We start from the raw sequence: 96250 nt of genomic DNA, 5'->3' as shown, positions 1-96250 counted from the left end.
ACGCCGTCGTTGTCGTGGTCCCTCGCAGGGCTGCGTAAGGCGTGGAACGCCGCGAAACCCGAGGTCGCCCCCTGGTGGAGCGAAGTGTCCAAGGAGGCGTTCAACACCGGCCTGGACGCACTCGCACGCGGGTTGAAGAACTGGGCCGGCTCCCGCACCAGCAAACGCGCCGGCAGGCCGGTCGGTTTCCCCCGGTTCAAGTCCCGCCGCCGCAGCACACCGTCGGTGCGGTTCACCACCGGGGCGATCAGGGTCGAGCCGGACCGGATGCATGTGGTGCTGCCCCGGCTGGGCCGGTTGAAGCTGCACGAGTCCGCCCGCAAACCCGCCCGGCGTCTGGAGGCCGGCACGGCCCGGATCCTATCCGCGATCGTGCGCCGTGACGGCCTGCACAAGCTGACCATCCGCCTGGCGCGCGAGCACGGCACGGTCGTGGTCGAAGACCTCAACGTGACCGGCATGCTCGCCAACCGCAAGCTGGCCCGGCACATCGCCGATGCCGGGTTCGCGGAGATCCGCCGCCAACTGGCGTACAAGAGCACGTGGAACGGTGGCCGGCTCCTCGTCGCCGACCGCTGGTATCCATCCTCGAAAACCTGCTCGGCATGCGGCGCGGTGAAAACCAAGCTCGCCCTTTCCGAGCGTGTGTACGAATGCGCGGCGTGCGGTCTGGTCATCGACCGCGACCGCAACGCCGCGCTGAACCTCGCCGCGCTCGCGGCTGAGTACGACACCGCCGGGAGTGGCCCGGTGGCAGGACGTGGAGCCGACCAGAAGACCCACGTACGCGGGCAGGTGGCTGTGAAGCGTCAACCCGGCACCACACCTGTGGGTCAGACCGGGACCGCCCTACCGCAAGGCAGGACTATCGGTCATGTGCTCACTAAAGCGCACTGAAAGGTAACGGAAACACCACGTACACCAGGGCGAACGTGCCGGGCGCCACGTCGAACACCGGATTCGGAATCAAGTTCTTCGAGTAGGCGCTTATCGCATCCGCCGGGCGGAAACGGCATCACCGGTTCGGTTGATGACGAACCCCGTCCGGCGGAGCATCATGGTCCGGTCCCTGATCAAGAAAGTGTGCTGCCATGTTCCGTACAGTCGACGCCCAGGATCGTTCCGCCACCGCGAACGAGATCGCCGCCCTGCTCCGCAAGGAGTATGTGGCCAGCGGTGACCGGGCCTACCTGCATGCCGCCGCCATCGCGCTGAGCAAGTCGCGGCAGTCCGACGCTCTCGGCATGGAGGCAACCGGCGACCGCTGACGCCGGCAGGCCTCGCGGACGCAGGCCGAGCCGCTGACGCCGGCAGGCCCCGCGGACGCAGGCCGAGCCGTTGACGTCAGCGGGTCCTTCGGACGCGGGCCGAGCGGTTGACGTCAGCGGGCCACGTAGACCCAGGCGTGGCCGCCGGAGGCGAGGGGCACCTCGACGCGCTGGTAGTCGTCGACCTCGTAGTCGTCGGCGCGCAGGAGCTCGTCGTCGGTGAGCTCGAAGACGGAGCCGTCGACCGTGTCACCGGCCGCGCCGGGCACGAGGATGGGGTGGTGGGTCTCGCCGCTGAGCGCGACCACCTCGGCGTCGGCGATCTCAAGAACGTCGAGACGGTAGCCCACGATGCCGTCGTCGCGGCCGTCGAGCGTACGCCCGAAATTGGCCCTCTGGACGGCCGGGTCGCGCAGGGTTCCGTAGGAGAAGAGCAGCGGCATGCCGTCAACCGTAGATCAGAAACGGATGTCGGCCGGCGTGGAGGCCATCCGCAGCCCGGCCGCCAACCATGCCTCGACGCCCCCGGCCAGATCGGTCGCGTTGTGCAGGCCGAGCGCGCGCAGGCTCGCCGCGGCCAGGCTGGAGCTGTAGCCCTGCCGGCAGACCACGATGATCACGCGGTCGTAGCCGGTCGCCTCGGGGATGCGGTTCGGTGAGGCGGGGTCGAGCCGCCATTCGAGTACGGTGCGGTCGATGACGATCGCCCCGGGCAGATCGCCCTGCCGCTCACGTTGCACGTCGGTACGGGTGTCGATCAGCAGCGCCCCGGCCGCAACGGCCGCCCGGGTCTCGTGCGGATCGAGCCGCCGCAGGCCGTCGCGCGCCTGGGCCAGCAGGGCGTCCACGCCCTGAAGCTCAACGGAGGTCACCCGCCGATCATGACCGACGGGAACGACGCGCGCCTGCCGACAGCGCGGCATGTGGCCGAGGTCGCGCCGGCCGCGGCCCTCGACGGTGAGGGCCGCGGCCAAGCACAGGTCAGCCGATCTCGTAGGCCAGGTTCGGTCGCAGCCACCGCTCGATCTCGTCGACCGTCATGCCACGGCGGGCCGCGTAGTCGACGACCTGGTCTTTGCCGATGCGGCCGACGGTGAAGTAGCGCGACTGCGGGTGGGCGAAGATCAGGCCGCTCACGGCGGCGGCGGGCGTCATCGCGTACGACTCCGTCAGCCCGACGCCGATCTCGGACGTGCCGAGCAGCTCGAAGAGGTCTTTCTTCTCGCTGTGGTCGGGGCTGGCGGGGTAGCCCAGGGCGGGCCGAATGCCCCGGAAACGCTCGGCGTGCAGGTCGGCCAGTTCGGGCTGGGCGTCGGGCTCGAACCACTCGCGGCGGGCCTTGAGGTGCAGGAACTCGGCGAATGCCTCGGCCAGCCGGTCGGCCAGCGCCTTCACCATGATCGCGCGGTAGTCGTCGTTGTCGGCCTCGTACTTCGCCGCCAGTTCTTCGGCGCCGTGGATGGCGACCGCGAAACCGCCGAGGTGGTCGCCGCCGGGGGCGATGTAGTCGGCCAGGCTGCGGTTGGCCCGGCCGGCCGGCTTCTCGGTCTGCTGGCGCAGCATCGGGAAGGTGACGCCGTTCTCGAGGACGATGTCGTCGCCCTCGCTGTGGGCGGGCCAGAACGCGTAGCGCCCGCGGGCCTCGAACGAGCCGTCCTTGATGATCTGGTCGAGGAGTTCGTTGGCCTCCTCGAACAGCTCGCGGGCGACCGGCTGCTCGAGGATCGCCGGGTATTTGCCCTTGAGCTCCCAGGCCAGGAACAGGAACTGCCAGTCGATCATCTCGCGCAGCTCGGCGATCGACGGTCGCACGTCGCGCACGCCCGTGAACGCCGGGGTCGGGATGTCCTCGAAGTCGACCGGCTCGCGGTTGGCCCGGGCCTGCTCGATCGTGAGCAGCGGCTGGGCGTGCCGGTTGGCGTGCTGTACGCGCAGCCGTTCCTGGTCGGTGCGGTTCTCGACGTCCTGCGCCTCGGCGCGGCCGGGGTCGAGCAGGTTGGAGACGACGCCGACGACCCGTGACGCGTCGAGGACGTGCAGGGTCGAGCCCTCGTACGCCGGGGCGATGCGCACCGCCGTGTGCTGCTTGGACGTGGTGGCGCCGCCGATGAGCAGCGGCAGCTTGAGGCCGCGGCGCTGCATCTCGGCGCCGACCGCGACCATCTCGTCGAGCGACGGGGTGATCAGCCCGGACAGGCCGATCACGTCGGCGCCCTCACTGACCGCCGTCTCGAGGATCTTGGCGGCCGGCACCATCACACCGAGGTCGATCACCTCGTAGTTGTTGCAGCCGAGCACGACGCCGACGATGTTCTTGCCGATGTCGTGGACGTCGCCCTTGACCGTGGCCAGCACCACCTTGCCCTGCCCGCGGGTCGCCTCGACGCGGCCCTCGAGGCGCGCCTGCTCCTTCTCGGCCTCCATGAAGGGCTCGAGGTAGGCCACCGAGCGCTTCATGACGCGGGCGCTCTTGACCACCTGGGGCAGGAACATCTTGCCCGAGCCGAAGAGGTCACCGACGATCTTCATGCCGTCCATCAGCGGGCCCTCGATCACGTCGAGCGGCCGGGGCAGGGACTGGCGGGCCTCCTCGGTGTCGTCCTCGATGAAGTCGACGATGCCGTGGACCAGGGCGTGGGACAGGCGCTGGGCGACCGGGGCCTCGCGCCACGACAGGTCGACCTCACGCTGCTTGCCCTTGCCGGTGACCGTCGACGCGTACGTGACCAGGCGGTCGGTCGCGTCGGGGCGGCGGTCGAAGAGCACGTCTTCGACGAGTTCGAGCAGTTCGGCCGGGATGTCTTGGTAGACGGCGAGCTGGCCGGCGTTGACGATGCCCATGTCGAGGCCGGCCTTGACCGCGTAGAACAGGAACGCCGAGTGCATCGCCTCGCGGACCACGTCGTTGCCGCGGAACGAGAACGACAGGTTCGAGATGCCGCCGCTGGTGCGCGCCCCGGGGCAACGCTCCTTGATCAGCGGGAGGGCCTCGATGAACGCCTTGGCGTAGCCGTTGTGCTCGCTGATGCCGGTCGCCACGGCCAGCACGTTGGGGTCGAAGATGATGTCGTCGGGGGCGAACCCGGCCTCGTTGACCAGCAGGTCGTAGGCGCGGCCGCAGATGGCGACCTTGCGGTCACGGGTGTCGGCCTGGCCCTGCTCGTCGAAGGCCATGACGACGACGCCGGCGCCGAAGTCACGGATGCGGCGGGCCTGGGTGAGGAACTGCTCCTCGCCCTCCTTGAGGCTGATCGAGTTGACCACGCCCTTGCCCTGCACGCACTTCAGCCCGGCCTCGAGCACGCTCCACTTGGAGCTGTCGATCATGACCGGGATGCGGGCGACCTCGGGCTCGGTGGCGATGAGGTTGAGGAACGTGGTCATCGCCTGCTCGCTGTCGAGCAGGTCGGCGTCCATGTTGACGTCGAGCAGGTTGGCGCCGCCGCGCACCTGGTCGAGCGCGACGTCGACGGCGCCCTGGAAGTTGTCGGCCTCGATGAGCCGGCGGAACTTGGCCGAACCGGTGACGTTGGTGCGCTCGCCGATCATGACGAAGCCGGTGTCGGGGCCGATCGCAAACGGCTCGAGCCCGCTGAACCGGGTCGTCTCGGCCGGCGCGTCGATCGTCCGAGGCGCGACACCCTCCACGGACTGGGCGATCCGGCCGATATGCGCCGGGGTCGTACCGCAGCAACCGCCGACGATGTTGACCAGGCCGTCCGTCGCGAACCCCTTGATGAGAGCGGCGGTCTGGTCGGGCTGCTCGTCGTAGCCGCCGAACGCGTTGGGCAGACCGGCGTTCGGGTGCGCGGCGACGAAGACGTCGGACAGGCGGGCCAACTCGGCCACGTGCGGCCGGGCCTCGGTTGCGCCGAGCGCGCAGTTCACGCCGACCACCAGCGGCTTCGACCGCTCGATGGAACGCCAGAACGCCTCGACGGTCTGACCGCTGAGGGTGCGCCCGGACAGGTCGGTGATCGTCACCGAGATCCACAGGGGCAGCTCGGGCGCCACCTCGCGGGCCGCGGCGATGGCGGCCTTCGCGTTCAACGTGTCGAAGATCGTCTCGATCAGCAGCAGGTCGACGCCGCCCTCGGCCAGCGCCGCGATCTGCTCGGCGTACGCCGCCTTGACCTGGTCGAAGGTGACCGCGCGGTAGGCCGGCTCGTCGACCCTGGGCGACAGCGACAGGGTCACGTTGAGCGGGCCGATCGAACCGGCGACGAACTTGGTGCCGCCCGCCTCGTCGGCCGCCTGACGGGCCAGCTGCGCCCCGCGGATGTTCATCTCTTTCACGTACGACTCGAGGCCGTAGTCGGCCTGGGCGATGCTCGTCGCGGTGAACGTGTTGGTGGTGGTGATGTCGGCGCCGGCCGCCAGGTATTGCCGGTGGACGTCGAGGATGACGTCGGGCCTGGTCAGGATGAGCAGGTCGGGGTCGCCGGTGACGTCCTGAGGGTGATCGGGGCCGATCAACTCGCCGCGGTAGTCCTCGGGCGTGAGCTTGGCGCCCTGCAGCATCGTGCCCCAGGCGCCGTCGAGGACGAGGATGCGCTCACTCAGGAGACGCTTCAATTCAGCAGTTCTGTTCAAACCGACCACCTCCGGTACAACGGAGGCGCCCTTGGTCGGTTTACACCGAGCGAGCGTGGCGGGTGTCACCCCGTTGCAGCGCCTCTCGCTTCGGACCAACCAAACTACCTGATATTCATTTCGCGTCGGCATAAGCGCCAACAGTTGAGACGTCGAGCGGGAACCGGACAGCGGTGTCGCCGAACAGCAGCCGACCGGCCGTCGCGGCGCTCTCGTGCACCGCCGCCACCACGCGTTCGACCTCGTCAGCCGGGCAGTGCACAACCACCTCGTCGTGCACGAAAAGCACCATCTCGGCCTTGCTGCCCTCCAACGCCGTACGCAATGTGGCGAGCAGCACAAGCGCCCACTCGGCCGCGGTCGCCTGCACGACGAAGTTGCGGGTGAACCGGCCCCGGGCTCGCCCGGACGCACCGCCGAGCGACGGGTCGGACTCTTCGGGCGGGTCGAGGCCGGCGTCGCGCAGGGCCGCCGACGAGGGCGGGCAGGTGCGGCCCAGCCAGGAGCGGACCAGGCCGTTGGCCTCCCCCACCCGGGCGGCGTGCTCGACGAACTCGAACGCGGTCGGGTAGTGGTTGCGCAGCACGGCGAGGGCGGGGATCGCGGCGCCGCCGGTCTGCCCGTACATCGCGCCGATCAGGGCGACCTTGGCCTTGGCCCGGTCGCCGTCGAACGAGTTCGCGGCCAGCTCGGCGTAGAGGTCGCCGGCGGCGGCCGCGGCGGCGAACCGGGCGTCGCCCGAGATAGCGGCGAGCACGCGCGGCTCGAGCTGGCCGGCGTCGGCGACGACGAACTGCCAGCCCGGGTCGGCGACGACGGCGCGGCGCACCGCCTTGGGCACCTGCAGCGCGCCGCCGCCCCGGGTGGCCCAGCGGCCGCTGACCACGCCGCCGGGCACGTATTCGGGCCGGAAGCGGCCGTCGCTGACCCACGCGTCGCACCAGGCCCAGCCGTGCGCCGTCCAGATGCGGTAGAGCTCTTTGTATTCGAGCAGGGGGCGCACGGCCGGGTGGTCGACCTTGCGCAGCACCCAGGCCCGTGTGTTGGGCACGTCGACGCCGGCGCGGGCGAAGGCGCGCACGACCTCGGCCGGGGAGTCGGGGTGCAGCCCCCACGAGCCGAAGGCGGCGTTGATCTCGGCGGTCAGCTCGGCCAGCCGGCGCGGCGGCCCCACCGGCTGGGGCGGGCCCAGCAGCTCGCGCATGAGCTGGTCGTGCAGGTCGGCCCGCCAGGGCAGCCCGGCGTGGCCCATCTCGGCGCCGACCAGCGCCCCGGCCGACTCGGCCGCGACCAGCAGCCGGAACCGGCCCGGATGTTCGGTCAGCGCCAGACGGCGGAGCTGGTCGGCGTAGACCTCGCGGACGGCCTCGAGCGCGTCGAAATCGGCCGCGGCCGGCCCGGTGGAGCTCTCGAAGAGCGCGGCCTGGGCGAAACCCGGCGGCTCGGCCTGGCGCGGCGGCGGATCGGCCGGCACGGGCAGCCCGCGCAGCCGGGCCCGGGCGGCGGCGAGCGCCCGCGGCTCGCCCCAACGGCCCGCGTGGCCGGACAGCAGCGCCTCGGTCAACTCGAGATCGTGACAGCGGCCGACCCGAACCCCGGCCCGCAGCAGGGCGGGATAGAGCTCGGCGGTGGACGGCCAGACCCAGCGGGGGTGGTCGGCGGCTTCCCGGTCGCCGATCGCCCCCGCCAGGTCTGCGACGGACCGGACGGGCCCGGCCGCCGTGCCGTCGGCGCCCAGATCTTGCAGGCGGCCCCCTCGACCGCCCGCATCGGGCACCACAGCTGTCAGCACGCGTTCATTCTGAGCCTGGGGTACGACATTTTCGGCTGCGGGCACCGAGGGTTAGTCAGGGCCCACCTTGAGCCGCACGCAGCCGCAGGTCAGAGACCTGGTCTCCACCGCCCCGAACAATCCTCGATGATGGGTGACATGACCTACAAACTGACCGTCGGCGTGCTGGGCACCGGCATCATGGGCGCGGCGATGGCCCGCAACCTGCTCAGGGCCGGCCACACCGTGCGCGTCTGGAACCGCAGCACCGACAAAGCCGCGCCGCTCGCCGCCGACGGGGCCCACGTCGCCGAGACCCCGGCCGGGGCCGTCCGCGACGCCGACGTGGTGCTGACCATGCTCTACGACGGCGACGCCGTGCGGTCGGTGATGAGCGAGGCCTTCCCGGCCGTGCAGCCCGACGCGCTGTGGATGCAGTCGACGACGGTGAGCCTGGCCGACGTCGACCGCCTCGGCGAGGAGGCCGCGGCGCACGGCCTGGCCTTCTACGACGCACCGGTGCTCGGCACGCGCCAGCCGGCCGAGGCGGGGCAGCTCACCGTGCTGGCCGCCGGCCCCGCGCACCGCCGCGACGAGCTGAACGGGGTGTTCGACGCGGTCGGAAGCCGTACGGTCTGGCTCGACCGGCCCGGCCAGGCGACCCGCCTGAAACTCGTCGCCATGAACTGGGTGCTGGCCCTGACCCACGCCGGCGCCGAGACGCTGTCGCTGGCCGAGGCCCTGGGTGTCGACCCCGACCGGTTCCTCGACGTCATCGCGGGCGGGCCGCTCGACAACGGCTACCTGCGCGCCAAGACCGCCCTCGTGCGCGACAACCGGCTGACCCCGGCCGCCTTCGCCGTCGACACCGCAGGCAAGGACGCCCGCCTGATCGCCGAGGCCGCCCGCGACCACGGCGTCCGCCTCGACCTGGCCGAGGCCGGCGTCGAACGCTTCCGCCGGGCCGCGGCCCAGGGCCACGGCGACAAAGACATGGCCGCCACCTATTACGCGAGCTTCGACCAGTAGCCGCCGGTCAGCCCCAGACCTCCTCGGCGGTTTCGACGATCAGGGCCAGCTTGGCCACCTGTTCGTCGTAGGTGAGGGCGTTGCCCTCGACCGTCGAGGAGAAGCCGCACTGCGGGGAGAGGCAGAGCTGCTCGAGGGGGACGTAGCGGGCGGCCTCGTCGATGCGGCGCTTCAGGTCGTCCTTCGACTCCAGGGCGCCGCGCTTGGTGGTGACCAGGCCCAGCACGACCATCTTGCCGGGTGGCACGAAGCGCAGCGGGGCGAAGCCGCCGGAGCGGTCGTCGTCGTACTCCAGGAAGAAGCCGTCGACGGCCAGGTCGCTGAAGAGGGCCTCGGCCACGAAGTCGTAGCCGCCCTCGGCCGTCCACGAGGAGCGGAAGTTGCCCCGGCACATGTGGGTGGTCACGGACAGCTCGGCCGGCCGGTCGGCGATCGCCGCGTTGACCTGGCGGATGTAGCGCAGGTGCTGGTGTTCCGCGTCGTCGCCGCGGGCGGCCAGCAGGGCGCGCTGCGAAGGGTCGTTCAGGTAGGCGAAGCTCGTGTCGTCGAGCTGCAGGTAGCGGCAGCCCAGCGCGGCGACCCGGCGCACCTGCTCGGCGTAGGCGGCGCTGAGGTCGGCCCAGAACTGTTCCTCGTCGGGATAGACCGCCGGGTCGATCGCGGCCCGGCCGCCCCGGTAGTGGACCATGCTGGGCGACGGGATGGTCAGCTTGGGCGTCACCTCGGGCCCGGCCGCGTCGCGCAGGAACATGAAGTCGTTGCCGAAGATGGTCTCGTCGAGGCGGATCGGGGCGTCGATGGCCAGCGCGGCCGACTCGAAGTCGATCTCGCCGTCGGCGTTGCGGAAGTGCACCTGGATCTTCTCGTCGGTCGGGTGGATGCCGCCGAGGCGATAGATGAAGTCCATGTGCCACGAGGTGCGGCGGAACTCGCCGTCGGTCGCCGAGCGCAGGCCGACGTCGCGCTGCATGCGCACGACGTCGCGGATGGCCGCGTCCTCGGCGGCGCGCAGCTCGGCCGGGTCGAGCCCGACGGTGGCGCGTTTCTCGAGCAGGTCGACGGGGCGCAGGAGGCTGCCGACATGATCGGCCCGGAACGGTGGCGTGTCGCGGATCGTCATCGGCTCAACCTACCGCCGGACGACCCTCCGGTCGATCGACAAGTTTCATTGCCGCGGGCGGGCCGGGGTCACGGCGCCCACTCGAATCTGGCGTCGCGCCCCTGAGACAGATGGCGCGCGAAGGCGGCGTACGCGGAAGGGTTGCGCAACGCCTCGGCCGTGGTGGATCGGTCGTAGCCGGCCTCGAACTCGGCAATGTGGACGGTCGACGTCGGATCGGCCACGCGAATCGCCGTACGCAGAATGGCTGTGGCCCGGTCGACCGGTGAGCGATCGGGGAGGAGCGGCGTGATGTTGAACCGGGAGTCGCGCACATAGGTCGCCGGCACCGAAGCGCAGTGGTCGCGGGTCAGCGCCTCGTCCTCGGTGCGGAAGCGGAACCGGGTCGAGCTCTCCCCCAGCACCGCGAGCACCCGGATGAACTGGGCGTGCACCAGCGCGATCACCTTCGCCTTCTCGATCGCGCTGGCCGTCGGCCCCACGTGGAAGTGGGTGGCCAGCGCGGTGGCGAAGAGCGGGTCGAACGGCACGGCCAGGTGGCGTGTCGCGTCGGCGATCCAGACCAGCGCCTGGGCCTTGGCCTTGCCCGCGAGCAGCAGTTCGACCAGGCCGGGCCAGTCCTCGCGGATCGGGCGGAGCGCAGCGGCCGCGTGCGGCTCGGGATCCCAGCCGACCCGCAGGTAGGAGTGGCCCTTGAACAGGTAGCCGCCGTCCACGGCCGCGTCGATGCCGGCCAGGGGTGCGGCGAGCCGGCGCGGATAGCCGGGATCGGGCTTCTCGCGGCCCCAGTCGTAGCGCGTGTAGTGGTCGCCGCGGAAGAAGTAGGCCTTGCCGTCGTCGCTGTACGCGGCGTCGACCCCGGTGGCCGAGACGCCGGTCAGCGCCCACTCGGACAGCGGCCCGACGCCGGCGTCGCCGATGCCGGTGGCCAGGTCGACGCGGGCGAACTTGGCCCCGCGGAACTGGAAGCCCGTGCGGGCGTGCCGGCCCTGGCCTTTGAGCGCGGCGTCGAGGCCCTGGTCAGGGCCGACCGGCGAGAACGGCCGCCCGAAGCCGAGCCCGGCCACGGCGTGGACCCCGTCGACGGCCCGGCCCTGGTCGTAGTCGTACACGACGTAGTGGTCGGCGAGGAAGAACGTCGCCTCGCGGGAACCGTCCGCGTTGCCGCGCGCGGCGTCGATGTAGCGCTCCGTCGGATCAGCCACGCTGCGCAGCGTAATGGCGTGACTACCCGAAAGCGGTCGTCCGATCTGCCGGACCAGAATGACCGATCGGGTTAGGGACAGCCATCGCGAGCAGGGCTTCGGTCGCCGGACCGGGAGGAGCGCCGGCGGGCAGGGCGACCGAGACCGGCCACGAAGAGCCACCGGGCAGGTCGAGGGCGGCCACGTGCAGGCCCTTCGCGTGCGGCTTGCGGGTGACCGGGGCGGGTACGAGCGCCACGCCGAGTCCCTGATGGACGAAGTCGAGCAGCGTGTGCACGTCGTTGACCTCGACCGACACGCGTCGCTCGGCGCCCAGGCGGGCGAACATGCGGTCGTTGACGCGGCGGGCGCCCCAGTCGGCGCTGAAGTCGACGAAGTCCTCCCCCGGCAGCGCGGCCGGCTCGACCTTGTCACTGTCGGCGAGCGCGTGCGCCGGGTGACAGAGCAGCACCATGTCCTCGGTTGCCAGGGGCAGGAGGCGTACGCCGTCCGGCACGGGGTCGCCGAGCGCCACGAAGGCGACGTTGAGCCGCCCGAGCCTGATCTGTTCGGCGAGATGGGCCGAACCGGCGTACCGCAGCTTGATCTCGACCCCGGGATGCGCGCGCCGGAACGCGGCCAGCAGCGGCGGCAGGTCGATCACCCCGAGGCACTGCTCGGAGCCGACCGTCAAACTGCCCCGCAACAGCCCGCGTACGGCGGCCACCGCGTCCCTGGCGGCGTCGGCGCTGGCCAGCGTGCGGTGCGCCTCGACCAGCAGAGCGTGCCCGGCGTCGGTCAGCTCGACCCGGCGGGTGTTGCGCACGAAGAGCTCGGCGTCCAGCTCGCGTTCGAGCGCGCGGATCGACGCGGACAGGCCCGACTGCGCGACCCGCATGCGCTCGGCGGCGCGGGTGAAGTGGCGCTCCTCGGCGACCGCGACGAAATACTCCAGGTGCCGCAATTCCATGATTGAGCAGTCTAGGTGCTGAATCTCAGCGCTTTCTTCTGTTGGACACCCGCCTGATCGGGTAGAAGGCTGGAAGAGTCCTGTTCTCCGCCGCTTTCGAGGGATCACCGTGCCTGACACATTCGCCGCCGACGCGGACCGCTACTCATCCATGGAATATCGGCGCACCGGGCGCTCGGGGCTCAAGCTGCCGGTCGTGTCGCTCGGCCTGTGGCACAACTTCGGCGACGACCGGCCGATCGACACCCAGCGGGCCATCCTGCGGCGCGCCTTCGACCTGGGCATCACGCACTTCGACCTGGCCAACAACTACGGACCGCCGTACGGCTCGGCCGAGACCAACTTCGGCAGGATTCTCGCCGAGGACTTCGCCGGCTACCGCGACGAACTGGTCATTTCGAGCAAGGCCGGGTACGACATGTGGCCCGGACCCTACGGCGACTGGGGCTCGCGCAAGTATCTGACCGCGTCGCTCGACCAGTCCCTGAAGCGGATGGGCCTCGACTACGTCGACATCTTCTACTCGCACCGGCACGACCCCGAGACTCCCCTCGAAGAGACGATGGGCGCGCTCGACGCGGCCGTCCGGTCGGGCAAGGCCCTGTACGCCGGCATCTCGTCCTACTCGCCCGAGAAGACCGCGGAGGCGGCGGCCATCCTGCGCCGGCTCGGCACTCCCCTGCTGATCTCCCAGCCGTCGTACTCGATGCTCAACCGCTGGATCGAGGGCGGCCTGCTCGACGAGCTCGAGCGGGTGGGCGCGGGCTGCATCGCGTTCTCGCCCCTGGCCCAGGGCATGCTGACCGACCGTTACCTCGACGGCGTACCGCAGGGTTCGCGGGCCACGGCCGACTCGTCGCTGACCCCGGACTGGATCAACGAGGGCAACCTGTCGAAGATCCGCGCGCTGAACGAGATCGCTCAGCGGCGCGGGCAGTCGCTGGCCCAGATGTCGATCGCCTGGGCGCTGCGCGACCCGCGGATGACCTCGGTCGTGCTCGGCGCCAGCAGCGTGACCCAGCTCGAGAACAACGTCGCCGCGATCGGCAACCTCGGGTTCACCGCCGACGAGCTGACCGAGATCGACAAGTACGCCACCGACGCCGGCATCAACCTGTGGGCGAACTCGAGCGCCAGCTGACGTCCTCGCGCCCGTGGCCCGCGTCGACCTCCGCCCCCCACTGCCGGGACAGGGCGCCCAGCAGGGGGAATCGGTCGGCGCCGGCCGCGGCGAGGGCGAGGTTGACGTCCTTGAGGGCCCATTCGAGGGGAAATTCGGCCGTACGGTCCCCGCGCTCGATCTTGTGCAGCTTGGCGTCGGCGAACGGGGCGTCGAGCGGGCCGCCCTCGATGGCCCGGTCCAGGTCACGCGGGTCGAGGCCCAGCTCGGTGGTGAGCCGCAGCGACTCGGCGACCCCCTCGACCAGGAAGGCCATGTACGCGTTCACGGCCAGCTTCAGGGCGCTGCCCCGGCCCGCCGGGCCCAGCCAGAGCGTGTCGCGGCCGATCGCGGCGAACACCGGCGCGACGATCGGCTTGGCCTCGTCGGGGCCGCCGGCGAGGATCAGGAGCTGGCCGGCCTTCGCGGGGCCGCTGCTGCCCGAGACCGGTGCGTCGACGAACAGCACGCCCTCGGGGACGCGGCGTTCCAGCGAACCGGTCGCGAACGTGCCGATCGTGCCCATCTGCGCCCACACCGAGCCTGGAGGCAGCACGACGACGGCCTCCTGGCCGAACATCACTTCCTCGACGGCCTCGGCGGTCGGCAGCATCGTGATCACGACGTCGGCCCGCGAGACGGCCTCGGCGGCCGACGCGGCAACGGCAGCGCCCGCGCGGGCCAACGGCACGGTCGCGGCGGGCGTTCGGTTCCAGACGGTGGTGGGCAGCCCGGCGGCCACCAGGTTGTGGGCCATCGCGGAGCCCATGATGCCCAGGCCCAGCACGGCCACGCGCGTCTCGTCGGTCATGGCATGGGGATGACCGTCGGACCCCGCCCGCAAACCGTGGGCGCCCTCACGCCAGCAGGGCTTCGCGCATCTCCTTGCCGGGGTTGAAGCCACCGACGATGCGGGGCGCCTGAGGGTCGTACACATCAACGGTGTTGTTGCGGCGCATCAGCTCGCGCACACACTGCGGCAGCGGCGGCTCGTCGCTCAGAGCGGCCCGCAGATCACGGCCCGCGCCGATCAGACGGTGGGCCAGGGTCGCGCCGTCGGTGTCGGGCCGCACCCGGGCGAACTCCCAGCCGTCGATGGTCAGGTCGAGGATCTCGAAGACGTGGGCGATCGCCTGGTAGGGATCGGTGACCTTCGAGACCCGCTTGGCCTGGCCGGCGAGCACGGTCGCGGCCGCGTTGACGTGGATGTAGGGGTGCAGGCGGCAGGGCAGCTCGAACAGCGGCCACCGCAGGTCACCCTCGGCGTCACGCCACAGCGGACGGTAGTTGGCCCGGTCGACCGGGAAGGCGTAACCGGTGCGGCGGGACAGGTTCGCGGCCTGCTGCCACAGGTCGGCGTGCGCGGCGTCGGCGAACTCGCGCAGCACCCCGGCGGCGGCGAGGATGCCGTCGTCACCGGCCATGAAGGGGACGGCGGCGTCAGCCTGCTCGCGGAACGTGCCGGGCTGATGGGGCCCGAAACGAACCCGTACGTCGTCGACCAGGGCCTGCTGACGACCGTCGACCTCGGGCGCCTTCGACTTGCCGGACCCGAACTTGAACCACCGCATATCGCCTCGTTCACGCCGTCGTGCAGAACGCGGCAATGGTAGTGCACGATCCAGCAGCTCCGGTGCTGACAGTCAGCGGGATTCTCTGTTGGACTCGCCGCCACACGGGTACCAGTCTGAGTAGATCCGTATCCGATGGAAGGTTTACATCATGCAGAGTCGCCGTATCGGTGACGTGACCGTGAGCGCGATCGGCCTGGGCGGTATGCCGATGTCGATCGAGGGCCGGCCCGAGGAGGAGCGTTCGATCCGTACGATCCACGCCGCTCTCGACGCGGGGGTGACGCTGATCGACACGGCGGACGCCTACCACATCGGGGCCGACGAGGTCGGGCACAACGAGTCGCTGATCGCACGCGGCCTGGCGACCTACGGCGGTGACACGTCGGGCGTGCTGGTCGCCACGAAGGGCGGTCACCTGCGCCCCGGGGACGGCAGCTGGACGCTCAACGGCTCACCGGCGTACGTGAAAGAGGCCTGTGAGGCGTCGCTCAAGCGGCTGGGCGTCGAGGCGATCGGGCTCTACCAGTTCCACCGGCCCGACCCGCGCGTGCCCTGGGCCGAATCGGTCGGCGCGGTGCGTGACCTGCTCGACGCCGGCAAGATTCAGATGGCCGGGGTCTCGAACGCCTCGCCGGAGCGGATCCGCGAGGCCCAGGAGATTCTCGGCGGGCGGCTGGCCGCGGTGCAGAACCAGTTCTCGCCCGCGTTCCGCTCCTCCGAGCCCGAGCTTGAGTTGTGCGCCGAGCTGGGCATCGCGTTCCTGCCCTGGTCGCCGCTGGGTGGCATCACCCGGGCGTCCGAGCTGGGTGGGCAGTTCACCGAGGTCGCTTCGCGCCATGGGGTGAGCCCGCAGCAGGTCTGTCTCGCCTGGCACCTGGCCAAAGCGCCGGTGGTGGTGCCCATCCCGGGCGCGAGCCGGCCCTCGACGATCGCCGACTCGGCGGCGGCGGCCGACCTGGTGCTGACCCCTGAGGATCTCGCTCTGCTGGGTTAGTGCCGCTTCCACTGCAGCATGGCGGCGGTGGCGTCGTCGCGCAGCTCACCGGCCTCGTAGGAGACGATCGTCTGGATCAGGCGGCGCATCGTCTCGGGCGCGGGGGTGCCGTCCCGCAGGGCGCTCCGGAAGAACTCGGCCAGACGATCAACACCGAACAGCGTCCCGTACGCGTCCCGCGCCTCGGTGATGCCGTCGGTGTAGAACACGAGGGTGTCGCCGGGCTGCAACTGGCACTCGACGACCGCCGGCGGCCGGGCGACCATGTGGCCGAGGCCGAGCGGGAGGGTGTTGGGCGCGGGCAGGCTCCGCCCTGCCGGCGTCGGCTTCGGCATCGGCCCCGGGTTCGGCATCGGCTCCGGGTTCGGCATCGGCATCGGCATCGGCATCGGCTTCGGCAAGATCAACTCGGCCGGGTGGCCGGCGCTGATCCTTCGGTAGACGCCGGTCGCGATGTTGAGCTCGGCCATCAGCGCGGTCACGAAACTGGCCGGATATTGCGCCCGGATCCACTTGTCGATCGATCGGCAGGTGTCGACCAGGGTCAGCCCCGAGCGGCGGGCGTTGCGGTAGGTGTTCAGCGTCAGCGTGGTCAACGCGCTGGCGCTGATGCCGTGCCCGACCGTGTCGAAGAGCGCGACGTGCAGGATGTCGCCGTTCGCCGCATAGTCGAACGCGTCGCCGCCGACGTCGTAGCAGGGCTCGAGGACGGCCGTGACCATGGTGCCGTCGACCGCGAACGTGAGCGGCGGCAGCTGATTCCAGATGATCTCGGCCGCGAGCTGCATGGGCATCCGCCGCCGGGTGTGCTCGACCGCGTCCCCGTAGAACCGCCGGCTGGCGATCAGCTCAGCCACGAGCGCGGCGATCACCTCGAGATCCCGCCGCTCGGCCTCCGCCGGAAACTTCTCGACCCGAATCTCCATTACGCCGAGACGTTCGGCCCCGTGCAGCAGAGGCAGCCACAACACGCCCTCGTCGTCCCACTGCTGCTCAGCACTGGTGAACGCCCGCCCGGCGAGTGTGTTCTCCACCCCGTAAGGCCCCGGGTCGTCCCCGGCCGTGCCGCGCAGCGCGTGCAGAGCGTGCTGCGCGTAGTCGACAAGCAGGACCGTGGCCCCGTCGGCGTCGAGCAGCGGCGCAGCCTCGGCCAGCACCGCCGGCAGGTCTTCAGCCCGCCCCCGGTGCCGCAGATCCATGAGCCGCCGAACGGCCTCCATCGACGCAGGCATCCCCCACATCCTGCAACCTGCCGGCCGATACCGCAGCACGGGTACCTCCCCGGGTTGTCGGCAGACGGCGCATGAAGCCCTGGCCTCGTGGTGCCGCCCGCCGTCGGGGGTCGCGCACAAGCTTCCAGGCAGGCCGCTGTCCTGGTGCCGCACTGTGCCGCCGGTCGCGGACGAGTAGTCGAACCGAGCGGGACGCCGCGCCCATTTCAAGCAATCAGGCCGCTCGTCTTTCAAGCAATCAGGCCGCTCGTCCGCATGATCAATCCGAGATCAAGGGTCCAGGGCTCTCGAACGCGATGGAGGCCCCTTCATCAACGAAAAGCGGAGACGATCATGCGCGCGAGGGCCCGGCATCATTCCAAAACAGCCCCTTTAGGCCTCGACCGCGGTGGCTCGGGCCAGCCAGGGGCGGACGAGGTCTTCGCTGGCGGACCAGAGTCCTGCTCGGCGGCCCGAGGAGACCCGCTCCGGGATGGGGATCGGCGCACAACCGGGGCCGTAGAAGCCCGAACCCTGCCCGAGCACGGCGACCGGCGTTTCGGCGGCTGACTCCGGGGTGGCGCCCAGGCGGCTCTGCGCGGCGGCCAGGAGGCGGCGGGCCGGCCGGGGAACCGCGTGCGCGTCGCGGAAGACTCGGGTGGCTACCAGGCCGGGGTAGACGCAGCTCACCGAGAGGGAGGGGGCTCGAGAGGCGAGCTCGACCGCGAACAGGTCGCAGGCGAACTGCGTACGGCCGGAGATTCTCAGGCCTCGGCCGCCGCCGCGCAGATTCAGGTCGTCGAGAGGGCCCAGGGTGTCGTGGTAGCGGCCCGCGTTGGCCACCAGGACCACGCGGCCGCCCGGCTCGAGGAGCGGCAGCAGCAGGCGGATCAGCAGGTAGCGGGAGAGGTAGTTGAGCACGAAGGCCCGTTCCATCCCCTCGGCCGTGTGTTCCGCGCGCAGCGAGAACACCCCGGCGCAGCACACGATCGCGGCGAGGCGCGGACGACGGGCGGCGACCTCCGTGGCCGCCCGGGCCGTCGAACTCAGCAGGCTCAGGTCGGCGCGGATCATGCCGCCCCTCCCCACGGTCAGCGCCCGCTCCCCCAGCGCGGCCGCCACCGCGCCGCCGATTCCGCTCGATCCAGTCACCAGTACGTCATTCATGCTCTCGACGCTAGGAACGGGCAGCGGGACACTCCAGATGTGTCCGTCCCGCGAACTACACCGGACGTCCTGGCCGCGGTTCTGCGCGAGGTCAGCTTCACCAGCGCTGCCTACCGGTGGATCGAGATGGGCGCGCCGTTCCGTCTGGTGTTCGACCGGCCCGGCCTGCGCGGCGTGCACCTGATCGCGAGTGGCGAATGCGATCTGGTGCTGGCCGGCCGCGAAGTCACCCCGCTCGCCGCCGGCGACACCGTGATCCTGCCGCGCGGCGACGACCACGAGCTGCGGCACGGGCATGCCGCGAACCCGACCTCCGGCTTCGAGCTGGCCGGCCGTACGCCCGGTGCGCACCTGCGCGGCGGCGGCCCGGGCCCGGTCGCGGCGACGATCGTCTGCGGGGCGTTCATCGCCGGTGATCCCGGTCATCCCGCGCTCGGCGGTCTGCCCCGCCTGATCGTCGTGCCGGGCGAGGACGGCCGCCCTCCGGCCTGGCTGGCCCCGTACGTCGAGGTGCTGCGGCAGGAGGCGTTCGACGCCGGGCCGGGCAGTGACGTCGTGATGGCGCGCCTCTCCGACGCGCTGATCGCCCGTGCGCTGCGGGCCACCGCGACCGACCATCCGGGCTGGCTGGCCGGCCTGCGCGACCCGCACCTGGCCGCCGCCCTGGGCGCCCTGCACGCCGACCCGGCCGGGCCCTGGACGTTGCGGACCCTGGCGGCTGCGGCCGGGCTCTCCCGCACGGCGTTCACCGCCCGGTTCGCGGCGACGGTCGGCGAGCCGCCGATGGGCTATCTGCGGTCGCTGCGCCTGCACCGCGCCCGGCGCCTGCTGCGGGACGAGCGCCTGACCGTCGCGGTGGTGGCGGCGCGGGTCGGGTACGGCTCAGAGGTTGCCTTCGCGGCCGCGTTCCGGCGTGCGGCGGGGATGCCGCCGGGCGAGTGGCGACGGCAACACCCCGAGGGTCCGGGCGTCTGAGTTACGGTCTGCGTATCGCTTCGGGCCGGCGAGGAATCGTCCGGTTCGAACAGCCCAAGGAGAGATCAATGACCGACCCCACCGCCGAAGCGGGATCAAACGCCGAGGAGCCCCAGGCCGAGGAGACGGAGGCCGTCGAGGTTTTCGAGAACCGGGCGGCGCGCCGGGCCAAGGGCAAGAAGGCCGCCCAGCACACGCACAGCTCGGCGGGCCACGTCCACGGTCGCTCCGGCACCGTCACGGGCCCTCGCCAGTACGGGAACCGTCGCAGCGGCTGAGTGACAAGCGGCCGGGCTCTGAAACAGCCCGGCCGCCCGCTACTTGACGGCGCCGGCCGTGAGGCCCGACTGGATCTGACGCTGGAAGATGGCGTACACAATGATCATGGGCAGGATCGTGAGGACCAGGGCGGCGAACAGCGTCGACCACTCCGCCTGGTAGCCCGCCGACACGCTGATCTGGGCGATGCCCTGGGTCAGCAGCAGCTTCTGGTCGGAACCGGGGCCGCTCATGATCGCTACCGGCAGCAGGTACTGGTTCCACTGGCCGACGATGTTGAAGATCGTGATGCTGACCAGTCCGGAGCGGGCCATCGGCATCATGATCTGGAAGAACTTGCGCACGTGTGAGGCGCCGTCGACCGTCGCCGCTTCCTCGATCTCGTAGGGCAGCGATTTGAAGAACGCGGCCAGGAAGAAGATCGTGAACGGCAGCGAGTAGGCGATGTAGACCAGGATCAGGCCGGTGAACGAGCCGAGCAGGCCCATTCCCTTGAGGATGTAGAACAGCGGGGCCAGCGCCATGAACGTGGGGAACGCCAGGCCCGAGACGAACAGGTAGTAGATCGCCCGGTTGCCGAAGAACCGGTAGCGGGCCAGCACGTACGCGGCCATCGAGCCGAACAGCATCGTGCCGGCCGTGCTGATCACGACGACCAGGACGCTGTTGAAGAAGTAGCGGCCGATGTGCGCGTCGCTCCACGCGTTGGCGTAGGTGCTGAACGAGAACATCTCGGGCAGCGCGAACGGCTTGCCGAGGAAGATCTCGGTGTTGCTCTTGAACGACGCGAGCAGCACCCAGATCAGCGGGCCGGCCGTGACCAGGGCCCACGCGATCAGGGCGAGGTGGGCGAGCCCGTTGATCGCCTTGAGTTCACGTTTGGTGTCCGGCTTGCGGCCCGCGCTCCGCGCCTTGGTGGACAGAGCGGGCACCGCGTCGGTGCCGGGAGTACTGGTGATGTTGGTCATCGCCTCGCCTCTCGCGGATCAGGCTTCGAGGGACTCGCGGCGGGTGACCCGCAGGGTCAGCGCGGCGAAGGTCAGGGTCAGGAAGAAGAGCACCACGCCCAGCGCGGAGGCGTAGCCGGCCTGCGAGAACTCGAAGGCGTTGCGATAGATCATGAGGCTGAGCACCGACGTCGCGCCGTCCGGGCCGCCGCGGTCCACGGTCATGATGTTGACCAGGGCGAAGGCGTCGAAGGCGGCGATGCCGAGGTAGACCCAGGCGACCTGGACCGTGTTCCACAGCAGCGGGATCGTGATGCGGAAGAACAGGGTCACGCGGGTGGCGCCGTCGATCGCGGCCGCCTCGTACACCTCGGTCGGGATGTTGCCCATGCCGGCCGAGAACAGGACGACGTAGAAGCCGACCGCCTGCCAGATCAGGACGATCAGGATGCAGGCCATCGCGTAACGCTCGTCGGCCAGGAACAGCCACGGCGACCACGACTCGGGGAACAGGCCGTTGAGCATGCCGCTCTTGTCGGGGCCGAACACCCGGCCGAAGATCACGGCGACGATCGCGAGGGCGAGCAGCTGCGGGAAGAAGAAGATGATGCGGTAGACCTTGGAGCCCCAGACGCCCCGGGTCACCCCGCCCTTGTGCCCGCCGCCCACGTTGAGCAGGAACGCGAAGACCAGCGCGAGCGCGATCGTGATGATCGGCAGCAGCACCAGCAGGAACGCGTTGTGTTTCAGTGATTGCCAGAAGAGGGTGTCGTCCCACATCTTCCGGAAGTTGCCGAGGCCCACGAAGTTGGTGACCGGGCCGAGGCCCGACCACTCGTAGACCGAGAGGTAGAAGGCCTGGATGTAGGCCCACACCACGAAGACCGCGTAGAGCGCCACCGGCACGACAAGAAAGCCGATGATGAAGGGGTACCTGCCGTGCCGCATGGCGCCTACCGTCCTTTGATGCGGGTTGATCAGTTGCGCGGGATCTTGTTGATCGAGGAGTCCTTGGCCACGGCCTGGGACGCCTTCTCCATGCGGTCGCAGAACTTCGCGGCGTCGTAGTCCTTGAACATCAGGTCGTTGGCGGCCGCGCGGGACTCGTCGTCGAGCTTCTTGTACCAGGTGTCGAACAGGTAGCCCATGAACAGGTCCTTGCCGGCCTTGGTGACCGCGTCGTTGGCGCTGGTCAGGCCGGGCGAGACGACGACGCCGTCGGAGGCGCCCGCCACCACGGTAAGCGACTTGGTGAGCTTGGTGAACTCCAGCGCCGCCTCCTTGGAGAGCATGGTGCGCAGGTACTCCTTGCCGCCCTGGGGGTTCTTGCCCTTGGCGGCGGCGAAGTAGATCTCGCCGGCGGCCGCGTTGATGGCGGTGGCCGGGAGCTTGTCGGCGGCGGTGACGCTCGGGTACGGCGCGATCGCGTACTCGAAGCCCTGCGGGGTGTCCTTGGCCTGCTCGTTCTCGAGCCAGGAACCGCACGGGTAGAACGCGATCTTGTCCTGGTTCTGCTGGAGCTGGACCTCGGTGTGGCGCAGGCCGAGGAACGTCTTGTTGATGTAGTTCTTGCCGATGCCGGCCCACGCCTCGGCGGCCTGCCTGACGGCGTCGTTCGTCCAGGCGCCCGGCTTCAGGTTGTCGATGTCCTTGAGAACCTGCTCGGTGCCGATCTTGGCGGCGCTGGTCATGATGGCCCGCACCATGTAGTACGACGCGTTGGCGCCCGCGTAGCCGAACGGCGTGATGCCGGCCGCCTTGATCTTGTCGCAGAGCGCGGTGAACTCGGCCCACGTGGCCGGCACGGTCCAGTTGTTCTTCTTGAACAGCGCGGCGTTGTACCAGAGGCCGAAGACCGTGTACGCGTAGTTGACGGCGAACGGCTTGCCGTCGTAGCTGCCCTGCTCGACCGCGCCCGGAACCAGGGTCTCGGCGACGGTCTTGCCGGCGATGTCGAGCGACGGGGCGGCGAACAGGTCGGTCAGGTCGGCCGCCTGGCCCGCCTTGACGATCGCGCCGAAGTCCATGAGCTTCGAGCCCGAGTTGTTGATCATGTCCGGCGGGGTGCCGGCGTTGATGCGGGGCTGGATGACCGTCGAGATCTCTTCGGTCTGCGAGTAGGTGATCTTGGCTTCCGGCCACTTCTTGTTGAAGAGCGGAGTGTCCACCTTGGTGGCGTAGTCCGTGCCCAGACCACCGTTGAAGATCACGATCTCGACGCCGGCCTTCGGGTCGATGCCGAGCGGGTTGTCCGCCGACTTCGTGCCGGTGGCCTGCTCCTGGGTGCCCTCGTCGGAGCTGCCGACGCACGCGCTGAGCATGCCCACGGCGGGGGTGGCCAGCAGACCGACGGCGGCGGCACGACGCAGCAGCGTACGACGATCCAGCTCGGGCTTGGTGAATATGTCGGTCACAGCATCTCCTCAGTGCTTGCTGTTCGCTTCTGGTAGATAAATCACCACAAGGTACGTGAGGCTCACATTCGGGAAGTCGCCTGTCAAGCGACCTCGTGGGCGGGTGTCACGTGGAGCTGTCGTCCTTCGCCGCCTTGTGCCCGTGCACCGCCTGAGCGGTGCGCTGGAAGGCCGCGTGGGAACGTTCGTGGGTCCGCTGCGCGACGGCGACGTAGAGCAGGTCGAGGACGACGAGCTGCGGATGGCGTGCGCTGAGGGCGTCCGGCCGGAAGGTCGTCGCCTGGGTGGCAGTCACGAGGGTGATGTCGGCCAGCTCGGCCAGCGGCGAGCGCGGGAAGCTGGTCAGGGCGATGGTGGTGGCGCCCCGGCTGCTCGCCTCGGCGAGCAGCTCGATGGTCTCGCCGGTCTCGCCCGAGTGCGAGATGCCGAGCGCGACGTCGCCGGGCCGGGAAAGGGCGGCGCTGGCCAGACCGTTGTGCACATCGGTCCAGGCCCAGACCGGCACCCCGATGCGGTGCAGGCTGAACTGCATCTCCTCGCCGACCAGCGCACTTCCGCTGGCCCCGAAGATGTTGACCCGGCTCGACGCGGCGATCGCGACCGCGGCCCGCTCCACCTCGGCGAGGTCGAGCAGCGCGGCCGTGTCGTGCATGGCCTGGGTGTCGGCCGCCATGATCTGTCCGAGGACCCGCTCGAGAGGGTCGCCCGGCTGGATCTCGCGTCCGATGTCGACCGTCCAGCCGGCACTGCGGGCCCGGCCGGTCTCGGCGGCGATGCCGAGCCTCAGGTCCGCGTAGCCATCGAAGCCGAGCGCGCGACAGAACCGGGTGACAGTGGCAGGCGAGGTGCCACTGCGCTCGGCGAGCTCGACGATGGTGGCCCTGCTCGCCGCGGCCGGGTCGGTCAGCACCTGCTCCGCGACGCGCCGCAACGCCCCCGTGAACTCCGGCAGCAGCGAACGCACGCGCGCCAGCACACCCTGCCCGGCGTTCGATTTGTCCGAGCCGTCGGGGTCAGCCCGAACCAGGGAGTCGACAACCGCGGTCGACGCGGCGCCGTCCATCTCCGGCTCGCTCATGGGCCTCCCCTTCAGGAAACAGTGTTTACTGTCGCGGTAAAATTTCTTACTGAACGGCCCTCTGTGTCAAGGATTCGGGCGAAGTTTTCAAACCGTTACCTGGCCTGCGCCGATGAACGCGTGTTACGCGCCCGCCACTTGACCGCCATCGATCCGCAAATGGCCGTTAAGGCGTGACCGCCATCACGTGGGCGGTTTGATCCCGTTTTGACATGGCCCGCTCGGCATCCGGCCGCAGCCCGATCAGCCGATCACCCTTAGGCCGGAAAGCCCATCTCTTGGCGGCTTTGAAACACAATCGTCACCGCCGAAACAGAATCTTCCCGTACGCCTCGTCGACTTCCACGCCGATCCGGCCGCCCTCGCCACCAGCGCATACTCAGCTGCCACGAAAGGCGGTCACGCGGCCACCGGCTTCAGACCCGGCGGTCACCCAGCCGCCCGCGCGCGGTCCCCCGAGCCCGCGAACGGCTCGCCACACGGTCGCGTTCCCCAGCACGGACGGCTCGCTGCGCGGACGGCTCGCTGCGCGGACGGCTCGCTGCGCGGACGGCTCGCTGCGCGGACGGCTCGCTGCGCGGACGGCTCGCCGCACGGACGCGTTCCCCAGCGCGGTCATCTCGCTGCGCGGACCCGATCGCTACGCGGTCGCGTTGATCGCCTCGACGAAGGCCTCGGAGCGGTGTTCGAAGTTGCGGAACTGCCCGTAGCTGGGCGCGGCCGGCGACAGCAGCACGACTCCGCCCGCCGGGGTGAGCTCGCGCGCCAGTCGTACGGCGTCGGCCAGGTCTTCGGCGGGCACCGTCTTGATCTTCGGGAGGCCGGCCAGCTCGGCCAGGATGCGAGGCCCGCTGTCGGGCAGGCCGATCACGGTCAGTTCGCGGTCGGTGAGGAAATGACGCAACGGTGAGTAGTCGAGACCGCGGTCGGCTCCGCCCAGCAGGACGGTGAGCGGCCGGTCGGCGTACGCGTCGATGGCGTGCATGGCCGAGTGCGGCGTCGTCGACAGGGTGTCGTCGACGAAGGTCAGGCCGGACGGGTCGGCGATCTCGCTGAGCCGGTGTGGCAGGCCCTCGAACGACGCGACCGCCGCGGCCAGGGCGTCCTTCTCCCCCGGCACGTCGACGCCGAGCCCGTCGAGCACGGCCAGCGCCACGCACAGGTTGCGCCCGTTGTGCTCGCCCTTGAGCCGCAGCGCCGCGCGCGGGAACAGCGGCTCGTCGGAGCAGAAGACGGTGCCGCCCTCGACCCGGAACCGCGAGTCGTCGGCGGCGGCCGGGATGGGCGGGAAGCCGTTCGCGTCGGTCACGCCGCGGATCTCGTCGCGCAGTCGCTCGTCCACGCCGTTGACGACGATCATTTCCGGTCCGTGGCGGAGCAGGTTCAGCTTGTCGCGGTAGTACTCCTGCTCGCCGCCGTGCGCGTCGAGGTGCTCGGGGAAGAGCGACGTCACCACCGCGACCTGGGGCGAGTCGGTCAGGTCGGAGCACTGATAGCTGGACAGCTCGAGCACGTAGAGCGGGGCGTCGGGCAGGTCGAGCAGCGGCACGCCGATGTTCCCGCCGAAGACGTTGGGCCGGCCGACCGCCGCGAGCAGGTGACTGATCAGGGCCGAGGTCGTGCTCTTGCCCTTGCTGCCGGTGACCCCGATCGTGCGCGCGGAGTGAGCGGCCATCCACAGCGCGCTACCGCCGGTGACCGTAACGCCCCGCGTACGCAGCTCGGTCATCCACGGGTGGGTCTGCGGCACGCCCGGGGATCGCACCACCACGTCGGCCGAGACCAGGGCCGCGAAGGCGTGCTCGCCGCCGGCCAGCGGGGCCAGGGCGGCCAGTTCGCCCTCCCACTCGACGGAGAGGAAGTTGGCACTGTCGTCGACGGCCATGAGGCGCGACGGCCCGTGCGGCGCGATCGCGGTCACCGCGGCGCGGCCCTCGCGGCCCGTGCCCCAGACCGCCACGGACCGGCCCTTCAGGTCTGCCAGGCGCACGTTTCTCTCCTCTTCGACGAGTCGCACTAGTATTGCCGGTCGGCCCTCAGACAGGAGTTCCCGGGTGCAGTTCGACGTCATGCGCTTCCCTTCGTACGCCTTCGACCCCTCCACCGGGGTGGCGACGTTCGATTACGTGCTCGACGGTCCTGACCCGCTGCACTTCACCGAGGTGATCACGCTGCCCGTGCCCGCGGGTGAGCCTCGCCCGGTGCCGGCCGCGCTGGGTGCCGTGCTCGACCTGTTGCACGTCGTCGCCGGCGTGAGCTATTTCAAGGTCGGAGCCCCACCCCGGGTCGTCGCGCCGAAGCCGTTCGCGCCCGCGGTGGCCGACTACTTCACGGCGGTCTACACCAAGGGCATGGCCGAGTACGCCTACCGCAACCAGCTCGCCCACGTGCTCGAACTCGCCGTCGAGGTGCCCGGCGGGGCCGTCGACGCACCTGAGCCGGTCGACAACAGCCAGGGACGGCCGCTGTCGGCGGTCGGCGGCGGCAAAGACTCGATCGTCACGCTGGAGATCCTGCGCGCGGCCGGGCTCGACCCGGTGCCGTTCTCGGTCAACCCCAACCCGGTGATCAAGAACGTGAACGCCGCCTCCGGCCTGCCCGCGCTGGCCGCGAGCCGCAAGCTCGACCCGCGCCTGTTCGAGCTGAACAAGGCCGGCGCCCTGAACGGCCACATCCCGGTCACCGCGATCAACTCGCTGATCGCGATCGCGACCGCCGTCTGGCACGGCCTCGGCCCGGTGGTGATGTCGAACGAGCGCTCGGCCTCCGACCCGAACCTGATCTGGAACGGTCACGAGGTCAACCACCAGTGGTCGAAGGGCGTCGAGGCCGAGGGTCTGCTGCGCGACGCGGTGACCACCCACGCCGGGCTGACCGAGCCGTACTTCTCGCTGCTGCGCTCGCTGTCCGAACTGCACATCGCCCAGCTCTTCGCCCGTCACACGCAGTACGACGATGTGGTCACGAGCTGTAACAAGGCGTTCAAGCTGCACGATCCGACGGCCCGCTGGTGCGGCGACTGCCCGAAGTGCCGCTTCGTCTTCCTGGCGATGGCCCCCGCGATGGAACGCTCCCGCCTCACCAAGATCTTCGGTCACGACCTGTTCGCCGACGAGGCTCAGCTTCCCGGCTTCCTCGAACTGCTGGGCATCGACGCCCACAAGCCGTTCGAGTGCGTCGGCGAGGTCGAGGAGTCGCTGGTCGCCCTGTCCATGCTGGACGACGACGCCCCAGTGCTGGTCGCCCTGCGGAAGGCGGTTCCGGCCGAGGCGTGGTCGACGGCTTCTCGCGAGGACGTCCTCACCCCCGGCGGCCCGACCTACGTCCCGGCCGCGTACGCGAAGATCCTCACCGACGCCCTCTGAGGCAACCCACCATGATCAACCGCGAGGACGGCAAAGGGCTCAGCGAGCTCCCGGCAAGTGCGGACGGCGAGGCGCCGAGCGAGCTCCCGGCAAGTGCGGACGGTGAGGCGCCGAGCGAGGTTCCGCCGGGCGCGCTCTACGTCGGCAAGGCCGATCTTGACGCGCCCGGGGAGCAGGGCTGGCTGCTCGGGCACTTCCGGCCCGACGGCGACCCGCGGCACAGCAGCGAGGTCGAGATCAAGTGGGGCCGCCACCCGAAGGGCGACCGCCGCGCCCGGTGGGTGACCGGCGAGCAGCGCACCGCCCTGCTCATCCTGATCAGCGGCCGCTTCCATATGGAGTTCCCCGACCGCACGGTCGTGCTCACCGAGCCCGGCGACTACGTCGTGTGGGGCCGCGGCGTCGACCACTCCTGGCTGGCCGAACAAGAGTCGGTCGTCCTAACCGTCCGCTGGCCGTCAGTCCCCGGCTACAAGGTCCCACCACCGGAGTAACGGCTCTCACTCCCGCGGTCCGGTCCTGACACCGCCGGCCCCCACTCCCGCACGCCGGCCCCGACGCCGCCGGCCCTCACTCCCGCAGGTCGTCGACCTCCTCACTCCGGCGGGTCGTGGTGGATGCGTTCCGGGGCGACGCCGAGCTGGTGCAGGGCGGCGCTCGTGACGGCCAGCATCAGCGGAGGCCCGGCGAGGTAGACCTCGTGATCGGACCATTCGCCGTAGGCCGCGACGGCGTCGGTGACCAGGCCCGACGCGTACGGTCCGGGGTCGCCCTCGGAAACCACCGGCACCACTGTCGCCCGCCGCGCGAGGCGGGCCAGCTCGGCGATCTCTTCGATGTCGTAGAGCTCGCCCAGATCGCGGACGCCCCAGAACAGGACGGCCGACCGCTCGTCGCCGGTGTCGGCCAGCTCGGCGAGCAGCGCCTTCAGCGGGGCCACCCCGGTGTCGCCGGCGATCATCAGCAGGTTGCGGCCCGGATCGGCGGGCAGGGCCATCGCGCCCTCGGCCGGAGCCAGCGCCACGTGGTCGCCCACCTTCGTGCGGTGGACCAGCGTGCCGCTCACCCCGGTGATCGTCTTGGCCCGCACGTGCAGTTCGATCAGGTCGTCGCGCCGCGGCGCCCCGGCCAGCGAATAGGGCCGCCAGATCTGCGGCAGCTCGGCCACCCGCACCCGCGCGAACTGTCCCGGACGGAACGGCATCGGCAGCGTCGGCTGCAACCGCACCACGGCCAGGTCGGGTCGCCGCAGGTCGTGCTCGACCACGGTCGCGTCCCAGACCAGCGGCTCGTGGGCCGCGCGGGCCATGCCGTGGGCGATCCACTCGTATGCGTGCTGCCACGTCGAACGCCACGCCAGGTCGAAGTCTTGCCGCCACTGCCCCGGGGCCATGCCCGCGCGCATCGCCTCGGCCAGGGCCGCCCCGACGAGCTGCAGCTGCGCCGGTTCGACCCCGCACGCGGCCAGCGCCATCCCGAGCTTGCCCGTACCCTCGACCAGCGCCGGCGGCCGGTCGAGGTGGTGCACGAGCCAGGTCAGCGCGCGAGCGAGTTGCCCCGTCCGCGTGCGCGGCCCGCCCGGCAGAGCTTCCATCAGCGACGGATGGGCCTGCATCAACGCCGACCGCAACCGCTCGGCCACCTCGACCGGCCCGCCCGCGAAGGTCAGACTCGTGCTCAGCAGCCGCTGCGTCTCTCGCAGCAACGCGTCGTCGGCCGGGTCCATCCCGTCCCCCGCCGCACTTCTCGCTCGCGCCACCATCGGCGGCATGACGTGCGGCATGTCGAACCCTGGCAACCGCGGCGCCGGCGCTCCCGCACGAGTCGCGTGCGCGCCACTCTCTCCCCGCAAAGACCCACCCTCATTCCGTACGCGGTCAGCCCGCGCCCCACTCCCCAAGGCCCACTCGGGCCGCGGCCCCGTCTCGACCTCGGTTCCTTCCATCAGGGACGGCTCCACAACGGGCCGCACCCCGCTCTCCCCGCGCTTGCCTCCGAGCCCCGCGAACCGATTGCGACTGGGCTTCCCCACCGCCTCCACATCCGCGTACCGGCCGACCTCGTCGGGCGTCAGCGCCTCGCCGTCGGTGATCGCGGGCTCCCGGCCCGAGGTCTCGCGGGCCTCGCTGCCGGAGCCGGTCGACGGATAGGCCGATCCGCGGCGGCGCTCCCGCGCGAAGAACGGCCCGGACCCGGGCGGTGCCGGCTCGACGTCGTCACCGACCGGTGCCGACCCGCCTCCCGTCCAGCGAGCCCGGCTGTCACGCTCCAGCACACCCTCGTGCCCGCTGAGTCCGTGCTCGTAGCCATCGTCCAAAGTCGGCGATTCCGGGTGGTCCACGCTCGCGGAGTCGAGCAGCTCACCGAGGTCGTCCGATCCGGACTCCGGAGTCACCGTCTCAGCGGGAAGCTCTCGCCCCGAGGCGCGGGTGGGGTCGATCAGAGGCGTCCACGCCGGCCGTCTGGCGCCACTCGACGATGCCGCTCGCCCGACGCCCTCGCTCCCAGCGACCGACCCGCCCTCGCCCCCAGTGACCGGCCCGCTCGCCGGCGCGCCTTCGCCACCGCCGAACTTGTCAGGCCCCGACCGCGCGGGCCCACGCTTGAACGCCGGCGGCACCGGCCGCGCCCGGCTGTGCTCCCAGAACGACCGCCCCGGCGCCGCCGTCCCGCCGGAACCCTCCGCCCCGGTCTCGACCGAACCGGAGTGACCGAACGAGCCGGACTCCGGCCGATCAGCCGAGTCACCACCGGCCAGGGCAGACGGGCCAAGGCCCGGCTTGCCTGCCGGCCGAGCAAGCGAGCCCGGCGGATCAGCCGGCTGCGCAACAGATCCCGGGGAGTCAGCCGGCCGCGCAACCGAACCCGGCGAGTCAGCCAGCGGCACGTCTGTGCCTGGCGGGGAACCCGACCGCGCGCCCGAACCCGGCGTTCCCCCGGAACCCCCGGGCAACTCAACCGGAGTGACTGCTCCGATTTGCTCCGGGGTCGAGGACGCCCAGCGGGGCCGAAGCTGCTGGCCGGCCCGGACGTCGTCGTCGTGGTGGGACGGCAGGGCGGGCAGGCTCGGCGGGGTGCGGCCCGGTGGCAGGGCCTCGTGGGTCTCGCCGGGCGGCAGCGCCTGGTGGGCCGCCTCCTCCGGCCGGCGAAGGGCCTCGACGGTGTCGGCGATGCCGGACGCGACCGCGTCGGGGGCGGCCTGCCGCAGCCGGATCGCGCGCAGCAGGGCGAGCAGATGCTCGTCCGCCGCGGGGCCCGAGCCCGATCCCGACGACGCCACTGACACACCCCCGCTCCGCGGATCGATCGACCAGTACAACCGTACTGCCGGACGGGCGGCCGCGCCCCGCTACCGCGAGACAGGCAGCACGCCGGCCATCCGGGTCACCGCCTCGGTGAGAATTTCGGGACTGGTGGCGAAGTTCAGCCGGACATATCCGGAACCGACGGCGCCATACTTGGTGCCCGGTTCGAGAGCGACCCGGGCCTCGGAGAGGAACCGATTGCGCGGCTCGGCGTCGCGGCCCAGCGCCGACGCGTCGAGCCAGGCCAGGTAGGTCGCCTGGGGCGGAACCCAGCGCAGCGCCGGCAGTTTCGCCGCCAGCAGCGACCCGAGCTGGGCGCGCCGGGCGGCCAGGGTCTCGACCAGCTCGGCCAGCCAGGAGTCGCCCTCGGTGAAGGCCGCGACCGACGCGATCACCCCGAGGTGCCCGGTGCGCTCGGTGACCTCGGCGAACAGCCCGTCGACGACCCGCGACATGGCCGGCGAGGCGCTCACGATCGCGGCGCACTTGAGGCCGGCCAGGTTGAAGGCCTTGCTCGCGGACACCACGCTGAGCGCGACCTCGGCCGCACCGGGCAGGGTCAGCAGCGGCGTGAACGTCGCCCCGGGCAGCACAAGCGGGCCGTGGATCTCGTCGCTGATGATCGGCACGCCGTAGAGCCGGGAGAGCCGTACGAGTTCGGTGAGTTCGTCGGCGGTGTGGACGCGCCCGACCGGGTTCTGCGGGTTGCAGAGCACGTAGGCCGCGGGGTGGGCGGCGAACGCGGCCTCGAGCCGGGCCAGGTCGAGCCGGCCGCCGCTCAACGGCACCTCGACGACGCGACCGCCCGCCTCGGGCACCCAGTGGAAGAAGGGCTGGTAAACCGGCGGGCTGATCACCACGGGATCGCCGGGGCGGATCAGCCGGCGCAGCAGCTCGACCACGCCGACCCCGACGTCGGTCACCGCGGTCACCCCGGTCGGGTCGGGTTCCCACCCCCACCGCCGGCCCGCGAACGCGGAGAACGCCTTGCCCAGCTCGGGGCCGGGCGTGCAGTAGCCGAGGTCGCCGCGGTGGATCGCCTCGGACAGGGCCGCACTGACCGGCGGGGCCGGCGAGTAGTCCATCTCGGCGACGAAGAGCGGCAGCACATCGCCGGGGTGGCTCTGCCACTTGACGCTGCGGCGCTGTCGGAGCTCGGCCAGAGGGGGGACGGGAAGCTCTGCGTTCATGCGGACATCCTCCGCCTCGCCTACGACAGTTTCCCGGCGGGGGATTTCTGAGAATCCGCTGCGAGTCCGTCCGGCGGCTGGAAGGCTGCACCCAGGATCCCGACGGTGCCCCCGAGCCGCTCGGCTTGAGCCCACGAGGCGGAGCCATGAAGGCACGACCATGAGCACCAGCCATCAGCAGACAGCGAGTGGACGACCGCTGCGCGTATCTCCCGCCTGGGTCGGCGGTGCCGGTTCCACGGACGACGAGCACCGTCTCCCCGTACGGGAAGCTGTGTGGGTCTGGGGTGTGCGGCGTTACGCGCGTCTGGCTCTCTGGGCGCTGCCCGCGGCGGCCCTGTTGCACGGCTGGACCACTCTCGGCATCGACACTGCGCCCGGCCCTCTGCTGGTCACGGTGGCCGGCGACTGGTTGTCGGCCGTCGCGATGATCGCCCTGGCCGGCCTGCTCGCCGGCGCCCGCTCCCGCCACTTCGCCCTGCTCGGCCTGCTGATCGGCCTGGCCGGTCTCGTCGTGACCCTGCCGCTGGCCGCCCTGCCGACCGGCACGGCCGCCGCCGGCTCCCCACTCCCCGCCGACCAGTTGCGGCTGGTCGAGGTAGCCGCGACCGCCGCCGTCGGCGCCGGCTGGGTGCTGCTGGGCTGGGCCGTGTTCCGCTCCCGCCTGGTCAACCCGGCCGACGGCGTGCTGCTCATGCTGGCCGCCGTGGCCATCGGCGCCGGAGCACACGCCCAGCGCCCGCTGCCCACCGTCGGCGCTCTGCTGCTGCTCGCGGCGGGCACCGGGCTGGCCTGGACGGGCAGCCGGCTCATCCCCAAGCACTGAAACGTCGTACCCGAATGGCATGCTCGCTCCAGGCCCGGGACCTCCGGGGCCGGCGGAAGGAGCGGGCATGGCCAAGGTGGTCGCCGACATCTCGGTGTCGCTGGACGGGTTCGTCACGGGCCCTGATCCCGGTCCTGGCCAGGGCTTGGGCCGGGGCGGTGAGGGCCTGCACACCTGGGCGCTCGACGGCGACGCGATCGACCGCGCCGTCCTGAGCGAGACGACCGACGCGACCGGCGCGGTCATCATGGGCCGCGCCCTGTTCGACATCGTCGACGGCCCCGGGGGCTGGAGCGACGACATGGGCTACGGCGCCGACCTGGCCGCGCAGCCGCCCGTCCTGGTCGTCACCCGCACGCCGCCGGCCGAGGTCCGCCTGGCCGACCGCTTCACGTTCGTCGTCGACGGCCTGGCCAGCGCCGTCGACAAGGCCATCGCCCTGGCCGACGACCGCGACGTGGTCATCATGGGCGGCGGCACGACCGTCCGCGGGGCGATCGACGCGGGCCTGGTCGACGAGGTCCGTCTCCATCTGGCCCCGGTGCTGCTCGGCGGGGGCACCCGGCTGTTCGAGGGCGCCGTGCCTCGCAACCTGCGCCAGGTCCACGTGCGCGTGTCGGGCCACGCCACCCACCTGACCTACCGGGTCGACTGAGCGCCGTGCCCGACGTTCACCTCATCACCGAGCCCGACGACGACCGCCTCGGCGACTACCGCGCCCTGACCGACCTCGAACTGCGTACGAAGTGGGAGCCACCCAACGGGTTGTTCATCGCCGAAGGTGAGCTGGTGCTGCGCCGCGCGCTGCGGGCCGGCTACCGCCCCCGGTCCTATCTGATCGACGCGAAACGCACCGATCAGATCGCCGACCTGCCCGGCGACGCCCCGATCTACGCGGCCACCCCCGCCGTGCTCGAGAAGGCCACCGGCTTCCACGTGCACCGCGGCGTCCTGGCCTCGTTCCACCGCGAACCACTGCGGGAGGCGAAAGACGTGATCGCCACCGCCCGTCGCGTGGCCGTGCTGGAAGACGTCAACAACCACACCAACATCGGCGCGGTGTTCCGGGGCGCGGCCGCGCTCGGCATCGACGCCGTCCTGCTCTCCCCGACGTGCGCCGACCCGCTCTACCGGCGGAGCGTGCGGGTCAGCATGGGCGAGGTCTTCGCGGTGCCGTACGCGCGGCTGGAACCTTGGCCCGACGGGCTGCAACTTCTGCGGGACAGCGGTTTCACCGTGCTGGCCCTGACTCCGGCGCCCGAGGCGGTGCCGTTGCAGCGGCTCACCGGCGACCAGCGGCGCAAGGCCGCGCTGCTGCTCGGCGCCGAGGGCCCCGGCCTGTCGAAGCACGCGATGGCGGCCAGCGACGTGCCCGTCAAGATCCCGATGCGGCGCAACGTCGACTCGCTCAACGTGGCCGCCGCGGCCGCTGTCGCCTTCTGGGAGCTGGGCCGCGACGACGAGGACATATGAGAATGGCCGGCCCCGTGGGGCCGGCCATTCGTGTCAGGCGCGTTCTCGGTCGACCGCGCCGTTGTAGTCGGCACTGCCCAGGGCGGCCGACGGCGGGATCGGTTCGCCGGCCGACAGCTCGGGCTGCGGCAGGATGGTGGTCTTGTCGGGGTCGCCGCTGACCTGGGCCTCGGCGACACGGACCTGGTCGTTGACCTTCTCCGCCTCGCGGGCGGCCGCCTCGGCCGCGGCGGCGGCCTCGCGCTCGACCGACTCGGAGTTGACCGAGGCCGACGGCACGTCGCCGACCATGTTGGCCAGGCCGCCCAGCGCGCCGCCCATGCCCTCGAGGGCCTTGGTCAGCTCGGTCGGCACGATCCACACCTTGTTGGCGGTGCCGTTCGCGATCTGCGGCAGGGCCTGGAGGTATTGGTAGGCCAGCACCTTCTGCGACGGGTTGGCCTGGTGGATCGCGTCGAACACCGTACGGATGGCCTTGGCCTGGCCCTCGGCCTGCAGGATGCGCGACTGGCGGTCACCGTCGGCGCGCAGCACCGCGGCCTGCTTCTCACCCTCGGCCGTGAGGATCTGGGCCTGCTTGTGGCCCTCGGCGTTGAGGATCGTGGCGCGGCGTTCCCGCTCGGCGCGCATCTGCTTCTCCATCGAGTCGCGGATGCTCGGCGGGGGCTCGATCGCCTTGATCTCGACCCGGGTGACCTTGATGCCCCAGCGGCCGGTGGTCTCGTCGAGCACCGTCGAGAGGTGACGGTTGATCTCTTCGCGGCTGGTCAGGGCGCGCTCGAGGTCGAGCGAGCCGATGACGTTACGCAGGGTGGTGACCGTGAGCTGCTCGATCGCCTGCAGGAAGTTGGAGATCTCGTACGTCGCGCGGACCGGGTCGACGACCTTGAAGTAGAGCACCGTGTCGATCGAGACGACCAGGTTGTCGGACGTGATCACGGGCTGCGGCGGGAACGAGACCACCTGCTCGCGCATGTCGACCTTGCTGCGTACCGAGTCGACGAACGGCACCAGCAGGTTGAGGCCCGGGCTGAGGGTCCGCTTGTACTTTCCGAGGCGCTCGACCACATCCATGCGCTGCTGCGGGACGATGCGGACGGACCGGAGCAGCGTGACGATGGCAAACACCACGATCACGATGATGAGGACGCCGATCACAGCTTCCATGGCACTCCTCTCTATATGTTGGGCAGATCGTCGCGCCAGACGATCGCCGTGGCGCCGTTGACCTTGATGACCCGGACGCGTTCGCCCGGAAGGTACTTCTCGTGGCCGTCGAACGAGCGGGCCTGCCAGTGCTCGCCGTCAATCTTGATCATGCCGTGCGCGCCGTCGACTTCTTCGAGAACGGTGGCATGGGTGCCCTCGATCGCCTCGATGCCGAACGGGGTGTCCCCCGTCTCGAGCGCCGGCTTGGCGTGCCGCAGGATGATCGGGCGGAGCGCCCCCACCGACAGCCCGGAGACGAGCGCGAAGACGATGACCTGAACCAGCAGGGGCGCGCCGAGGGCAGCCGCCCCAGCCGCGGCGAAAGCCCCGATCCCGAAGAAAATGATCAAGAACGTGGCCGTGAAAGCCTCGGCGATCGCCAAGGCGATGCCCAACACGATCCAAAGGACTGCTTCCACACATCGATCGTGTCATGCCCGCGCACGTCCGGCGACGCTCCGTGGGCGTTCGCCGAAAATGTCACGGAACTGCCATCAAAGCGGACCCCGGCCGCGTAGCCATATCGGCGAAGCGAAGTTATACCCACCAGTCGTATATCGAGAGGGTCCACCGTGTCGCTGCTGCCGGAGACCGGCCGACGGGTCGAGGAGATCGCCGTCCGAGCCCAGGCCGAGGGGCGTACGCCGTCTCTCGCCCTGGCGATCGTGCGGGATCGCGCGGTGCTTCACCAGGTCTTCGCGGGCGAGCAACCACGCCCCGACGCGAAGACCCAGTACCGCCTGGGCTCGATCACCAAGACGATCACCGCCGCGCTCGTCCTGCAACTGCGCGACGAGGGATTCTTCGCCCTGGACGACCTGCTCTACCGCCATCTGCCCGGTACGCCGATCGGCGGCGTGACCCTGCGCCAGCTGCTCGGGCACGTCTCCGGCCTGCAGCGCGAACCCGACGGGCCCTGGTGGGAACGCGCCCCGGGCGGCGACGTCGACAAGCTGCTGGCCGAACTCGGCTACGAGAAGGTCGCCGGCCCGCCGTTCCGCCGCTACCGCTACTCGAACCTGGCGTACGGCCTGCTCGGCGCCGTGCTGGAACGCGTCACCGGCGAGAGCTGGGCGACGCTGGCCGGCAAGCGCGTGCTCGACCCGCTGGGCATGAAGCGCACCAGCTACAACCCGGTCGAGCCGTTCGCCCGCGGTTATGTCGTCCACGCGCTGGACGGCTCGCTGCACGAGGAGCCGCGTCTCGACTCGGGGGCGATGGCTCCGGCCGGCCAGCTCTGGTCGACGATCACCGACATGGCCAAGTGGGCCGCCTTCTGGACCGACCCCGCCCCGACCGTGCTGGCCCGCGAGACGGTCGACGAGATGTGCGCCCCGGTCGTGATCAGCGACCTCGAGTCGTGGACCGGCGGCCACGGCCTCGGTCCGCAGCTCTACCGCGTCGGCGAACGCGTCTACGTCGGGCACGGCGGCTCGATGCCCGGCTACGTCGCGCAGTTCGCCGTGCACCGCCGCAGCCGGCTCGGGGTGATCTCCTTCGCCAACTCGTACGGGCTCACGGGCACAACGATCAAGGACGTCGCCCTGGAAGCCCTCACCGCGGCGGTCGAGGCCGAGCCCACGCTGCCGTTGCCCTGGCTGCCGCCCGCCGCGCCGACCGGGGAAGCCGCCACGGTCGTCGGTCGCTGGTGGTGGATGGGCCGCGAGTTCGAGATCACCGCCGACGGCGAGGCACTGGACATGACCGGCCCCAACCACAGCACACGGTTCACCCGCGAGGGGCCCGACCGCTGGCGCGGCATCACCGGCGACAACGAGGGCGAGATCCTGCAAATACTGCGGGCGGAGGACGGCGCCGTCTCAGCCCTGGACATCGCCACCTTCGTCTTCAGCCGTGACCCGCACCACCTGGCATGAAACCCACTTTGTACGTCTCCTCCAACACCTCGCTCCCCGCAGTTGCAGACCGTCGTCCCCCGCGCCCCCTGCGCCCGCGCCGGGCCTGCGCTCGACCGCCCCGGGCCTGCGCTCGACCGCCCCGGGCCTGCGCTCGACCGAGGCGGCTCAAGCATGGCCGACCCGCCCCGCGCGGCCGGCCACCGAAGCATCCGCCCCGTCCGGCCGAACGAGAACAGGATTCGGGCGCCAGATGAGCAGCCGGCCGTAAGCGGGTTTCGGGCGTGAGACGCCCCGCCCTCGATCGTGCGGGGAGAACTCGGTGACACCGTGGCTTGTGTGTCAGGAGGTGGCGCTGGCCATCGCGTGGTTTGGGGCTGTCGCGTCCTGAGGTGTCGGGTGGGGGCGGAAGCCGAGGGCCAAGCCTCCGGCGACAACAGCCACGCCGAGCCACACCGGCAAGCCGGGCATCGGGCCGCCGAGGGCCACGCCGACAACCGCGGCCGAGATCGGGGCGATGCCGGTCAGCAGGCCCGCCCGCGCGGAGCCGAGCCGCTGAACGCACGTGTACCAGAGGACGAACGCCACGGCGGTGACCGCGACGGCCAGGTAGACCCCGGCCAGCACGTCGTCGAGCCGCAGGCGCAGCACCGCGGCCGGCCCCTCGCCGACGACACCGCCGATCCCGAAGGCGACCGCGGCGATCCACGTCGAGTGCACCGACACTCCCAGGGGCCCGTGGCGGCCCAGCACCGGCACGGCCAGCAGCGTGAAGCCGGCCTCGCAGGCGAACGTCACCAGCGCCCACAGCAGGCCCACGCCATCGGTGCGGCCCAGTCCCTGCACGAGCGCCGCCCCGGCCGTCACCACCAGCGCCGCCACGATCAGCCGCCGGGCGGGTGAACGCCCCTCCAGCAGCGGTCCGGCCACCGCGAGCAGCAACGGCACGCAGGCCACCGCGACCCCGAGCACGGCCGGTTCGGCGTGGCGCGAGCCCTGCACCAGGGCCACATTGAAGATGATCATGCCGGTGAGCACGACCCCGCACAGCCAGAGCCACTCACGGCCGCGTGGGCGGAGCACCCGCTTCCCGGCGACGCGGGAGTACAGCAGCAGGAGCCCGCACGCCACGGCGTACCGCAAAGCCTGGATGGTCAGCGAGGGCGCGTCGGCGAGGAAGCCCGACACGGCGACGCTGCCGCCGACGAATGTCATCCCGGTCGCCCCGGCCAGCGCGGGCAGCAGATTTGTCTTCACACCACCGATGCTGGGCGCGATATGGTCCGCTTTGAAGGACCAATCGACGGCGACCCAGGGGGACCAATTCCCGGCTCGGACTTCCTGCAGCTACGGCCCGACGAGGCGCCGGCCAAGGGCCTGACCGGCTGGCTGGCCGACGGGCTGCGCGAGGCTGTGGCCAACGGGCGGCTCGCGCCCGGCGAGAAGCTCCCGCCCACCCGGCAACTCGCGGCCGAGTTGCAGGTCTCCCGCGGCGTGGTCGTCGACGCCTATCAGCGGCTCATCGACGAGGGCCTCGCCGCGGCCCGCACCGGCGCCGGCACGTCGATCATCGCGCATCCGCACGTCCGCGACGCGCCCTCCGACCGCCGCCGCTCCCTCGAGACCCTGCGCCTGCCGCTCCCACCCGCCGAAGGCCTCGACCTGTCCCCCGGCATTCCTGATTTATCAGCCTTTCCCCGTACGGCGTGGCTGCGCGCCGAACGGGCGGTGCTCAACGAGATCACCGCGTCCGATCTGGGCTACGGCGATCCCGGCGGCACCCCGAAGCTGCGCGCCGAGCTGGCCGGTTGGCTGGCCCGCACCCGGGGCGTCCGCGCCGAGCCCGACGACGTGATCGTGGTGGGCGGCGTCGCGCAGGCCCTCGCCCTGCTGGCGCAGACGTTGCACGCGTCCGGCACGACGGCCGTCGCGGTCGAGGACCCCGGTTCCCGAGGCGCGCGCGACCAGCTCGAACATTGGGGCGTACGACCTGAGCCCGTCCCCGTCGATGCCGAAGGGCTCGTCGTCGACGCGCTCACCCAACCCGCGGCCGTGCTCACCCCGGCCCACCAGTTCCCGACCGGCGTCGTGCTCAGCCCCGCCCGCCGGCGCGCGCTGCTCGCGTGGGCGGCGGCCGGCGGCCTGATCATCGAGGACGACTACGACGCCGAGCACCGCTACGACCGCGCTCCGGTGGCCGCGCTGCAGGGCTCCGCGCCCGACCACGTGGCGTACGCGGGAAGTGTCTCGAAGTCTCTGGCCCCGGGGATGCGGCTCGGCTGGCTGATCGCCCCGCGCCGCATGCAGCCCGCCCTGCTGACCGCGAAGCACGACAGCGATCTCGGCAATCCCGCGCTGCCGCAGCTCGTGCTGGCCCGGCTGCTCGCGACCGGCGACTACGAGCGGCACCTTCGCAACGTGCGCACCCGTCAGCGCCGCCGCCGTGACGCGCTGCTCGAAGGCCTGCGCCGCCACCTGCCCCAGGCCCGGGTGACCGGGGTCGCGGCGGGCCTGCACTTCCTGATCATGCTGGACGGCGATGAGCCCGACACGGCTCTGGCCCAGCGCGCGGCGGCGTACGGTGTGGTCGTCCATCCGCTCTCGTGGCACCGGATGGAGCCGGGTCCGCCGGGCCTGGTTCTCGGCTATGCCGCGCACCCGCCGGACCGGCTCGCCGAGGCAGCCGTACGCCTGGGGGAAGCTCTCAGTCGTCGAGCACGGTGACGAAATCGATCAGCCGCTCCATCGCGTTGATCAGCGGCGTCTCGACGTCCTTGTAGCTGCTCACCGAGCCCAGGATGCGCCGCCACATGTCGGCCGGTTCGCGCACACCGACCGCCTCGCAGATGCCCTCCTTCCACGGGCGTCCCGGCGGCACCACGGGCCACTCCCGCAGGCCGACCCGCTCGGGCTTCACGGCCTGCCAGACATCGACGTACGGATGACCCGTGACCAGCACGTCCGGATCCTTCACCGCGGCGACGATGCGACTTTCCTTGCTGCCCGCGACGAGGTGATCGACCAGTACCCCGAGCCGCCGCCGCGGACCCGGCCCGAATTCGCGGACGGCCGCCGCCAGGTCGTCGATGCCGTCCAGCGGTTCGACCACGATGCCCTCGATGCGCAGGTCGTCACCCCAGATGCGCTCGATCAGGGCGGCGTCGTGGATGCCCTCCACCCAGATGCGGCTCGCCTTCGCGACCTGGGCGCGTACGCCCGCGACCGCCACCGACCCCGAAGCTGTGACCTTCCTCGTAGCCTGCTGCGGTGTGGCCGCCGGGCGCCGCAACGTCACCGGCTGCCCGTCGAGCAGGAACGCGGCCGGCGCGAGCGGGAAGTTGCGCCGCTTGCCGTGCCGGTCCTCCAGCACCACCGCGCCCAGCTCGAACCCGATCACCGCGCCGCAGAACCCCGACTCCGCGTCCTCGACGACGAGATCGCGTTCGGCGTCCACCTCGGGCGCCACCTTCCGCCGCCGCCAGTCCCCCTTGAGCACGTCCTCCCCATACATGCAAGGCACGGTAACCCGTGCGTTGGGACACGGGCTTTCTGACGCTCCGACCGAGACAAGCTTCCCGCTGGGCACGTACCCTTGCTCGCATGTCCCCCGCAGCTGAAGCGGCTACCCGAACCGCGCGGCGCAGCACCCGGTTCGTGGCCTGGGTGCGCGCCTGGCGCGCCGGGCTCGTCCCCTTCGACGAGCTGGCCGACGAGATCTCCGCCGACGAGGAGCAGCTCTTCGCCGACGCCCCCGGCACCTGGACCGACGTGCCACTGGCGCAGGGCCTGCCCGTCTTCGCCAAGGTGCACCCCGACGACATCCGCCTGGTGCTGCCCGCCCCCGGCGACCCGCGCGGCCTGCCCGGCCCCGGCCCGCTCACCGGCGCGGCGATGCTCTCCGGCGAGGCCGTGATGACGCCCACGTTCGGCGTGGTGCCCGAGGTACGCCGCCACGTGTCCGGCTCCGGCGTGGAGTTCGAGACGGTCCTGTGGCGCTACTTCCCGGTCGAGGAATACCGCCCGGTCTTCCAGCTGGGCGCGGCCGAGGCCGAGGGCGAGCTGACCCTGGCGCTCAGCGAGGCCACCACCCAACTGACCAAGCTCGACGTGGCCCAGTGGAAACCCGAGCTGGCCGGCGCCCTGCAGGCGTTACGCCGCCCCGAGAGCACGGCTACCCTGCCGGCCGGCTTCGACCCGCGGGCCCGTCGCCTGTTCGCCCGCGCGTCGATCCTCGACCAGGTGCTCGCCCTGGCCGAGACGAACGCGCCCGGCGGCGCCGTGAACGGATATGAGGCCCAGCAACGCGATGCCGCCCTCCGGCCGCTGCTGACGGCGTGCAGGCAGGCCCTCGTCGCCGCGTGCAACTCGCCGTTGCATGCCTGACCGCTTCAAGCACTGCACCTTCTGCGGCGCCCGGTTCACGCCGGGCCAGCCTTGGCCGCGCCGCTGCGCCGCCTGCGGCGAGACGACCTACCGCAACCCGGCCCCGGTGGCGGTCGCCGTCCAGCCGATCGGCGGCGGCCTGCTGGTGGTGCGGCGGGCGATCCCACCCGCTCTCGACCGCCTGGCGCTACCCGGCGGCTTCATCGACCACGGCGAGTCCTGGCAGGACGCGGCCGCCCGCGAGCTCTTCGAGGAAACGGGCCTGACCGTCGACGCCGGGTCAGCCCTTTTGTATGACGCGGTGAGCGCCCCGGACGGCACGCTGCTGGTCTTCGCCCTGTTCCCCCCGTTGACGGACGCATCGGCGTTGCCGGTATCAGCCCCCAACGAGGAAACCCACGGCTGGGAAGTCCTGAAAGGCCCGGCCGAGCTGGGCTTCAGCATCCACACGGCGATCGCGGCCCGGTTCTTCGACGAAAGCGCTTAGAGAGCCATCCGGGGGTCGCCTACGCCACCCCACCGACGTCTGTCCGCGGACGCCAGGCGCAGGCATCCGGTTTTCCCGGCCCGGATCGCCGCGCAGTCCATCCCGGCCGCGAATACCGGTGCGACGGGCGACCGGGACCACTAGCCTGCACGGCCATGGAGATACGGCCTGAGCGGGACGGCGACGACGTCCCCGAAGTGCATCGGATCGCGTTCGGCGATGACGGCGACAAGGTTGCCGCGCTCGTGAAAGCACTCAAGCGCGACGACCCCGAGTTGCTGTCGCTGGTGGCTGTGGTCGACGAACACGTCGTGGGGAACGTCATGTTCACGCGGAGCCTTCTGGATGCCCCCGAGCGGCTGGTCGACGTACTCGTGCTCAGCCCGTTGGCCGTTCTCCCCACATACCAGCGCGGCGGAGTCGGCAAGGCTCTGATCAAGCGGGGCCTGAAGCTCGCCGACGAGGAGGGGATGCCACTCGTCTTCCTCGAGGGTGATCCCGCCTACTACGAAAGGGCCGGCTTCCGGGCGGGCGGCGATCTCGGTTTCCGGAAGCCCTCGCTGCGCATCCCCGACGCCGCTTTCCAGGTCTATCCGCTGGCCGCCTACGAGCCGTGGATGACCGGCACCCTCGTCTATTCGGCGACCTTCTGGGACCACGACTGCGTCGGCCTGCGCTGAACCTATTCCACGACGTGGACGACCGCGCCCAGGCCGATGCTCTTCAACAGCGTGCGCTGCACCTTGGCGGGCAGGCGGATGCAGCCGTTGGAGATGTCGCGGCCGAACGCCGACGAGTCGCTCCAGGCGTGGATCGCGGTGTGGCCGTTCCGCAACGACGCCGAGAGCGCGTCCTTGTCGTCGGGCACGGCGCCGAGCACGATCGCGTCCTCGCCGGCATAGACGCGGCCCGACGTGATGGTGTGGCCCATCACGTACGTCCGTCCGAGCGGGGTGGGGGTGCGCCGGGAGCCGATCGACACCTCCCACGAACCGCGTTCCTGACCGTCGCGCAGCCAGGTGAGCCGCCGGTCGCTCAGGTCGACGATGAGCTGGTCGTGCAGGGGGCGTACGTCTCCGGACGTGAGCGGCAGCCAGCCGACGCGCCGGTTGACCGAGGGCAGCAGGACCGCGACCCAGCCGGGGCGGCGCGCGACGATCGGCACGGTCACGGGGAGCCCGCTGATGTCGGTCGGCAGGAAGGCCCGCGCCTTGCCGCCGGGCGCGTCGTAGACGGCGACCTTGCCGTGCGGCCGCAGCCCCTCCTTGACGGGCTCGAGCGAGTCGGGGGCCGGGTCGCGCGGGAAGCCCGAGGGTGTGCCCCAGTAGGAGATTTTCTTCAGGGTGGACGGCGCGGGCGCGGCGGCGGGGACAGTCGCCGGGACCGGGGCGGCGGAAACGGCCGGTGGCATGCGACGCTGCATCACGACGACATCGTTCGGGTCTCGCGTCACCGCGACGACGATGCCCAGAGTGACGATGAGCAATCCGGCCACCGACAGCCAGAGAACGCGCGGCGACCACGACATACCGCCACACTATTACGCAAAACCGCGAAAAGTCACCTGACCGCCGCTGTGAACAATCTGGGAGACCGGCCTTGAACGCGATCATTTTCCACGGGACGGGCGGGAGCCCTGACGTTGCCTGGTATCCCTGGCTGGCCGCACGCCTTCGCCGGCGTGGATTCGACGTCGAGGTGCCGTCCTACCCCGGCGTCAACGTCGAGCCGATCGCCGACTTCCTGCCGGCCGTCGTCAAAGCCCACCACTTCGACGAGGACACTGTGCTCGTCGGCCATTCCGGCGGTGCCGCGCTGCTGCTGGCCCTGCTCGAACACGTCCGGGTCGGTCAGGCGATCCTCGTGGCCGGCTACTGCACGCCGCCGAACACCTCCGACGAACCGGTGCTTCAGGACTCGTACGACTGGGAAGCGATCCGCGCCAATGCCGGCGATCTCTATTTCGTCAATTCACGCAACGACCCGTACGGCTGCGACGAGCACCAGGGCCGAGCCATGTTCGACCGTCTCGGCGGCACCCAGATCGTGCGCGACGACGGTCATTTCGGCGACTGGAACCAGGTCTACGACGAGTTCCCGCTGCTCGACCGCCTGATTCCCTGATCGAGCCTCGCCACGCGGCGCACCCCGGCCGTAAGCCGATAGCTCGCATCGATCAACTCGGCGATCTCGTCCCAGTCGGTGTCGTCGCTCAGATCGACGCCGATCCACCCCGCCACACCCAGATAGGCGGGCAGATAGCAGCGCGGCTCTTCCAGCAGAGACGAACGTTCGTCGGGATCGAGCAGCACCAGCAGCGAATTGTCGTGCCGCTCCCACTCCCCGTCGACCTTGAGCGAAGCGCCGTAATAGGCGAACACTTTCGTCGTGAAGAACGCGGGATGCCCGTGCGAGATCTTCTCCGCCGCGTCGGGCAGGTCAAGGGCGATTTCCCGTACGCGGTGAAGGTGCGGATGAGCATCGTCGAACATGATCGGATGGCCCATCCGCGCCCCTCAGATCTCGTCGATCAGGTCGGCCACCGAATTCACGATGCGCGACGGCCGGAACGGGTAGCGGTCGGCCTCCTCGCGGGTGCTGATGCCGGTCAGCACGAGAATCGTCTCGAGCCCGGCCTCGAGCCCGCAGAGCACGTCGGTGTCCATCCGGTCGCCGATCATCGCCGTGCTCTCGCTGTGCGCCTCGATGGTGTTCAACGCCGAGCGCATCATCATCGGATTGGGCTTGCCGACGAAGTAGGGATCGACCCCGGTCGCCTTCGAAATCATCGCGGCGACCGAACCCGCGGCGGGCAGCGCGCCCTCGTTGGAAGGCCCGGTCGCGTCGGGGTTCGTACAGATGAATTTGGCCCCGGAGTCGATGAGCCGGATCGCCTTGGTTATCGCCTCGAAGCTGTAGGTGCGGGTCTCGCCGAGCACCACGTAATCCGGGTCGAACTCGGTCAGCACATAACCGGCGGCGTGCATGGCCGTGGTCAGACCGGCTTCGCCGATGACGTACGCCGTGCCGCCCGGCCTCTGATCGGCCAGGAACTGCGCCGTCGCCAGCGCCGCGGTCCAGATCGACTGCTCGGGGACCTCGATGCCCATGCGGCTCAGGCGGGCCTGCAGATCGCGGGGCGTATAGATCGAGTTGTTCGTGAGAATGAGGAACGGTTTACCGGACGTCTTCATCTTGTGCACGAATTCGGGGGCGCCCGGCACCGGCACACCCTCGTGGACGAGGACCCCGTCCATGTCGGTGAGCCAGCTTTCAACGGCCTTACGGCGCTCTGTCATTACGCTCCTCGTCGCTGTGGTGGCGGACAGCACGGGACCGGGCAGTCGTCCCAGACCGGCAGCGTACCGAGCCGTTGCATCGGCGCACGATCGGTCCGCTCCTGCACCAGTTCCCGAACCATGTCGACAAAACGCGGATCTGTGCCCGGCGTCGCAGCGCGGGCATAACCGAGGCCGAGCCGCTTGGCCGTGTCGGCGGCCTCATTGTCAAGGTCCCAGATGACTTCCAGGTGATCGGAGACAAAACCGATCGGACTGACGACGACGTCGGTGACGCCCTTTTCCGCCAACGACTCGAGGTGGTCGTTGATGTCGGGCTCGAGCCACGGCACCTGCGGCGGTCCCGAGCGGCTCTGCCACACCAGGTCCCAGTCGTCGTTCCCGGCCACCAGCCGCGCCGTCTCGTGCAGCTGCGCCTCGTAGCGGCCACCCGTCGGGCCGGCGGTCTTGGCCATGCTCACCGGGATCGAATGCGCCGTGAACACGAGCCGGGTGGTGGCGCGCCTGCTCTGATCAAGAGTGGCCAGAGCATCCCGTACGGCGTCCGCGTGCGGCTCGACGAAGCCGGGGTGATCCCAGAACTGGCGCAACTTCGAGATCACCGGCGCGCCCGGCCCGACCTTGGCCCGGGCGTTCGCGATGTCCTCCCAGTACTGCTTGCACGAGGAGTAACCGCCGTACGCGCTGGTGGCGAACCCGAGCGCGTGGGTCACGCCGTCGTCGCGCATCTGCGCCACGGTGTCCTCGAGCATGGGGTGCCAGTTGCGGTTGCCCCAATACGTCGGCAGGCCGACGCCGTTGTTCGAGAACTCCGCGCGTACGGCGGTGAGCAGGTCACGGTTCTGCTGGTTGATCGGGGAGACGCCGCCGAAGTGCATGTAGTGCTCGGCCACCTCGGCCAGGCGCTCGTCCGGGATGCCGCGCCCGCGCACCACGTTGCGCAGGAACGGCATCACGTCATCGGGCTTCTCAGGACCACCGAAGGACAGCAGGACGAACGCGTCGTAAGCCACCCGTCCACTATTCCACCGCGTCACGCACCGAGCGCGTGGTAACCCCCATCGACGTGCACAACCTCACCCGTCGTAGCCGGGAACCAGTCGGAGAGCAGGGCGCAGATGGCCTTGCCGGCCGCGGTGGTGTCGTGCAGGTCCCAACCGAGGGGTGCCCGCTCCGACCACGCGTCCTCGAACTGCTCGAAGCCCGGGATCGACTTGGCGGCCATCGTCCGCAGCGGGCCGGCGCTCACCAGGTTGCTACGGATGCCTTGCTTGCCGAGGTGCAACGCAAGGTAGCGGTTGGCCGACTCGAGGCCCGCCTTGGCGACGCCCATCCAGTCGTAGACCGGCCATGCCTTGGTGGCGTCGAAGGTGAGACCGACGATGCTCCCGCCGGACTGCATCAACGGCAGGCAAGCTACCGCGAGCGACTGGTAGGAGTAGGTCGAGACGTGGAGCGCTTTGGAGACGTCCTCCCACGGCGCGTTAAGGAAATTGCCTCCGAGGCAACTCTGCGGCGCGTTGCCGATCGAGTGCACGAGGCCGTCGATGCCGTCCATGTGCTCACGCACCCGGTCGGCCAGTCCGGCCAGATGCTCCGGGTCGGTGACGTCGAGCTCGATGACCGGCGGCGGCTCGGGCAGACGCTTGGCGATGCGCTCGACCAGGGAGAGCCGCCCGAAGCCGGTGAGGACGACCTTCGCCCCGTTCTCCTGGGCGATCTTGGCCGCCGCGAACGCGATCGATGCGTCGGTGAGCACGCCGGTGATGAGCAGCCGCTTGCCGGCCAGCAGTCCAGACACGGGTTCTTTATCTCCTTTTATGTGATTCAGTGGCCCATACCGAGACCGCCGTCGACCGGGATCACGGCGCCGTTGATGTACGCGGCGGAGTCGCTGGCCAGGAAGGTCACCGCGGCCGCCACCTCGTCGGCCGTGGCGAGGCGCCCCGCCGGAACCGCCTTGATGATCTCGGCCCGGCGGTCGTCGGAGAGCACCTGGGTCATCTCGGTGTCGATGAAGCCCGGCGCCACCACGTTCGCCGTGATGTTGCGGGTGCCCAGCTCACGGGCGATGCTGCGGGCCATGCCGACCAGGCCGGCCTTGCTCGCGGCGTAGTTCACCTGTCCGGGTCCGCCGTAGAGCCCGACGACCGACGAGATGTAGATGATGCGTCCCCACTTGGCGCGCAGCATCTTCGAGCTGGCGCGCTTGGTGACCCGGAACGAGCCCTTGAGGTTGGTGTCGACGACCCGCTCGAACTGCTCCTCGCTCATGCGCAGCAGCAGCGTGTCGTCGGTGATGCCGGCGTTGGCGACCAGCACCTCGACCGGGCCCAGGTCCTTCTCGATCTGGGTGAAGGCGGCGTCGACCTGCGCCGGGTCGGTGATGTCGCACTGGACCCCGTAGAGGCCCTCGGGGGCGCCGCTGCCCCGGTGCGTGACCGCGACCCGGTCGCCCTGCTTAGCGAACGCCTGCGCGATCGCGAGGCCGATGCCCCGGTTGCCGCCTGTCACCAATACCGTGCGAGCCACGACCTTCGCTCCTCATACCCGGGTAGGGGTGCCGGATAGCACCCGAGGGGCACGACGGCGCCGTGGGCAGCGCCGTAACCTGCCGGAGTGGAGACTATCGGCCCGGTGACCCGGCGCAACGCCACGGGGCCGCTGCGCCGCCTGTTCTGGTCACCAGAGACGCCCCGCCCGGCGCTGCGGGGTCGCTTCTGGAGTTATGCGTATCCCCTGGGTCTGCTGGCTCTGTGCGGCCTCGGCCTGGCCATGGGCACCAACCTGAACGACACCCGCGACCTGATCGTCATCGTGATAGTGATCATGACGATCGGCGCGTTGCTCCCGGTCGTCCTCACTCTCCGTCGGCCCCTGCTGGCGTGGCGCCTGGCCTTCGTCATGCTCTTCGTGGGCTCCCTGGAGGCGCCCCCGAAGGAGTCCTGGCCGTGGAACGTCGTCCAGATCCTCGCCTTCCTGCTCGTGCTCGGTCGGCTGGCCGTAGTGGAGAACTCGTCGCTGACCATCTGGGCGACCGCCGCCAGCCTGGTCCCGGTCTTCATCTACACCTCACGGGCGAACGCCTGGGGCGCCGCCCTGCTCCTGGTGGCGATCGCCGCACTGGGCGACATCGTCCATCGCCGCCGGCGCACGAAGGCTCTGCTGGCCGAAAGCGAGGAGCTGACCGAGCTCGAACGAGCCAAACGGGCCGTCCTGGAGGAACGGGCCCGCATCGCCCGCGAGATGCACGACGTGGTCGCCCACCACATGTCGATGATCGCCGTACGGGCCGAGACCGCCCCCTATCGTCTCGGCGACCTGCCCGACCCCGCTCGCGACGAGCTGGCCACGATCGCGGTCGCCGCCCGCGAGGCGCTGACCGACATGCGCCGCCTGCTGGGCGTCCTGCGCTCCGAGGACGCGCCGCTCACCCCGCAGCCCGGCTTCGCCCAGGTCGACGACCTGATCGAGACCGCCCGCGGCGCCGGCCTCGATGTGGCCGCCGACCTGGTCCTTCCCGCCGCCGCCCTCCCACAGACAGTGAGCCTGGCGGCGTACCGGATCGTGCAGGAAGCCCTGGCCAACGCGGCCCGCCACGCGCCCGGCGGCCCGGTGACCGTCGTGGCTCGCGCCGCCGACGACCGCTTGGAGCTGACCGTCCGCAACCGCCGGACCGCTGGTCCGGTCGACGGCGTCAGCGGCCACGGCGTCGGTGGCCACGGTCTCTCCGGCATGCGCGAACGCGCCGAACTGCTGGGCGGCACCCTGGCCGCCGCCCCCGACGGCGAAGACTTCCTGGTCCACGCCGAACTCCCCCTGCGAGAGGCCACCCCTGAATGATCAAGGTCCTGATCGCCGACGACCAGGCCATGGTCCGCGAAGGTTTCGGCGCCCTGCTGGCCGCCCAGCCCGACATGCTCGTCGTGGGTGACGCCGCCGACGGCGCCGCCGCGGTAACCCAGGCCCGTTCCCTGCGCCCCGACGTGGTCCTGATGGACATCCGCATGCCGATCATGGACGGCCTGGAAGCAACCCGCCGCCTTCAGGACGGCCCCAAGATCCTTATCCTGACCACTTTCGACCTGGACGACTACGTCTACGCGGCCCTGCGGGCCGGCGCGAGCGGCTTCCTGCTGAAAGACGCCCCCGCCGCAGACCTCATCAACGCCGTACGTGTCGTAGCCGCGGGCGAGGCCCTGCTGGCCCCCTCGGTGACCCGCCGTCTGATCGCCGAGTTCGCCGCCCGCCCCCTGGCCGACCGCCCGAGCCCCGCCGCCCTCAACGCCTTGACGCCGCGAGAGACGGATGTGCTGCGGTTGATCGCCCGCGGCCGGTCCAACCAGGAGATCGCGTCCGACCTCGTGGTGGCCGAGCAGACGGTGAAAACCCACATCGGACGCATCCTGTCCAAACTGAACCTGCGAGACCGTGCCCAGGCCGTCGTCTTCGCCTACGAATCAGGCCTGGTCACTCCAAGCTAGGACTGACTTCGCGGACCTTCTGCAGAGCATTGCCGTGGAGGTCTGCCCTCAGCTGTCTCAGGTCGGAATCCGCTTCGCGCGGCCGGGCTGCGGTCACTGAGGCTTCGCGCTGCCGGGCTGCGGTAGCAGGGTCGTCACTAATTAGGGCTTCCCTGTGCGGGCCGGCGCGTCGTGGTGCTGCGCGGTGTGCCGCCGGTCGCGTCGTGCCCACGCCGAGCCGAATGACCGGTCTCAACTTCAGGAAACCGGGCCCCTCCCTCCTCATGATCAACACTAGATTCTGGATTCAGGCCCCTGCAGCGCGATCGAGGCCCCTGCATCAAGGATCAGGGGAACGGTCAAGCGGGGAAGGGGCCTGGTTCCTGGTTCTTGCGACGGCGGCGAGCCCGATAAGGCCCGCCGTTCACGGTTGGCCAACGCTCGTCATCGCGACCAACCGCACCGCACGCCATCACAACGCCAGCCGCCCGGGAGCCCTCGGCGGTGGAACGCGGATCGTCCTTGACGGCTCATACCTCGGTGCCACGTGCGATTCCGGTCTGCGGTGTGACGCTCCGGGATCCACCGTGGCCGGACGCTCTGGGCCATGCGAATCCTGCCGCTCACCCTCGCCCTGACCAGCCTGCTCGCCCTGACCGCAGCCGCCGCCCCACCCAGGGTGGGCAGCCTAGCGGCTTCCGAGCTCGGACGGTCCGCGTTATCCACAGGCCGCCGCACACAAGCCCTCCCCACGTTCGCCGACGCCTACCGGAACACCGCCGCTCGCATGCTTGCCGCCGGCTGCCCCTACGCGACCTGGGCCGCCCAGAACCGCCACTTCCTTTTCTTCGACCCGACCGGCGACGGCCGCGCCGCCGAGGTGCTCGGTGACCTCTCCACCGCCACCCGCATCACCGTCCTCGTCCCCGGGGTCGACACCGTCCTGGCCGACTTCGACCGGGGCCTCGGTGGCGTCCCTCGCCGCGCCCCTGGTGTCCAGGCCCGCGCCCTGCACGACCTGCTCGCCAAGCGCGACCCGCACACCGCTGTCATAGCCTGGCTCGGCTACGACCCGCCCGAGGGTGTCGGCCTCGCCGCAGCCACCGAAGGCCGCGCCCGCACCGGCGCTACCGCCCTCACCGCTTTCGTTCGCGACGTACAGGCGCAGCGCCCCGCCGCCACCGTCACCCTGATCGGCCACAGCTACGGCGCGATCGTCGTCGGCCTCGCCGCCCGGCGCCTGGAGAGCGTGAGCGATGTCATCACCCTCGGCGCACCCGGCGTCGGCGTCGACCGCGCCGGCGAGCTCGGTGGTGCTCAGGTCTGGTCGGCCCTGGCGCCCACCGACTGGATCCGCCGCATTCCTCAGGTACGGGTCTTCGGGCTGGGGCTCGGCCGGCGCCCGTCATCTCCCGGGTTCGGGGCGAAAACCCTGCCCACCGGCGGTGTCGCGGGCCACGATTTCTACCTCACGCCGGGCAGTGAGACCCTGCGGGCGGTCGCTGACATCGTCCTGTCGGGTGGTCCTCGCCACGACATGCCGGGGCGCGTTTCTTAGCGGGGCCTTAAGGGGTACAGTCTCACGCGGTCCAGTCGCCGGAACGACTAGTTGGAGGTGATCGCTGTGCGAGATAGCGATCCTCCTAGTCGCGGCCGGGCCGTCCGTCAGATCTCCTGACGATTCGAAGCCCCGCATCCCCGGCACCGCCCACAGCAGGCGGGGCCGGATCAGTCGTGTGCGCCGCGGCGATGGATGCGTGGGTGCCGGCCGCGACGTGACGTGCGCTTGAGAACGCCAGTCACTTCAGCGGAAAGCAGCATCCGACATGAAGAACCTTATTGCGCCTCTCACGTTCACCATCGCCGCTACCTGGGTGGTTGTGCTTTTCGTTCTCGCGCACAACACGCCCTGAGAAAGCACAACCTGCCCTGAGAAAGCACAACGCGCTGAGCGATCAGGGCAGGCGGGACGTCCAGATCAGTGACAGACCGGCCGCCGTCAGGCCCAGCAGCAGAGCCAGCCCGGCATACCACTGGGTGACCTCGCGCGGCTCGACCCGGTGGCCGATCGAGCTGCCCATGTCCTCGTACACCTGCTTCAGCTCGCTGACCGAGGCCGCCTCGTAGAAGTAGCCCTTCGTGTTCTCGGCGAGCTGCTGCAGCGACAGTCGGTCGACCGGCACCCGCTGGAGGGCTCCGCGGATGTCGACGACGCCGGTGTCGGTGCCGAAGGCGATCGTCGAGACGGGCACGTTGGCCTGGGACGCCGCGGTGGCCGCGTCCTCGATCGAGCGGCCCGACGTGCGGTAGCCGTCGGAGAGCAGCACGATGCGGGCCGGGGGTGCGCCGTCGGCGCCGTCGGCGGGCACCGAGCGGATCGCGTCGAGCGAGGTGTAGACGGCCTCGCCGGTCGCGGTCGCCTCGGCCAGGGTGAGACCGTCGATCGCGGCGGCGACCTGGGAGCGGTCCTTGGTCGGGGAGACGAGCACGTTCGCCGACTTCGCGAAGGACACCAGGCCGAGGTTGTAGGTCGGCGGGAGTTCGTTGATGAACGCCTTCGCCGCTTCCTGGGCCGCTTCGATGCGGTTGGGGGCGACGTCGTCGGCCTGCATCGAGAGCGAGACGTCGATCGCGAGCATGACGGTGGCCCGTTCGAGCGGCTCTTCCTTGTCGACCGACGGGCGGGCCAGGGCGGCGCCGAGCGTCAGCAGGGACAGCAGGAACGCGACGGCCGAGATGTGCTTGCGCCAGCCCAGTCCGCGCGGGGCGAGCGTACGAAGCAGGTCGACGTTGGTGAAGCGCATCGCGAAGGTGCGCTTGCGGAACTGCCGCCACGTGTAGAGCCCGGCCAGGGCGAGCACCGGCAGCAGCGCCAGGAGCCACCACGGCTCCAGGAAACGGATCATCGGGTGGTCCCCCGGGTGCGTGCGTGTCGTTGGGCGGCCACGAATCGGACGATGTCCAGCAGCCAGTCGGTGTCGGTGCGCAGTCGCAGATGGGCGGCGCCGGCGGCGCGCAGGGCGCTCGCGATGGCGCCGCGTTGTTCGGCGGCCGCCTCAGCGTAGCGGTGGCGCAGTTTCTCGTCGGCCGTCTGCACCTCGTGCAGGGCGCCGGTCTCGGGGTCGGCCAGGGTGAGCACGCCGACGTCGGGCAGTTCGAGCTCGCGCGGGTCGACGACCTCGACGGCGAGCACGTCGTGGCGGACGGCGAGTTTGCGGATCGGGCGGGCCCAGCCGTCGACGGGGGCGAGGAAGTCGGAGATGACGACGGCGACGCCGCGGCGGCGGGGTGGGCGGTTGAGCATGTCGATGAGCTCGCCGAGGTCGGCGCGGCCGGGCTTGATCTCGACGCCGGCGATGGCGCGCAGCAGTCCCTGGGCTTCCTTGCGGCCGGGCCGGGCGGGCAGCCGTACGACTGAGGGGCCACCGGTTCCGACGACGGCGCCGATGCGGTTGCCGCCCCGCACGGTCAAATGGGCCATCGCGGTGGCCGCCGCGAGCACGAGATCGCTCTTGAGCAGCTTGGCGGTGCCGAAATCGAGGCTGGCGCTCAGGTCGATCGCCATCCACGTCTCGAGTTCACGGTCGGCGACTGTGCGGCGGACGTGCGGCGTCGTCGTGCGGGCGGTGACCGGCCAGTCCATGCGGCGTACGTCGTCGCCGGGGCGGTATTCGCGGGACTCGCCCGCCTCGCTGCCGGGACCGGGGAGCAGGCCGACGTAGTCGCCCTGCAGCAGTCCGTCGAGTTTGCGGGTGACCAGCAACTGCAGCCGGGAGAGGACGGCTTCGGCGCGGGCCGTGCCCCCCGCGCCGAGGCCGCTCAGTGTTGTGCGGGCCATGCGACACCGGGCGCGGTCGGGCTGACCGGGGCGGAGGGAACGGGCGAGGCGCCCTGGCGGGCGGCGACCGACGGCAGCGGCACGCTCTGCATGATGCGGGCGACGATGTGGTCGGCCGGGATGTCGTCGGCCAGCGCGTCGTAGCTGAGCACCAGACGGTGGCGCAGGATGTCGGGCGCGATGTCCTGCACGTCTTGCGGGAGCGCGTAGTCGCGGCCGCGCAGCAGCGCCAGCGCCCGGGTGGCGCGGACGATGCCCAGCGAGGCGCGCGGGCTCGCGCCGTACTGGATGAGCTGGGCGACGTCGGGCATGCCGTGCTGGGCGGGGGCGCGGGTGGCCAGGACGAGCCGCACCGTGTAGTCGACCAGAGCGTTGTGTACGAACACCTGGTCGGCGCGGCGCTGCAGGCCGAGCAGGTCGTCGGTCGTGAAGATCGTCTTGGGTTCGGGGGCGCTGACGCCCATCCGGTAGACGATCTCGCGTTCCTCTGCGTCGGTCGGGTAACCGACCTGGATCTTCATCAGGAAGCGGTCGCGCTGGGCCTCGGGCAGGGGGTAGACGCCCTCCTGCTCGATCGGGTTCTGGGTGGCCATCACCAGGAACGGGGTGGGCACCTCGTGGGAGACACCGCCGATCGACACCTGGTGCTCGGCCATGACCTCGAGCAGGGCCGACTGCACCTTGGCCGGCGCGCGGTTGATCTCGTCGGCCAGCAGGAAGTTGACGAAGACCGGGCCGAGCTCGACGTCGAACTTCTCGCTGCTCTGCCGGTAGATGCGGGTGCCGACGATGTCGGCGGGCACCAGGTCGGGGGTGAACTGGACGCGCGAGAAGGTGCCGCCGACGACGCGGGCGAGCGTCTCGACGGCGAGGGTCTTGGCGACGCCGGGAACACCCTCGAGCAGGCAGTGGCCGCGGGCGAGCAGCGCCACGAACATGCGCTCGACCATTCTGTCCTGGCCGACGATGACCCGCTTGACCTCGAACATCGCGCGCTCGAGTTGCGAGGCGTCCTGCGCCGGGGTGACGGACACAACGGCCGGGGGGACGGCCGCAACGGCTCCCGGGGTCGTCTCGGTCTCGGGCGTGAGCGGCTGAGCCACCAGTCCTCCACAGCGGTCGAAAGCCAGTTGCCGACGCTCAAGACTTACACGACCGACCTGAGAGCGTGCTCGTGGTGTCGCAATACGCCGCAGGCATCGATCTTTCTGCGCGATCCGCCGGATCGGGCACGTCCGCCGGGAGGATGCGCCGAGTCGGGAAGCGTGTAACATTCTCCCCGTCGCCGGGCGGCTTCCCCCGTGGTCGCCCGGCGCTCATTATTCTTGTGGGCGTGAATATCCTGCCCGACAAGCTCGACGGCCCCGAAGAGCCTCAGTGCTCGTCGAAGGGGTGTCGTCAGCCGGCATCCTGGGCGCTCAGGTGGAACAACCCCAAGCTTCACGCGCCTGACTACCGCAAGACCTGGCTCGCCTGCGACGAGCACCGCGTCACCCTCGGCAACTTCCTCGAGGTGCGGGGATTCCTGCGGGAAGTGGCGCCCTTCGGTGCAGCGTCGGATGCGCCGCTCGCCTAGGCTTAAGCGGTGACCGTCGACGCCCTGACCCCCTGGCCCGACACCGTCGAGTGGCGCCCGGTCTCGCCCAAGCTGATCACAGTGGAACTGATCGTCCGCTGGTCCTGGTCGGTGATCGTCGTCGCCGGCCTCGTCGTCGGCCTCGTGTTGCAGGGCCATTGGCTCTGGTGGCTGGGCATCGGGCTGGTCCTGGCCAACGCGATCTGGCGCTCGTTCGTCACCGTGCGCGCCGTGCGGGCCTGGGGCTACGCCGAGCGCGACCAAGACCTGCTGGTCCGCCACGGCCTGCTCGTGCGGCGCCTGTCGATCGTCCCGTACGCCCGCATGCAGTTCGTCGACGTGACGGCCGGCCCGCTCGAACGCGCGTTCGGCCTGGCCACCGTGCAGTTGCACACCGCCGCGGCGGCCAGCGACGCCCGCATCCCCGGCCTGCCCCCAGCCGAGGCGGCCCGCCTGCGCGACCGGCTCACGGCGCTCGGGGAAGACCGGGCCGAAGGCCTGTGACGACCACCGACCCCGCGGGGACGACCGTCGACGAACCCCGGCGCCGTCTGCACCCGCTCAGCCCGGTCCTGCACGGCGCCAAGAGCATCGCGGTCATCGTGGCCGCGCTGTCCTGGCAGACGCTCTCGCAGGTCGGGGTCGAGCGGTTCGCGCTGGTCGTGCTGGTCGTCGCGGTCGGCGTGGTGGTCTTCTCGATCGTCGGCTGGCTCACCACCGGCTATCAGGTGGTCGGCCGCGAGCTGCGCATCTCCGACGGTGTCGTCTGGCGTCGCAACCGGGCCATCCCGCTCGAGCGGTTGCAGACGGTCGAGCTGCGGCGGCCGCTGCTGGCCCAGCTCACCGGGCTGGCCGAGCTGCGCCTCGAGGTGATCGGCGGGGGCAAGACCGAGGCCCCGCTGGCCTACCTGACGGTCCGCGAGGCGACCGCCCTTCGGGAACGGCTCCTCGCGCTCGCCGGCCGTACGCAGTCGGAAGCCGAACCGGCCACCGAGGGCCCGGCAGCCCCGGCGCTGGAGCGTCCGCTCGTCCGGGTCAGCAACCGCGACCTCGTAGTCAGCCAGTTGCTGACCCCGCAAGCGTTCTTCCTGCCGCTCGGCGTGGCCTTCGTGGTGCTCCAGTTCGTGCTGGAGGGCTCGTGGACCTTCGTCGGCATCGCCAGCACGGTGACGGCGATGGCCGGCGTGCTCTTGCAGCCCGTGCGGCGCGTGCTGCAGGACTGGGACTTCCGCCTGGCCCGCGACCCCGAGGGGCGGCTCGCGGTGCGCTACGGGCTGCTCGAGACGCGCAACCAGGTCGTGCCGCTCAACCGGGTGCAGGCCGTCGGGGCGACGTGGCCGCTGCTGTGGCGCGGTCAGGGCTGGCTGCACCTGCGGCTCGACATCGCGGGCAACGCGGGCGAGCCGGGCGGCGACTCGAAACGCTCCGACCGGCTGCTGCCCGTGGGCGACTTCGCGACCGCGCGCGGGCTGGTGTGGGAGGTGCTGCCCGGTGTCGATCTCGCCGCGCTGGCCACCTCGCCGCCGCCGCGACGGGCACGCTGGCTCAATCCGATCTCGCTGCGGTCGCTCGGGGTGGGGTTCACGCCCGAGGTCTTCGTGTCGCGCTGGGGCCTGCTCACCCGTGAGATGCACCTGGTGCCGTACGCCCGGTTGCAGAGCGTGCGGGTCGTTCAAGGGCCCCTGCAGCGTCGGCTCGGACTGGCGACGGTCTATGCCGACACGGCTCGGGGCCGGGCCGGGCAGGCCAAGGACCGCGACCTGGCCGAGGCGTGGGCGCTGGCCGCCGAGCTCGCCTCCCGGGCCCGTAAGGCGCGCAAGCCCGAGGAGCCGCTGAAGGACGAGGCGTATTGGCAGAAGCCTTAGGGTCTATCCCATGGAGTTCCCGGAATTCACGCCCGGTCTGACCGCTCGGGTGGAATTGACCGTCACCGACGCCGACACCGCCCAGTCGCAGGGCTCGGGTGACGTGCCCGTACTGGCCACGCCGCGCGTTCTGGCGCTCGCCGAGGCAGCCACCGTCGCCGCGACCGCCCGCCACATCCCCGGCGGCATCACCACGGTGGGGGTGCGGGCCGAGATCTCCCACCAGTCCCCCACCCCGGTCGGCCGTCAGGTGTACGCCCTGGCGACGCTGGCCAAGGTGGAGGGGCCCCGGCTCTTCTTCGACGTGGTCGTGCGCAGGGACGATGTGCTCGTGGCCGAGGTGCTGGTCGAGCGCCGGGTGCTCGACCGGCAGCGCTTCATCGAGAAGGCGCTCAGCTGAGGGCGCCCCAGCGCTCGGTGACCTCCTCGTTCGTCGGCATCGCCACGGCGCCGCCGCGACGCTCGCAGACCAGTGCGGCCACCGCGAGGGCGAAGCGCACGTTGCGCTGCCAGCCGTCGAGATCCTTGGGCGGGCCGTCGGCGAGCAGACGGCGTACGAGGGCACCCATCACGGAATCGCCGGCGCCGGTCGCGTCGATGGCGTCGACCTTGGGCGCTGCCAGTGTCGCGGTGCCGTCGGCGGCGGCCACGTAGGCGCCCTGGGAGCCCTTCGTGACCACGACGGCCTTGGCACCCAGGCCACGGATGCGCTCGGCGGCCTGCTCGGGCGAGGCGCCGTCGTAGAGCACCTCGGCGTCGGCCGCGCTGAGCTTGACCAGGTCGGCTGTCGCGAAGAACTCTTCGGAGAGCTCGCGCAGGTGGGTCACGGCCGCGCCGTCGGGCAGCAGGGTGGGCCGGGCGTTGGGGTCGAAGACGCGCAGCGGCCCCGGCACGGCCCAGGCGGCGCGGGCGGCGGCCCGGAACGGCTCACGCAGCAGGCTGATCGAGCCGGCGTAGAGCACGTCGGCGCCGGCGATCGTGGCCGTGTCGACGTCGGCCGGTCCGAGCAGCGCGTACGAGGGCGGCTCGCCGTAGAAGGTGAACGTCGGCTCGGCGCCCAGGAAGGTGGTCACGGCCAGCGTGGTGGGTGCGGCGACCCGCTTGACCCCGCCGGTGCCGACGCCACGCTCGGTCAGGAACACCGCGATCCGGTTGCCCAGCACGTCGTCGCTGAGCGAGCCGACGTATTGCACCTGGCCGCCGAGCCGGGTGGCGCCGACGGCGACGTTGAGCGGCGCGCCGCCGATCGCCTGGCGGTAGACCACCTCGCCGCCGTGCTCGGACTCCTGGAGGTCGATCAGCGCCTCGCCGAGCACCACCGCGTAGCCCATGTGCCGTTCCCTCCGTCGGTATTTGCGAACAGCCTTCCGCCCGGGAACCCGGTGCGCCAGTGCTCGCCCATTATGTCCATATTTGAGATGATCAGAGGATGTTGCTCCGTGCGCTCGTCCTCGCGCTCCCCACAGCCCTGCTCGCCGGCTGCGCCAACCCGGCCGAGATCGTCCCCACCACCGGGTCCTCGGTGCTGACCTCGGTCTCCCCCTGGTCGCTCTACCAGGGTTCGACCAGCCCGTCGCCGATCGGCTCGGCATCGCCCGAGATCGTCGCCGCCGGCACCTTCCTGCCGTTCAAGGCCGGGTCAACAGCCATCTCGTACGACCCCAAGGTCGTTCCCCCGGGCGCGAAGGCCACCGTCTCGATCGCCAAGCACCCCGCCGGCATCGAGGTACGCCTGGAGACGGCCGGGCTGATCCCGCGGCGAACCTACGGCGCGCACCTGCACACCAAGCCCTGCGCCGCCCTGCCCGCCGACGCCGGCCCGCACTATCAGCACCGGAAGGACCCGGCGGCCGCCGCCTCGCCGCCCTCGGTCGATCCCTCGTACGCCAACCCGCGCAACGAGATCTGGCTCGACTTCACGGTCGACGGCTACGGCACCGCGACCACCTCGGCCGTGCTGAACTGGACGTTCCCGCCCGGCGCGTCCGCGCGTTCGTTGATCTTGCACGCGGAGCGCACGAAGACCGCCCCGGGAGTCGCGGGCAGCGCCGGCGACCGCGTGGCCTGCCTGACCCTGCCGGAGCGCTGAGAACGCGCCTGCCGGGCGCTCCCACGCGCCGGGCAGGCGGTACCGTCGGGGGCGGATCGACGATCGGAGGCACCACCATGGCCGAGCAGAAGGCCGCGCCACCCGCGGCGAAGACGGAATCGCACGACCCCGCCTTCCCCGAGGCGTTTCTGCAGTTCATGCGGGGCGGGTGGCGTGAGGACCCGCTGGCCGTCAGCCCGCTGCCCGAGGTGCCCAACTACGCCAAGCGGCGCAACGCGCTGTCCGAGGCGTTCCCCGGCGAGACGCTGATCATCCCGTCCGGCAACGAGAAGGTGCGCGCCAACGACACCGAATACTCGTTCCGGCCCGGCAGCGACTTCGTCTACCTCACCGGCGACCGCGACCCCGACAGCGTGCTCGTGCTGCGGCCCAGCGGCTCCGGCCACGACGCGGTGCTCTACACCCACCAGCGCAACTCGAAGGACACCGACGCGTTCTTCCGCAGCCGCAACGGCGAGCTCTGGGTGGGCCGCACCCACACGCTGGCCGAGAAGTCGACCGAGCTGGGCATCGAGACGGCCTCGCTGGGCGAGCTCGGCACCGTGCTGGCCGGCTCGGCCCCGGGCCGCACGAGGGTGCTGCGCGGCTTCGACGCGAACGTCGACCGCGCGATCCTGGCCTACGAGCCCGACCGTGAGAAGCCCCGCGACCGCGAGCTGGCCTGGGTGATCAGCGAGCTCAAGCTGGTCAAGGACGAGTGGGAGATCGCCCAGCTCCAGGCGGCCATCGACGCGACCGTGCGCGGGTTCGAAGACGTGGCGCGGGTGCTGCCGGCCGACCGCGGGGTCAAGGAGCGCCTGCTCGAGGGCGTCTTCGGGCTGCGGGCCCGCCACGACGGCAACGACGTCGGCTACGGCTCGATCGTCGGCGCCGGCGCGCACGCGACGATCCTGCACTGGGTGCGCAACACCGGCGTCACCAAGCCCGGCGAGCTGCTGCTCATGGACATGGGCGTCGAAGGCGAGAACTTCTACACCGCCGACGTGACCCGCACGGTCCCCGTCAACGGGCGGTTCACCCCGCTGCAGCGCCAGGTGTACGACATCGTGTATGCCTCCCAGCAGGCCGGCATGGACGCGATCAAGCCCGGCGTCGCGTTCAAGGACGTTCACAAGACCTGCATGCGGGTGCTGGCCGAGGGCCTGCACGACCTGGGCCTGCTGCCGGTCAGCGTCGACGAGGCGATGAGCGACGACAGCACGATCTACCGCCGCTGGACGCTGCACGGCTTCGGCCACATGCTCGGCATCGACGTGCACGACTGCTCGCACGCCCGCAACGAGACCTACCGCGACGGTCCGCTCGAGGAGGGCTACGTGCTGACCGTCGAGCCCGGCCTCTACTTCCAGCCGGAAGACGAGCTGGTCCCGGCCGAGTTGCGCGGCATCGGCATCCGCATCGAGGACGACGTCCTGGTCACCGCGGACGGCTGCAAGAACATGTCGGCCGGCCTGCCCCGCTCGTCGTCCGAGGTCGAGCAGTGGCTGGCCGCCCAGCGCGAGGCGGGCCCGCGCCTGCCGTCCTGAGGCTGAGGGCGGGATCGGTGACGATCCCGCCCTCGATCAGTCCCGCAGAGACGTCGTACGGGGACCGGAGGGGTCGGTCGCGATGCAGGTGACGCCGCGGTCCTTGGGCCACTCCGACTTGACCGGGGTCAGCGGGAAGTACTCCAGGTCGTCGACCGGGCCGCTCGCGTAGGAGTCGAGGCGCTTGGCGCAGCCGGCGTCGGCCAGGGAGTAGACCTTGTCCTCGCCAGGCCAGGCGCCGGTGGGGAGTTCGAAGGTGCCGAACACCTCGCCCTCGTGCGACACCGAGCACTTCACCACGGGTACGTCGTAGACCGTGTCCTTGTCGCCCAGGTCGCCCACGCAGTCGCCTTCGCGCAGGTTGTAGACGGACACGCGATTGTTGCCGGAGCCCACGGAGTTGGCCGCCTTGTCGTCCCCGTCGTCGGACGCGATCGCGAAGCCGCAGGCGACCAGGTACACGAGCAGCCAGACGCCGGAGATCACCAAGCCGGCGATCGCCAGGCCGCGGCCGCCTTGAGGGCGCTTCTTGATCTGGACGAGCGCGACGATGCCGAAGATGATGCCGAGCAGGCCACCGCCGAGGATGCCCAGAATGAGCGCCGCGATCGCGAAGCCGTTGGTCCCCGTGGCCGGTGGGGGTGGCGGCGGGGCGTAGCCGGCGTACGGGTCCGTGTAGGGCTGAGGAGCCTGCGGGTATCCCGGCGGCGGCGCTGCATAAGCAGGCGGCGGCGGGAAAGCGTTCGGCGGGGGCGGGAAAGCCGTGGTCGGCGGCGGGAAAGCCGTGGTCGGCGGCGGGAAAGCGGTGGTCGGCGGCGTATAGGCAGCGGGCGGCGCCGTCGGGTCGGCGAGCGGCGCCGTTGGATCGGCGGGCAGCGGCGTCGTCGGCTGGCCGTCGGGCGGGGGTTCAGAGGGCGAAGACGGGTGGATCACGCGCGGAACGCTAACAACCGGGACCGATGTCGCGCTGCCCCGCCCGCGTCACAACTCGAAGTCAGCCGGCCTTGTAGTCGCTGACGTTCCAGCACTCGGCGCCGGCCGGACCCTCGTCCGAGACGTTGATGACGACCTTGACCGGGTGTCCGTCGGTGCCGTCGGCGACCGTGGTCACCTCGCCGCCGTCCTCCTTGGCCGTCTGAGCCATGTCGAGCAGCCCCTGCAGCGTGAAGGCCTCGATCTCCTCGCCCGTCTCACCGGTCGCCGGTCCCAGGTCTTCGTCCGCCCCGGCCGAGGGGGTGACCACGGTGGCGTCGAGCCGATCGGTCGACGCGACCGCGCCGTCGGCGACCTTCACCTGATAGCGGCCCAGCGGCTTGGCGTCGTCGCAGCCGCGCGCGAGCACGTACGAGTAGGAGGCCGGCTCGCTCCAGACCGGGGCCGAGGCCGGCGGCTGGGACACGGGGGTCTTCTGTGGCGTCTCGTCCGAGGTGCAGCCGCCCGCCAGCGCCACCAGGACGATCCCGCCCAACGCCCACCCGAGCCGCACAGTTTCTCCCTCTGTCGAAGACGACCCGCAATGTAGCGCAGCCGCGCTCACGAACTATTTTCGCGGGGTCTGTCGATCGGTGTCCGCGCCGTTCGACCTGAGGGTGAGAAGGTCGAGAACGCGACCGCCGAGCGACACCAGGAGAGACGTCATGGCGAAGTACATGCTCATCATGCGCAACACCGACGAGACCCAGGCCAAGATGGCCGACACCCCGTTCGACGAGATGCTCGAGACGGTGGGCCGCTTCAACGAGGAGCTGATCAAGGCCGGGGTGCTGGTGGCCGCCGAGGGCCTCGACGACGCGTCGCAGGGCGTGGTGGTCGACTACTCCGGGGAGACGCCGGTGATCACCGACGGCCCGTACGGGGAGACCAAGGAGCTGTTCGGCGGCTTCTACCTCATCGACGTGCCGACCAAGGAGGAGGCGATCGAGTGGGCCAAGCGCCTCCCCGCGTTCCCGGGCGCGAAGTGCGAGGTGCGCCGGGTGCCGGGCATCGACGAGTTCCCGCAGGACAACGAGTGGATCCGCAAGGAGCGGGCCTGGCGTGAGCAGACCGGGCAGCTGTGAGCTCGCTCGAGGCGATCTGGCGCATCGAGTCGGCCCGGATCGTCGGCGCGCTCACCCGCTACACCGGTGATCTGGAGCTGGCCGAGGACGTGGCCCAGGAGGCAGTTGCCGAGGCGCTCGTCTCCTGGCCCCGCGACGGTGAGCCGGCGAATCCGGTCGGCTGGCTGCTGGCCACGGCCCGGCGGCGGGCGATCGACGCCTTCCGCCGCCGGGCCGCCCGCGACGAGAAATACGCCCTTCTGGCCGTGGAGGACACCGACGGCAGCGACGGACACCTGTGGGATCCGGACCGCATCGACGACGACGTGCTCGCGCTGATGTTCGTCGCCTGCCATCCGGTGCTCTCGCCCGAGGCTCGCGTGGCCCTGACTCTGCGTACGGTCGGAGGGCTGTCCACCGAGGAGATCGCGCGCGCGTTCCTGGTGCCGGTGCCGACGGTCCAGGCGCGGATCACCCGGGCCAAGAAGACGATCGCGGCGGCTCGGGTGCCGTTCGAGGTGCCGCCGGTGGCCGAGCGACGTGAACGGCTCGGCGGTGTGCTCAGCGTCCTCTACGTGATCTTCACCGAGGGCTCGACGGCGACCGCGGGCGACAGTCTGCTGCGACAAGACCTGGCGTACGAGGCCGTCCGGCTCACGCGCACGCTGGCCGCGCTGCTTCCCGGCGAACCGGAGGTGTTCGGGCTTCTCGCGCTGTGCGAGCTGACCGCGTCGCGGTTCCCGGCCCGCACCGGCCCGGACGGCGAGGCGATCCTGCTCGAACAGCAGGACCGTCGGCGCTGGGACCGCTCGGCGATCCGCCGGGGACGGGCCGCCCTGGGTCAGGCCGCCGCGGCCGGTCGCGGTCTGGGCCCGTACGGGTTGCAGGCCGCGATCGCCGCCTGCCATGCCGCCGCCGATTCGGTCGCCGCCACCGACTGGGAGCGCGTCGTGCTGCTCTACGAGGCGCTGGGCCGGGTCGCGCCGTCCCCGGTCGTCGAACTGAACCGAGCCGTCGCGGTGGCGATGGCGGGCAGCCCGGCCGAGGGCTTGCTGATGGTGGACGAGCTGGTCGCCACCGACCGGCTACCGGGCTCGCACCTGGTACCCAGCGTGCGCGGCGAACTGCTGACCCGGCTGGGCCGCACCGCCGAGGCGCGCGCCGAGCTGGAGCTGGCGGCGCGGCTGTGCGCCAACGCCCGCGAACGCGCCGTGCTGCTGGACAAGGCGCGCGCGCTCAACTGACGGACGGCGCGAGGCGCGTGCTCACTTGGCGGACCCGCGCGAGGCGCGCGCTCAGTTGGCGGGCCGCTCCAGGACCAGGAGGTCGCTGTCTTCCTCGACCGGGCCCGGCCGGCGCTCGGCCCGCACCGCCGCGTCGAGGGCGGTGAAGCCCTCGGTGATCTCGTCTTCGGTGAGCCGCTCGAAGGTCGACGACCCACGCAGCTTGAGCCGGTCGGCGTAGTCGGCGAGGCTGGTGGCCAGGCGTTCCTGCACCCGCTCGACGGTCACGAGGCGCAGCCCCGCCTCGTCGAAGGTCTCGAGCAGCGGGTCGAGGCGGGGGAACACCTGCTCGTCGATGAGCCGGATGCCGGGAAAGTAGCTGTACCACGGGAGCTCGGGCATGCGGTCGGGGAACAGGCTGCGGATCAGCGCCCGGCCGCCGGGACGCAGCACCCGCCTGATCTCGCGGGCGGCCGCGGCGTGGTCGCGCACGTGGTGGAGCACGAGGAAGACCAGGACGAGATCGCAGCTCTCGTCGGGCAGCGGGACGGCCGTGGCCGAACCGTCCAGATAGGTCACCGCGGGGTGGGTGGCGTGTTCCTCGGCCAGGGCCCGCATGCGGTCGAACGGCTCGACGCCCCAGACCGGGCCGCCGAACTCGTCGGCCAGCGACGGGGTGAAGCGGCCCGTGCCCGAGCCCAGGTCGAGCACGGTCAGCGGCCGCTGCGGCGGCGCGTAGCGGGCGAAGACGTGCACCCACTCGGTCAGAGTCTCGGGGGGCACCGCGCGGGCACGCGCGTAGACCCGGTGTTGCCGATCGTCGTAGTCCACCTCGCGCACTGCCTCGCCTCCCGATCTCATCCTTCACTGTGCGGCCGTCGACCGCACCCCCCGACACGGATCCGGAAGCGGACTCACAGAAAAGCCTCAGCGATGAAGACCGCTACCGATCGAGGCGGAACGGTCAGACGGCCCGCCACTGCGGTCGCCTTGTGCAGCAACGGATCGACCGACCCGGCCAGGTCGGGGTGCGGGCGCAGGTCGCCGGGGACGGTCTCGACGGCCGTCTCGGCGGTCGCGTTGAAGACGACCACGATCTGGCTCCACCGCGGGTCGAGGCCGGTGCCGTCGAGGCACATGACGATCACGCCGGGCGTCTCACCGGGGCCGCCGAGCGGGAACGAGAGGCGGCGCTGCACCTCGTCGGCCGTGGGCAGGCCGAACACCGGCGACGACCGGCGCAGGCGAAGCAGCTCTCGATAGCGCTCGGCGGTCAGCTCGATCACGTCGGGCGGCGGCACCAGCGCGGGGTCGGCGAGCAGCGGACGGGCCAGCGGCCAGATCTCCTCGTTCTCTTCCGCGGGCGGCAGGCCGAGCCCGAATCCGTTGCCGAGGGCCGGGTCCCAGCGGATCTGGTTGAACCAGTCACCGGAGTTGTGCGAGTTGCGGTCGAGCGATTTCGACCGGAGCCGCTCGCTGCCCATCGCGACGAAACCGGCGCCCTGGCCGAGCACGACCAGCGCGAGCGCGAGCACCTGCAGCCGGGCCCGCTCGACGGGCGCGGTCTCGATCGGCAGTTTGAACGCCATCGCGTCGTACAGGATCTCGTTGTCGTGGGCGTCGACGTAGTTGATCGTCTCGCCGGGGCTCATCGCATAGCCGCTGGGCGAGCCGTTGTAGTCGATCTGGGCGCCGCTCTGCTCGACGCCGGTGTGGGTGACGAACCGGTAGGACGACAACCCGCCGGCCAGGCCCACCTTGATCTGGTCGTGCACGAGCGGGGGCGTGCGGGAGCCGAGCCCGGTGGCGAAGCCCGGTAGCGTTGGATCGCCGAACGAGCCGCCGCCGCGGGCCGCGTCGCGCAGCCGGTCGTTGAACGTGCCGATCCCGGTGCCGGCCATGTTGATCTGGGTGGCCTGGGCGAACCGGGCGTCGTCGGCCACCTCGCCGAAGTTCCACCCCTCGCCGTACAGGCAGATCTCTTTGCCGTCGACGCCGTCGATCTCGGGCGTGAGGTGGTCGAGGTTGACCCGCACCTCGAGGATGTTGGCCCGCGGGTGATGGCCCATCAGGTCGAACCGGAAGCCGTCGACGCGGTACTGCCGGGCCCAGGTGAGCGTCGAGTCGACGATGAGGCGGCTCATCATCATGTGCTCGGGAGCCGTGTTGGGGCAGCAGGTCGACTCGGCGGTCGAGCCGTCGGCCAGCTGACGGTGGTAGTAGCCGGGGACGAGGCGGTCGAGCACGCTGAACCGGTCGAGGCCGTCGGCCATCGTGTGGTTGTAGACGACGTCCATGACCACGCGCAGGCCGGCCTCGTTGAGGGCCTGGACCATGCGGCGGAACTCGAGCACGCGCGACGGCCCGGCCGGGTCGACGGCGAAGCTGCCCTCGGGAGCGGTGTAGTGCCAGGGGTCGTAGCCCCAGTTGAAGCCGTCGTCGTCGGCGACGACCATGACGGCGCGCTGTTGCTCGGGCGAGTCGGGCGGGAAGGCGGTCAGGTCGCAGGCGGGCACGGCCTGGTCGGCGCGGCGGTCGGGCACGGTCGCGAAGTCGAACGCGGGCAGCAGGTGCACGTGGGTGAGCCCGGCCTCGGCGAGCGAGCGCAGGTGGCGCATCGCGGCGGAGCCGGGCCGGGTGAAGGCCGCGTAGGTGCCGCGCTCGGCGGCCGGCACCGTGTGGTCGAAGATCGAGAAGTCGCGGATCGAGACCTCGCTGATCTGCATGCGGGCCGGCGGTACCCCGGGCGGTTTGACCAGCGAATTCCAGCCGGGCGGCGCGAGGGCGGGGTCGTCGAGGTCGACCAGCAGGCTGTGGGTCGAGTCGGGGGCCAGGGCCAGCGAATAGGGGTCGGTGACGCTGGTGGTGACGACCCGCTGGGCGGCCGGGTGCCAGACCTCGACGCGGTAGCGGTAGTAGCGGCCCATCCATTTCGGCTTGAGCGCCGCCGTCCAGACGCCGGTGAGGTCGTCGCGCTCCATCGGCACGAGTTTCGGTTCGTCGCCGGGTGTCTTGAAGAGCTCCAAGGAGACCGTGCGGGCGGTGGGCGCCCACACCGAGAGGCGTTCGAAGGTGAGGCCGAGGTCGGCGTCGGCCGCGTCGGCGTAGAGGTCGTCGAGCACCCCGGCGACCTGCACCCCGGTCAACGCGGTGACCCGGCCGGACGCGTCGCGCCCGGTGACCAGCAGTTGGTCGCGCAGCAGCTCGCTCAGCGCGGAGTCGCCCATCTCGCGTACGGAGAATGCCCGGTAGGCCCGCAGGTGGGGGAACCGGCGGCTCTGGGCCTGGAAGAGACCACCGGGCCGGGGGGTCAGCGGCTGGGCGCCCAGGGTGAACGTCTCGGCGCGGTCGACGATCCAGCCGGGAAGGGCGATGGTCGTGCGGTCGACGAAGACGGCCAGCGAGCGGGCCGGGTCAAGCTCGGGGCCGAGCGTGCCCAGGTCGGGCAGCACCGGCTCGTTCACGCCGGCCAGCAGCCACACCTCGCGGGCCACCGTCAGGTCGAGACGCTGGTCGTCGGGCAGGTCTTTCTCGTCGCCGCGGTGCAGCACGAAGCGCAGGCCGATCGCGCCGGGCCGCACGGGAACCTGGAAGACGGCGCCGAACGTGTCGATGTGGTGCGGGCGGATCGGCCTGCGCCAGACGGGCTTGCTGGGCGTGCCCTCCCAGGCGTGCAGGACCCACCCCGAGTAGTCGCCGTCGGGGCGCCGGTAGTGGATCACGGCGACCGAGGGGTCGTGGGGTGACACGGGCGGTGACGTGTAGACGGCCGGATCGCCCGCCCGCAGCCAGATCTCCGAGGTCACCGAGGGGTCGACGTGACGGTCGGCCTCGACGTCTTTGCCGCCGGCCCCGTCAACAATGACAAACCCGACGTTTCGCGCGTCGTCGGCGAGCCGCACCCAGGCGAACCGGCCGTACGAATCCTCGCCGGCGAAAGGCTGCCCGCCCGGGAACCCGTCGACCTGGCCGGGGACGATGTCGCCCCACGCGTAGAGCCATCGATCGGCCTCTGACCCCGTGAAATGCACGACGAGCCAGCGGACGGCGGCGGTGGTGGCGGGCGCGATCTCCAGCATGGTCACCAGGACATCCTGGCATCAGGGCCGGACACTTTCAGTGCGTCGCGATCACCGTCGTGATCCGGGGGCCGTCGGCGCCGACGCGCAGCAGATAGCTGTAACTCTCGCCCGGCACCGCGTTTCCCCCCGAATCGAGGTATTCCCACTCGACGGCCACCAGGCTCAGCACCGGCGACAGTCGCTGAACGTCGCGAAGCTGCGCGTGCGCGGCCACGATCTGGCGCTCGGCATAGGTCGGGGAGGCCCCGAGGAAGGACAGCGCGACCGCGGCCGGCGAGGCAAAGGTGAAGCTGTACGCGTCGGCGACGACCATGCCCGGCAGCGCGTAGCAATTGGCGATCGCCGCCACATCTCCGCTGGTCAGAGCGATGCCGTAGCGATCGAAGAACTCGCTGAGCCGGCCCAGATCGGTAGGCGCCTCCACGGTTCGAGCAGTGCCCTGGGGGCAACCGGGGTAAACGTGAGATGGAACCGGACCCCGCCTTGCGCCCGCTTACAAGACGGACGTACGGTTTACGAGCAACGTGAACCGAGAGTTAGGTATGCCTAACCCGAAGGCCGCCCTTTCGGTGCGAAAGACTTGAACGACAGTCGCTGGGTGTGAAGGAGATGTTGTGGCCAGCCTCGACACCTTTGGTGCGAAGAGCGAGCTGCGCGTCGGAGACGCGAGCTACGAGATTTTCACGATCGACAAGGTCGAGGGGCACCACCGCCTGCCCTACTCCTTGAAGATCCTGCTGGAGAACCTGCTGCGGACCGAGGACGGCGCCAACATCACGGCCGACCACATCCGCGCGCTCGGCGGCTGGGACCAGACCGCCGACCCCAGCGTCGAGATCCAGTTCACCCCGGCGCGAGTCCTCATGCAGGACTTCACCGGCGTGCCCTGCGTGGTCGACCTGGCCACCATGCGCGAGGCCGTGAAGGACCTCGGTGGCGACCCCACCAAGGTCAACCCCCTCGCCCCGGCCGAGCTGGTCATCGACCACTCGGTCATCGCCGACCTGTTCGGCCGCGAGGACGCCTTCGCTCGCAACGTCGAGCTGGAGTACCAGCGCAACCGCGAGCGCTACCAGTTCCTGCGCTGGGGCCAGACCGCGTTCAACGAGTTCAAGGTCGTGCCGCCCGGCACCGGCATCGTGCACCAGGTCAACATCGAATACCTGGCTCGTACGATCATGGAGCGCAACGGCCAGGCCTACCCCGACACGGTGGTCGGCACCGACTCGCACACCACCATGGTCAACGGCCTGGGCGTGCTGGGCTGGGGCGTCGGCGGCATCGAGGCCGAGGCCGCGATGCTCGGCCAGCCGGTCAGCATGCTCATCCCGCGCGTCGTCGGCTTCAAGCTGCACGGCGAGATGCCCGCCGGCACCACCGCCACCGACCTCGTGCTGACGATCACCGAGATGCTCCGCGAGCACGGCGTGGTCAGCAAGTTCGTCGAGTTCTACGGCCCCGGCGTGAGCGCCGTGCCGCTGGCCAACCGGGCCACCATCGGCAACATGTCGCCGGAGTACGGCTCGACCGTCGCGATCTTCCCGATCGACGACGAGACGATCAAGTACCTCACGTTGACCGGCCGCACCGACCAGCAGGTCGCGCTCGTCGAGGCGTACGCGAAGCGTCAGGGCCTGTGGCTCGACCCGAACGCCGAGCCCGACTACTCCGAGCGCCTCGAGCTCGACCTGTCGACGATCGTCCCGTCGCTGGCCGGCCCGAAGCGCCCGCAGGACCGCGTCCCGCTGAACTCGGCCAAGCGGATGTTCCGCGACGCCCTCACCAACTACGTGACCGACCCCGGCCCGGCCGACGAGGCGAGCGAGGAGTCCTTCCCGGCCAGCGACCCGCCGGCCAACCACGAGGACTCGGCCCGCGACAAGCCGCACGTGTTCAGCGCGGCGAACGGCGCCGACGGCCGCCCCTCCAAGCCGACCCGCGTCGTCGGCGAGGACGGCACCGAGTTCGAGCTCGACCACGGCGCCGTCGTGATCGCCGCGATCACGTCCTGCACCAACACGTCGAACCCGCAGGTCATGATCGGCGCCGCGCTGCTCGCCCGCAACGCCGTCGACCGCGGCCTGAGCCGCAAGCCGTGGGTCAAGACCACGCTGGCGCCCGGCTCCAAGGTCGTCATGGACTACTACGACCGCGCCGGTCTGACGCCCTACCTCGACAAGCTGGGCTTCAACCTGGTCGGCTACGGCTGCACCACGTGCATCGGCAACTCCGGCCCGCTGCCCGAGGCGATCTCGGCCGCGGTCAACGAGGCCGACCTGACGGCGGTCAGCGTGCTCTCCGGCAACCGCAACTTCGAGGGCCGCATCAACCCCGACGTCAAGATGAACTACCTGGCGTCCCCGCCGCTCGTCGTGGCGTACGCGCTGGCCGGCACGATGGACCTGGACATCACCACCGAGCCGCTCGGCACCGGCAGCGACGGCCAGCCCGTCTACCTGAGCGACATCTGGCCCAGCGCCAAGGAGATCGACGAGGTCATCGCGGCCACGATCGGGGCCGCCGGCTTCTCCGACGCCTACGCCGACGTCTTCGCGGGCGACGAGAAGTGGCAGTCGCTGCCCACGCCCGAGGGCAAGACCTTCGATTGGGCCGACGAGTCGACCTACGTTCGCAAGCCCCCTTACTTCGAGGGCATGGCCGCGACCCCGTCGCCCGTGAACGACATCTCGGGTGCCCGGGTTCTGGCCAAGCTGGGCGACTCGGTCACGACCGACCACATCTCCCCGGCCTCATCGATCAAGGCTGACTCGCCGGCCGGTAAGTACCTGGCCGAGCACGGCGTCCCGCGTCACGAGTTCAACAGCTACGGCTCGCGCCGCGGCAACCACGAGGTCATGATCCGCGGCACGTTCGCGAACATCCGCCTCCGCAACCAGCTCGTCCCCGGCGTCGAGGGCGGCTTCACGGTCAACCACCTCACCGGCGACCAGTCCACGATCTACGACGCTTCGGTCGCCTACCAGGAGGCCGGCATCCCGCTGGTCGTCCTGGCCGGCAAGGAGTACGGCTCCGGCTCGTCGCGTGACTGGGCGGCCAAGGGCACCATGCTGCTGGGCGTCCGCGCCGTCATCGCCGAGAGCTACGAGCGCATCCACCGCTCCAACCTCATCGGCATGGGCGTGCTGCCGCTGCAGTTCCCGCCCAAGACCAACGCCGAGTCGCTGGACCTCACCGGCACCGAGACCTTCACCATCACCGGCGTGACGGCCCTCAACGACGGCGACACCCCGCGCACCGTCAAGGTCCGCACCGACACCGGCATCGAGTTCGACGCCGACGTCCGCATCGACACCCCCGGCGAAGCCGACTACTACCGGCACGGCGGCATCCTCCAGTACGTCCTCCGGAAGATGCTGAACAGCTGATTCGCGCTTCATCGGACGCCCCGTCTCCCACTTCCGGGAGGCGGGGCGTTCTTCTTAGGATCGTGGCGTGACTCGCGCGGTCTTCCCCGGCACGTTCGACCCGGTCACGGCCGGGCATCTTGACGTCGTCGAGCGGGCTCGGCGGCTCTTCGACGAGGTGGTCGTTCTCGTGGCGGTCAACGGGGACAAGCAACCCACGCGCGTCGGCGAGACGCGGGCCGAGGCTGTCCGGGCCGCGCTGCCGTCAGACTGGGGGAACGTCAGCGTCGTCGCCTGGCGCGGACTGACCGCCGAATACTGCCGGCGGCACGACGTCGGAGTCATCGTGCGGGGTGTCCGCAACGCGGCTGACGCGCGGCGCGAGCAGGAGCTGGCCGCCATGAACGACGCTCTCGGCGTACCGACGCTGCTGCTGCCGGCCCGGCCGGCGCTGGCCACGGTGCCGTCGACGGCCGTCCGCGCTTCGGAGGTATAACTCCTGCATGCGTATCGGGAACGTGGAAGTTCGCCCGCTCGGTTGTCTCAGCCTGATCATCGTGTCGGTGCTGGCCTCGATCGTGCTGACATATCTGGTCAACGCCCTGCTCTGACGCGACCTGTCACATCGGCGGGGGCGGCGGTGCTTATCTGGCATGGACTTGGCACTGACTCGCGGCGGGGAGGACGGCGTGGCCCTCTCGAGAGCCCCCAACGTCGTGCGGAACGACCTGGAGCAGGTCTTTCGGGAGTCGTACGCCCGGGTGGTGGCCGTCGCGGCACGCGTGCTCGGGTCGAACGACGAGGCCGAGGACGTCGCTCAGGAGGTTTTCCTGACGTTCGGGCGCTCCGACGTTCCGAAGGGCGAGGCCGTCGGGTGGCTGTCGGTGGCGGCGGCGCACACCGCGCTCAATCACATCCGTACGGGTAAGCGACGCGCCGGGCGGGAGGAACGAGCCCGGTCGCACGACACCGTGACGCCTGATGTCGCTGAGGCGGTGGTGGCGTCCGAGGAGCGGCGCCGGGTTCGGCAAGCCCTCGCGCGGCTGCCCCGCAAGCAGGCCGTCGCTCTGGTCCTGCGGCACAGCGGCCTGAGTTACGCCGAGGTCGCCGCCGCCCTTGAACTCTCCCCCGGCAGCGTCGGCACCACGGTGCGGCGGGCCGAGTCCGCTCTGCGTAAGGAGCTAGAGCCATGAAACGCCATCCGGACGACGGTGTGCTGCGCCGCCTCGTGGACGAGCCCACGGGAGTCACCGACACCGACCGCCACCATGTAACGACTTGTCAGATCTGTCAGGCGGGACTGGCGGACGCCCGGCGGGATGCGGAGTTCGCGGCAACGGCCCTGAGCAGCGGAGACCCGGCTTTGAACGGGAGCGTTGCCCCAGCCCCCGCATCGGCCGGTCCCGACCTCGACGCGGCCTGGCAGCGCCTGATCCACACCGGCGACCCGGCCCGGAAGACCAGGACCGCCAGCCGCTGGCGGCGCAGCCCGTTCATCGCCGGCGCCGCCGTCGTGGCGCTGCTGGGCGGCGCCACCGCCGCAGCCGCGGCCGACTGGTTCCCGATCTTCCGTACCGAGCGGATCGCCCCGATCACCGTCCACCAGGCCGACCTGATGGCGATGCCCGACCTCTCCACGTGGGGCGACGTCGAGATCATCTCGAAGCCCGAGATCCACCGGGTCCCCAGCGAGGCGGCCGCCGAGAAGGAGAGCGACCTCGAGCTGCCCCGCGTCGGCAAGCTGCCGCGGGGCGTGACCGGCGATCCGACCTGGCAGGCCGGCCGGCGGATCAGCGCCGAGTTCACCTTCCGGGCCGACAAGATCAAGTCTCCCGCGCCGCCGATGCCCGCCGGGCTCGACGGCAGCAAGTTCCGCCTGACCGCCGGGCCGGGCGCCGCCGCGGTGTGGCAGAGCAACCAGGGCGTGCCCTCGCTGATCGTCGCGCGGGCGGTCGCCCCCACGGCGTACTCGACCGGGGTGCCCTTCGCGACGGCGCGTGACTACCTGCTGTCACTCTCCGGCCTGCCCGAAGATGTCGCCGCGCAGCTCCGGCGTTTCTCGGCCGACGGCACGACGCTGCCGGTGCACGTGATGCCCGAGGAGATGTCGAGTGCCCCTGCCGACGTCAACGGGGTGTCGGCCACGGTGCTGACCTCGAAGGACGGCGTGCTGTCGGTCGTCGTCTGGGTGCAGGGCGGCGTGGTCACCGCGGTGGCCGGGTCGTTGAGCGCCGACGAGGTGCTGACGGTCGCGAGGGGCCTGCGGTGACCGCGGTCTGGGCCTCCGGGCTGCGCAAACGGTACAAGCGGCGGCAGGCCGTGGACGGCGTCTCGTTCACCGTCGGGCGGGGCGAGGTGCTGGGCCTGCTCGGCCCGAACGGCGCCGGCAAGACGACGGTCATCAAGATGCTGCTCGGTCTCGTGCAGCCCGACGCGGGCGAGGTGCTGCTGCTCGGGCGCCGCGGGACGCAGGCCCGGGAGCGGGTCGGCTACCTGCCCGAACTGTTCCGCTACCAGCCGTGGCTCACCGCCGCCGAGGTGCTGCGCTTGCACGTGCGGCTGGCCGGGGCCCACATCCCCGACGACGAGCAGCGCGAGACCCTGGGGCTGGTCGGGCTGGCCGATCGGGCCGGTGACCGGGTGGGCGGCTTCTCCAAGGGCATGCAGCAGCGGCTGGGCCTGGCCGTCGCGCTGGTGGCCCGGCCCGAACTGGTGGTGCTCGACGAGCCGACCAGTGCGCTCGACCCGATCGGCCGGGCCGACGTACGGGATCTGCTCCTGGCCCTTCGCGACAGGCAGGTCGCCGTGCTGCTCAACTCGCACCTGATCGGCGAGGTCGAGAGGGTGTGCGACCGGGTCGTGATCCTCGATCAGGGCCGCATCGCCGCCGAGGGCACGCTCGCCGAACTGCTCGGCCAGCGCGAACTGCGGCTGCGGCTCGACGACGTGACCGCGGCCGCCGAGGACCGCCTCGGCGGCTTCACCCGCGACCAGGACGCGTACGTCGTGCCGATCCCCGACCTCGACGTCGTGCCAGAACTGGTCGCCGACCTGGTCAAGCTCGGTGTGCGGGTGCACGCCGTCGAACCCGGCCGCATCACCCTGGAGGAACGCTTGCTGGAGGTCATCCGGGGCGGTGAGGGCCGATGAGGATCGTGCTCACGATCGCCGCCCTCACGCTGCGCGAGGCGGCCCGCCGCCGGGTGCTGCGCTCGCTGGCCGTGCTCACCGTGCTGCTGCTCGGGCTCAGCGCCTGGGGCTTCTCCCGCATCGACGCCGAGTTCGGCGGGCTGACCAGCGGCGAGTCCCGGCTGGCGGCGGCGCTCGTGCTCAACCTGGTGATGTTCGGGCTGAGCCTGATCGCGGCGCTCGGCACGGCGTTCCTGGCCGGTCCGACCCTATCGGGCGAGACCGAGTCGGGGATCGCCCTGGCCGTGCTGGCCCGCCCGGTGCGGCGCGCGGCGGTGCTGGCCGGCAAGTGGCTGGGCCTGGTCGGCTTCGGCGCCGGTTTCGTGGCCGTGGCCGGCTCGGCCCAGCTCGTCATCGTCAAGGTCACCACGGGGTACTGGCCGCCCGACCCGGTGGGCGGCCTGGCGCTGCTGGCCGGGCAGGCGGTCGTGCTGCTCACCCTGGGCCTCCTGCTCTCCACGGTCATCTCGCCGATGGCCTCGGGGATCGTGGCGGTCGGCCTGTTCGGGGCGACCTGGATCGCCGGCGTGGTGGGCGGGCTCGGCGGCGCCCTCGGCAACAAGAGCGTCGAGCGCATCGGCACGGTCGCGCAGATGCTGCTGCCGACCGACGGGCTGTGGCGCGGGGCGATGCGCGCCTTCCAGGACCCGTCGCTCATCTCGCAGTTCAGCGAGGCCTTCAAGGGCCACCCGTTCCTCAGCTCGGCCCCGCTGACCGGCACCTACCTCGCGTGGGCGGTCGTCTGGGTCGCCCTGGTGCTCGGCCTGGCCGCGGTGTCGTTCCAACGACGGGATCTCTAGCGCCTGTTTCGGGCTGGTGATTCGGGTCGCGGTGCGGTCCAGCCGTGACCGGACGTGATGGTGGCCATGGCCGGGTGAGATCGGCGGCCGCGGGCGCATAGGCTGCCGACATGGATGACAAGACGGTACTGAGCCGCATTCACGGCCTGGTCGACGAGGAGCACCAGCTGCGCGGGCAGCTCAGCCGGGGCGAGATCTCGTCGAGCGAGGAGCACGCCCGGCTGCAGGAGCTTGAAGTGGCCCTGGACCAGTGCTGGGACCTGCTGCGCCGGCGCCGGGCCGCCCGCGAGGTGGGCAACAACCCGGACGCCGAGCAGGCCCACAGCGCCGGCGAGGTCGAGGGCTACCTGCAGTGACGCGGCCTCGGCCGCGGACGCCTGGGTTCAGGCGGCCGCGGCCGACTGGGCCCATGACAAGCGCCACGTCGGCATCTCATTTGAGGCCGGCTTCGTAGAGCAGCCTTTCGAGCAGCTCGTCCGCGTCGACCTTGAGCCCGCGCTGGGTGAACCAGGCCGCCACGTTGCGCACGTCGCGGGCGATGAAGTCGGCGCCCTGCGGGTTGGCCACCACGTCCACGATCTGCGGCAGGTCGATCAGCACGAGCTGCCCCTCGTGCACGAGGGTGTTGTAGGGCGACAGGTCGCCGTGCGCCACCTGCGCGCGGGCCAGCACCGACAGCGCGTCGGTCATCTGCCGCCACAGGTCGGCGAGCTGGTCGGGGTCGGCTCGCACCTGCGCGAGCCGGGGTGCCGCCTCGCCGGTCTCCCAATCGCCGATGAACTCGAGCATCAGCTCGGTGCCGATGAGCTGCACCGGGTAGGGCACCCGCACCAGGCCGCTCTCCTGGCCGACCTGCCACAGGTGGCTGAGCGCGCCGAACTCGGCGATCGCCCACTGGCCGGCGATCATCTCCTTGCCGAACGCGCTGCGGTTGGTCATCGCCCGCATCTCGCGCGAGCGCCGCACCCGGCGTCCTTCGAGGTAGCCGGCGTCGCGGTGGAAGAGCTTGTGGTCGCCGTCGCGGTACCGCTTGGCGGCCAGCATGCTGATCTTGTCGGTGTCCGGGACGGCCCGGCGCACCAGGTAGACGTCGGCTTCCTTGCCGGTCTTCAGCATCCCGAGTTCCGAGTCGACTGCCCCATATTCCGTACGGACCCAGTCCGGCCTCGGCTTGGGTCCATGCAGGGCGCCGTCCCACGTCGACCAGCGGTCGCCGATCTCGGGCAGGTCTGGATCTTCTTGAAGCTGCGGCTGCGGAGCTCCGCGCTTCAGAAACGTCGAATCGTCGTCGTCGAACTTGCGGCGGCCGCGGCGCATGATGGACGGGCCGAAAGAGTCGTGCTCGCGCACTGGAGAGTCTCCTTGAAGAGGAAAGAGGGAAGAAGAATCCGGACAGCAGGCATCGCAATGACAGCCATGAAGTCCACCCCCTTCTCTCGGTCCTCTCGTGCGGACGCGCTAACTCTGCCGACCCGCCGGCGGGCGGCGCAACCTATTTATCGGGCGGTCGCCATGATCGCCGAAATCCCCTGGATCACGTTGCCGACGACCTTGGTGGGCGCGAACCGGTTGTCGACCCAGTCGCGGCCGCGGTGCAGCCACACGCTGGGCAGCCCCATCGCCGCGGCGCCACCGATGTCGGCCTCGGGGCTGTCGCCGACCACCCACGCGCCGCCCAGCCGCATGCGCACCCGCTGGGCGGCCAGCGCGAAGATGCGCGGGTTCGGCTTGCTCACACCGGCCTGTTCCGAGATCACCCAGTCGGCGACGTAGCGGTCGAGACCCGTACGCCGGATTCTGATGTCCTGGATCTCGGCCCGGCCGTTGGTGACCACGACGGGAACGAGCCCGGCGTCCTTGGCGATCTGGAGCGCGCAGCCGACCAGCGGGTCGAGCTTCTCGAACGCGAGTGGACCCTCGTGCAGCTCGTCGACCATGTCGATCGAGGTGACGCCGAGCTGGTAGCGCTCGCGGATCAGGTCGGCCAGGTCCCAGCGCGAGGTCAGACCGTCGGCATCGACGGACAGTAACCATTCGAGATCGTCCTGTGGTGCCCCGATCTCGTCCAGGAATCCCTTGGCCCACAGCCTGAAGGCACCACTGCGGTCGAGCAGGGTGTCGTCGAGAGCTATCAGGACAAGAGGCACCCGGGCACTGTACGTGAGCGAGCCCGGTAGCGAACAGTCCAGGAGTGTTAACAACTTACGGCCGGGATTCCCGAATTCGCATCATCCGTTGGCGTCTGCCCCGGCTCTTGCCAAGACGTACGTACGGATTGCATGCGAACGGGCGTACGTGACACGATCCTGAACGTGCCCCGAGTCAGTCAGGACCAGCTGGACGCCCGCCGTCACGAGATTCTCGCGGCGGCGCGCGACTGTTTCGCCCGGTTCGGCTACGAGGGTGCAACCGTCCGGCGGCTCGAGGACGCGACCGGGCTGTCCCGCGGTGCGATTTTCCACCATTTTCGCGACAAGGAGTCGCTCTTCCTCGCCGTGGCCGAGGATGACGCGGCCGCGATGGTCGAGACCGTCGCCCGCAACGGCCTCGTCCAGGTGATGCGCGACCTGCTCGACCGGGCCGGCAACAGCGACGGCGACACGGCCGGCTGGCTCGGCACCCAGCTCGAGGTCTCGCGCCGGCTGCGCACCGACCCGACCTTCGCCAAGCGGTGGGCCGAGCGCTCCGCGGCCATCGCCGACGCCACCCGCGACCGGCTCCAGCGGCAGCGTGAGGCCGGAGTGCTGCGCGACGACGTCCCAGTCGAGGTGCTGACCCAGTTCCTCGAGCTGGCGTACGACGGCCTGGTCCTTCATCTGGCCACCGGCCGCCCGCCGGGCGAGCTCAGCCGAGTGCTCGATGTCGTCGAAGAGGCGGTTCGCCGACAATGAGGATTCTTCAGGGCGGTGGAGGCCTGGCATCCACGTGCGGCTGGGTGCGACTCGAGGCGGGCCCTGAATAATCCTCGATAGTTGCGACGGTCGTCACAATGAGGCCAGACACCATCGCGACGCGCAGGAAGGTCCCGCCCAATGAACGACACCTGGGGCATCTCCGGTCCGACCTTTCTCACCTATTTCATCGGCGCCATGATCGCGATCGTGATCATCGCCGCGGTCCACCGCAAGGCCCTCTTCCGCGGCGAGCGCCACCCCCGGCTCGACCAGCTCGACCCCCAGCAGTTGGCCTACCTCAACGGCGGCGAGCGCCTGGCCGTCTACGCCGCGATGGGCGGCCTGCGCACGGCCGGCGCGATCGGCTCGGGCCCCGGCGGCACGCTGGTGCAGACCGGACCGCTGCCCGCCGGCACCACCCAGCTCGACAACGCGATCTACAACGCCGCCGGCCGCAACGTGCGCGGCCGCGACCTGCAGGGCGATCAGTGGGTCGCCTCGGCGCTCGAGCAGTTGCGCGACTACCTCGAGCGCGGCGGCCTGGCCGTCAGCGCCGCCCAGATGCGTGAGGCCCGCCTCTGGATCCTCGGCGGGGTCGCCCTCGTGGTGGTCGGCGTCGCCCGCATCTTCGCTGGTGCCGCCAACGACAAGCCGGTCGGCTTCCTCGTCGTCGCCACCATCGCGGCGTTCCTGCTGACCCTGACCCTGCTGCGCCGCCGCCGCTGGTCGACCGACTCCGCGCGCCGGGGCATGGCCAACCTGCGCCTCCACCACAAGCACCTGTCGCCCAACGAGTCCCCGGCCTACGCGACCTACGGCGCGACCGGCGCGGCGATGGGTGTGGCCCTCTGGGGCGGCGCCGCCCTCTACTCGATGGACCCGGCCTTCGCGGCCGAGGCCGAGGTGCAGCGCAACGCCACTGCGAGTGGTACCTCCGGCGGGGACGGCGGCGGCTCGAGCTCGGACGGCGGGGGCTCCTCCTGCGGAGGCGGCGGTGGTTGCGGTGGCGGCGGCGGTTGCGGTGGCTGAGACCGTACGCCCCCCGGCCGCGTACGGCGTCGGCATCGGCTGGCGGCCCGAGATCGCCGGCTTCGTCGAGGCGCTGCCCGGCCTGCGCTTCGCCGAGGTGGTCGCCGAGTCGGTCCACGCCCACGACACGCTGCCCCCGGCCCTGCAGACGCTGCTCGAGCGCGGGGTCACCGTCATTCCCCATGGCGTACGCCTTTCGCTGGGCGGCGCCGAGGCGGTCGACCCGGCCCGGGTGGAGCACTTCGCGGCCGTGGCTTCGCGGCTGGGCGCTCCGCTGGTCAGCGAACACATCGCCTTCGTGCGCGCGGGCGGCGTCGAGGCCGGTCACCTGTTGCCGCTGCCGCGCTCACGCGAGGCCGTGGACGCGGTGGTGGCCAACGTGCGCCGGGTTCAGCAGTCCCTGACGGTCCCGATCGCGCTCGAACCGATCGCCGCCCTCTTCGACTGGCCCGACGACGAGCTGACCGAGGCCCAGTTCCTCACCGAGATCCTCGACCGGTCGGGCGCGATGCTGCTGCTCGACGTGGCCAACGTCTACGCCAACGCCCGCAACCGCGGTACTGACCCGCTCGAACTGCTCGACGAGTTGCCGCTCGACCGGGTGGCCTACGTCCACGTGGCCGGCGGGGCCGAGCACCAGGGGCTCTATCACGACACCCACACCGACGCGGTTCCCGACGAGGTGCTTTCGCTGGTCGCGGCCCTGTGCGAACGACACCGCCCGCCGGCCCTGATGCTCGAACGCGACGGCGACTACCCACCCGCCGACGCCCTGGCCACCGAGCTGGACGCGATCGCCAAGGCCGCCGGCTACCCGGCGATCACATGATGGGCTCGAAGCCGTCGGCTCCTCACGGCCCGGATTCCCCGAGCCCGACCCGGCGGGCGCAGGCCCCGGGCCTCCCCGCCGGGGTCGAGGGTGACCATGCAGGACAGCCCGGAAGCGGACCGGGGAGCCTGGCCGACCGCCAAGCCGCCATCGTCGGTTCCCTCACGGCTGGACGACCCGTACCCCCTGGTTTTGATCCTTTTCGGTTTGAGGCAGCACGCACGGCGCTGTTGCGCAAGAGGGCAGGGGAGGTCGCACGGCAGTGGCCGATGCTGGCGGCCGGTTTCGGTGATCGGTGGAAGCGGGAGTTCGCGTCGTGGGCGGCCGAGCGGCCGACGCGGGGTTCGCTGCGCGACGGCTGGGACATCGCCCGCGACCTCGCGGAGCGTCAGGCCCTGCCCCTGATCGCGGCGGCCGAACTGGCCGAACGCGAGGCCGCCTGGCGCTACGACGGGGTCGCGGTGCCTCGCCCGCGCCGATTCATCGCCGTCCGCACCGTCGCCGGCGCCTCCGCCCTGCACGTCGCCGGTCGCGTCTGGCTGCTGCGCCGCCCGTAAATTGTCGGGGGCCGCCGATAGCTGTTTTCTCATATGACTGTGGAGCGACCGGACCTCAGCCGTCCGTGCCCGCGCTCGAGCTGAACTGCCTACGCTGTCGGCGTGAGCAAGGTCGGACAACTCCTGCGGGAGTGGCGTAACGGGAGGCGGCTCAGCCAGCTCGAGCTGTCGGTGCGGGCCGGGGTGTCCGCGCGGCACCTGTCATTCCTCGAGACCGGCCGGTCGCAGCCGACCCGCGACATGATCCTGCGGCTCGCGGGCGAGCTCGGGGTGCCGCTGCGCTCGCGCAACGAGCTGTTGCTCGCGGGTGGCTTCGCTCCGGCGTACGGGGAATCGGCCTTGGACGGGCCGCCCCTGGCAACGGTTCTCTCGTCGTTGCGTGACGTGCTGGCCGGCCACGCGCCCTACCCGGCCGTGCTCATCGACCGGCACTGGACGATGGTCGACGCGAACGACGCCGTCGCCCGCTTCACCGACAAATGCGCACCCTCGCTGCTCGAGCCGCCGGTCAACGTGCTGCGCCTGTCGCTGCACCCGGACGGCATGGCCCCGCGCATCGGCAACCTGCCCGAATGGCGCACACACGTGCTGCACCGCCTCGACCAGCAGGCCACCGCGACCGCCGACCCGGTTCTGCGCGAGCTGCGCGCCGAGCTCGCCGCCTATCCGGGCGGGACCGCCGAAATCCGCCCCGATGGGCTGGTCGTACCGTTGCGCTTCGCCGACCTGGCCTTCTTCAGCATCACGTCGGTCCTGGGTACGCCCCTGGACGTCACCCTTTCGGAGCTGGCGATCGAGTCGTTTCTCCCGGCCGACGCTGCGACCGCCGCCGCCCTGCAACGCTGAGCAGCCCACGATGGCAGGATCTAACGTATGGATCTAGGTCTCGCCGAACGCGTCTACGTCCTCACCGGAGCTTCGCGCGGACTGGGGTTCGCCACGGCCGAGGCGCTGGTCGCCGACGGCGCCAGGGTGATCATCTCGTCGCGCGGGGAGGACTCGGTCGCCGACGCGGTCGAGGCTCTCGGCGGGTCGCGCTGCGCCGCCGGGGTGGCGGTCGACCTCGCCGACTCCGAGGCGCCGCGCACGCTCGTCGACACGGCGGTCGAACGGTTCGGCCGCTTCGACGGGGCGCTGGTCTCGGTCGGCGGCCCGGCGCTGGGCACGGCCGCGTCGATGACGGACGAGCAGTGGCGCAGCGCCTTCGAGACCGTGTTCCTGGGTTCGCTGCGGGCCGCCCGCGTCTTCGCGACGGCGCTACCCGAGAGCGGCTCGATCGCGATGATCCTGTCCACGTCGGTGAAGGCGCCCCTGACCGGCCTGGGCCTCTCCAACGGCCTGCGACCCGGCCTGGCGATGGCCGCGAAAGACATGGCCGACGAGTACGCCCCACGTGGCGTCCGCATCTTCAGCCTGCTCCCCGGCCGCATCATGACCGACCGCAACCGCGAGTTGTTCGCGGCCACCGGTGACGCCTCCGCCGCCGCGGCCGAGGTAGCGGCGAAGATCCCGATGCGGCGTCTCGGCGAGCCGGCCGAGTTCGGGCGGGTGGCGGCGTTCCTGCTGTCCCCCGCGGCCAGCTACGTGACCGGGGTGACGCTGGCCGTCGACGGCGGCAACACCCGCGCTCTCTGAGCCGCTGACTACGCTTGCACGGTGTTTGCTCCGACCGCGGCCGAGGTGGCTGCCGCCGCCGACCGCACCCTGCCCGACCTGATCGGCCCCGGCCTGCGGGTGCTCTTCTCCGGCATCAACCCGAGCCTCTACTCGGCCGCGACCGGCCACCACTTCGCCCGCCCAGGGAACCGCTTCTGGCCGGCGCTGCACCGGTCCGGCTTCACCGAGCGGCAGCTCCACCCGTCCGAGCAGTTCGAACTGCCCGCGCTGGGGCTGGGCATCACCAACGTCGTGGCCCGGGCGACCACCCGGGCCGACGAGCTCACCCCGGCCGAGCTGATCGCGGGCGGCGAGACCCTGGCCGCGCTCGCCGCGAGGTGGCAGCCCCGCTTCCTGGCCGTCCTGGGCATCACCGCCTACCGGGCCGCCTTCGCCCGGCCCAAAGCCGCGCTGGGCCCGCAACCGGACGAGGTCGGCGGCGTGCCCGTGTGGGTGCTCCCCAACCCGAGCGGCCTCAACGCGCGGTTCCAGCTCCCCGACCTGGCCGCCGCGTTCGCCGACCTGCGCGCCGCGATCCCCTGAGATCCATCGACGAAACATCGTGCCGAACTGACAGCTGACCGCCGCAGGACAGGACCACGCCGGCCGGGGGGCATTTTCGCTACGGTCGGGCCATGACTACCGAGATCAGTACGTTGTTGGCGGCGGCTGCTGAGCGGACCGTTCCCGTGGTGCGGGGCATTCGCGACGAACAGCTCGGCGACCCCACGCCGTGCACCGAGTTCCAGGTGCGCGACCTGCTCAACCACCTCTCCCAGGTGGTGGTCAACTTCCAGTTGCTCGCGACGAGGGAACAGCCCGAGTTCGGCAACGCCCCCGACGTGGTCGCCGACGGCTGGCGCGACCGCTTCGCCGACGAGACCGAGCGGCTGGTCACCGCCTGGTCCGACCCGGCCGTGCTCGAGGGCGAGTCCCCGCGGATGGGCCTGCCCCAGGCCCTGGTGGGCAACCTGGTGCTGGTCGACCTGATGGTGCACGGCTGGGACCTGGCCCGGGCGACCGGCCAGCCCTACCGGCCCGACGACTCCGCCGTCAAAGCCGTGCTCCCCTTCGTCGAGCGGATGGCCCCGATGGGCCGCTCCCGGGGCGTCTTCGGTGCCGAGGTGGCAACACCCGCCGACGCCGACGACTTCGACCGCCTGCTGGCCATCTGCGGCCGCGCCGCGACCTGAGGCGGCCGCTTTTGCATCTCCGCATCATGATGCACCGGCGTATCCTTGAGTCATGCGAACGACGATCGATCTTCCTGACGACCTGCACCGTCAGGCGTCTTCGATTGCTCGGGACACCTCCCGCAGCCTTAGCGAAACGGTTGCCATGCTGATGCGCCGTGGCCTCAGCCAGGGTTCGCGCGGGGAGATCACCACCAGCGCGGTGACCGGTTTGCCGACGGTTCATGTCGGCACCACGATCACCACGGACGACGTACGGGCGTTGGACGACGATCAATGACTGTTCTGCTGGACGCCAATGTCCTGATCGCTCTCGTTGTTGACGATCATGTCCACCACCCGGCTGCGGAGACCTGGTTCGCCTCCAGCTCCGAACCGATCGCCACGTGTCCCATCACCCAGGGCAGCCTTGTCCGGCTGCTCCTTCGGGAGGGGCAGTCCGCCGAGACGGCCAAGGCGTTGATATCGACTCTCATGGGCCTGCCACGTCACGAGTTCTGGACCGACGATCTCTCCTACGACGCGGTGTCGCTCGACGGGGTCATCGGCCATCGTCAGGTCACAGATGCCTACCTGGCTGAACTCGCCCGCGGCAGGCGAGGTCGAATCGCCACTTTTGACAAGGGCCTGGCCAAGCTCCACTCTGACGTGACCGAGCTCGTGCCGGTGGGCTGAGCCGGCCGGTCAGGGCTCGATCTGGCCGGCCGGGACGGTGACGATCTCGACCTGTTCGGTGTAGGGGGTCGGGGAGGCGCCGGCGAACTGGGTGCGATAGAGCTCGGCGTAGAGCCCGCCCGCCGCCACCAGCTCTTCGTGGCGGCCGCGTTCGACGATGCGGCCCGCGTCGAGCACCAGGATCTGGTCGGCGTCGCGAACCGTGGAGAGACGGTGGGCGATCACCAGAGCCGTACGCCCCTCGAGCGCCACGGCCAGCGCCCGCTGCACGGCCGCCTCGGATTCGCTGTCGAGGTGGGCCGTGGCCTCGTCGAGCACGACGATCGACGGGCGCTTGAGCAGCAGCCGGGCGATCGCCAGGCGCTGTTTCTCGCCGCCCGAGAAGCGGTAGCCGCGCTCGCCCACGACCGTGTCGAGCCCGTCGGGCAGCCCGGCGACCAGGTCGGCCACCTGGGCGCCGCGCAGCGCCTCCCACATCTCGTCGTCGGTCGCCTCGGGGCGCGCGTATCGCAGGTTTTCCGCGATGGTCTCGTGGAACAGGTGGGCGTCCTGCGTGACGACACCGATGGTGTCGCGCAGCGAGTCGAGTTTCGCGTCGCGTACGTCGACCCCGCCGACCCGTACCGATCCTTCCGTCACGTCGTAGATGCGGGAGACCAGCATCGACGTCGTCGATTTGCCCGCGCCGGACGGGCCCACGAGCGCGACCATCTGACCCGGCTCGACCGTGAAGTCGACGCCGCGCAGGACAGGCGAATTCTCCGTACGGTCGAGGCTGGCGACGTCTTCGAGTGTGGCCAGCGAGACCTCGCTCGCGCTGGGGTAGCGGAAGTGCACGTCGCGGAACTCGACGCGGCCCGCGTCGGCGGGCAGGTCGACCGCGCCGGGCTTCTCCTCGATGCCCGGTTTGAGGTCGAGCACCTCGAAGACCCGGTCGAACGAGACCAGGGCGCTCATGACGTCGACGCGCACGTTGCTGAGCGCGGTGAGCGGCCCGTAGAGCCGGGTGAGCAGCAGCGCGAGCGTGACCACGGTGCCGGCGGTGACGCTGCCGGTGACCGCGAGCCAGCCGCCCAGCCCGTAGGTGAGGGCCTGGGCCAGCGAGGCGACCAGCAGCATGGCGACGAAGAACGTGCGCGAGAACATGGCCTGCTGGATGCCGATGTCGCGGACGCGGGCGGCCCGCTCACCGAAGCGTGAGGCCTCGGCGCCGGGGCGGCCGAAGAGTTTGACCAGCATCGCGCCGGAGACGTTGAAACGCTCGGTCATTGTCGCGTTCATCTTGGCGTCGAGGTTGTAGGACTCGCGCGTGATGTCGGCGAGGCGCTTGCCGACCCGGCGGGCCGGGATGATGAACAGCGGCAGCATGATCAGCGAAAGCGTGGTGATCTGCCACGACAGGCTGAACATCACGGCGGCGGTGAGCACGAGCTGGATGACGTTGCTGACCACGCCGGAGAGGGTGGACGTGAAGGCGCGCTGGGCACCGGTGACGTCGTTGTTGAGCCGGCTGACCAGGGCGCCGGTCTGCGTGCGGGTGAAGAACTGCAACGGCATGCGCTGCACGTGGTCGTAGACCCGGGTGCGCAGGTCGAGGATGATGCCCTCGCCGATGCGGGCGGAGTACCACCGCTGGGCGAGGGAGAGAAACGCGTCGACGACGGCGAGCGCGGCGATGGCCAGGGCCAGCTTGAAGATCAGCGCGGCCGCGCCGTCGCCACCCTTGGTGATCGTGTTGACCACGTCGCCGGCGAGCAGGGGTGTCGCGACGCCGATGACGGCGGCGAGCACCACGGTGATGAGGAAGACCAGGATGTCCCGGCGGTAGGGCCGGGCGTAACGCAGGATCCGCCGGGTCGTGCCCTGGCGGAGGCGGTGTTCGGCCACCCGGTCCGAGTTCTGGATAGAGCGCAGCATGGTCCAGCTGGACATGCTCATCTCGTCACCTCCCGGGCGTCAGTGATGTGGGCAAGGGAGAGTGTGCCCGCAGGGTACGACAACCCGGGTGGTGAGGAGACTATTCCGAAACGGTCCTTACTCCCCCGCACCTAGCATTTCGCGCAGGCGGCGGGTCTGCGCCTCGCGTTCGGCGCGGTCCTGCTCGGCGTACGAGCGTTGGCCGGCCCCGGCGAGCAGCGCCTTGATCTCGGCGACGGCGCCCCGGTCGGCGGCGAGCACCGCGGCGGCCAGGTCGGCCACAGCGGCCTGCAGGTCGGCGACGGGCACTACGGCGGTGGCCAGGCCCATCTGCGATGCCTCGCCGGCGGCGATCCGGCGGCCTGTGACGCAGATCTCCAGCGCGCGCGACGCCCCGACCAGTTCGGTCAGCCTTTTGGTGCCGCCGAGGTCGGGTACGAGTCCGAGGGTCACTTCGGCCATCGAGAATCGTGCGTCGTCGGCGAGCACGCGCATGTCGCAGTTGAGCGCCAACTGGAATCCGGCGCCGATGGCATGCCCCTGCACGGCCGCGATCGTCACGATCGATGGGTTACGCAGCCAGGTGAACGCCGACTGGAAGCCGGCAATCCGATCCGCGCTCTCCTCGGGCGACAACTGCGCGAGCCGGGCGAGTGAAGAATCGCCTTCACCGCGAGCCGCGGACAGATCCAGGCCGGCCGAAAAGGCGCGTCCTTCGCCCCGGACAATGACGACTCGTACGTCGCCAGGTAATTTCCGCGAAATGTTCGACAGCTCGGCCCACATCGCGGGAGTTTGCGCATTGAGCACCTCGGGCCGGGACAACGTCACCGTTGCCACCGGCCCGTCCAGGTCGAAGCGAACGCCCGACTCGTCGGCGGGGAGGCCGGGTGCGGCGTCGCCGGTCGTCACGCCTTCTTGCGGCGGCGAGCGCCGCCACGCTGGCGGAGCTGGACCCCGGACTCGGTGAGGACCCGGTGCACGAATCCGTAGGACCGGCCGGTCGAGGCGGCCAGCGCGCGAATGCTCTCACCCGAGGTGTAGCGCTTCACCAAGTCCTTCGCCAATGACTGGCGCTCGCTGCCGACGATTCGGCGACCCTTCTCAGTGCTGGTGGCAGTGCCCGTGGCTGGCATCTTGAATCCTCACGTCCCAGACAGTGCGGTTCATACGGTCTCACCTATTAGACCGCCTCCAACGATCATGCGCTAGGTATCCAGGCGTAGCCAACGTGCCCATTTGTCACTGTCAGGAACTTGACGATGACCACGGCCATCAATGTCAGACAGTTAACAGTCGTTTGGGCGACAGGCTTTCCCGAGACCGCTAAGGCAACGTTCACTTATCTCCCAAGACCATCGATCACCTGCGAAAACTCCTGATCGAGGGCCGCGGCGGGCCGGACATGACTCAGCGTCGATGCGACGCCTACCCAGCGCTGCCGAACCGGTCGTGCCAACTTCGGCGCGCCCGCATCAATGCCCGACCTGACCGCAAACGCCCGAACGTCGCACTGTCTGTGTGGGCACTGGTTGACAAGAGACGATGGCGATGATTCGCCGATCAGGCCAGTTCGACGAGCTCCAGCAGGTCGTCGCTCCACGCGTCCTCGTCGCCGTCGGGCAGCAGAATGGCCCGGTCGGGCTTGAGGGCCTGCACCGCGCCGGCATCGTGCGTGACCAGCACAATCGCGCCCGGGTAGTTGGCGATCGCGTCCAGCACCTGCTCGCGGCTGATCGGGTCGAGGTTGTTCGTCGGCTCGTCCAGCAGCAGCACGTTGGCGCCCGAGCAGACCAGCGTGGCCAGGGCAAGGCGGGTCTTCTCGCCACCGGAGAGCACCCCGGCCGGCTTGTCGACGTCGTCACCCGAGAAGAGGAACGCTCCCAGGATCTTGCGCAGGTCGGTGTCGGTCTGGTCGGCCGCCGCGCTGCGCATGTGCTCGAGGATCGTACGGTCGACGTCGAGGGTCTCGTGCTCCTGGGCGTAATAACCGAGCCGCAGGCCGTGACCCGCGCGCACCTCACCGGTGTCGGGTTTGAGCAGGCCGCCGAGCATGCGCAGCAGGGTGGTCTTGCCGGCGCCGTTCAGACCCAGAATGGCCACGCGCGAGCCCCGGTCGACCGCGACGTCCACGTCGGTGAAGATCTCCAGAGACCCGTACGATTTGGAAAGGCCGCTCGCCGTGAGCGGGGTCTTGCCGCAGGGCGCCGGGTTCGGGAACCGCACCTTGGCCACCTTGTCGGAGGTGCGCACCTCTTCCAGGTCGCCGAGCATCCTCTCGGCGCGGCGGGCCATGTTCTGCGCGGCGATCGTCTTGGTGGCCTTGGCCCGCATCTTGTCGGCCTGGGCCATCAGCGCGCCGGCCTTCTTCTCGGCGTTGGCCCGCTCGCGGCGGCGCCGCCGCTCGTCGGTCTCGCGCGACTCGAGATACTTCTTCCAGCCCAGGTTGTAGATGTCGACGACCGAGCGGTTGGCGTCGAGATACCAGACCTTGTTGACCGCGGCCTCGAGCAGCTCGACGTCGTGGCTGATCACCACGAGGCCGCCCTTGTGCTGTGCCATGTAGCCGCGCAGCCAGGCGATCGAGTCCTGGTCGAGGTGGTTGGTCGGCTCGTCGAGGAGCAGGATGCCCTTGCCGTTCTGCCCGGAGTTGGCGAACAGGATGCGGGCGAGCTCGATGCGGCGGCGCTGACCGCCGGAGAGGGTGCCGATGGTCTGCGCCAGCGCGCGGTCGGGCAGGCCCAGGTTCGAGCAGATACGGGCGGCCTCGGCCTCGGCGGCGTAACCGCCCAGGGCGGAGAACTGGTCTTCCAGCTGGCCGTAGCGCCGGATCAGCTTGTCGTCGGCGCTCTCTTCGAGCTCGATCTCGAGCTTCTGCATCTCGGAGATGATGGCGTCGAGGCCGCGAGCGCTGAGCACCCGGTCACGGCCGGTCACGTTCAGATCGCCGGTACGCGGGTCCTGCGGCAGATAGCCGACCTCACTGGTGCGCTCGACGGTGCCGGTGTAGGGCTGGCCCTCACCGGCCAGAACCTTGAGCGTGGTGGTCTTGCCCGCGCCGTTGCGCCCGACGAGACCGATCCGGTCGCCCGGTTGCACCCGCAGGGTGACCGGGGACAGCAGGATGCGGGCGCCGGCGCGCAGTTCGAGTCCGGTTGCGGTGATCATGGCTTGTCTGGCTCGCTCTCAGGAGGGAAGGCTGACTCCGGGCACACGTCGGCGCCGACCATCCGAAATCTCAACGGTCGGCGCGGGGCAGGTCAGCCTTGGCAGAGCAGCACGAGAGCAATAGTACCGGGCGCCCCGCGGCAACTCCCACCCGATTAGCGAGCAAGATCATCGGGTAACGCAACGCACACCCACGCCGGACCGGCATCAGTGAGGAAGAGATGGAACTCAACGAGAACGCCGACATCGATACCAGTCAGGTCGAGGATCGACGTGGTTCCGGCGGAGGCGGTGGTGGCTTCGGCGGCCTGCCGGTCGGCGGTGGCGGGCTGGTCGGCATCATCATCACGCTCGTGCTCGTTGTGGTCGGCGGTTACTTCGGCGTCAACCAGCTCGGCGGCGACGACTCGGGCGGCGGCGACAACACCAACATCAGCCAGTCCTGCTCGCAGGAGGGCGCGACCAAGCAGCTCGAGTGCCGCAACGTGCTCTACATCAACTCGATCCAGGCGTACTGGTCGAAGGCGACCCCGCAGTACTTCGGCACGCAGTACCAGCCGGCCAAGACCGTGATCTTCTCGCAGCGGGTGAACACGGGCTGCGGCGCGGCGGACTCCGGCGTCGGACCGTTCTACTGCCCCGCCGACAACAACGTGTACATCGACCTCACGTTCTACGACGTGCTGGCCCAGCAGCTCGGGGCGCCCGGCGAGTTCGCCCAGCCGTACGTGCTGGCCCACGAATACGGTCACCACATTCAGGACATCACCGGTACCGAGGCCAAGATGCGCCGCGCCCAGCAGGGAGCGAGCGAGAGCAAGCAGAACGCGCTGTCGGTCAAGCTCGAGCTGCAGGCCGACTGCTACGCCGGCGTCTGGGCCAAGGCGGCCACCGAGACGACCGACACCAAGGGTCAGAAGATCTTCACGAGCCTGACCCAGCAGGACATCGACGAGGGCATCCAGGCGGCCGGCCAGATCGGCGACGACGTGCTGCAGAAGCGCAGCGGCAACCCGGTCAACCCGGCCGAGTTCACCCACGGTACGGCGGCACAGCGTCAGCAGTCCTTCGGCAAGGGCTACGACACGGGTACGCCGGAGAGCTGCGCGACGGCGTTCTAAGGCTCTTTCACCAGCACCGACACGGCCCGGGCCCCGGCAATCGCGGACACCAGAACCGCGTGCCGGGGCTCGGGCACGTCGAGGAACCGTTCGGCGCGCACGGCGGCGACCGGGGCGAGCTGCGGGGTGGCGAGGATGGCCTCCACCGCGGCGCGATCGCCGCCCGTCACGACCGAGGCCAGCGATCGTACGTCGGGAAGAAGCAGACGCCCCACGATGCCGGCGCCGTCAGCCGCCGCCGCCTTGGCCTGGTTGTCGCGGCGCCGGGCGAACCGCTGCTGGGACCACCCACCGGCCGCCGTGCGCCCCTGCACGTAATGCGTGTCCACCTTGGACTTGACCAGTTCGGTGCCGTCGGCGATGCCCACCGCGACCGCGCCCTTCCGTGCGAGCAGCAACCCCAGCTTTCGCGGCTCGTGCGCCTTGGCGACCAGCTCGGCGAGGGTCTCGACCGCCTCGACGCCGGGCGGCACCTGCCACTCCGCCGAGGCGCCGTCCTCAGCGATCAAGGTCAACCCCTCTTCCCGGTACGGGCCGTGGCGGCGCCCAAAATTCTCGAGCCACCGATCCAGCCGCTCCGGTGCGACATCCACCCATTTCCCGCCGCCGGCGGCCGCCCGTTCGCCCATTCTTGTCAGACTACGGTGGCAGGATCCTCAACATGAGCGACCTGACCGCCTCGCTGCTCGCACGGCTCGACGAGGTGCTGCTTCCCGCAGCCGACCCGGTGCGGGCCGAGGGCCAGGCCGCGTACATGAAAAATCAGTTCCCGTTTCTCGGGCTGCCCTCGCCCGCCCTGCGAAAACTCGAACGCGCGGCCCTGGCCGGGCTGCCGCCGCCGACGGAAGACGACCTTCGGTCGATCGTGTCGGCCCTCTGGGTACGCGATCAGCGCGAGTTCCAATACGTGGCCTGTTCCTATCTGACCCGCCACGTGGCCGTGCCCCGGCCCGGGTTCCTGACGACCGCGCGCTCGCTGGTCACCACGAAATCCTGGTGGGACACGATCGACCCGATCGCGACGCGGTTCGTCGGCGGCCTGGTGACCCGGCACCCCTCGCTCGTTCTCGAGATGGATGCGTGGTCGCGCGACGACAACATGTGGGTGGTGCGCACGGCGATCCTGCACCAACTGCACTACGGCGCGGCCACCGACACGGAACGGCTTTTCGGCTATTGCGCGGCCCAGGCCGGCCACCGCGATTTCTTCGTACGCAAGGCGATCGGGTGGGCGCTGCGCCAATACGCGCGCACCGATCCCGAGGCGGTCCGATCGTTCGTCGAGGCCAATCGATCGAGCCTGTCCGGCCTGTCGGTGCGCGAAGCCACGAAACACCTGTGAAAGGGGCCTCACCCTCACCTCCGACGGCACGGTGTGGGCAGCCTTGGAATCGGGCTCGGTAGCGCCTTGACCCCCTGACCCGCCGTGTGCCGGGCTCGGTCACGAGGGCAACAGCAGTCGGATGGCGAGGACAGCGATCACCGCGCTGGAGACCAGGGCTGTGACGGCGCGGCCCCGGGAGCCGGTGAGCCAGCGGCCCACCAGGGAGCCACCGCCGGCTATGACCAGTTGCCAGCTCGCCGACGCGAGGACGACACCCACGACAAAAAGTACGCCCCCACCCTCGCCGGCGCGGCCCAGCACCAGCGCGGCGAAGTAGACGACTGTCGCCGGGTTGAGCAGGGTCAGGCCGAGGACTCCGGCATAGGCTCCCCACGGCGTCGCCGGACGGCCCTCGACCGCCGCGGTCTCCGGCCTGCGGAAGGCGGCCCGCGCCGTCACGGCGGCGATGACGAGCAGTACCACCGCGGCCGCCCAGCGCAGCGGCGCGGCGATCGGAGCGATCACGCCGGCTACAGCCGCTCCGCCGGCCACCGCGATGGCGGCGAAGACGCCGTCCGCCGTCGCCGCGCCAAGACCGGCAGCTGCGCCGACCCGCAGCGAGGTGCGGGCGCTCAGCCCCGCGATGAGCACCCCGATGGCGCCCATCGGCAGTGCGACCCCGTAGCCGGCGACGACGCCGGCCAGAAACGCCGCGCTCATGACGGCTGCTGACGGACCGCCGATCCGGTCAGGCCGCCCTGCTGCTGTCGCCCGGCACGATCAGCCACAGCGACTAGGACAACGGAGTACGGAATCGGCTTGGTCACGCCGTCATGGTGCACGGAACCGCCCCGCAGCCGCGACCGATTTTCCCGACACTGGAGTCCGGCCCCGCCGTGCCCGAAGATCGTCGCGAACGATGGCCGCGGGCAATCGGCAGCGCCTGCTCCGGCGGCCTCAGCCGGAGAGACGCCTGATGATGGCGAGACAGGTCGCGGACTCCTCAGACTTCGTGGAGTGACGTCGATAAAGCTGATGTAACGGCAACACGCCGATCGGGCTAAATGACAAGGGAAACCCGCCTCGTGGACCTCTTCAGTATGTCCTGGCACCCTGATTCCGGCTGGTCGACACCGTTCCCGCCGCTCGACGGCGCGAAGACCCTGGTGCTGGCCTTCGGCAGCGGTTCGCTCGCCGATGACCCGACCCCGATCCGGGAACTCTGCGCGGCGTTTCCCTCCGCCACCGTCATCGGCTGCTCCAGCGCCGGTGAGATCACGGGCGACACGGTCACCGACGGCTCGCTGGCGGTGTCCGTGGTGCGGTTCGAGCACACCCGCATCCGCCTCGTCAGTGAAAAGGTGGCCGACGCCGGCGAATCGTATGACGTCGGGTTCTCCGTCGCGAAACAGCTCACTGCCGAGGAGCCCGACCTCCGAGCGGTCTTCGTCGTCTCCGACGGGCTCCAGGTCAACGGCAGTCCGTTGGTAGCGGGCCTGGCCGCCGGCGCCGGCCCCGGCGTGATCATCAGCGGAGGCCTCGCCGCCGACGGCGACCGCTTCGAACGCACCTGGGTCCTCATCGACGGCGAGCCGCGAAGCGGCCACGTCACCGCGGTCGGCCTGGCCGGGCCACACATCCGGGTCACCACGGGTTCGCGTGGCGGCTGGGACATCTTCGGCCCCCGACGTCTCGTCACCCGGTCGGACGGCAATATTCTGTCCGAGCTGGACGGGCAACCCGCCCTCGAGCTGTACAAGAGATATCTGGGAGAGCGGGCGGCCGGGCTCCCGGCAACCGCGCTGCTGTTCCCTCTCGCCATCTGGACCCCCGAGGCACCGGACCGCAGAGTCGTGCGCACGGTCCTCGCCATCGACGAGAACGCCCAGAGCATGACCTTCGCCGGTGACGTACCGGTCGGGTCCACCGTCCAGCTCATGCGGGCCAGCCTGGACCGCCTGATCGACGGCGCGTCCGACGCGGCCTCGCAGACCGCGACGGACCTGCCGCCCGGGGCGCTCACCGTCGCGGTCAGCTGTGTGGGGAGACGGCTGATTCTCGGCGGGCGTACCGAGGACGAGCTCGAGGCCGTCCTCTCCGGCCTTCCGCCCCAGAGCCACCTCGTGGGCTTCTACTCCTACGGCGAGATCGCGCCGATCGTCACCGGCACCTGCGATCTGCACAACCAGACGATGACACTCACGTCGTTCTGGGAGACCGGCGACGAGGACTCGAGTGCCGATGAATGAAGGCCTGGGCCGCCACCGGACCCTCGAGCGGCAACTCCGCCGCCTCGGACTGGCGCCGGACACGCCGCCTGACCTCGGCGGGTGGGCCAGGTTCCTCGACCGGGTCAGTGCGTCCTACCGTGCGTCGGAGGACGACCGCTACACGCTGGAACGCTCGATCGAGATCTCCTCCGACGAGATGCGAGCGCTGCACGACGTGCTGAGCCGGCAGGCCCGCCACGACACCCTCACCGGGCTGCCCAACCGCGCCGCACTCGTCGAGCTGCTCCGCGCCGCGCTCGACGAGAGCAGATTGATCGGCAGCGATGTCGCCGTGCTGTTCATCGATCTCGACGGTTTCAAAATGGTCAACGACAGTCTCGGCCATCCGGTCGGTGACGAGTTGCTCATCCGCGTCGCCGAACGGATCCAGGCGACGATCCGCGGTCGCGACGTGGTGGCCCGTCTCGGCGGCGACGAGTTCGTCGTGATTCTGCGCGACGTCGATGGCTTCGCGACGGCGACCGCGACCGCCGAACGCATCGTGGATCAACTCGGACGGCCGTTCCGGATGGGCGGCAACAACACCGCCATCAGTGCGAGCATCGGCATCGCGCTGGCCAACGCCGACGCCCTGTCCGTCGACGACCTGCTCCGCAGGGCCGATATGGCAATGTACGAAGCCAAAGCCGGGGGCCGCAGCCAATACACGATCTTCAACGACGACGTCTCGGACCGCCTCGATGGCCGGCTGGCCACGATCAACGCACTGCGGGACGTCGTCGAGGCGAACCAATTGGTGATGCACTACCAACCGATCATGAGAATCGCGGACCGGACCGTGACCGGCGTCGAGGCGCTCGTACGCTGGCAGCGTCCCGGCCATGGATTGCTCGCGGCCGACTCGTTCATCCCGATCGCCGAGGAAAGCCACGTGATCACCGCCATCGACGCCTGGGCGGTCAAGCGCGCGTGCGAGGAGTTCACCGCCTCGAAGTACCGTGAGCTGACGCTTTCGGTCAACCTCTCGGCCCGCGACCTCCAGCACAGCGGCATCGTCGATACCGTGAGCAACGCTCTGCAGAGCACGGGACTGCGGCCCGACCAACTCGTCATGGAACTGACCGAGACCACGCTCGCGGCCGACAACGCGACAACCGCCGCCAACCTGGGCCGGCTTCGTGCGCTCGGCGTCCGGCTGGCCATCGACGACTTCGGCACCGGCTACTCGTCGCTGTCCTATCTTCGCCAGATCCCGGCGCAATCCCTGAAGATCGACCGGTCGTTCGTGTCGGCCCTCGACGTGGACGAGTCGAGCGTCGCCATTGTCGGTGCCGTCGTCGGCATGGGACACGCGCTCGGCATGCAGGTCATCGCGGAGGGGGTGGAGAACGCCGCCCAGCTCGAGCGCCTGGCCGCACTCGAGTGTGACCAGGTGCAGGGGTATCTCGTCGCCCGCCCTCAGCCGCTACGGGAACTGACCGAATCGTGGTCCGCCGTCCCGGTTGCGGTGCGATCCACGAACTGGACATCGTCCTAGCGAACCGCTGTTCGCCCCGATCAGATAGTCGGCCGCCGTATCAGGGCCGCGCTCCCGATCGACGCGGTGGCCCGGACCGGCGGCTTCCACGACGGCGTCGCGCGGCGCCCCTATCGCGCCGCTTGGCCGGCGTGCCCCCGTAGGCTTATCGCGTCGGCTTCCGGACAACCTGACCGGATAGGCTTCGGATCATGGGTGTTGTCGCCGAACTTTTCCTCGTCCGGCACGGGCAGAGCGTGGCCAACGTGGCCTTTCCCGCCGCCGACGCGGAGGAGCTGCTCGAAGCCGAGGTCAGTGGACGCGACGCCGAGGTGCCGCTGACCGAGCTCGGCGTGCGCCAGGCCGCGGCGCTGGGCGAGTGGCTCGGCGATCGGCCCGAGAACGGCCGTCCCCAGATCGCCATCACCTCGCCCTACCTGCGGGCCCGCGAGACCTGGCGGATCGCGGTCGAGAGATCGGGCGTCGACCTGCCCGAGCCGACGACAGACGACCGCCTCGTCGACCGGCTGCTGGGCGACCTCGAGATGCTCACCCGGGCCGCCGTGGCACAGCGCTTCCCCGACGAGGCCCAGCGCCGCGCCGACGCCGGTGAATACCGTTACGCCCCGCCGGGCGGCGAGTCGTTCGCCGACATCGAAGTGCGCCTCGGCTTGTTCCTCGACGACCTGAACCGCGACCACGCCGGCAAGCGGGTCATCGTGGTCGCCCACGACGCCGTCGTCCTCATGATGCGCGCCGTCATCGAGCGCCTCGACTGGGAGCAGGTGCTCGCGGCCGAGCGCGCCGCCGGCAACGTCCGCAACGCTTCCCTGACCCGTTTCGTCGATGTGGACGGCCGCCTCGAGCTGGCCTATTACAACTCGGTCGACCACCTGCCCCCGGCCTGACCTGATCGCCCTCCTCGTCATGCCCGCGGCGCT

General features: G+C 70.6%; 96 protein-coding genes. 51 read left to right on the top strand and 45 right to left on the bottom strand.

Annotated elements, in window-relative coordinates; translation table 11 throughout:
* The coding region (locus EER30_RS17700; protein WP_205650268.1) for an RNA-guided endonuclease TnpB family protein at positions 1 to 897 on the top strand (897 nt) is incomplete at its 5' end.
* A gap of 194 nt (positions 898 to 1091) precedes the next feature.
* Positions 1092 to 1268: a hypothetical protein gene (locus tag EER30_RS47095; protein ID WP_164842357.1), complete on the top strand. Its 177-nt coding sequence runs from the start codon at positions 1092 to 1094 to the stop codon at positions 1266 to 1268.
* Between the two features lie 113 nt (positions 1269 to 1381).
* Here EER30_RS47095 and EER30_RS17695 read toward each other — a convergent pair whose 3' ends face one another.
* The 4 genes from EER30_RS17695 to EER30_RS17680 form a co-directional block, all read right to left on the bottom strand.
* The gene (locus tag EER30_RS17695) at positions 1382 to 1711 is read right to left on the bottom strand and encodes a gamma-glutamylcyclotransferase family protein (RefSeq protein WP_127501541.1); all 330 of its coding nucleotides are present in this window, start codon (positions 1709 to 1711) and stop codon (positions 1382 to 1384) included.
* A 15-nt stretch (positions 1712 to 1726) separates the two neighbouring features.
* The gene (locus tag EER30_RS17690; protein WP_127501592.1) at positions 1727 to 2191 is read right to left on the bottom strand and encodes a rhodanese-like domain-containing protein; all 465 of its coding nucleotides are present in this window, start codon (positions 2189 to 2191) and stop codon (positions 1727 to 1729) included.
* A gap of 58 nt (positions 2192 to 2249) precedes the next feature.
* Positions 2250 to 5861, bottom strand: a complete 3612-nt coding sequence (gene metH / locus EER30_RS17685) for a methionine synthase (protein ID WP_255436662.1) — start codon at positions 5859 to 5861, stop codon at positions 2250 to 2252.
* 115 nt (positions 5862 to 5976) lie between these two features.
* Positions 5977 to 7653 carry a bifunctional 3'-5' exonuclease/DNA polymerase gene (locus tag EER30_RS17680; protein ID WP_205650267.1) on the bottom strand — a complete coding sequence of 559 codons (1677 nt, stop codon included), beginning with the start codon at positions 7651 to 7653 and terminating at the stop codon, positions 5977 to 5979.
* On the opposite strand from EER30_RS17680, the gene EER30_RS17675 reads away from it, so the two are divergent.
* On the top strand, positions 7603 to 8661 hold the full coding sequence (locus EER30_RS17675) for an NAD(P)-dependent oxidoreductase (protein ID WP_349290874.1): 1059 nt from the start codon (positions 7603 to 7605) through the stop codon (positions 8659 to 8661). The two genes, EER30_RS17680 and EER30_RS17675, sit on opposite strands and share 51 nt — an antisense overlap.
* Positions 8662 to 8668: 7 nt before the next feature.
* On the opposite strand, the gene EER30_RS17670 is transcribed toward EER30_RS17675, so the two are convergent.
* From EER30_RS17670 to EER30_RS17660, 3 genes are all read right to left on the bottom strand, one after another.
* On the bottom strand, positions 8669 to 9781 hold the full coding sequence (locus tag EER30_RS17670; protein ID WP_127501538.1) for a 5-methyltetrahydropteroyltriglutamate--homocysteine S-methyltransferase: 1113 nt from the start codon (positions 9779 to 9781) through the stop codon (positions 8669 to 8671).
* Between the two features lie 68 nt (positions 9782 to 9849).
* Positions 9850 to 10986: a hemopexin repeat-containing protein gene (locus EER30_RS17665; RefSeq protein WP_127501537.1), complete on the bottom strand. Its 1137-nt coding sequence runs from the start codon at positions 10984 to 10986 to the stop codon at positions 9850 to 9852.
* Positions 10987 to 11008: 22 nt separating this feature from the next.
* The gene (locus EER30_RS17660) at positions 11009 to 11935 is read right to left on the bottom strand and encodes a LysR family transcriptional regulator (RefSeq protein WP_127501536.1); all 927 of its coding nucleotides are present in this window, start codon (positions 11933 to 11935) and stop codon (positions 11009 to 11011) included.
* A gap of 151 nt (positions 11936 to 12086) precedes the next feature.
* Here EER30_RS17660 and mgrA point away from each other — a divergent pair, with 151 nt between their 5' ends.
* Positions 12087 to 13076 carry an L-glyceraldehyde 3-phosphate reductase gene (gene mgrA, locus EER30_RS17655; RefSeq protein ID WP_127501590.1) on the top strand — a complete coding sequence of 330 codons (990 nt, stop codon included), beginning with the start codon at positions 12087 to 12089 and terminating at the stop codon, positions 13074 to 13076.
* Here mgrA and EER30_RS17650 read toward each other — a convergent pair.
* Both EER30_RS17650 and EER30_RS17645 read right to left on the bottom strand, forming a co-directional pair.
* Positions 13045 to 13905, bottom strand: coding sequence for an NAD(P)-dependent oxidoreductase (locus EER30_RS17650; RefSeq protein WP_164842356.1), 861 nt, complete (start codon positions 13903 to 13905; stop codon positions 13045 to 13047). The genes mgrA and EER30_RS17650 overlap by 32 nt on opposite strands.
* A gap of 46 nt (positions 13906 to 13951) precedes the next feature.
* Positions 13952 to 14665 (bottom strand): hypothetical protein, encoded by a 714-nt coding sequence (locus EER30_RS17645; protein WP_127501534.1) that lies wholly within the window; start codon positions 14663 to 14665, stop codon positions 13952 to 13954.
* A 151-nt stretch (positions 14666 to 14816) separates the two neighbouring features.
* Here EER30_RS17645 and EER30_RS17640 point away from each other — a divergent pair, with 151 nt between their 5' ends.
* Entirely contained in the window at positions 14817 to 15662 is an 846-nt protein-coding gene (locus tag EER30_RS17640; protein ID WP_127501533.1) for an aldo/keto reductase, read from the top strand.
* Here EER30_RS17640 and EER30_RS17635 read toward each other — a convergent pair.
* Positions 15659 to 16894: a PP2C family protein-serine/threonine phosphatase gene (locus tag EER30_RS17635; RefSeq protein ID WP_127501532.1), complete on the bottom strand. Its 1236-nt coding sequence runs from the start codon at positions 16892 to 16894 to the stop codon at positions 15659 to 15661. The genes EER30_RS17640 and EER30_RS17635 overlap by 4 nt on opposite strands.
* 372 nt (positions 16895 to 17266) lie before the next feature.
* Positions 17267 to 18040 carry a Rossmann-fold NAD(P)-binding domain-containing protein gene (locus EER30_RS17630; protein WP_127501531.1) on the bottom strand — a complete coding sequence of 258 codons (774 nt, stop codon included), beginning with the start codon at positions 18038 to 18040 and terminating at the stop codon, positions 17267 to 17269.
* A 39-nt stretch (positions 18041 to 18079) separates the two neighbouring features.
* Here EER30_RS17630 and EER30_RS17625 point away from each other — a divergent pair, with 39 nt between their 5' ends.
* On the top strand, positions 18080 to 19015 hold the full coding sequence (locus EER30_RS17625; RefSeq protein ID WP_127501530.1) for an AraC family transcriptional regulator: 936 nt from the start codon (positions 18080 to 18082) through the stop codon (positions 19013 to 19015).
* A gap of 68 nt (positions 19016 to 19083) precedes the next feature.
* The gene (locus EER30_RS17620) at positions 19084 to 19293 is read left to right on the top strand and encodes a hypothetical protein (RefSeq protein ID WP_127501529.1); all 210 of its coding nucleotides are present in this window, start codon (positions 19084 to 19086) and stop codon (positions 19291 to 19293) included.
* Between the two features lie 39 nt (positions 19294 to 19332).
* Here the strand turns inward: EER30_RS17620 and EER30_RS17615 are convergent, their stop codons facing one another.
* The 5 genes from EER30_RS17615 to murD all read right to left on the bottom strand — a co-directional run bounded on the left by EER30_RS17615 (position 19333) and on the right by murD (position 25723).
* On the bottom strand, positions 19333 to 20262 hold the full coding sequence (locus tag EER30_RS17615) for a carbohydrate ABC transporter permease (RefSeq protein ID WP_127501528.1): 930 nt from the start codon (positions 20260 to 20262) through the stop codon (positions 19333 to 19335).
* An 18-nt stretch (positions 20263 to 20280) separates the two neighbouring features.
* Positions 20281 to 21189 (bottom strand): carbohydrate ABC transporter permease, encoded by a 909-nt coding sequence (locus EER30_RS17610; protein ID WP_127501527.1) that lies wholly within the window; start codon positions 21187 to 21189, stop codon positions 20281 to 20283.
* A 29-nt stretch (positions 21190 to 21218) separates the two neighbouring features.
* A complete protein-coding gene (gene ngcE, locus EER30_RS17605) occupies positions 21219 to 22655 on the bottom strand; it encodes an N-acetylglucosamine/diacetylchitobiose ABC transporter substrate-binding protein (protein ID WP_127501526.1) in 1437 nt (478 codons plus the stop codon).
* 106 nt (positions 22656 to 22761) lie between these two features.
* Positions 22762 to 23733: a MurR/RpiR family transcriptional regulator gene (locus EER30_RS17600; protein ID WP_127501525.1), complete on the bottom strand. Its 972-nt coding sequence runs from the start codon at positions 23731 to 23733 to the stop codon at positions 22762 to 22764.
* 640 nt (positions 23734 to 24373) lie between these two features.
* Positions 24374 to 25723: a UDP-N-acetylmuramoyl-L-alanine--D-glutamate ligase gene (gene murD / locus EER30_RS17595; protein WP_127501524.1), complete on the bottom strand. Its 1350-nt coding sequence runs from the start codon at positions 25721 to 25723 to the stop codon at positions 24374 to 24376.
* 64 nt (positions 25724 to 25787) lie between these two features.
* Here murD and EER30_RS17590 point away from each other — a divergent pair, with 64 nt between their 5' ends.
* Together EER30_RS17590 and EER30_RS49695 are read left to right on the top strand one after the other, a co-directional pair.
* On the top strand, positions 25788 to 27098 hold the full coding sequence (locus EER30_RS17590; RefSeq protein WP_489884459.1) for a MurL-like N-terminal domain-containing: 1311 nt from the start codon (positions 25788 to 25790) through the stop codon (positions 27096 to 27098).
* Positions 27099 to 27109: 11 nt separating this feature from the next.
* The gene (locus tag EER30_RS49695) at positions 27110 to 27592 is read left to right on the top strand and encodes a cupin domain-containing protein (RefSeq protein ID WP_349290873.1); all 483 of its coding nucleotides are present in this window, start codon (positions 27110 to 27112) and stop codon (positions 27590 to 27592) included.
* Positions 27593 to 27693: 101 nt separating this feature from the next.
* Here EER30_RS49695 and EER30_RS48710 read toward each other — a convergent pair whose 3' ends face one another.
* Positions 27694 to 30378: a hypothetical protein gene (locus EER30_RS48710; RefSeq protein WP_240670078.1), complete on the bottom strand. Its 2685-nt coding sequence runs from the start codon at positions 30376 to 30378 to the stop codon at positions 27694 to 27696.
* A 69-nt stretch (positions 30379 to 30447) separates the two neighbouring features.
* On the bottom strand, positions 30448 to 31593 hold the full coding sequence (locus tag EER30_RS17570) for a MalY/PatB family protein (RefSeq protein ID WP_127501523.1): 1146 nt from the start codon (positions 31591 to 31593) through the stop codon (positions 30448 to 30450).
* 160 nt (positions 31594 to 31753) lie between these two features.
* On the opposite strand from EER30_RS17570, the gene EER30_RS17565 reads away from it, so the two are divergent.
* The 3 genes from EER30_RS17565 (at position 31754) to EER30_RS17555 (ending at position 33892) form a co-directional block, all read left to right on the top strand.
* A complete protein-coding gene (locus EER30_RS17565; RefSeq protein ID WP_127501522.1) occupies positions 31754 to 32419 on the top strand; it encodes a hypothetical protein in 666 nt (221 codons plus the stop codon).
* Positions 32420 to 32486: 67 nt separating this feature from the next.
* A complete protein-coding gene (locus EER30_RS17560; protein WP_127501521.1) occupies positions 32487 to 33074 on the top strand; it encodes a dihydrofolate reductase family protein in 588 nt (195 codons plus the stop codon).
* Between the two features lie 5 nt (positions 33075 to 33079).
* Positions 33080 to 33892, top strand: coding sequence for a TrmH family RNA methyltransferase (locus EER30_RS17555; RefSeq protein WP_240670077.1), 813 nt, complete (start codon positions 33080 to 33082; stop codon positions 33890 to 33892).
* A 33-nt stretch (positions 33893 to 33925) separates the two neighbouring features.
* Here the strand turns inward: EER30_RS17555 and EER30_RS17550 are convergent, their stop codons facing one another.
* Both EER30_RS17550 and EER30_RS17545 read right to left on the bottom strand, forming a co-directional pair.
* Positions 33926 to 35059, bottom strand: a complete 1134-nt coding sequence (locus EER30_RS17550; protein WP_127501519.1) for an SPFH domain-containing protein — start codon at positions 35057 to 35059, stop codon at positions 33926 to 33928.
* 11 nt (positions 35060 to 35070) lie between these two features.
* The gene (locus EER30_RS17545) at positions 35071 to 35520 is read right to left on the bottom strand and encodes an NfeD family protein (protein ID WP_127501518.1); all 450 of its coding nucleotides are present in this window, start codon (positions 35518 to 35520) and stop codon (positions 35071 to 35073) included.
* 153 nt (positions 35521 to 35673) lie between these two features.
* Between EER30_RS17545 and EER30_RS17540 the strand changes: the two genes are divergently transcribed.
* Positions 35674 to 36978 carry a serine hydrolase domain-containing protein gene (locus EER30_RS17540; protein ID WP_127501517.1) on the top strand — a complete coding sequence of 435 codons (1305 nt, stop codon included), beginning with the start codon at positions 35674 to 35676 and terminating at the stop codon, positions 36976 to 36978.
* Positions 36979 to 37299: 321 nt separating this feature from the next.
* Here EER30_RS17540 and EER30_RS17535 read toward each other — a convergent pair whose 3' ends face one another.
* Positions 37300 to 38214 (bottom strand): DMT family transporter, encoded by a 915-nt coding sequence (locus EER30_RS17535; protein WP_240670076.1) that lies wholly within the window; start codon positions 38212 to 38214, stop codon positions 37300 to 37302.
* 21 nt (positions 38215 to 38235) lie between these two features.
* On the opposite strand from EER30_RS17535, the gene pdxR reads away from it, so the two are divergent.
* Entirely contained in the window at positions 38236 to 39681 is a 1446-nt protein-coding gene (pdxR, locus tag EER30_RS17530) for a MocR-like pyridoxine biosynthesis transcription factor PdxR (RefSeq protein ID WP_127501516.1), read from the top strand.
* Here the strand turns inward: pdxR and EER30_RS17525 are convergent.
* Entirely contained in the window at positions 39662 to 40468 is an 807-nt protein-coding gene (locus EER30_RS17525; RefSeq protein WP_127501515.1) for a DUF3097 domain-containing protein, read from the bottom strand. The two genes, pdxR and EER30_RS17525, sit on opposite strands and share 20 nt — an antisense overlap.
* A gap of 89 nt (positions 40469 to 40557) precedes the next feature.
* On the opposite strand from EER30_RS17525, the gene EER30_RS17520 reads away from it, so the two are divergent.
* The 3 genes from EER30_RS17520 to EER30_RS17510 all read left to right on the top strand — a co-directional run bounded on the left by EER30_RS17520 (position 40558) and on the right by EER30_RS17510 (position 42507).
* Positions 40558 to 41340, top strand: a complete 783-nt coding sequence (locus EER30_RS17520) for an Rv1486c family protein (protein WP_127501514.1) — start codon at positions 40558 to 40560, stop codon at positions 41338 to 41340.
* A complete protein-coding gene (locus tag EER30_RS17515) occupies positions 41333 to 41827 on the top strand; it encodes an NUDIX domain-containing protein (protein ID WP_127501513.1) in 495 nt (164 codons plus the stop codon). The genes EER30_RS17520 and EER30_RS17515 overlap by 8 nt, the downstream gene beginning before the upstream one ends.
* A gap of 155 nt (positions 41828 to 41982) precedes the next feature.
* Positions 41983 to 42507 (top strand): GNAT family N-acetyltransferase, encoded by a 525-nt coding sequence (locus tag EER30_RS17510; RefSeq protein WP_127501512.1) that lies wholly within the window; start codon positions 41983 to 41985, stop codon positions 42505 to 42507.
* A gap of 2 nt (positions 42508 to 42509) precedes the next feature.
* Here the strand turns inward: EER30_RS17510 and EER30_RS17505 are convergent, their stop codons facing one another.
* On the bottom strand, positions 42510 to 43355 hold the full coding sequence (locus tag EER30_RS17505) for a L,D-transpeptidase (protein ID WP_240670075.1): 846 nt from the start codon (positions 43353 to 43355) through the stop codon (positions 42510 to 42512).
* A gap of 71 nt (positions 43356 to 43426) precedes the next feature.
* Between EER30_RS17505 and EER30_RS17500 the strand changes: the two genes are divergently transcribed.
* Positions 43427 to 43951, top strand: a complete 525-nt coding sequence (locus tag EER30_RS17500; protein WP_127501511.1) for an RBBP9/YdeN family alpha/beta hydrolase — start codon at positions 43427 to 43429, stop codon at positions 43949 to 43951.
* On the opposite strand, the gene EER30_RS17495 is transcribed toward EER30_RS17500, so the two are convergent.
* The 5 genes from EER30_RS17495 to EER30_RS17475 are packed head-to-tail and all read right to left on the bottom strand — an operon-like array spanning position 43912 to position 47658.
* Complete coding sequence (locus EER30_RS17495) at positions 43912 to 44334, bottom strand: MmcQ/YjbR family DNA-binding protein (RefSeq protein ID WP_127501510.1); 423 nt, start codon at positions 44332 to 44334, stop codon at positions 43912 to 43914. The genes EER30_RS17500 and EER30_RS17495 overlap by 40 nt on opposite strands.
* A gap of 9 nt (positions 44335 to 44343) precedes the next feature.
* On the bottom strand, positions 44344 to 45126 hold the full coding sequence (locus tag EER30_RS17490; RefSeq protein ID WP_127501509.1) for an HAD-IIA family hydrolase: 783 nt from the start codon (positions 45124 to 45126) through the stop codon (positions 44344 to 44346).
* Positions 45126 to 46139, bottom strand: a complete 1014-nt coding sequence (locus tag EER30_RS17485) for a ferrochelatase (RefSeq protein ID WP_127501508.1) — start codon at positions 46137 to 46139, stop codon at positions 45126 to 45128. The genes EER30_RS17490 and EER30_RS17485 overlap by 1 nt, the downstream gene beginning before the upstream one ends.
* 20 nt (positions 46140 to 46159) lie before the next feature.
* Positions 46160 to 46927 carry an enoyl-ACP reductase FabI gene (gene fabI / locus EER30_RS17480; protein ID WP_127501507.1) on the bottom strand — a complete coding sequence of 256 codons (768 nt, stop codon included), beginning with the start codon at positions 46925 to 46927 and terminating at the stop codon, positions 46160 to 46162.
* 26 nt (positions 46928 to 46953) lie between these two features.
* Complete coding sequence (locus EER30_RS17475) at positions 46954 to 47658, bottom strand: beta-ketoacyl-ACP reductase (protein ID WP_127501506.1); 705 nt, start codon at positions 47656 to 47658, stop codon at positions 46954 to 46956.
* Between the two features lie 87 nt (positions 47659 to 47745).
* On the opposite strand from EER30_RS17475, the gene EER30_RS17470 reads away from it, so the two are divergent.
* The 3 genes from EER30_RS17470 to EER30_RS17460 all read left to right on the top strand — a co-directional run bounded on the left by EER30_RS17470 (position 47746) and on the right by EER30_RS17460 (position 51147).
* A complete protein-coding gene (locus EER30_RS17470; protein WP_240670074.1) occupies positions 47746 to 48969 on the top strand; it encodes a sensor histidine kinase in 1224 nt (407 codons plus the stop codon).
* Complete coding sequence (locus EER30_RS17465; RefSeq protein WP_127501505.1) at positions 48966 to 49610, top strand: response regulator; 645 nt, start codon at positions 48966 to 48968, stop codon at positions 49608 to 49610. Before EER30_RS17470 ends, EER30_RS17465 begins: the two co-directional genes overlap by 4 nt.
* A gap of 586 nt (positions 49611 to 50196) precedes the next feature.
* Entirely contained in the window at positions 50197 to 51147 is a 951-nt protein-coding gene (locus tag EER30_RS17460) for an alpha/beta hydrolase (protein ID WP_127501504.1), read from the top strand.
* A gap of 397 nt (positions 51148 to 51544) precedes the next feature.
* Here EER30_RS17460 and EER30_RS17455 read toward each other — a convergent pair whose 3' ends face one another.
* Genes EER30_RS17455 through EER30_RS17445 form a run of 3 tightly spaced genes read right to left on the bottom strand, consistent with a single transcriptional unit; the run spans position 51545 to position 54530 of the window.
* On the bottom strand, positions 51545 to 52495 hold the full coding sequence (locus tag EER30_RS17455) for a VWA domain-containing protein (protein ID WP_127501503.1): 951 nt from the start codon (positions 52493 to 52495) through the stop codon (positions 51545 to 51547).
* Complete coding sequence (locus EER30_RS17450; protein ID WP_127501502.1) at positions 52492 to 53427, bottom strand: DUF58 domain-containing protein; 936 nt, start codon at positions 53425 to 53427, stop codon at positions 52492 to 52494. Before EER30_RS17450 ends, EER30_RS17455 begins: the two co-directional genes overlap by 4 nt.
* Positions 53409 to 54530 carry an AAA family ATPase gene (locus tag EER30_RS17445; RefSeq protein WP_127501501.1) on the bottom strand — a complete coding sequence of 374 codons (1122 nt, stop codon included), beginning with the start codon at positions 54528 to 54530 and terminating at the stop codon, positions 53409 to 53411. Before EER30_RS17445 ends, EER30_RS17450 begins: the two co-directional genes overlap by 19 nt.
* A gap of 230 nt (positions 54531 to 54760) precedes the next feature.
* Between EER30_RS17445 and EER30_RS17440 the strand changes: the two genes are divergently transcribed.
* The 4 genes from EER30_RS17440 to EER30_RS17425 are packed head-to-tail and all read left to right on the top strand — an operon-like array spanning position 54761 to position 57268.
* Positions 54761 to 55003, top strand: a complete 243-nt coding sequence (locus EER30_RS17440) for a hypothetical protein (RefSeq protein ID WP_432417550.1) — start codon at positions 54761 to 54763, stop codon at positions 55001 to 55003.
* Positions 55004 to 55012: 9 nt separating this feature from the next.
* A complete protein-coding gene (locus EER30_RS17435; RefSeq protein ID WP_127501500.1) occupies positions 55013 to 55507 on the top strand; it encodes a PH domain-containing protein in 495 nt (164 codons plus the stop codon).
* On the top strand, positions 55504 to 56868 hold the full coding sequence (locus EER30_RS17430; protein WP_127501499.1) for a PH domain-containing protein: 1365 nt from the start codon (positions 55504 to 55506) through the stop codon (positions 56866 to 56868). The genes EER30_RS17435 and EER30_RS17430 overlap by 4 nt, the downstream gene beginning before the upstream one ends.
* Before the next feature lie 10 nt (positions 56869 to 56878).
* On the top strand, positions 56879 to 57268 hold the full coding sequence (locus EER30_RS17425) for a thioesterase family protein (RefSeq protein ID WP_127501498.1): 390 nt from the start codon (positions 56879 to 56881) through the stop codon (positions 57266 to 57268).
* Here EER30_RS17425 and EER30_RS17420 read toward each other — a convergent pair.
* A complete protein-coding gene (locus tag EER30_RS17420; protein ID WP_127501497.1) occupies positions 57261 to 58199 on the bottom strand; it encodes a carbohydrate kinase family protein in 939 nt (312 codons plus the stop codon). The genes EER30_RS17425 and EER30_RS17420 overlap by 8 nt on opposite strands.
* A 98-nt stretch (positions 58200 to 58297) precedes the next feature.
* Between EER30_RS17420 and EER30_RS17415 the strand changes: the two genes are divergently transcribed.
* On the top strand, positions 58298 to 58957 hold the full coding sequence (locus EER30_RS17415; RefSeq protein WP_127501496.1) for a superoxide dismutase family protein: 660 nt from the start codon (positions 58298 to 58300) through the stop codon (positions 58955 to 58957).
* Positions 58958 to 59034: 77 nt separating this feature from the next.
* A complete protein-coding gene (locus tag EER30_RS17410; protein WP_127501495.1) occupies positions 59035 to 60504 on the top strand; it encodes an aminopeptidase P family protein in 1470 nt (489 codons plus the stop codon).
* Positions 60505 to 60540: 36 nt separating this feature from the next.
* Here the strand turns inward: EER30_RS17410 and EER30_RS47090 are convergent, their stop codons facing one another.
* Both EER30_RS47090 and EER30_RS17395 read right to left on the bottom strand, forming a co-directional pair.
* Positions 60541 to 61437 carry a DUF4190 domain-containing protein gene (locus EER30_RS47090; RefSeq protein ID WP_164842355.1) on the bottom strand — a complete coding sequence of 299 codons (897 nt, stop codon included), beginning with the start codon at positions 61435 to 61437 and terminating at the stop codon, positions 60541 to 60543.
* A 61-nt stretch (positions 61438 to 61498) separates the two neighbouring features.
* Positions 61499 to 61990 carry a hypothetical protein gene (locus tag EER30_RS17395; protein WP_205650265.1) on the bottom strand — a complete coding sequence of 164 codons (492 nt, stop codon included), beginning with the start codon at positions 61988 to 61990 and terminating at the stop codon, positions 61499 to 61501.
* A gap of 151 nt (positions 61991 to 62141) precedes the next feature.
* Between EER30_RS17395 and EER30_RS17390 the strand changes: the two genes are divergently transcribed.
* Together EER30_RS17390 and EER30_RS17385 are read left to right on the top strand one after the other, a co-directional pair.
* Positions 62142 to 62561, top strand: a complete 420-nt coding sequence (locus EER30_RS17390) for a YciI family protein (protein WP_127501494.1) — start codon at positions 62142 to 62144, stop codon at positions 62559 to 62561.
* The gene (locus EER30_RS17385) at positions 62558 to 63784 is read left to right on the top strand and encodes an RNA polymerase sigma factor (RefSeq protein ID WP_127501493.1); all 1227 of its coding nucleotides are present in this window, start codon (positions 62558 to 62560) and stop codon (positions 63782 to 63784) included. The genes EER30_RS17390 and EER30_RS17385 overlap by 4 nt, the downstream gene beginning before the upstream one ends.
* A 51-nt stretch (positions 63785 to 63835) precedes the next feature.
* Here EER30_RS17385 and EER30_RS17380 read toward each other — a convergent pair whose 3' ends face one another.
* From EER30_RS17380 to EER30_RS17370, 3 genes are all read right to left on the bottom strand, one after another.
* A complete protein-coding gene (locus EER30_RS17380) occupies positions 63836 to 64603 on the bottom strand; it encodes a class I SAM-dependent methyltransferase (protein ID WP_164842354.1) in 768 nt (255 codons plus the stop codon).
* A 74-nt stretch (positions 64604 to 64677) separates the two neighbouring features.
* Positions 64678 to 67848, bottom strand: coding sequence for a pullulanase-type alpha-1,6-glucosidase (pulA, locus tag EER30_RS17375; RefSeq protein ID WP_240670073.1), 3171 nt, complete (start codon positions 67846 to 67848; stop codon positions 64678 to 64680).
* 31 nt (positions 67849 to 67879) lie between these two features.
* Positions 67880 to 68269, bottom strand: coding sequence for a DUF6841 family protein (locus EER30_RS17370; RefSeq protein ID WP_127501491.1), 390 nt, complete (start codon positions 68267 to 68269; stop codon positions 67880 to 67882).
* A 190-nt stretch (positions 68270 to 68459) separates the two neighbouring features.
* Here EER30_RS17370 and acnA point away from each other — a divergent pair, with 190 nt between their 5' ends.
* The 7 genes from acnA to EER30_RS17335 all read left to right on the top strand — a co-directional run bounded on the left by acnA (position 68460) and on the right by EER30_RS17335 (position 75555).
* Positions 68460 to 71231, top strand: coding sequence for an aconitate hydratase AcnA (gene acnA / locus EER30_RS17365; protein WP_127501490.1), 2772 nt, complete (start codon positions 68460 to 68462; stop codon positions 71229 to 71231).
* Positions 71232 to 71298: 67 nt separating this feature from the next.
* Positions 71299 to 71706 (top strand): pantetheine-phosphate adenylyltransferase, encoded by a 408-nt coding sequence (coaD, locus tag EER30_RS17360; RefSeq protein ID WP_127501489.1) that lies wholly within the window; start codon positions 71299 to 71301, stop codon positions 71704 to 71706.
* 193 nt (positions 71707 to 71899) lie between these two features.
* Positions 71900 to 72403, top strand: a complete 504-nt coding sequence (locus EER30_RS17355) for a sigma-70 family RNA polymerase sigma factor (protein ID WP_240670072.1) — start codon at positions 71900 to 71902, stop codon at positions 72401 to 72403.
* Positions 72400 to 73479 (top strand): hypothetical protein, encoded by a 1080-nt coding sequence (locus EER30_RS17350; protein ID WP_127501487.1) that lies wholly within the window; start codon positions 72400 to 72402, stop codon positions 73477 to 73479. The genes EER30_RS17355 and EER30_RS17350 overlap by 4 nt, the downstream gene beginning before the upstream one ends.
* Positions 73476 to 74360 carry an ABC transporter ATP-binding protein gene (locus EER30_RS17345; RefSeq protein WP_240670071.1) on the top strand — a complete coding sequence of 295 codons (885 nt, stop codon included), beginning with the start codon at positions 73476 to 73478 and terminating at the stop codon, positions 74358 to 74360. The genes EER30_RS17350 and EER30_RS17345 overlap by 4 nt, the downstream gene beginning before the upstream one ends.
* Positions 74357 to 75199 carry an ABC transporter permease gene (locus EER30_RS17340; protein ID WP_127501485.1) on the top strand — a complete coding sequence of 281 codons (843 nt, stop codon included), beginning with the start codon at positions 74357 to 74359 and terminating at the stop codon, positions 75197 to 75199. Before EER30_RS17345 ends, EER30_RS17340 begins: the two co-directional genes overlap by 4 nt.
* Positions 75200 to 75309: 110 nt before the next feature.
* Entirely contained in the window at positions 75310 to 75555 is a 246-nt protein-coding gene (locus EER30_RS17335) for a DUF2630 family protein (RefSeq protein ID WP_127501484.1), read from the top strand.
* A gap of 76 nt (positions 75556 to 75631) precedes the next feature.
* Here EER30_RS17335 and EER30_RS17330 read toward each other — a convergent pair whose 3' ends face one another.
* Both EER30_RS17330 and EER30_RS17325 read right to left on the bottom strand, forming a co-directional pair.
* On the bottom strand, positions 75632 to 76549 hold the full coding sequence (locus tag EER30_RS17330) for a serine protein kinase RIO (protein ID WP_432417549.1): 918 nt from the start codon (positions 76547 to 76549) through the stop codon (positions 75632 to 75634).
* 146 nt (positions 76550 to 76695) lie between these two features.
* On the bottom strand, positions 76696 to 77346 hold the full coding sequence (locus EER30_RS17325; protein ID WP_127501483.1) for an HAD family hydrolase: 651 nt from the start codon (positions 77344 to 77346) through the stop codon (positions 76696 to 76698).
* A gap of 165 nt (positions 77347 to 77511) precedes the next feature.
* Here EER30_RS17325 and EER30_RS17320 point away from each other — a divergent pair, with 165 nt between their 5' ends.
* The 10 genes from EER30_RS17320 (at position 77512) to EER30_RS17275 (ending at position 84032) form a co-directional block, all read left to right on the top strand.
* Positions 77512 to 78090: a TetR/AcrR family transcriptional regulator gene (locus EER30_RS17320; protein WP_127501482.1), complete on the top strand. Its 579-nt coding sequence runs from the start codon at positions 77512 to 77514 to the stop codon at positions 78088 to 78090.
* A gap of 141 nt (positions 78091 to 78231) precedes the next feature.
* A complete protein-coding gene (locus EER30_RS17315) occupies positions 78232 to 79122 on the top strand; it encodes a TIGR04222 domain-containing membrane protein (RefSeq protein WP_127501481.1) in 891 nt (296 codons plus the stop codon).
* Positions 79097 to 79951: an MbnB/TglH/ChrH family RiPP precursor modification enzyme gene (locus EER30_RS17310; protein ID WP_240670070.1), complete on the top strand. Its 855-nt coding sequence runs from the start codon at positions 79097 to 79099 to the stop codon at positions 79949 to 79951. Before EER30_RS17315 ends, EER30_RS17310 begins: the two co-directional genes overlap by 26 nt.
* Positions 79952 to 80079: 128 nt before the next feature.
* Positions 80080 to 80508, top strand: a complete 429-nt coding sequence (locus EER30_RS17305) for an SCO6045 C-terminal-like domain-containing protein (protein ID WP_127501577.1) — start codon at positions 80080 to 80082, stop codon at positions 80506 to 80508.
* Between the two features lie 102 nt (positions 80509 to 80610).
* Entirely contained in the window at positions 80611 to 81354 is a 744-nt protein-coding gene (locus tag EER30_RS17300; RefSeq protein ID WP_127501480.1) for a helix-turn-helix domain-containing protein, read from the top strand.
* Between the two features lie 27 nt (positions 81355 to 81381).
* Complete coding sequence (locus tag EER30_RS17295) at positions 81382 to 82143, top strand: SDR family oxidoreductase (RefSeq protein ID WP_127501479.1); 762 nt, start codon at positions 81382 to 81384, stop codon at positions 82141 to 82143.
* 21 nt (positions 82144 to 82164) lie between these two features.
* On the top strand, positions 82165 to 82707 hold the full coding sequence (gene mug, locus EER30_RS17290; RefSeq protein ID WP_127501478.1) for a G/U mismatch-specific DNA glycosylase: 543 nt from the start codon (positions 82165 to 82167) through the stop codon (positions 82705 to 82707).
* 92 nt (positions 82708 to 82799) lie between these two features.
* Entirely contained in the window at positions 82800 to 83357 is a 558-nt protein-coding gene (locus EER30_RS17285; protein WP_127501477.1) for a TIGR03086 family metal-binding protein, read from the top strand.
* 52 nt (positions 83358 to 83409) lie between these two features.
* Positions 83410 to 83637, top strand: a complete 228-nt coding sequence (locus EER30_RS17280; protein ID WP_127501476.1) for an antitoxin — start codon at positions 83410 to 83412, stop codon at positions 83635 to 83637.
* Positions 83634 to 84032 carry a TA system VapC family ribonuclease toxin gene (locus EER30_RS17275; RefSeq protein ID WP_127501475.1) on the top strand — a complete coding sequence of 133 codons (399 nt, stop codon included), beginning with the start codon at positions 83634 to 83636 and terminating at the stop codon, positions 84030 to 84032. The genes EER30_RS17280 and EER30_RS17275 overlap by 4 nt, the downstream gene beginning before the upstream one ends.
* A gap of 9 nt (positions 84033 to 84041) precedes the next feature.
* Here EER30_RS17275 and EER30_RS17270 read toward each other — a convergent pair whose 3' ends face one another.
* From EER30_RS17270 to EER30_RS17255, 4 genes are all read right to left on the bottom strand, one after another.
* Positions 84042 to 85964 carry an ABC transporter ATP-binding protein gene (locus EER30_RS17270; RefSeq protein ID WP_127501576.1) on the bottom strand — a complete coding sequence of 641 codons (1923 nt, stop codon included), beginning with the start codon at positions 85962 to 85964 and terminating at the stop codon, positions 84042 to 84044.
* Between the two features lie 102 nt (positions 85965 to 86066).
* Positions 86067 to 86861, bottom strand: coding sequence for an enoyl-CoA hydratase/isomerase family protein (locus EER30_RS17265; RefSeq protein ID WP_127501474.1), 795 nt, complete (start codon positions 86859 to 86861; stop codon positions 86067 to 86069).
* Entirely contained in the window at positions 86858 to 87085 is a 228-nt protein-coding gene (locus EER30_RS17260; protein WP_127501473.1) for a helix-turn-helix domain-containing protein, read from the bottom strand. Before EER30_RS17260 ends, EER30_RS17265 begins: the two co-directional genes overlap by 4 nt.
* A 427-nt stretch (positions 87086 to 87512) precedes the next feature.
* Positions 87513 to 89117 carry an ABC-F family ATP-binding cassette domain-containing protein gene (locus EER30_RS17255; protein WP_127501472.1) on the bottom strand — a complete coding sequence of 535 codons (1605 nt, stop codon included), beginning with the start codon at positions 89115 to 89117 and terminating at the stop codon, positions 87513 to 87515.
* A gap of 221 nt (positions 89118 to 89338) precedes the next feature.
* Here EER30_RS17255 and ypfJ point away from each other — a divergent pair, with 221 nt between their 5' ends.
* The gene (ypfJ, locus tag EER30_RS17250) at positions 89339 to 90238 is read left to right on the top strand and encodes a KPN_02809 family neutral zinc metallopeptidase (protein WP_127501471.1); all 900 of its coding nucleotides are present in this window, start codon (positions 89339 to 89341) and stop codon (positions 90236 to 90238) included.
* On the opposite strand, the gene EER30_RS17245 is transcribed toward ypfJ, so the two are convergent.
* On the bottom strand, positions 90235 to 90867 hold the full coding sequence (locus EER30_RS17245; RefSeq protein WP_127501470.1) for an acVLRF1 family peptidyl-tRNA hydrolase: 633 nt from the start codon (positions 90865 to 90867) through the stop codon (positions 90235 to 90237). The genes ypfJ and EER30_RS17245 overlap by 4 nt on opposite strands.
* Positions 90868 to 90899: 32 nt before the next feature.
* Between EER30_RS17245 and EER30_RS17240 the strand changes: the two genes are divergently transcribed.
* Positions 90900 to 91580: a DNA alkylation repair protein gene (locus EER30_RS17240; protein ID WP_127501469.1), complete on the top strand. Its 681-nt coding sequence runs from the start codon at positions 90900 to 90902 to the stop codon at positions 91578 to 91580.
* Positions 91581 to 91679: 99 nt separating this feature from the next.
* Here EER30_RS17240 and EER30_RS17235 read toward each other — a convergent pair whose 3' ends face one another.
* Complete coding sequence (locus tag EER30_RS17235; protein WP_127501468.1) at positions 91680 to 92282, bottom strand: LysE family transporter; 603 nt, start codon at positions 92280 to 92282, stop codon at positions 91680 to 91682.
* 365 nt (positions 92283 to 92647) lie between these two features.
* Between EER30_RS17235 and EER30_RS17230 the strand changes: the two genes are divergently transcribed.
* From EER30_RS17230 to EER30_RS17220, 3 genes are all read left to right on the top strand, one after another.
* Entirely contained in the window at positions 92648 to 93811 is a 1164-nt protein-coding gene (locus EER30_RS17230) for an FIST signal transduction protein (RefSeq protein ID WP_205650264.1), read from the top strand.
* Complete coding sequence (locus EER30_RS17225) at positions 93804 to 95330, top strand: putative bifunctional diguanylate cyclase/phosphodiesterase (protein ID WP_127501467.1); 1527 nt, start codon at positions 93804 to 93806, stop codon at positions 95328 to 95330. The genes EER30_RS17230 and EER30_RS17225 overlap by 8 nt, the downstream gene beginning before the upstream one ends.
* 191 nt (positions 95331 to 95521) lie before the next feature.
* Positions 95522 to 96217, top strand: a complete 696-nt coding sequence (locus EER30_RS17220; RefSeq protein ID WP_127501466.1) for a histidine phosphatase family protein — start codon at positions 95522 to 95524, stop codon at positions 96215 to 96217.
* The last annotated feature ends 33 nt before the right edge of the window (positions 96218 to 96250 follow it).

The sequence above is a fragment of the Actinoplanes solisilvae genome (assembly GCF_003999975.1).
Classification (GTDB): domain Bacteria; phylum Actinomycetota; class Actinomycetes; order Mycobacteriales; family Micromonosporaceae; genus Actinoplanes; species Actinoplanes solisilvae.
This window is presented reverse-complemented; position numbering and strand designations above follow the sequence as displayed.

What these genes read in the sequence shown, in the direction of transcription:
- EER30_RS17495 (WP_127501510.1), bottom strand. Translation starts at nt 44,334, where the DNA reads ATGGGCCATCCGATCATGTTCGACGATGCTCATCCGCACCTTCACCGC.
- mgrA (WP_127501590.1), top strand. Translation starts at nt 12,087, where the DNA reads ATGGAATATCGGCGCACCGGGCGCTCGGGGCTCAAGCTGCCGGTCGTG.
- EER30_RS17245 (WP_127501470.1), bottom strand. Translation starts at nt 90,867, where the DNA reads ATGGGCGAACGGGCGGCCGCCGGCGGCGGGAAATGGGTGGATGTCGCA.
- EER30_RS17690 (WP_127501592.1), bottom strand. Translation starts at nt 2,191, where the DNA reads ATGCCGCGCTGTCGGCAGGCGCGCGTCGTTCCCGTCGGTCATGATCGG.
- EER30_RS17335 (WP_127501484.1), top strand. Translation starts at nt 75,310, where the DNA reads ATGGATGACAAGACGGTACTGAGCCGCATTCACGGCCTGGTCGACGAG.
- EER30_RS17390 (WP_127501494.1), top strand. Translation starts at nt 62,142, where the DNA reads ATGGCGAAGTACATGCTCATCATGCGCAACACCGACGAGACCCAGGCC.
- EER30_RS17465 (WP_127501505.1), top strand. Translation starts at nt 48,966, where the DNA reads ATGATCAAGGTCCTGATCGCCGACGACCAGGCCATGGTCCGCGAAGGT.
- EER30_RS17550 (WP_127501519.1), bottom strand. Translation starts at nt 35,059, where the DNA reads ATGGAAGCTGTGATCGGCGTCCTCATCATCGTGATCGTGGTGTTTGCC.
- EER30_RS17295 (WP_127501479.1), top strand. Translation starts at nt 81,382, where the DNA reads ATGGATCTAGGTCTCGCCGAACGCGTCTACGTCCTCACCGGAGCTTCG.
- EER30_RS17670 (WP_127501538.1), bottom strand. Translation starts at nt 9,781, where the DNA reads ATGACGATCCGCGACACGCCACCGTTCCGGGCCGATCATGTCGGCAGC.
- EER30_RS17275 (WP_127501475.1), top strand. Translation starts at nt 83,634, where the DNA reads ATGACTGTTCTGCTGGACGCCAATGTCCTGATCGCTCTCGTTGTTGAC.
- EER30_RS17640 (WP_127501533.1), top strand. Translation starts at nt 14,817, where the DNA reads ATGCAGAGTCGCCGTATCGGTGACGTGACCGTGAGCGCGATCGGCCTG.
- EER30_RS17490 (WP_127501509.1), bottom strand. Translation starts at nt 45,126, where the DNA reads ATGACAGAGCGCCGTAAGGCCGTTGAAAGCTGGCTCACCGACATGGAC.
- EER30_RS17615 (WP_127501528.1), bottom strand. Translation starts at nt 20,262, where the DNA reads ATGACCAACATCACCAGTACTCCCGGCACCGACGCGGTGCCCGCTCTG.
- EER30_RS17450 (WP_127501502.1), bottom strand. Translation starts at nt 53,427, where the DNA reads ATGGCCCGCACAACACTGAGCGGCCTCGGCGCGGGGGGCACGGCCCGC.
- EER30_RS17600 (WP_127501525.1), bottom strand. Translation starts at nt 23,733, where the DNA reads ATGAGCGAGCCGGAGATGGACGGCGCCGCGTCGACCGCGGTTGTCGAC.
- EER30_RS17650 (WP_164842356.1), bottom strand. Translation starts at nt 13,905, where the DNA reads ATGACCGACGAGACGCGCGTGGCCGTGCTGGGCCTGGGCATCATGGGC.
- EER30_RS17505 (WP_240670075.1), bottom strand. Translation starts at nt 43,355, where the DNA reads ATGTCGTGGTCGCCGCGCGTTCTCTGGCTGTCGGTGGCCGGATTGCTC.
- EER30_RS17410 (WP_127501495.1), top strand. Translation starts at nt 59,035, where the DNA reads ATGGCCGAGCAGAAGGCCGCGCCACCCGCGGCGAAGACGGAATCGCAC.
- EER30_RS49695 (WP_349290873.1), top strand. Translation starts at nt 27,110, where the DNA reads ATGATCAACCGCGAGGACGGCAAAGGGCTCAGCGAGCTCCCGGCAAGT.
- EER30_RS17620 (WP_127501529.1), top strand. Translation starts at nt 19,084, where the DNA reads ATGACCGACCCCACCGCCGAAGCGGGATCAAACGCCGAGGAGCCCCAG.
- EER30_RS17565 (WP_127501522.1), top strand. Translation starts at nt 31,754, where the DNA reads ATGAGCACCAGCCATCAGCAGACAGCGAGTGGACGACCGCTGCGCGTA.
- EER30_RS17220 (WP_127501466.1), top strand. Translation starts at nt 95,522, where the DNA reads ATGGGTGTTGTCGCCGAACTTTTCCTCGTCCGGCACGGGCAGAGCGTG.
- EER30_RS17425 (WP_127501498.1), top strand. Translation starts at nt 56,879, where the DNA reads ATGGAGTTCCCGGAATTCACGCCCGGTCTGACCGCTCGGGTGGAATTG.
- EER30_RS17260 (WP_127501473.1), bottom strand. Translation starts at nt 87,085, where the DNA reads ATGCCAGCCACGGGCACTGCCACCAGCACTGAGAAGGGTCGCCGAATC.
- EER30_RS17240 (WP_127501469.1), top strand. Translation starts at nt 90,900, where the DNA reads ATGAGCGACCTGACCGCCTCGCTGCTCGCACGGCTCGACGAGGTGCTG.
- EER30_RS17515 (WP_127501513.1), top strand. Translation starts at nt 41,333, where the DNA reads ATGCCTGACCGCTTCAAGCACTGCACCTTCTGCGGCGCCCGGTTCACG.
- EER30_RS17645 (WP_127501534.1), bottom strand. Translation starts at nt 14,665, where the DNA reads ATGCGGTGGTTCAAGTTCGGGTCCGGCAAGTCGAAGGCGCCCGAGGTC.
- EER30_RS17520 (WP_127501514.1), top strand. Translation starts at nt 40,558, where the DNA reads ATGTCCCCCGCAGCTGAAGCGGCTACCCGAACCGCGCGGCGCAGCACC.
- EER30_RS17235 (WP_127501468.1), bottom strand. Translation starts at nt 92,282, where the DNA reads ATGAGCGCGGCGTTTCTGGCCGGCGTCGTCGCCGGCTACGGGGTCGCA.
- EER30_RS17660 (WP_127501536.1), bottom strand. Translation starts at nt 11,935, where the DNA reads ATGGAATTGCGGCACCTGGAGTATTTCGTCGCGGTCGCCGAGGAGCGC.
- EER30_RS17255 (WP_127501472.1), bottom strand. Translation starts at nt 89,117, where the DNA reads ATGATCACCGCAACCGGACTCGAACTGCGCGCCGGCGCCCGCATCCTG.
- EER30_RS17630 (WP_127501531.1), bottom strand. Translation starts at nt 18,040, where the DNA reads ATGAATGACGTACTGGTGACTGGATCGAGCGGAATCGGCGGCGCGGTG.
- EER30_RS17270 (WP_127501576.1), bottom strand. Translation starts at nt 85,964, where the DNA reads ATGTCCAGCTGGACCATGCTGCGCTCTATCCAGAACTCGGACCGGGTG.
- EER30_RS17460 (WP_127501504.1), top strand. Translation starts at nt 50,197, where the DNA reads ATGCGAATCCTGCCGCTCACCCTCGCCCTGACCAGCCTGCTCGCCCTG.
- EER30_RS17340 (WP_127501485.1), top strand. Translation starts at nt 74,357, where the DNA reads ATGAGGATCGTGCTCACGATCGCCGCCCTCACGCTGCGCGAGGCGGCC.
- EER30_RS17415 (WP_127501496.1), top strand. Translation starts at nt 58,298, where the DNA reads ATGTTGCTCCGTGCGCTCGTCCTCGCGCTCCCCACAGCCCTGCTCGCC.
- EER30_RS17280 (WP_127501476.1), top strand. Translation starts at nt 83,410, where the DNA reads ATGCGAACGACGATCGATCTTCCTGACGACCTGCACCGTCAGGCGTCT.
- EER30_RS17420 (WP_127501497.1), bottom strand. Translation starts at nt 58,199, where the DNA reads ATGGGCTACGCGGTGGTGCTCGGCGAGGCGCTGATCGACCTCCAGGAG.
- EER30_RS17635 (WP_127501532.1), bottom strand. Translation starts at nt 16,894, where the DNA reads ATGCCTGCGTCGATGGAGGCCGTTCGGCGGCTCATGGATCTGCGGCAC.
- EER30_RS17510 (WP_127501512.1), top strand. Translation starts at nt 41,983, where the DNA reads ATGGAGATACGGCCTGAGCGGGACGGCGACGACGTCCCCGAAGTGCAT.
- EER30_RS47095 (WP_164842357.1), top strand. Translation starts at nt 1,092, where the DNA reads ATGTTCCGTACAGTCGACGCCCAGGATCGTTCCGCCACCGCGAACGAG.
- EER30_RS17695 (WP_127501541.1), bottom strand. Translation starts at nt 1,711, where the DNA reads ATGCCGCTGCTCTTCTCCTACGGAACCCTGCGCGACCCGGCCGTCCAG.
- EER30_RS17525 (WP_127501515.1), bottom strand. Translation starts at nt 40,468, where the DNA reads ATGTATGGGGAGGACGTGCTCAAGGGGGACTGGCGGCGGCGGAAGGTG.
- EER30_RS17570 (WP_127501523.1), bottom strand. Translation starts at nt 31,593, where the DNA reads ATGAACGCAGAGCTTCCCGTCCCCCCTCTGGCCGAGCTCCGACAGCGC.
- EER30_RS17285 (WP_127501477.1), top strand. Translation starts at nt 82,800, where the DNA reads ATGACTACCGAGATCAGTACGTTGTTGGCGGCGGCTGCTGAGCGGACC.
- EER30_RS17610 (WP_127501527.1), bottom strand. Translation starts at nt 21,189, where the DNA reads ATGCGGCACGGCAGGTACCCCTTCATCATCGGCTTTCTTGTCGTGCCG.
- EER30_RS17225 (WP_127501467.1), top strand. Translation starts at nt 93,804, where the DNA reads ATGAATGAAGGCCTGGGCCGCCACCGGACCCTCGAGCGGCAACTCCGC.
- EER30_RS17350 (WP_127501487.1), top strand. Translation starts at nt 72,400, where the DNA reads ATGAAACGCCATCCGGACGACGGTGTGCTGCGCCGCCTCGTGGACGAG.
- pdxR (WP_127501516.1), top strand. Translation starts at nt 38,236, where the DNA reads ATGGTCCGCTTTGAAGGACCAATCGACGGCGACCCAGGGGGACCAATT.
- EER30_RS17455 (WP_127501503.1), bottom strand. Translation starts at nt 52,495, where the DNA reads ATGATCCGTTTCCTGGAGCCGTGGTGGCTCCTGGCGCTGCTGCCGGTG.
- EER30_RS17315 (WP_127501481.1), top strand. Translation starts at nt 78,232, where the DNA reads ATGAACGACACCTGGGGCATCTCCGGTCCGACCTTTCTCACCTATTTC.
- EER30_RS17560 (WP_127501521.1), top strand. Translation starts at nt 32,487, where the DNA reads ATGGCCAAGGTGGTCGCCGACATCTCGGTGTCGCTGGACGGGTTCGTC.
- ypfJ (WP_127501471.1), top strand. Translation starts at nt 89,339, where the DNA reads ATGGAACTCAACGAGAACGCCGACATCGATACCAGTCAGGTCGAGGAT.